Source organism: Bifidobacterium primatium (genome assembly GCF_002802875.1).
Taxonomy (GTDB): Bacteria; Actinomycetota; Actinomycetes; order Actinomycetales; family Bifidobacteriaceae; genus Galliscardovia; species Galliscardovia primatium.
Window position 1 is genome coordinate 87830 of sequence record NZ_PEBI01000001.1, and the last position, 115343, is coordinate 203172.

Genomic DNA, 115343 nt, shown 5'->3' on the forward strand with positions numbered 1-115343 from the left:
GTTGGTTTCGGTGCTCTGAACTAGCACCTCCACCAACAGCATGCACGTGCGCGGCCTTCGCGGCCGCTCCCATCGCCTACGGAGAGTCCACCGGACTCTCCGCTTAACGGCTCAGCCTGTTGGTTTCGGTGCTCTGAACTAGCACCTCCACCAACAGCATGCACGTGCGCGGCCTTCGCGGCCGCTCCCATCGCCCACGGAGGCGGAAAATACAGAGGCGGAGACCATATCGGTCTCCGCCTCGTTGCTATGCGGTATCACTACCGCAGAATGTCGATCGCGCCGCGCTCGGCGATCTTCTCGACGGTGGCGTCGTCGGTGACGTTCTCCCCCATCACGTTCGGCTTGCCGTCGCCATGCCAGTCGGAACCACCCGTGGCCAGCAGATGCAAATCGGCGGCCAGATGCAGCAGACGCTCCCGCTGTTCGGGGGAATTGTCGCGGTGGAAGACCTCGAGACCGTCCAGGCCGGCCTCGGCGAGACTCGCTATATGCTCATCGGTGAGAATGTGCCTGTTGCGCGCGGTGGCGGCGGGATGGGCGATGATGGCCACACCGCCCGCATGCTTGACGGCCCTCACCACGGTTTCGGCGGACGGCGAGACTATCGGCACATAATACGGGCCGTTCTTGTTGATGGTGCCGGCGAACGCCGCCGAACGATTGGGGAAGAACCCCAGGGCCACCATGGCGTCGGCGATGTGCGGGCGGCCGATCGTCGTGCGCTCCCCCTCCTTCACCTGACTGACGACGTCGTCCCAGGTGATGGGGAAATCGGCGGAGAGATTCTCCACCATCTTCTTCATGCGTCGGACGCGATTGACACGCGTGGTCTCGAACAGTTCGCGCAATACGTCATCGTCGGGCGAATACAGCAGACCGAGCATATGCACGCAGATGCCATCGACGTCGGCGGTGATCTCCGTGCCCCTGACCAGCGGCACGCCATATTCACGGCTCGCCCACTCGGCCTCCGCCCATCCCTCCCACGTATCGTGGTCGGTGATGCCCACGCCATGCAATCCACGCCTGCGCGCCTCGAGAATCAGGCCCTCCGGGGTCTCCGTACCATCGGAATACGCGCTGTGGCAGTGCAGGTCCCATCCGGCAGTCAGTTCATTTCGTGCAGTCATATCACTATCGTAAGCTGATTTGCGCAATGAATCATGCCGATACCGGCAAATTATAATGAGCCATGTTTTGAGGGGGATGCAAAATGGACAACGCCGATTATCAGGGAACGCCCCAGGGATGGCGTCACGGCGCCGCATGGACGTATGCGGTCATGCTGCTGACATCCATCGTCGCGTTGGGAGTGTCGTTCGTGTTGTCGGCGGAGACGCTGCAGCTGGCGCGTAATCCGGAAAGCAAGCTCGACTGCGATGTGAACGCCGTGGTCTCCTGTTCCACGGTGGCGCAGAGCTGGCAGGCGGAGATCATCCATTTCGGCAACCTGAGCTATCCGAACGCGTTCTTCGGCATCGCCGCCGAAGCGGTGTTCGTCACCGTGGCCGTTCTCGGCCTGGCCCGGGTGGCCGTGCCGCGGTGGTTCGCCGCTTGCACGTGGCTGGGCGGGCTCGCCGCCCTGGCCTACGCCTACTGGCTGTTCACGCAGTCGGTGTTCGTCATCCATGCACTGTGCCCGTGGTGCCTGGTGCTGATGTTCTCCACGACCGTGCAGTTCATGGCGTTGTCACATGCAAGCATCCAGGTGCAGGACCTGCCCCGGCTCGATGGCCGGTTCGGCGGCCTTCGCCGAGGATTGGACACGTATTATCGTCTGAACGCCGACCTGATGATCGACGTCGTGTGGATCCTCGTCCTCGTCACCATCATCATGCTCAATGAAGGAGCCTCTCTGCTCTGACGACCGATCGCAGTCCGGATACGTTGATGTGGCCGTTCCCCGTCATGGGGAACGGCCACATCGTGTTTTCGAGAGGCCTACAGCAGCTCCACCCTGCCGACGATGGCGGCGTCGCCGGTGAGCTCCACATGCTTGTCGTCCACATGCACCATGAGCGTACCTCCGCGCACGGTGATGGCCCAGTCGTCGATGCCGGTCAGCTTGCGCAGCGTGACCGCGGTGGCGCACAGGCCGGTGCCGCAGGAGAGCGTCTCGCCGCAGCCGCGTTCGTTCACGCGCATGAACGCCACGCCACGGTTCTCCTCGCGGTCGATGGCGTCCACGCGCACGAACTCGGCGTTCTGGTCGGATTCCAGCACGGGGGCGACGACCGGCTTGGTCACGAGGTCAAGGTCCGCGACGGCGGGCAACGTGGCGTCGTCGGCCAGTCCGTCGCCGCTGCGGTCCTCCACGACGGCGACCACATGCGGGTTGCCCATGTCGACGAACGTGCCGCGGGCCGAGCCTTCGGTGCCGGGAATCGTCACCTCGAACGTCTTCGTCTCGTCGGACTTCCATGCGCCCATGTCGATGCGGAACACGTTGCGTCCCAGCCCTTCGACCTCGCCCAGCGAGGTGAGTGTCTTCACGCCGGCGCGCGTGCCCAGTCGGAACGGCTCGCCGCCCGGTCCGGCCGCATAGCCCATCATCTGTGCGAACAGCGCGGTCACTCGCGTGCCGTTGCCGCACATCTCGGCCAGTGAGCCGTCGGCGTTGCGGTAGTCCATGAACCATTCGACGCCCTCGTTCTCGAAGAAGGCGACCTGGTCGGCATCGAGGTCCGAGACGTGCCGCGGATGCGTCAGACGCAGCAGACCGTCGCCGCCGATGCCGAAGTGACGGTCGTCGAGGAACCGGATCTCATCCCCGGTCGGCTCGTATTCTCCGTCCGGGTCGGCATACACCACGAAGTCGTTGCCGGTGCCATGCCCTTTGTAAACAGTCTGGGGAATGCTCATGAAACCCAAGACTATGGCAGCGAAACGACTAATCTTGTAGAGGATTGTCTCGCTGCCCCGCAGCTCTGCCCGCAAAAACCCAGCAAAGGAGAACGTTATGTCGTCGAACGCACCCATCGGAGTGTTTGATTCCGGTCTTGGCGGCCTGTCGGTGGCCAGGCAGCTGCGCCACGACATGCCGAACGAATCGGTGCTGTACTTCGGCGACAGCGCGCACGCACCGTATGGTCTGCGCACCCCGGAGGAGATTCGCGGATTCTGCTTCGACATATGCGACCGGTTCGTCGAACAGGGGGTCAAGGCCATCGTGGTCGCATGCAACACGGCCACGTCGGCGGCGGTCAACGATCTTCGCGAACGCTACGACATCCCGATCATCGGCATGGAGCCGGCGCTGAAGGTGGCGTGCGACCGCGGTCGCGGCGTGCGCCAGCACGTCATCGTGGCCGCCACGCCATTGACGCTCAAGGAACGCAAGTTCGCGAAGCTGCTGCATCGGTTCGATTCCGAGCACGACATCCGCAAGCAGCCCTGCCCGCAGCTGGTCCGCATCGTCGAGTCCGGGCATTTGGGCGACCATGACCTCGTGATGGACACGCTGCATGGGTATTTCGACCAGTACGACCTCGATTCCATCGACAGCGTAGTGCTCGGCTGCACGCATTTCGTGTTCTACCGCGACTACTTCCGCGAACTGCTGCCCGAACACACCGCCATCATCGACGGCAACGAGGGCACGGTCAACCATCTCGGCGTGATTCTCGAATCGTTGGGTAAGCTGGCCGACGAGAACCATGCGGGTTCGGTAAGCATCGCCAATTCCGACACCTCCGAACGGATTGTCGAACTTTCGCACGACCTGCTCGGCGAATAGCGAAAACGTCTCCCGACGTCGCCGGATGCGAGAATAATCCTCATATCAGGCGTATACCGGCCCCGTATACGACGACTCGTCACGGGGCCGAACCATGGAATCGCCACGAACGGAGGATGGACGTTATGAAGACCGGAATCATCGATGTCGGGGGCGGATTCCGCGCGATCTACGGCGCCGGCGTGGTCGATCGTCTGCTTGAGGACGACGTGCGCATCGACTATGCAATCGGCGTTTCGGCGGGCAGCGCGAACCTGACGTGCCTGCTGTCGAGGCAGAAGAACCGCACGTACCGTTTCTACACGGGCTACGCATTCCGCCGCGAATACGCGAGCACCTACAATTTCGTGCACGACCGCAATTTCGTGGATCTCGATTACGTGTACGGCACACTGTCGAACCACGACGGCGAGGACCCGCTCGACTACGAGGCCGTGAAGAACAGCCCGACGGAATACTATGTGGTGGCGGCCGAGGCGGAGACCGGCCTGCCGCACTACTTCCCCAAGTCGCGCATGCATCAGGACGACTACGACATCTGCAAGGCGTCGAGCGCCGTGCCATTGGCCTGTGAGCCGTATGTGGTAGACGGCGTGCCGTATTTCGACGGCGGCATCGCCGATCCGGTGCCTGTGCAGAAGGCGTTCGACGACGGCTGCGACAAGGTGGTGGTCGTGCTGACCCGGCCGAAGGACGTGCTGCGTGAGCAGAAGCACGACAAACGCCCCGCGGCGATCCTGCGGCATTCATATCCCGAATCGGCTCAGCGGTTGCTGGACCGCTACAAAACGTACAACGACGAGGTGGCACTGGCCAAACGGTACGAGGCCGAAGGCCGGGTGCTGATCCTCGCGCCCACCGACCTGTACGGGCTGTCCACGCTGCACAAGTCCTACGAGGGACTGAACCTCATGTACCGACGCGGCTATGCGGACGCCAGGGCCGTGGCCGATTTCCTCGCCGATTAGGCCGTTTTCGCGAGTGCGGCGCCGGCGGGAGACATTCCGCGCCGACGCCGCCGTCCCCCTCCCATCGCCCCTGTAATCGTTTTGTTATCTTTCGGCGAATGTGTTGCCGGGATTTGCCGCGGCAATCCCCTATAGTTGGGTTTTGGATATTCACACGACAAAACATGGGAGTTTTGCTATGACCACCGTAGCCATCGTCGGTTGCACCCACGCGGGAACGTTCGCCGCGCAGTCCATTCTTCAGGCTCATCCGGATTGGGATGTGCACGTCTATGAACGCAACGACACGCTGTCGTTCCTCTCCTGCGGCATCGCCCTGTGGGTCGGCGACCATGTCTCCGACCCGAAGAAGATGTTCTACTCCTCCCCCGAGGCACTGGCCTCGCTGGGTGCGAAGATGCATATGGAGCATGACGTGCTCAGCGTGGACGTCAAGGGCGGCTCGCTCGTGGCCAAGGACCTCAAGACCGGCGAGGAGAGCACGCTCGCGTTCGACAAGCTCGTGGTGACGACCGGCTCCAAGCCGGTGACGCCGCCGATTCCCGGACTGGCCGAGGGTCTTGACGACGGCCGTGTGAAGCTGTGCAAGAACTGGGGCCACGGCCTGGCCATCAAGGAGATGGCGAAGAGCGCGAAGAAGGTGGCCGTGATCGGCGCCGGCTACATCGGCGCGGAGCTGGCCGAGCAGTTCAGCGAGATCGGCGTGGATTCCGTGCTCATCGACGGCCTCGACCGCGCGCTGGCGAAGAACTTCGACAAGCCGATCTCCGACGTGGTCGAGCAGGCGTTCACCGACCATGGCGTGACGCTGGCGCTGGACCAGATGGTCACCGAGTTTCGTCTCAACGATTCCGGCACCGTGACCGTGGTGACGACCGAGGGCGAGTACGAGGTGGATTGCGCGATCATGGGCGCGGGCTTCCTGCCGCGCACCGACCTGTTCGCCGGCCAGCTCGACATGCTGAAGAACGGCGCCATCACCACCGACGAGTACATGCGCGCCACGATCAGCGGCGAGAGCGAGCCGTCGCAGAACGTGTTCGCCGCAGGAGACTCGGCCACCGTGTTCTACAACCCGACCGGCACGTACGACTACATCCCGCTGGCCACGAACGCGGTGCGCCAGGCGCTGCTCGTGGGCGCGAACATCGTGGAGCCGACGCAGAAGTACATGGGCACGCAGGCCACCAGCGCCGTGCAGCTGTACGACCTGTCGCTGGCCGCCACCGGTCTGACGCAGGGCGGCGCCGAGGCACGCGGCGTGAACGTGAGGTCCACGACGCTGACGCAGGACTTCCGTCCGGCGTTCATGCTCACCACCACTCCGGTGACGGCCACGCTCACCTGGGATCCGGAGACCCGCAAGATCAAGGGCGCGCAGTTCCTGTCGAAGCAGCCGGATGTGGCACAGGCGGCGAATGCGGTGTCCATCGCCATCCAGGCCGGCTTCACCATCGACCAGCTGGCGAACGTGGACCTGCTGTTCCAGCCGAACTTCAGCCAGCCCGTCAACTACCTCGCCGCCGTGGCCATGCAGGCCGTGGCGTCGTGAGACAGTCCGGTGGGCTGTCGAGCAGCCACGGGCGCAGCGGTTCCGCCAAGGAACCGCGAAGCCAATAAAGCGCGGGCCACAGCCCGTCTTCAATTGCAAACCGTGGCGTCGTGAGACAGTCCAGTGGACTGTCGAGCAGCCACGGGCGAAACGGTTCCGCCAAGGAACCGCGAAGCCAGCAAGGCGCGGACACAGCCCGTCTTCAATTGCAGGCCGTATCCGAAGCGTGATACCTGAGTAACAATGAGCCCCCTCTGACGAGGGGGCTCATTGCATTGTGGGCTTCGTTACACCCAAGCACTGTCACGCCTCATGGCGCGCCAGCTCCTTATCAGAGAGCGGTCTTCTCATTCACCGGAGCCTCGTAGCGCTGCGTCTCCTCCAGCTCACCGCCGAACGCCTGCTCGAAGGACTGCGAGTCCACGGCGATGCGGTTGCCGTCGTTATGACCGGAGAACGCGTTCCTTTCGGCGATGTCCAATGCCTGCTTCAGATCCTCGAGCAGGTCGAAGACGTCCTCGATGCCGACGGAGAGACGGATGAGCTCGTCGCTGATGCCGAGCTTGAGACGCTCCTCGCGCGGCACCTCGAAGTGGGTCATGCGCGCGGGGAATTCGGCGAGGCTTTCCACCGCACCGAGGCTCACGGCCAGTCGGAACACATGCAGGTTGTTGAGCACGTCGGCCGGGTTCACGCCTTTCTTCACCTCGAAGGAGAGCACGCCGCCGAAGCCGTTGAGCTCGCGCACCGCCAGATGGTAGTCGGGCGAGTCGGCCAGTCCCGGATAGTGCACGTCGGCGACGACCGGGCTGTTCTTGAGGAAGCGGGCGATGGTCAGCGCGTTCTCCTGTTGGCGGTCCATACGCAGGGCGAGCGTCTGGATGCCGCGACGCACGGCGTCGCATTCGGCGGGGGCGAGCACGCCGCCGAGACGGTTGAGCGTGAAGTAGAGCCGCTCGGCGATGTCCTTCTCGCGGGCGACGGCGAGGCCGGCGTTCACGTCGGAGTGTCCGGCGAGGTACTTGGTGGCGGAATGCAGCACGATGTCGACGCCGACGTCGAGCGGCCGCTGCAGATACGGGGTGAGGAACGTGTTGTCGACGATGGCGATGGCGTTGTGCTCGTGGGCGATGTCGGCGAGCGCCGCGGTGTCGTTGACCTTGAGCAGCGGGTTGGTGAGGGTTTCGAAGTAGATGGCCTCGACGTGCTCGCCCTCGTCCTCGACGGCCTTGAAGACCTTTTCGACGAGTTTGAGGTCGGTGGTGTCGATGGGGTGGAAGATGAGGCCCCAGCGGTTGAAGTGTTCGTTGATGAGCGAGTAGGTGCCGCCGTAGATGTTGTCGCTGACGATGATGTGGTCGCCGGGCTTGAAAATGGCGAGGGCGGCGTGGATGGCGGCGAGTCCGGAGGCGAAGGCGAAGCCCTGACAGCCGTGTTCGAGCTGGGCGATCTGCCGTTCGAGGAATTCGCGCGTGGGGTTGCCGGATCGCGCGTAGTCCCAGCGCGGGGTGTCCTCCACGGATTTGAACGTGTAGGTGGAGGAGTTGTAGATGGGCGGGTTCACCGCGCCAGTATTGTTGTCGTTCACCGGTACGCCGTGTACGAGCTGCGTCTTCAACCGTGCCATCGTCTTCCCCTTCTGTCGTTCGTGTGCGGGTGCAAAAAAGTCCGTTGGTTCCAGCTAACCGCGGGCGACCGGCGTATTCAAGCGCGGCAGCATAGGTAAAATCTATATGGCGTGCGACCGGCGACGTCGTTGCAACGATTGATAGCCGGTTATAGATTTTGCTGACGGGTGTTCGTTCCGTCGGGTTGGGAGGAATGGCAACGATGGATGATCGACAGGCGACGGACCGAATCATGACGACGGACGATGCGTCGTCCGACCATATGATGGTTCGCCATGCGATGTTGGATGACCTTGATGCGATCGCCGCCGTGGAGGCGGCGTGCTTCCCGCCGGCCGAGGCCGCATCGCGCGAGGATTTCCGTCGTCGCCTGAAGGCGTATCCGAATCATTTCTGGCTGATGTTCGCCGACGACGACAACGGCAACGATGGCTCGTTGATCAGCTTCGTCAACGGCATGACGACGGACGAACGCGACCTTGCCGACGAGATGTATGAGGATGCGTCGATGCATGACGAGAACGGTGCCTGGCAGATGGTCTTCGGTGTGAACACGATGCCGGAGTATCGCCGGCACGGGTACGCCTCCGCGGTACTGCGCCAAGTGATTGCCGATGCGCGCGAGCAGGGTCGCGCCGGAGTGGTGCTGACGTGCAAGACGGAGAAGATTCCGTTCTATGCACGGCTCGGCTTCGTGGACGAAGGTGTATCCGATTCCACGCATGGCGGCGTGGTCTGGCATCAGATGCGCATCACGTTCTGAAAGTCATATTATAAAGGTCGCGTTCCCGGCATCACTTTTGGAAATCGCTTTTCGAAGACAAGGAAGGAATCATCATGGAGATCACGAAGGCGCTGACGAAGCTGAACGGCAATCCCCGCCGGCCGGTGTTCGTGCTGCTGCACGGCTGGGGTTCGAACGAATATGATCTGCCGGACCTGCTGCGCTTCTGCGCGCCGGACGCGGACTACGCGTCGCTACGTGCGCCGATCGACTACGGCATGGGCTACACGTGGTTCGGCACCTGGGACCATGAGGGCGTACCGGTCGGCGCATCGCTGGACGAGCAGGCGCTTGAGGCTGCCGAGGCGGTGGACCGCTGGGTTAAGGCGAACATTCCCGCCGACCGCGACGTGGTGACGATGGGCTTCTCGCAGGGAGGGCTGCTGGCCGGGCATCTGCTGCGTGTGAACCCTGAACGCTACCGGGCGGCGGTGTGCTTCTCGGGCTGGCTGGCGCCGGGCGCCGTGGCCGGCGACGAGAAGCTGAAGGAGACCACTCCCCCGGTGTTCTATGGCCATGGCGCCGCCGACACCATCTTCCCGAAGGAGGAGGTGGCGGCGATGGCCGCGTTCTGGAAGGAGCATGGCACGCTGACCGAGAAGGCGTATCCGGGCATGGCGCACAGCATCAACATGCCCGAGATGCGTGACGTGGCCGCGTTCCTGCAGGGCATCGGCGCCGCCGGCCCGATGTTCTAGGGTTCCGGGACATCAGCCCGGAGCCCTGCCCCTCAGCCCAGCGTCCTGCAGCTCTACAGTTCGCGGGAACGCCGGGCTGCGGCGGAGACGGCCTTCATCACGGTGCCGCGGAAGCCGGCCTCCTCGAGCACGGCGTATCCGGCGATGGTGGTGCCGGCCGGTGAGGTGACCATGTCCTTGGCTGCGGCGGGCGTCATGTTCTTGTCGAGGATGAGCTTGGCCTCGCCCAGGCATGTCTGTGCGGCCAGACGGTAGGCGGTGGCACGCGGCAGTCCCTCCTTGAGTCCGCCGTCGGCAAGCGCCTCGATGAACATGGCCACGAAGGCGGGGGCGCTGCCGGAAAGGCCGGTGACGGCGTCGAGCAGATGCTCGGGCACGAATTCGACGATGCCAAGCGATTCGAACAGCGTCTTGGCGAAGGCCTTCTCGTCGTCGGTGAAGTCGCTGTCGGAGTCGAGCGCGAACGCGCCGGCGCCGACGAGGGCCGGGGTGTTGGGCATGAGCCGCATGACGCGCGGGGTGCCGTCGACGGTCTCGCGCACGCGGTCGGCGGTCACGCCGGCCATGATGGACAGCACGGCCTTGCCGTCGAACGAGCCGGCCTTTGCGGCCATGGCGGCGAACATCTGCGGTTTGACGGCGAGCAGCACCATGTCGCTGGCGGCGACCACGTCCTTCTCGCTGGCGGCCGTGTTGAGCCCCAGTTCCTTCGCGTACGCGTTCTTGTCGGCGTTGGGGTCGTAGATGGTCACGTCCCCCGGCGCGACGACGCCGTGTTCGATGGCGCCGCCGATGATCGCGCCGCCCATGTTGCCGAATCCGATTACGCCGATGTGCTTTCCTGCCATCCTATGGTCCTTTCCTTGTGCGTCGGGCGGACGCGACGGCGATACCCGACCGTGTCATCCGACGGCGGCATCCATATGATGCCCGCCTTCCGATGTTCGTCATCATCGTCCGTCATCATCCGCCCTGACTAGAACGCAGTCTAGTTTTGCAATATATCGTGCATGCAACGCCGATGAAAACCGACGTTACCGACGTGACATCGCCACATACACGCCATCATCATGCATACGTCGTCATTCCGTACGCAATGCGGTGGCCGGGTCCTGCCTCGCCGCCTTCTTCGACGGGATGAGACCGCCGATGAGCGTCAATACGACGCTGAGCACCACGAGGATGACGCCGCCGCCCACGGGCAGTACGGCGTTGACGTCGTTGTTGCCGATGAGATGATGCAGCAGCTGGTTGCCGGGGATGAGCAGCAGCAGGGTGACGCCGATGCCGATGAGTCCGGCCAGCAGGCCGATGATGCCGGTCTCGGCGTTGAACACCTGGGAGATGTTGCGTTTCGAGGCGCCCATGGCGCGTAGGATGCCGATCTCCTTGGTGCGTTCGAGCACGGAGATGTACGTGATGATGCCGATCATGATGGACGACACGATGAGCGAGACGCTGACGAACGCCATCAGCACGTAGGAGATGACGTTGATGATCGTGGTCACGGAATTCATCATCAGGCCGACGTAGTCGTTGTAGACGATCTTGTCGGCCTTCTTGACGCCGTCGTTGTAGTGGCTGATGGCATCGCCGACGGCGTTCTTGTCGTCGAAGCTGTCGGTGTAGATGCTGATGGCGGTCGGCGCGTCGCGACCGACGACGCCGAACGCGGCGAGGTTGTCGTCGTAGTTGCCGCTGGAGACGTACTGGTCGTAGATCTTCACGAGCGTGGAAGTGGGCGCGGCGGCGATGTACGCGTCGAACTGATCGGCGAGCTGCTGTTCGCTCATCGTGCCCATGGCGGCGGACGCACCGGCGGCACCGGACGCGCCGGCAGTCCCGTATGCGGACGCGCCATTCGCGGAAGCCGCCGACCCGGCGGAGGCTCCGCTCGCCGAATCGCCGAGCATGGACCGTGCCATGGTCGCCTTGTCGCTGACGCCGAGGCCGGCGACGTAGGTCTTCGCGTCGGCGGCCTTCGCGTTATCGTCGGCGGGCGAGAACGCGAGGTCGTTGAGCACGTTCCTCTTCGGCGAGGCCTTCTGCGCCTTGACGATGGCGCTGTCGTTCGCGTAGTCGATGAGGTAGTTCGTCAGGTCGCGCGTGTAGCCGATGCCGGCGGCCAGCGGCGTGGTCTTGGAATCGGCGTGGGGTCGTACGACGCCCACGATCTTCAGTTTCATGGCCTTGTCGGCGAGTTTGGCGACCTCGTCCGCGTCATCGCCGACGTAACGGTACGTGCCGTCGGCGTTCTTCACGTACTGGTCGGCGGCGGGCACGAGACGCAGCGTCTGGTCGAGGGCCTTGTCGTAGTCGATTCTGCCGGTGTCGGTCTTGACGTCCTTGCCGTCGTTGATCTTCGTCATCATGTCGTTGTAGTCGCTGGCCGGCAGCAGGCCGAGCTCGTAGAGCGTGGTGAGCGAGACCTTGTTGTTCTGGTCGAGCACGAGCACCACCTGGTCCCTGGCCTTGGGCCAGGAGCCTTTGACGACCTCGTAGTTGTCGGTGATGACCTTGCTGATGCGCTGGTTGTTTTTGGCGCCGGGCATGATCTCGTTGAACGAGTCGGGGGCGGTGTTCTCGTCGGTCTTGCCGGTGATCATCGACATCTGCGTGCGTTGGATGTCGGCCATGTTCTGCGACGACTGCGCGCCCAGCGACGCCATCTTCGACGACATGGCGGTGTCGCTGGACTTGCCGACGGTCACGCCGTCGGCGTTGACGAGCGTGCCCTTGGGGTCGCGGTCGTAGACGGAGAATTTGACGTCGTACGTGTATTGGATGCCGTTGGCGCCCACGTACTTGTGGATCTCGCTGTTCGGGTCGTCGAGGTATTTCTTGAATTTGCTGAGGTTGTTCTTGGTAATGGAGCTGGTGAGGCTCGTCACCTGTTTGATGCCGGAGTCGTCCGGATAGATGCCGTCGGTCTTCGCGGACGCGCTGCGGCCCTCCTCGGCGTCGGACATCTGCGATTTCATGATGCTCGACATGTCGAACGACTGCGACTGTATCTCTATCGGGTATGACGTCATCGTGTCGCGCTGGATGTTCGTGATGTACGTGTTCACGCCCGTCGAGATGGACAGGATCAGTGCGATGCCGATGATGCCGATGGAGCCGGCGAACGAGGTGAGGATGGTGCGCGCCTTCTTGGTGCCGAGGTTGTTGAAGCTCAGGGCGAGCGACGTGGCGAACGACATGGACGCACGGCCCATGGTCCTGTGAACGGCGGGCTTGGCGGCGGCGTCGGATTCGGGCTCGGGCTCGAACGGGTCGGAGTCGCTGCGGATGGTGCCGTCGCGCAGCTCCACGATGCGGGTGGCGTATTGTTCGGCGAGTTCGGGATTGTGGGTGACCATGACGACGAGGCGGTCGCGGGCCACGTCGCGCAGCAGGTCCATGATCTGCACGGACGTGTCGGAGTCGAGCGCGCCGGTGGGTTCGTCGGCCAGGACGATGCTGGGGTTGTTCACGAGGGCTCGGGCGATGGCCACACGCTGCATCTGGCCGCCGGAAAGCTGGTTGGGGCGCTTGTCCACGTGGTCGCCGAGGCCGACCTGTTCGAGCGCCTTGCGGGCTCGTTCGCGACGTTCGGACTTGGGGATGCCGGATATGGTGAGCGCCAGCTCCACGTTGGACAGGATGCTCTGGTGCGGGATGAGGTTGTAGCTTTGGAAGACGAAGCCGATGGTGTGGTTGCGGTAGGAGTCCCAGTCGCGGTCCTTGTACCGTTTGGTGGAGATGCCGTTGATGACGAGGTCGCCGCTGTCGTAGCGGTCGAGACCGCCGATGATGTTGAGCAGCGTGGTCTTGCCCGAGCCGGAGGGGCCGAGGATGGCCACGAATTCGCTGTCGCGAAGGTTCAGGCTCACGTCGTCGAGCGCCTTTTGGATGAAATCGCCGGTCTTGTATTGTTTGGAGATCGATGTGATCTGCAGCATGCCCCGTCTCCCTTGGTTGTCGATACGTGAGAACCGTATCATACTTCGACGCGGCGGGGAGACGGTTTCGTTTTCCGGATGAACGGGTCGGCGGTGATGCTTCTACTCGGCGTGGGCTGCGGCGCTCGTGCCGCGCGAGGCGAGCCAGGAGCGCACGCCCTTGACGATCAATGGCAGCACGGAGATGAACACGATGATGATGCAGGTGGCGTCGATGTTGTTGGCAATGAGCGAGACGCGGCCGAGCTGGTGGCCGGCGACCGGAACGATGATGCCCCAGGCGAGCGCGCCGACGAGGTTCGCGGAGATGAACCTGCGGTGGCTGTAATGGGTCAGGCCCACGGCGAACGGGACGAACGTGCGCAGGATGGGCACGAAGCGGGCGAGGATGATGGCCTTGTATCCGTAGTGGTCGAAGAACGCGCGGGCTCGGGCGAGACGTTCGGCGTTCCTGCCGGTCGTCCATGAGCGGAGCAGCCGGCTGTTGCCGCCGAATTTGCCGAGCTCGTAGCCCACCTGGTCGCCGACGAACGCGCAGATGCCGACGACGAGGCAGATGACCCACAATGGGGTGGCGGCGAGTGGCGAACCGGGAAGCGCCATGGCCGCGGAGACCATGCCGAGCAGGAAGACCAGCGAGTCGCCGGGCAGGAAGAATCCGATGAGCAGGCCGGATTCGGCGAAGACGATGAGTGCGGAGACGGCCAGGGCCCATGGTCCGGCCGCACCGATGATGAATTCGGGGCTGAGAAACTGTGGCATGACGATCCTTACGAAGAGATGAGGTCGGTCGCCGCGTGCCGCGGCGCCCGTTGTCCTCACCATGCCATCCGGTCTCTCAGAGAGCGCTAAGGGAATTACTCCGTCTGCAGCGGCAGGTGCATGTGCGATTCGACGTCGTTCCATTTGACCGGGTATCCGGCGCCGTGCGCGCAGAACACCGAGTCGGGCGTGTTCTCCAGGTCGGATTCGGGGTCGTAGGCGGCCTCTTCGATGACCTCTTCGGCGTTGTGGCAGGGATGGTAGCCGCCGAACGTGCAGACGATGTGCCCCTGGCCGTGCGTGTAGGCGTTGACGCCCATGGCGTAGTCGCGCATTTCGGAGACGGGCGCGGCGCCTTCGAGCACGGCGTGATCGCCGTCGGTCTGCGGCTGGTCGAAGCTGCCGCTCATGCGCTGGATGTCGGCCATGGCGCGGCCGAGCATGTCCTGCGGCACTTCGAGGCGGAACCGGTACCAGGGTTCGAGCAGCCGGCAGTCGCCGCGTTCCCTGGCGCGCATGAGGCCCTGACGGATGGCGCGGTAGGTGGCCTGGCGGAAGTCGCCGCCTTCGGTGTGCTTGAGGTGGGCGCGGGCTGTCACGAGCGTGAGCCGCATGTCGGTGATGGGCGAGCCGGTGAGCACGCCGAGGTGCTCCTTCTCCTGAAGGTGGGTGAGGATGAGTCGCTGCCAGTTGCGGTCGAGCACGTCCTCACTGCATGTGGTGGCGTAGCTCAGTCCGCTGCCCTCGCCCGTCGGTTCGAGCAGGATGTGCGCCTCGGCGTAGTGGCGCAGCGGTTCGAAGTGGCCGACGCCCTCGATGGGCGCGGCGACGGTCTCCTTGTAGAGGATGGTACCGGGGCCGAATTGCACGTCGAGGCCGAACCTGTCGTGCATCATCTGCTGGATGATCTCCAACTGGACGGCGCCCATGAGCTGCAGGCGGATCTCCTGGAGTCGCTCGTCCCATACGACGTGCAGCAGCGGGTCCTCGTCGTCGAGCTCGCGCAGGGCGAGCAACGCCTTGTGGATGTCGTAGCCGCCGGGCAGCACGGTGTAGGTGAGCACCGGCTCGAGCACCGGCTCGCCGGCATCGGCTTCGAAGCCGAGTCCCTCGCCGGGGAATGTACGGGTCAGACCGGTCGCGGCGCAGATGGTGCCGGCGGGGGCCGAATCGGCGAGCGTGAACTTCGCGCCGGAGTATATGCGCAGCTGGTCGGCCTTCTCGTGCCATGTCCCTTCCGAGGACATGCCGTCGCGTTCGTTCGTCAGCAGCGTTTTGACCGGCAGTTCGCCGCCGGTCACCTTCAGCCAGGTCAGTCGGTTGCCCTGCCTGTCGTGTGCGATGTTGAACACGCGTGCGCCGAATTCGGCCGGGTATTCGGGCCGGCGCGTGTACTTGGCCAGTCCGTCGAGCATACCGTCCACGCCGTCGAGCTTCAATGCCGAACCGAAGTAGCAGGGGAAGAGATGTCGTTCGGCGATCATGGCGCGAAGCCGGTCAGCGGAAATCACGCCGGCCTCGAGATACTCGTCCATGGCGGCCTCGTCGAGCATGGCCACGTCCTCGCGCTCCCCCGGCGCGGGCGCGCCGCCGAAGTCGATGCAGCCGTCGCCGAACCGACGCTGCAATTGGTCGAGCAGTGCGTCATGGTCGGCACCCACGGCGTCCATCTTGTTGACGAACACGAACGTCGGCACACGGTAGCGCTCGAGCAGCCTCCACAGGGTCTCGGTGTATCCCTGCACGCCGTCGCTGCCGCCGACCACGAGTATCGCGTAGTCGAGCACGCGCAGGGTTCGTTCCATCTCGGCGGAGAAGTCCACGTGGCCGGGGGTATCGAGCAGACTGATGCGCACATCATGGTATTCGATGACGGCCTGCTTGGAGAAGATGGTGATGCCGCGTCGTTTCTCCATGTCGTCGGTGTCGAGGAACGCGTCGCCGTGGTCCACGCGTCCCAGCGAACGGATGCCGCCGGAACGGTAGAGCATCGCTTCGGAAAGCGTGGTCTTGCCGGCGTCCACATGCGCCAGAATACCCACAACGACCTGTTTCATACACACCTCGCCCACATGTTCGTATTGCTCACAACAGCATATACGCCTCTCCGCCCGTAAGCCGCACCGAACAATACCGCCGGAGAGGACGAAAACGTGAGTTGTGAGGCTTTGTTTTCCGAATCGGCCGATAATGCCGTCAGCGGTCGTTCCCAAATCGGCGGAATTCCGCCATTTCAAGAAAGCGCTTCTACCGCGTTGACCACCGATTCCTGGGGCGAAGCCTCACAACTCGCATTTGCACTTGTCACAGCCCCAGAATCCTGGCGGCGGTGTCGTGGAGCACCTTGCGTTCCTCCGTCTCGTCGAGGTGCCAGTCCCGGATGTTCCGCACGCCCTGGGCGATGGGGCCCAGCGGGAACGAGGAGCCGAACAGCACCTGGTCGGGGATCATGCGTTCGGCGGCCTGCCTCAGCTCCGGGGCCGCGTTGCCGCGCGTGCCCTCGAAGTCGGCGAGCAGGTAGAGGTTGGTGTTCATGAAGGCGATGGGCACCATTTCGGCCACCCATGGCCAGCCGGCATGCGAGGCGATGAACGTGAGGTTCGGGAATTCGCGCACCACGTGATGGATCTGCCGCGGGATGGTGTTGTCGATGAGGTCGCTGGCGAAGGCGCTGACCGTCGCCATGACGGGCAGGCCAAGCTGCTGCAATCGTTCGTAGATGGGTAGGATACGCTCGTCGTCGAAGCGCACGTCGTTGCCGCCCAGCGGTTCGATGGAGACGCCCTTGGCGCCTCGCTCCACGACATCCCGCTCGATGACGTCCAGCGCCTCGTCGGGCTTCGCCACGTCGAGGAACGGAAAGACGAGGAACCGGTCCGGATCGTTCGCGGCGTAGTCGAACAGTTCGGCGTTGGTCGTGTCGTAGACCTTGCGTCCCGGAAGCACGGCCTTGACGATGTTCGCCTCGTCGAGTTCGCGCTTCAGGGATTCGTAGCTGCGGTCGGTCGCTGCGGCGGTGATGTCGTAGCCGAATCCGGAGAAGAACCGGTGCACCATCGCGTCGGAGAATCCACTGTCGTAATGCCTGCTGAACGGTCGCAGACGGAAATCGATGACGGGCTGCGCTTCGGTCATGCCCCTCCCCTTCCATGAGTCTTATGCGGTCGGGGAAGATTCTAGGCGTTGCTGCTGCGACGGCGCCGCATGCAGCCCGATTGCCGATATATGTATTACTGATGGCCCGTTAGCGGCGGCCGTCATATTGCGACTCCGCCGTATGCGACCGTCGTCAGGCATTGTCGCCGGACACCCGTTCTGCCGGCCGATCATTATCTTCGATATGAGAGAGGGGTCGTGCGATCCGTATGGCGGCGGATTGCACGACCCCTCCTGCGCTTCGACCGGCTTATCGACTCATCGGCCTATCGGCCGGTCTGTCGACTCGTCGGTCATCTGCCTATTCGGACGAATCAGGCCTTGGCAACTTCGATGGCGAGGTCCTTGACGTCGGCGGCGGTGATTTCCACGCCGGCTTCGGCCAGGGTCTCGTGGGCGATGAGGTCCTTGAACTGCTCGGCCTTCGCCGCGTCGGCGGCGGGGACGGTCAGCTTCAGGCTGATGCGGTCGGCGATGTCGAGGCCGGCGTCCTTGCGGGCGTCCTGCACGGCGCGGATGACGTCGCGTGCATAGCCTTCCGCCACGAGGTCGTCGTTCAGCTCGGTGTCGAGGATCACGAAGCCGCCGGTCGGCAGGGCCGAGGACACGGAGTTGGCGGCCTCTTCGGCGTTCTCCTCCTCCACGCGGTTAATGAGCTCGTACTCGCCTTCGACGAGCGCGATGTCGCCGTTCGGGGTTTCGGCCACGGGGGCGCCGTCCTCGCCGACGTGCCATGCGCCGGTCTTGGAGGCTTTGATGGCGAACTGGACGTCCTTGCGCAGGCGCTTGCCGGCGACGCGGGCGTTGACGCGCAGCTCGTGCACGATCTTGAGGCCCTGGGAGCCGGCGTCCTCCATGGTGCAGAACTCGATGTCCTTGACGTTGAGCTCGGACTTGAGGATGTCGGTGTAGGGTTCGACGGCGGCAACGTCCTCGGCGACCACGGTGAGCTTGGCGAGCGGCTGGCGCACGCGGATCTGCTGGGCCTTGCGCAGCGAGAGCGTGCCGGAGACGACCTCGCGCACCTTCTCCATGGCGGCGACGAGCTTGTCGTCGGCCACGAGCGTCTTGCCGAGCTCGGTCGGCTCGCCGGTCTTCTCGTCGGCGAGGAACGGCCAGTCGGCCAGATGCACGGATTCGCCGCCGGTCAGGCCGCGCCAGATGGTCTCGGTCTCCATCGGGGCGAGCGGCGCCATCACGCGGCACAGCACCTCGAGGGCGGTGTACAGCGTGTTGAAGGCGTCGGCGTCCTCGTTCCAGAAGCGGTCGCGCGTGTTGCGGATGTACCAGTTGGTGAGCATGTCGATGAAGTCGCTCACCTCGTCGCAGGCGTCGGAGATGGCGAATTCGTCGAGCGACTTCTGCACGTTGGCCACGAGCTTGCGCAGGCGGGCCAGCAGGTAGCGGTCCATCTCGGGCAGCGCGGCCACCTCGTCGGCCCTGAGCAGACGAGCGTCGAAGCCTTCGCCCTTGTTGGCCGCGTTGGCGTAGAGGGTGAAGAAGTAGTAGGAGCTCCACAGCGGCAGCATGACCTGGCGCACGGTGTCGCGGATGCCTTCGGATGTGACGATGAGGTTGCCGCCGCGAAGAATCGGGGACGACATGAGGAACCAGCGCATGGCGTCGGAACCGTACTTGTCGAACACGCCGTTGACGTCCGGGTAGTTGCGCAGGTGCTTCGACATCTTCTGGCCGTCGGAGCCGAGCACGATGCCGTGGCAGATCACGTTCTTGAAGGCCGGACGGTCGAACAGGGCGGTGGCCATGACGTGCAGCAGGTAGAACCAGCCACGGGTCTGGCCGATGTATTCGACGATGTAGTCGGCCGGGAAGTGCTGCTCGAACTTCTCCTTGTTCTCGAACGGGTAGTGGAACTGCGCGAACGACATGGAGCCGGATTCGAACCAGCAGTCGAGCACGTCGGAGATGCGGTGCATCGTGGACTTGCCGGTCGGGTCGTCCGGGTTCGGACGGGTCAGGTTGTCGATCCACGGACGGTGCATGTTCACGTTGCCGTCGCGGTCGCGCGGGTAGTCGCCGAAGTCGGCCTTGAGCTCCTCGAGCGAACCGTAGACGTCGACGCGCGGGTACTTCGGGTCGTCGGAAACCCACACCGGAATCGGCGAACCCCAGAAGCGGTTGCGGGAGATGGACCAGTCGCGGGCGTTGGCGAGCCACTTGCCGAACTGGCCGTCCTTCACGTTGCCCGGAATCCAGTTGATCTCCTGGTTGAGCTCGAGCAGGCGCTTCTTGATCTTGGTGACGGAGACGAACCAGGAGCTCACCGGCTTGTAGATCAGCGGCGTGGCGCAGCGCCAGCAGTGCGGGTAGGAGTGCACGTAGCTCTTCTCCTGCAGCAGGATGGCGCGGTGCTCCTCGGGAATCGAGGCGAGCGGGCCGTCGCCGTTGCGCAGGTTGCGCAGGATCGGCGTGTTGGCGTCGAACACGTACATGCCCTCGTATTCGGGGCACTGCGCGGTGAAGCGGCAGCCGGCGTCGAGCACGTCGGTGCTCTTGACGCCCTTGGCGTTGAGCGTGTTCATATCGTCCTCGCCGTAGGGTGCCTGGTGCACGAGGCCGGTACCCTCGACGGTGTCGACGTAGTCGGCGGTGAAGATGGTGTAGCCCTGCGGTCCGGGCACGTGGCCCTCGGACTCGGCCTCGTCGCCCGCGAAGTACGGGAACACCGGCCAGTAGCGACGGCCTTCCAGCTCGGAGCCCTTGAGCTCGCGCACGATCTCGTAGTTCTCGCCGAGTTCCTTCTCATAGTGCGGCAGCAGGTCCTTGCCGAAGTAGAACTTCTTGCCGGCGTACTTGCCTTCGGTGGGCTTGACCTCGACGTAGTCGATGTCGGCGCCGACGACGATGGCGAAGTTGGTGGGGACGGTCCACGGCGTGGTCGTCCAGAACACGGCGTAGGCGTCCTCGTCGCGCATCTTCACGGCCACGGAGACGGTGGTGTCCTGACGGTCCTGGTACACGTCGGCGTCCATGCGCAGCTCGTGGGCCGAAAGCGGCGTGCGGTCCTTCGGGCAGTACGGCAGCACACGGTAGCCCTGGTAGGCGAGGCCCTTGTCGTACAGCTGCTTGAACGCCCACATCACGGATTCCATGTACGGGATGTTCAGGGTCTTGTAGCCGTGCTCGAAGTCGACCCAGCGGGCCTGACGGTGCACGTAGTCCTGCCATTCGTTCGTGTACTTGAGCACGGAGGCGCGGCAGGCGTCGTTGAACTTGTCGATGCCCATCTTCTCGATCTGGTCGACGGAGTCGATGCCGAGCTCCTTCTGCGCCTCGAGTTCGGCGGGCAGACCGTGGGTGTCCCAGCCGAACACGCGGTTGACCTTGCGGCCCTTCATGGTCTGGTAGCGCGGGATCACGTCCTTGGCGTAGCCGGTGAGCAGGTGGCCGTAGTGGGGCAGGCCGTTGGCAAACGGCGGGCCGTCGAAGAACACGAACTCGTTCTGGCTATGGTCGCCGGAGGGGTTGCGTTCGACGGACTTCTGGAAGGTGTCGTCCTTGTCCCAATAGTCGAGGGTCTTCACCTCGAGGTCGGGGAAACTCGGGTTCGGTGCCACGTGCTCCAGGCTGGAGTCGGCCGCGGCCTTCGGGAACTTGTTGCTCACCGCTATCTCCTCATGCACAGTTTCGTCATTACTACTGTCACGAGGACGAATCGTCCGGCATCGACTCCGCCCACGTCGTATGCAACGCGAGCCTGCGTATGCGATGCGCGGCGAACCGCGGTACCACCTCGCTTGCCGCATCCGTCCCAAACGTCCCGGAACGTCGATGCGACCGCTTGAATTCGGCTGTTTCGGGCCTACCCGCCGGTTCTAGTAAGCCATCGTCGCGTTGCGTTTTCAGTCGTGCTTTCATCGCAACGAACGTCGGCCGTTCTTCCGGAAGCTCCCCGCTGATGACGGATCGATGCTTACCGCGTAACATGATAGCACCGGTCGACGAACGCCCGGCACGCCTTTCCAAGGAATCCCCACGGAATGTGACCCACGCCACGAAATCCGGCGAAATCATCCACGCTCCTATCTGCCATCATGCGCGCTCATACGAATATATGCGGCGTGCTCACGCAGATACCGACGCAGATAGGGTATCGCGAAATCGACCTTTCCATAGCCCACGTCCCGGATCACCTGCGCATCAATCAGACGCGTACGGTAGATATTCGCGTATCCGACATCCTTGCCCATGCGTTCGGCGATCGTGGATGTGGAGGAGGGACCGTCATCCTGGGCCATCGCCAGCAGATAGGTCTTGTCCACCGGAGACAGGCCGTCGAGTTCGGGGCCATGCACGGCGTCGCCGAGACGGCTCAGAGCGTTGGAGACGCCCTCACGTGCGTCATCCTCACTAACCGACATGCCATTTTCCGCCGCCTTACCGTCACGTTGGCGCCGATAGGAGATACGCCAGATGTGGTATCCGACCAGCTGGATCATGAACGGATATCCCTCGGTCGCGTCGACCGCCATACGCAACGCGTCGCCGTCTATGACGATGCCTGACTCCTCGAACGTATCGACGAACGCGTCCCGCACTTCGTCAAGCGGAATATCGCCCAGGCGTTCGGACTGCGCCCGTCGAAGAAACGTCAGGACATCGTCGTTGAGCCATTTCGACACGATGGTCGGCAGGCCGGCGAAAACGAACGCGATGTTCCTTTCCTCGCGGGTGAGATGCTGCACCGCTGTGGCGATGGCGACCATATCCTCGCGGGCCGCCGACTGGGCCTCGTCCACGGTGATCAGCAGGCCGGCCTTCCTGCGTTCCAGAACGTCAAGACGCCGCCCCATGGCCTCACGCAATGTCAATGGCATACGCTGCGAAGACACGCTGGCCTCTCCCAGCGAGAATCCACCAAGACCGGCGACGGATAGGGATGGTTTCACGGACAGGTTCACCGACGGCCTATCCGGAACGAACCGTTCCAGCAGACGTTTGGCAAGACCGTCGGAGGCCGTCTCATCGACCACCCCCCATTTTCGTTCCTTGGCGATGCGACCGAATTCGGTCAGCATCACCGTCTTTCCCACTCCGCGAGCGCCGGTCACGCACATCAGACGGCCGGGCGCCCCGGGGCCGTCGTCCAGCCCTTCCACGAAGTCATCGATGATTCCGTCACGACCGACGAGCAGCGGTGGCATGCGACCGGCGGTGGGCTTGAACGGATTCGCTTTTCTCGGAGACATACCGCCGCCTTTCTCCCATACGTGGAATCGTTGCCCTCGTGGTCGAAACAATCGATGGTCGCAACAAACGAATCGCACGAATATAAAAAGTTATAAAGAATTATAAAAGAATATAAAACATTATAAAAGACTATAAAAGTTCAGGCGGGTATGTTTCGTACGTTCCAGTCCAGCCATGCGGCGGTGCCGGCCAGGTCCCTTTCCGCCCGCCAGACCCGCTTGAGCCATTCGGGGCGGAATTCCCATACCGTGGCCTGGATTCAGTCGTGATATGGCCGGCCGGTCTCGCTGTCGATGCCGGTCTCGACCGGTTCGCGCGCCACCCACGCCCACATCGGCAGTTCCACGCCGTCGGGCCGTGTGATGCCGCGCCGTTCCATCTGCTCGCCCACCCACGCGTACTGCCGCCACGCATAGTCGGCGAAGCTTTCGATTTTCGCGATGGCAGGGTCGCAATGAACGACCTTCCCCTCACGCAATTGTTCGGTGATGATTCGCGGCTGCACCGACAACAGATGAATCAACGACATGTGACGCAACGTCTCCCGTCCCGTATTCCGTGTTACTTGACACCACAGGAAACCGGACAAACGAGACGCAACGATGACGTGCGCGATGCGACGTTACTCACCAAATCCGCCATGAACCGCATCACTCACCGTTTCCCGCCACGACACGCCGGGGAACGGCCTCGTTCGTGGCGGGAAATGGTGAGTGACATTTGACATCTACACCGAAGACTCAAATGACTCGTAACCCAACATGGTACAAGTCATTCTTCATCGCTTCCGCAATATCACAATCATAAATATTCTTTTTTGAATAAAAGTGCTATAGTGTTATTCGTAAAACAAAGCGCGCAAAGGAAGATTTCAAAATGAGTCGAGAATTGGGAGAAAAAATAAGGAAGCTAATGAGGCAATACGACATAACACAGGCACAGCTATCCGACCGTATCGGAGTCGGACAATCAAGCATTTCCAAATATCTGTCCGGCGCGAACGAGCCTAAGGCCGAAACACTTGCCAATATCGCCACGATTCTGCATACCACCTCAGAAGAATTACTCGGTAAACCGGAGAAGAAACTTCAAACACCATATGGCACCATCAAGGAATACTGCGCAAGGCACGGACAGGACCTCAGCGATGCCGAAGTCATCGACCTCATCACCACGCTCCTTGCCCCGAGGGGAGGAAAGATTGATTTCCCCCGATGACGGCTTTTACACGGAGCTGAAACAGAATTTCGTTCAGGCCGCCAAGCGGCTCGGATTCTATCGAGTTCTCTTCGACCCCGTGGAATTAATGAGTTCATGCGGAATTCATGTTCTTCCATACCTGGGAGCCATGGATCCATGGGATCTATCCAACCGGGAACTTGTCTGCAAATGCCCCAGCGGCATATCTTTCACCCTTGAACGCGACGGCCAACCAGATGTGCGATTTGCAGCCTACAACAACTGCGAGCCATCAGGAAGGATACGTTTCACCGCAGCACACGAGGCCGCACACTGTTTTCTCGGGCACAAAGAAGAAAGCGAAGTCGCGGAACTTCAGGCAAATTTTTGGGGAGGTTTCGCCGTGGCCCCTCCGGTAATCGTCCATGAGCTAGGAATGACATCGCCCCAAGACATCGCCAACACATTCGGTTTGTCACAGTCCTGCTCCAGAAATGTCTGGAAGCGATATCTCGCATGGCAGAAGTATCGGAACAACGACCGAGCAATCGATGACAGTCTTCTGGAACTTTACACGGAAAGTCTGTGGCTCCAACCCGCACCCCAAGCACAGTCGCAAGACGACGTATTGAATATGTTCTAGATACACAAACAAAGGAGAAGGCGGTCCAAGATGACATAAAAAAAACAAAGGGCAATACCAATTCGCCGAAACGAACCAATATCACCCTCCAGAAGATGCACGCATCCTCTTACCGCAATTTGATTATGCGGCATCTCCTGGAAGAAATCAAACGGCTCCCATATATCGAGAGTTGAGTTTGACATACCCTAAGGAGAATTATGTCCGATACCAAGGCCGCATATTCGGATGCGGCGAAGCACTACGTCGAGGATATCGTGCCGGCCTCCGCCAAGGAGCAGGAACGCTATCGCGCGGCCAAGGAGCGCGAGGCGAAGTACAACGACGACTGGCTGAAGCATCCGGTCAACATCAACGACATCGTCGACGAGTTCACGCCCGGCGCAACAGGACGCAAAAAGGGGTACAAATACAAGTTCTCCGGCAAGGACTGGATCGTCCTTGCCGACATGATCGCAGGCTACCTGCGCATCATCGACAAGCGTCTCGGCAAATTCGTCATGCTCAACGGAAATCCCAGTGACGACCAATCCTTAACCCATTTCAAAATCCTCAAGCGAAGGGATATGCAATCATGATGGCAGTACTGTTCCACGACCTCGATAACATCGAGTCATACTACGGAAACATTCCGAACGGACCTTACGGCCCAAAGACCCATTCCGAAGTCTACCGGATGCACGAATCCGACCGCGACCCAATGGATGAGGATTTCACGGATCCGGTCAATGCAATATGCGGCTCCACATTGGGATACGGGGACGTGGATTTCTTCGATGCCCGGCAGTGCCGGCTGCTGGCAGCTTGGCTGGAGACCCGGCTCACCCAGCCCATCGACCCACGACTGGCCGAAATCTACCGCAGGCTCGACGACTACGCACGACGCGCCGTCCAATACGGCACCGGCGTCGTCATCGAACTATGAAAGGCGGCACGACATGAAAGGCACGTACACACTGCCCGGCGTGTTCTGGGATCACCGGCCCGAAACCGGAGTCCTTCCCGAACCACACGCCTACGACTCCTCCATCCCGGAAGCCGGGACCCCGTATTGCTTGTTCGACGCCGACGGCACACGCCGCAGCATCCGGCTGACCGAACTGCTCGACGCGCCGGACCGCCACGCGATGGAAAACCTCATCACGCGCCTGAGGGGATGCGACGCCGTCGCCGTCCTCATCGACTATCAGCCGGAAACCGACGGCTCCATACAGCGGACGTTCTACCGCAGACGTGTCCGGCAGGCCATCCGACTGCTGGAGGACTCTCTGCCCGGCATGCGCGTCACGCTCATGGCGCCGCCAGAATGGAGGATGGCCGCATGACACCGACACTCACCCAAATCCTCCGGCTCATCGACCAGTACCACCGATATCTGGCGGCCCGTGGCATAGCCTTCGCCAACAACGGCGCACCCATCATGAAACGCGCATGGTACCTGACCGAGTTCCCCGAACGGATAATCCCCTACCGAGACCGCAAAAACCGCAAACTCGTCGCCGACCCCGCGCACACCGTCCTGTGCTTTTACTGCGCCGACACGCTCATATTCCGAAGAATGCAGCATCCGCTCGCCGACCTCGACGAGTACCGGAGGTTCATGGGCGTCATCGGCGCAAACCTAACCGTCACCGAAGACATGGACATCGAATGGCAGCGGGCCATCCTTCTGCTCAACCGCCTGTTCGACGCCGTCCTCGCCGTCAACGGCATCAAACTCGTGCAGAACCTGCGTGTGGGATCCCCCACCACGCTCGACACCCTCACTACCGTACCGGAAGGGGTGCTCGCCGCATCAGGTACCCTCGGCTGCCCGGCCACCAAACCCGGAGACCTCTCCTACACGCTCAAACTCAACACCGCCAAACCCGGCGGCGTCATGATCTACGGGAAGAAGGACCCGCTCATGGAACAACAACTCGACGCCCTCGGCATCCACCACCACCGATACGACGACACCCACACACTCTACAAAAAACGGCGACAAGGACGCTCCGAATAAGGATATGGTGCCGGACCCTCTACGGCCCCGGCACCTACTTGCTGCCCGCAATTCCCATCGCAGGATTCTTCGCAGCCCACCGACATAAATTTTGTCATGGAGGCAACATTATGGTAGAGGCAACATTCACGTCTGCAATGCTGGCTGTTCTGCGTTCCATGCAGGGAGAACGGCTCGTTTCTCTTGAATGCGAAAATCTCAACGGGAACAATACCACTTACGGCAATTTGCTCATTACCACTGAATCCCAACGTATTGAGCTGATTAACGAAGAGGAACCTACGGAGTACTTCGGGGAGATGGAGGACATATCTCGGTTCTCATGCCGTCGCCTCGCCGCCAATGAACCGTTTCGGCAGTTCGTCGCCGGCGAGCAACCGAGGAAATATCCGCTGCTTGGTGCAGTGACCTCTGTAAGCATAGTAAATGACACCATTACGTTCCCGAACAAGGATTACTCTATTCGTCTTGTCATGGCAGTGATACTGAACACCTCAGCTGGGCAGATATCATTTCTGCGCGGGTGGCAGTTTGACGAGCAAATCACGGTTGTGATGAATAAGGACTATCGCAAGCTTCTACGACCGGTACATCAGATTCGGGAAGATTGGGCCGAGGATGAAGACGAGATAACTGTTTCCCGTGATGTCATTACATTGTGATGCCAGCACGACCGCGTTGTAGCTCGAAACGTTGGCGAGCGCGGCACGCTATAACGCGGTTATTGATACGGTGAAACAGGATTCGACGAACGAGAACACAAGGAATGGAGAGACGGCATGAACCATCAGTCGATTGCGGCGTTTATCTGGCAGGTGGCGGATCTGCTGCGCGGCGACTACAAGCAGCATGAGTATGGCGATATCATCCTGCCGTTCACGGTGCTGCGGCGTCTGGACTGTGTGCTGGAGCCGACGAAGGCCGCGGTGCTTGCCGCAGCGAAAAGCACCGAAGGCATGTCGGAGAACATTCGCGAGATGCAGTTGAAGAACGCGGCCGGACTGCCGTTCTATAACACGAACGAATATACGATGAGCAAGTTGCGCGCCGATCCGGGCAACATCGACGATAATCTCACCGCTTACGTGCAGGGGTTTTCGAAGGATGCGTTGGATGTGTTCGAGAAGTTCGATTTCTTCAACCGCGTCGATTCGTTGGCGGCGAACAATCTGCTGTTCCAGATCGTCGACAAGTTCTGCACGGTCGATCTGGGCCCGGAGGCCGTGGATGATTCCGAGATGGGCGACATCTATGAGAATCTGCTGCGCCGGTTCTCCGAGATGTCGAACGAGACGGCCGGTGAGCATTTCAGCCCGCGCGACGGCATCAAGCTGGCGGTGGACCTGGTCATCGCCGGCGCAGCGGACGATCTTTCGCAGGACGGCAAAGTGGTGAAGGTGTATGATCCGTGCGCCGGCACGGGTGGCGCGCTCTCCCTGTTCGACAAGCGGGTGAAGGAGTATTATCCGAACGCCGACGTGTACTGCTACGGGCAGGAGCTTAATCCGGCGACGTTCGCCACCTGCAAGGCCGATATGATGATGCGTGGCGGCGAGGCGAGGAACATCGCCTTCGGCAATACGCTCACGGAACCCGCGTTCGGCGACGAGCAGTTCGGCTATCAGATCTCCAATCCGCCGTATGGCGTGGATTGGAAGAAGTCGAAGGCCGCGGTGGAGAACGAATACAAGAACGGCGGCGGCCGGTTCGCCGCGGGTCTGCCGCGTGTGAGCGATGGCCAGCTGCTGTTCATCGAGCACATGGTCGCGAAGATGAGGCCGAAGGGTTTGGGCGGCGGACGCATCGCCGTGTTCATGAACGGCTCTCCCCTGTTCACCGGCGCGGCCGGTTCGGGCGAAAGCAACATCCGCCGTTGGCTGCTTGAGGAGCGCGACCTGGTGGAGGCGATCGTGTCCATGCCGAACGATTTCTTCTACAACACGGGCATCGCCACCTACATCTGGGTGCTGAACAACAACAAGCCGGCCGAGCGCCGCGGCAAGGTGCAGCTCATCAACGCGAATGGTGTGTTCACCAAGATGCGCAAGTCGCTCGGCTCGAAGCGCAACGAGCTGACCGCCGAGCAGATTCGCGGCATCGTGAAGGAGTACGAGGCGTTCGAGGAGTCGAAGACGTGCAAGATCTTCAACACCGAGGACTTCGGCTACACGACCGTGACCGTGGAGCGCCCGCTGCGCGACGAGAACGGCGAGATCGTAACCGACCGCAAGGGCCGCCCGAAGCCGGACACGTCGCTGCGCGATACCGAGAACATTCCGCTCACACAGGACATCGACGAGTATTTCGAGCGCGAGGTGAAGCCGTACGCGCCCGACGCATGGATCGACCCGAAGAGGAGCAAGGTGGGCTACGAGATTCCGTTCACCCGGTATTTCTACGAGTACACGCCGCTGCGTGCGAGCGCGGAAATCCTTGACGACATCAAGGCGCTGGAATCCTCCATCGCCGAAAGCCTCGCAAAGGTGGGTCTGTGATGGAACGCTACAGCGCATACAAGGACTCCGGCATCGACTGGATCGGCGAGATTCCGGCAGGGTGGGATGTTCGCCGCGTAAAAACTTTTGCCACTGCCAGCGGAGGAGGCACACCGTCAAAGGACAATCCATCTTTCTGGGATGGCGAGATTCCCTGGGTCTCCTCTGCTGAGGTCAAGCAGAAGTTCATCGATGATACCTCACAACATATTTCGGAGGATGCCATCGCGAATTCTTCTACGAATTTATATCCGGCCGGTACCACGGTAATGGTTGTTCGCTCGGGAATCCTGAAACACACGATTCCCGTATCCTTTATCACTCGCGATATGGCGGTTAACCAAGACATCAAGGCTTTTACATTCACCGATTACAGCAAGCGATTCTTCCGCTATTTCGTCAATGGAATGAACGACCGGCTACTTCTCGTTCTGACGAAGTCAACCACCACCGTGGACAACATCGACATGGACCAATTCATGATTTGTCCGTTCACATATCCCTCGATGCAAGAGCAGGAATTGATTGCTGATTATTTGGATGAGCGGACGGGGGCGATTGATGCGGCGGTGGAGGATGTTGAGCGGTCGGTGGAACTGTTGAACGAGTATCGCCAGTCCGTCATCTCCGAAGCCGTCACCAAGGGCCTCGACCCGAACGCTTCCATGAAGGACTCCGGCATCGATTGGATTAGTCAGATTCCGGTGGAGTGGAAAGCTACGAGGCTGAAATGGCTTGGTCTTCTCCAAAAGGGGTCAGGAATTAAGCGAGAAGACATTATCGCTGAAGGTAAACCATGCATTCGTTATGGTGAGCTATACACGACTTACGGCCATGAGGTCAAAAAGGTCATATCCAAAATCCCGTCAGAACTATATGAGATTCAGCCCAAGCTTTGTGACGGCGAAATTCTCATGGCTCTTACCGGAGAAACCAAAGAGGATATCGGTCGAGCAACTGTAAATCAAACCGGTAACGATATAGCTTTCGGCGGAGATACCCTCGCTGTTAAGCACTTGACGTGCAATGGCCGATTCCTTAGTTTCGCCATTAACTCGGAATATTTCAATCAACAGCGAACTCAAGGAGCAAAAGGGGACATTATCGTTCACTTATCAGCTCAATGGATTGCCAACTGTCAAATCGCCGTTCCTTCTTTCACCGAACAGCAGGCTATTGCTGATTATTTGGAGAAAAAACTGAACGGTATCGACTCCCTCATCTCGCAGAAACAATCCCTGATTGTCCGGTTGAAGGAATATAGGGCGTCGCTGATCAGCGAGTGCGTGACCGGCAAGGTCAGGGTGCCCTGCGTCCACGAAACCGAAACGGAGGATTAACATGACTGTCAAACCAACCCGCAGCATGAGCGAGCACACGTTCCAGCAGCACGTGCTCGACGGATTCCAGCAGCACGGCTACGTCTACGTGCCGCAGTCGACGATGGACCAGAACTTCAACCGGGAGACGGCGATTGACGAGCAGACGCTCATCGAGTTCCTCACCGACACTCAGCCCAAGGAGGTGGCCAAGGCCGAACGCTACTACGGCGGGCAGTGGGGCGCCGCCGTCATCAAACGCATTGGCCAGGTCATCGCCGACAAGGGCCTGCTATGGTCGCTGCATCATCCCATCGAGATGGCGCCCGGCGCGAAGTTCCGCCTGCTGTACTTCAAGCCGAGGAACGAACTCAATCGGACCTCGGTAGAGCATTACCGGGCGAACCGGTTCCGCGTCACCGAGGAATTCCACTACGGCACCCTAAAAAACGACGAGAACAACCGCATCGACGTGGTGCTCATGGTCAACGGGTTCCCGCTCATCACCATCGAACTCAAGAACCATCAGACCGGGCAGACCGTATGCAACGCCATCAGGCAGTACATGACCGACCGCAATCCCAAGGAGCAGGTGTTCCAGCCGGACCTGCGCGCGATCGCGCACTTCGCCGTGGACGCGGACGCCGCCTACATGACCACATGGCTCGACGGCAAGAGCACGCGCTTCCTGCCGTACAACCAGGGCAACGGCAAGGACGGCGCCGGCAACCCGCCGGCCCAGCCGGGCAAATTCCGCACCTCCTACCTGTGGGACGAGGTGCTCACGCCGGATTCGCTGCTCGACATCATCGAACGCTACGTGCAGATCGTCTACAAGACCAAGGACGAGAAGGGCCGGCCGATCACGCGCAAGGCGCGGTCCACCATGAAGGCCGTGATCTTCCCTCGGTATCATCAGCTGCGCGCCGTACGCCGGCTCATGAAAGCCTCTGCCGAAGCCGGGCCGGGGCACAATTATCTCATCCAGCATTCGGCGGGATCCGGCAAGTCGTATTCCATCGCATGGCTCGCCTATCATCTCGCCTCGCTCACGCACGACGACGCCACGGCGTACTTCGACTCCATCATCGTACTCGTGGACCGCGTGGTGCTCGACCGGCAGCTACAGGGCACCATCATGAGCATCCCGCATCAGCGCGGCGTGGTGGCCATCGCCAGGGATTCGGCCGGACTGCGTGACGCGGTCAACGCAGGCTCGCGCATCATCATCTCCACCATCCAGAAGTTCCCATACATCTACAACCAGACCGACACGGCCGGCAAGACGTTCGCCATCATCATCGACGAGGCACATTCGTCGCAAAGCGGCGAAGCGCATCGCAAAACCAAGCAGGCGCTCGGCGACCACACGGGACTCAACGCCAACGACGGCCTCGATCTCGACGTCGACGACAATCTCGACTGGGACGACAGCGGACTCGACGACGACGCCGACGACGCGGCCAAACTCGTACGCGACGAACTGAACGCACAAGGCGTGCAGCATAACCTGTCGTTCTACGCGTTCACCGCCACGCCGAAGCCCAGCACGCTTGAGGTATTCGGCACCCGCAACCCCAACACCGGCAAACCCGAACCGTTCGACCTGTACTCCATGCGGCAGGCCATCGAAGAGGGCTTCATCCTCGACGTGCTCACGAACTACTCCACGTTCCAGACATATTTCGACCTCGTGAAGACCGTGCCCGACGATCCGAAACGCAAGACGCTGCACACCACGAAGGAAATCATGGACTTCGTGAAGCTCGACCCGAGCAACGTATCCAAGATCTCGGAAATCATCGTCGACCATTTCCACAATCAGGTGATGCCACTGCTTGACGGGCACGGCAAGGGCATGGTGGTGACATCCAGTCGCAAGGCCGCCGCCGCATACTACCGGCAGATGAAGCGACTCGCCACACGCCCCGAATACGCGGGCGTCAGGCCGGTGGTCGCGTTCTCCGGCAAACTCGACATCGACGGCGAGGAAGTCAACGAAGCCACGCTCAACGGATTCAAATCCAGTGAGATCGCCGAACGGTTCGACAGCGACGAATACAACCTCATGATCGTGGCGAACAAGTTCCAGACCGGCTTCGACCAGCCGAAACTCTGCGCCATGTACGTGGACAAGAAGCTCACCGGCGTGGCCGCCGTGCAGACGCTGTCGCGACTCAACCGCACCTACCCCGGCAAACGCGAGCCCATCGTACTGGACTTCGCCAACAAGACAGAAACCATCCAGGCCGCGTTCGAACCGTACTACACGCAGACGGAAATCGACCGCATCACCGACCCGAACGTCATCTACGACATGAAGACCGCACTCGACGACTTCCAGATCTACGACGAGAAGGACGTCGACGCGCTGTGCCGGGTCTGGTACGCCAAGCCGGACGACAGCACCATGCCGGAGATCCTGCGGCTGCTCGAACCCGCCAAGGACCGGTTCAACGATCTGGATGACGAGCGCAAGGACGAATTCCGCAAGCGCGTACGCAAGTTCAACCGCACCTACATGTACGTGACGAAGCTGATTCAGCTTGAGGACGAGGCACTGCTCCGGCTCGACAAGTATCTGCGGTTCCTCAGCCGCGAGCTCATCCCCGGGCGCGAGGACGAGGAGCCCATCGACGGACTGATCGCCGTCACCAGACTGGAAATCGAAGCCAAAAAGGAGTCAGAGAACATCAGCCTGAGCGGCGGCGAACCGGTGAAGAACAACGCCGGCACCGTGGGCGTGGGCAAGCCGAACGACAGCGAGGACCTTCTCTCCGAAATCATCAGGAAGCTCAACGAACTGTTCGGCACCGACTTCGATGACCCGGCGAAAAAGACCATCGGCAGCATGATGACCATCCTCGCCGGCGACGAGAAACTGAACACGCAGGCGCGGCACAACTCCCGGGCCGATTTCAAGACCGTGTTCACGAGCGCATTCTACAACGCGCTGTTCACAACCCAAGGCGAGAACGAGGAGCTGTTCCGCCGACTGACCAGCGACACCGAGGAAGGCCATCACGGCCTGAATCTCGTGATGGAGGCCATGCTCAACGACTACTACAACCGTCGGCACGGCAAGGACGCGGAGTAACCGCAACGCCGGCAAGGCCCGCACTCCCCCAGCGGGAATGCGGGCCTTGCCGGCGTTGCGCTACTCGAGTTCGACGGCGCCGGTGTAGAGCTGGTAGTACTCGCCCTTCTGCGCGATGAGCTCGTCGTGGTTGCCGCGTTCGATGATGTTGCCATGGTCGAGCACCATGATGACGTCGGAGTTGCGCACGGTGGAGAGACGGTGCGCGATGACGAACACGGTGCGGCCCTTCATCAGCGCGTCCATGCCGGCCTGCACGACCTCTTCGGTGCGCGTGTCGATGGACGACGTGGCCTCGTCGAGGATCAGCGCGGGCGGGTCGGCGACGGCGGCGCGCGCGATGGAGATCAGCTGGCGCTGGCCCTGCGACAGGCCGGAGCCGTCGCCTTCGAGTACGGTCTGGTAGCCTTCCGGCAACATGCGGATGAAGCCGTCCGCGTTCACCAGGCGAGCCGCCTCGATGCATTCCTCGTCGGTGGCGTCGAGCCGGCCGTAGCGGATGTTGTCCATCACGGTGCCAGTGAACAGGTTCACATCCTGCAGCACCACGCCGAGCGAGCGGCGCAGGTCGGGCTTGCGGATGCCCTTGATGGAGATGCCGTCGTAGAGGATCTGCCCTTCCTGGATGTCGTAGAACCGGTTGATGAGGTTGGTCACCGTGGTCTTGCCGGCGCCGGTCGCGCCGACGAGCGCGATCTTCTGGCCGGGCTTGGCGAACCAGGTGATGTCGTGCAGCACGGGCTTGGCAGGGTCGTAGCCGAACGTCACGTTGGTGAAGCGCACATCGCCGCGCAGCAGCGTGTAGCGTCCGTCGGGCGAGGTCACGGCCTGTTCGCGCGCCTTCATCGCCACCTCACGGGCGGCGCCGTGCAGCTTTTCGGCGGCACGCAGTGAGCGCATGCCGTCGTCACCCTCCTCGCGCTTCCATGCCCAGTAGCCGGTCTCGTGGTCGACCTCGCGCATGGTGCGGCCGTCCTCGCCGAGCTCCACGTTCACGAGGGTGACGGTGCCGCCGTCGGCCTCCACGGGCTCGTCCATGAGGGCGAAGATGCGCGAGGCGCCGGCGATGGCCATCATCACCATGTTGAGCTGCATGGAGACCTGGCCGATCGGGTTGATGAACGAGCGCGAGAGCGTCAGCAGCGAGATGAGCGTGCCGAGGGTGAGCGGGCCGGCGCCGGTCAGGCCGAAGTTGCCGAGTCCGGCGAGCGCGACCGCGCCGCCGATGATGGCCATGAGGATGTAGAGCAAGTAGCCGAGGTTGCCGACGATCGGCATGGTCACGTTGCCCCACGTGTTGGCCGCGGCAGCCGCCTGGAACAGTTCCTCGTTCTTCTCGTCGAAGGTCTTCTGCGTGGCGTCCTCGTGGTTGAACACCTTGATGACCTTTTGGCCGTTGACGGATTCCTCGACGAACGCGTTGACGTCGCCGAGCCACTGCTGCTGCCTGACGAAGAACCTGCCGGCGCGACCGACGACCTTGCGCACGATCCACAGCAGTCCGAGGGTGAACACCACCACGAACGCGGTGAACGGCACGGACAGCCACAGCATCGACAGCAGCGCCGCGATGGCGGAGATGGCGGCGGAGAACATCTGCGGGAACGACTGGCTGATGGCCTGGCGCAGCGTGTCGGTGTCGTTCGTGTAGTGGCTCATGATGTCGCCGTGTTCGTGGCTGTCGAAGTAGCGGATCGGCAGCTGCTGCTGGTGGGCGAACATGTCGTCGCGGATCTTCTTGAGCACGCCCTGTTCGACGGTGACGATGAGCCACTGCCACAGCCAGCCGGTGAGGATGCCGGCCGCGTACAGGCAGCCGATCAGCGTGATGGCGCGGATGAGCGGACCCCAGTCGGGGTCGGCGACGCCGACGAGCGGCAGGATGTAGTTGTCGACGAGCGTCTGCAGGAACAGTGCGGAGCCTGCCTGTGCGGCGGCGCCGATGAGGATGCACGCCACGATGATGACGACGCGCGCCCTGTACTGCATGATGTAGCCGAAGATGCGCTTGACGGTGCCGGGGGCCGGCTTCATCATGGCGGGCCGGCGGCCGGCGGCCGCGGGCTTGGTTGCGGTTGCGTTCTTCGCGGGCATCAGCGGGCACCTCCTTCAACTTCTTCCGGATTGGCCTGGTTCTTGGTCTGGGATTCGTAGATGGACCGGTATTCGTCGCAGGTCTCGAGCAGCTGGTCGTGCGTGCCGCGGGCCATGATGCGGCCGTTGTCCATCACGAGGATCATGTCGGATTCCTGTACGGAGGCGACGCGCTGGGCGATGATGATCTTCGTGGTGTCGGGGATCTCGTCGCGGAACGCGGCGCGGATGGACCGGTCGGTCTTGGTGTCGACGGCGCTGGTGGAGTCGTCGAGAATCAGGATCTTCGGCTTCTTCAGCAGTGCGCGGGCGATGCACAGGCGCTGTCGCTGGCCGCCGGAGACGTTGGTGCCGCCCTGTTCGATCATCGTGTCGTATTTGTCGGGGAACTCCTGGATGAAGCCGTCGGCTTGCGCGAGACGGCAGGCGTGGCGGATCTCCTCGTCGGTGGCGTCCGGGTTGCCCCAGCGCAGGTTTTCGGCGATGGTGCCGCTGAACAGCACGTTCTTCTGCAATACCATGGCCACCTGGTCGCGCAGCAGTTCGAGGTCGTAGTCGCGCACGTCGACGCCGCCGACCTTCAGCGTTCCGGAGGAGACGTCGTAGAGGCGCGGCACGAGCTGCACGAGCGAGGACTTCGCCGAGCCGGTGCCGCCGACGATGCCGATGGTCGAGCCGGACGGGATCTTCAGGTCGATGTCGTCGAGCACGGGCTTTTCGGAGTTGTCGGAGTACCGGAAGGTCACGTGGTCGAATTCGATGGAGCCGTCGGCCACCTCGCGCACGGGGTGCTCGGGGTCGGTGACGGTGCTCTGCTCCTGCAGCACCTGGGTGATGCGTTCGGCGGAGGCCTGGGAGATGATGACCATCACGAACATCATCGACAGCATCATCATGGCCATGAGGATCTGCATGGCGTAGGTGACCAGTGCGGTCAGGTCGCCGGTGGTCAGGCCCACGGCCGCATTGTTGCCGGAGGCGACGATCTGGTTGGCGCCCATCCACGAGATGAGGATCATGGAGCCGTAGACGCACAGCATCATCAGCGGCATGTTGAAGCTCATGATGCGCTCGGCCTTGGTGAAGTCCTTGAAGATGCGCTGCGAGATGCGGTCGAACTTGGAGATCTCGTAGCCTTCGCGGTTGAACGACTTGACGACGCGCACGCCCTGCAGGTTCTCGTCGACCACGTTGTTGAGCTCGTCGTACGTGTGGAAGACGCGTTCGAACACCGGGTGCACGAGCACGGCGAGTCCGCACAGGCCGAGGCCGAGGATCGGGATGCAGGCGAGGAACACCATGGAGATGGAGGGACTGATGCGGAACGAGAAGATCCATGCGACGACCACCATGATGGGCGCGCGCACGCCCATGCGGATCATCATCATGTAGGCGGTCTGCAGGTTGGTCACGTCGGTGGTCAGTCGCGTGATGATCGAGCCGGTGGAGAACCGGTCGATGTTGGTGAAGCTGAAGCGCTGCACCTGTTCGAACTGGTCGTGACGCAGGTTCTTCGCGAAGCCGGCCGCGGCGACGGCGGCGAAGCGTCCGGCGAGGAAGCCGCAGCTCAATGAGACGGCCGAGCAGCACAGCAGGATGAGGCCGAACTTCACGATGGCGTTCATGTTGCCGCCGGTGATGCCCTGGTCGATAAGCATGGCCATGACCGTGGGGATGAGGATCTCCAGGATGCTTTCGACGGCCACGAACGCCGGCGCGAGCCAGCTTTCCCTCTTGTATTCGCGCATCGACCTGCCCAATGTGCGGAACAGATGCGTCGGCTTGGCCGGCTTGTCCTGCCGCGCGGCGTCGTTCGCCGCGACGGCCGCTGTTGCGGTATCGGTCACTTGTCGCCCTCCTTCTTCGTCATATCGTCATGTGTCGTGTTTCGTTGGGTCGTCTTTCCTTCGCCGGCCTCGAATTCCCGTTGCGCCGCGTCGATGTTGTCGCGCATCCGACGCACGTAGTCGAACATGGCGGCCTTCTCCGCCTGCGAGAATCCGGCGAGCAGGCGTTGTTCCATGCGTTCGCCGTTGCGTTTGAGGTCGGCGACGATGGAGTCGGCCTTGGCGGTCAGCACGATTTTCTTGAGTCGCGCGTCGTGTGCGACCGGCTCGCGGATGATCAGCCCTTTCTTCTCCATGAGCGCCAGCACACGCGACGCCGTGGAGCGGGTTATGCAGAACTTGCGTTCTATGGTGTGCTGATAGATGTCCTTGTCTCGATTGCGGGCAAGGAACATGATGATGCGTGCGTTGCCGCCCGTGGCATCCGACGCCGATGCGGGCATCGTCTCGCCGAGATACCGGTCGACGGACTTGCCCAGTGCACGCATTTCCATGCTGAGCACGCGTCTGTCCATACGACTCCTTGATTCATCCGATTCATCGATTCACGCGGGAATGCATACTCCTGCGGAAATGTTGTATATGCAACCGTTGATGATAATACGACGCATATACAACAGTTGCATATGCAACATTCGGCGTGTCGGATGGGATCCCTCTTGAAGGTTGGACACCGAACGTGATTCGTCGCCACCATCACGTTCCATGCCATGTTTTTTGGCGTGGAAGCAACGATTCCGTCTTTTCAACGTTCCGTGGTGGACGACAACGTGATTGTCCAACAAGAAACCGCATGATTGCAAGGGTTCATGCTGACCGTCATGCGAAATGTGTGGCAGGGAACGCATAATCATGCGTCATCGTTATTCCCTGCCACAGTTTTCCGGCAGGGAACGCACGATTGACCTAATCATTCGCTCCGTGACAGACACTCCCCTTAGCTCCCCTCAACGAGGGGAGCCGGAGCATGAACCCCTTTCCAAGCAAAGGCGAGGGGAGCTCAGTCCGCGAAGATGGGCGGGACGCCTGTCACGCGGCTTCGGAGAGGGTGGGCCTGGACTGGGCGTCGCCGCCGTCCTGGCCCTGCGCGCCATGTGCGCGGTTGCGCTCGTCGTTCACGGCCTCGGCGGCCTGGCGCTTGGCCTCGGCCTGCTTGGCGGCGGAGATCATGAGCTTGATACGGTTGAGCTGGTTGGCCTGCGAGGCGCCCGGATCGTAGTCGATGGACACGATGTTCGCCTCGGGATGCTGACGGCGGATCTCGCCGAACATGCCGCGGCCGGTCACATGGTTCGGCAGACAGGCGAACGGCTGCGCACACACCACGTTCGGCGCGCCCGATTCGATGAGCTCGAGGATTTCGGCGGTCAGCAGCCAGCCTTCGCCGGCCTGCACGCCCACGGACGTGACCTCGCCGGCCTTCTTGACCAGTTCGGCCATGGGCAGGTCCTGCGAGAACTTGCCGTTCGCGGTGGCGATGGCGCGACGCACCGGGTTGAGGTAGCGGTCGAGGCCCCAGCGCATGAGCGCGTACAGCTTCTTGTTGCCGCCGGTGCCGAGGTTCTTCTCGTTCCAGTCGGTGATGTACGGGCGGGTGGTCATGAACTCCATGATGCCGGGCACCACGGCCTCGCATCCCTGGGATTCGATGACGTCGACCACATGGTTGTTCGCGTCGGGATGGTACTTGACGAGGATCTCGCCGACGACGCCCACGCGCGGCTTGCGCGGGATGTCGCGCAGCGGCAGTTCGTCGAACGACCTGACGATCTCCTTGAGCAGGGTCGGGTACGGCAGGTATCCCTTGCCGATCCTCGCCTTGGCGGTCTTGGAGAAGCCGTGGTGTTCGATGGCCTCGCGTGTGATTGTGTCCCACATCTCATACAGTTTGTTCGCGCTGCCCTTGACCTTCTCGTACGGGCGCACACGGTACAGGCACTTGAGGAACAGGTCGCCCACGATGAGCGCCTTGACGGCGCGGTGCAGCAGCGCCGGCGTCGGTGTGAAGCCGGGGTTGGATTCGAGGCCCTGCGTGCTCAGCGCGATGACCGGCACCTGCGGGTAGCCGGCGTCGATGAGCGCCTTGCGGATGAGGCCGAAGTAGTTGGTGGCTCGGCACATGCCGCCGGTCTGGGTGATGGCGAGCGCCACCTTGTCGGGGTCGTACTTGCCTTCGACGATGGCGTTGACGAGCTGGCCGATGACCATGATGGCCGGGTAGCAGGCGTCGTTGTTCACGTATTTGAGGCCGAGTTCCACGTCGTCGCGGCTGGCGTGTTCGAGGATGTCGAACTTGTAGCCGCCGGATCGGATGACCGATTCGATGAGCGACATGTGCATGGGGCTCATCTGCGGGGCGACGATGGTGTAGTCCTTCTTCATGGACTTGCCGAAGGGGATGCGGTTGGCGTACTTCGACATGGTGGCGGTGTTGTGCGCGTTCTTCTTGGTCTGCGCGCTGGCCTTGGGGTTGCCCTCCATGACGGCGTCGAGCAATGCCTGGCGTCCGGCGGTGGGGGCCTTGGAGCCGGTCCTGCGGAATTCGCCCTTGCCGGCCTTGGCCGTAGCGAATCCGGAGCCCTCCGCACCGGCACCTGCGGCGCCGAGTTCGATGGCGTACGGCTTGTCGACGAATCCTGCGTCGAGGTTCGCGGCGGGCATGGCCTTGTCCATGTCGGCCTGTGCGGCCTCGAGCTGGCGGCGTGCCTCCTCGTATCTGGCCTGGGCTTCGGCGAGTCGGTTCTCGGCGATGGTTTCGCGGCGCACCTGTTCGGCGGTCTTCTGCACGGCGTGCTCCTCGCGGGCCTTGTTGGCCTCGCGTTCCTCGACGGCGGCCTTGAGCGAGCGCAGTCGGATCTTGGCGGCGCCGAGGTTGGAGACCTCGTCGATCTTGAGCAGCGTGTACACGTCGGCCTTGTCGGCGAGGATCTCGGCGACCTGGTCGGTGGTGATGGCGTCGAGGCCGCAGCCGAAGGAGTTGAGCTGCACGAGTTCGAGGCCGGGGTACGAGGCCACGAAATGCGCGGCCGCGTACAGGCGGGAGTGGTAGGCCCACTGGTTGGTCACGCGCAGCGGCATGCGGGTCACCTTGCGGTCGCCCACGTGGCGGAATCCCGCGGCGTCCTTCTCGCGCGGGTTCTTCTCCCCCTCCGCAAGGTAGTCGCTCAGGTGCAGGTCCTCGCCGGGCTGCAGCTCGCAGATGGAGTCCTCGGAGAGCACGACCATGCCGAGCGCGCAGATGGTCTCGGGGATGCCGTGGTTGATCTCCGGGTCGATGTGGTAGGGGCGTCCGGCGAGCACGATGCCGCGACAGTCGTGCTCCTTCATGTACGCCAGGGCCTTGAGTCCCTCCTGCTGCACGTCGTGCTTGAAGAGCTTGTCCTCGGCATACGCGGCCTTGACGGCCTCCTCGGCCTCCTCGCGCGTCACGTCGGCCCACGCGAACTCCTCGACGATGCGGTCGACCATGAGGTCGTGGTCGGCGAGGTTGAAGTACGGGCGCATGTAGCGGATGGACGGGTCGCGCAGTTCGGGCATGTTCGCGCCGATGACGACCGGATAGTTGGCGACGACCGGGCAGTTGTAGTGGTTGTCGGTGTTCTCCACGAGGTTCTCCTCGTAGGAGACGCACGGGTAGAAGATGGTCTTGATGTTCTTCTTGAGCAGCCACTTGATGTGTCCGTGCACGAGCTTGGCCGGATAGCAGATGTTCTCGGAGGCGATGGAGTCGATGCCCGTCTCGAACAGTTCGTGGTTGCTGCGGCCGGAGATCATGACCTTGAATCCGAGTTTGGTGAGCAGCGTGAACCAGAACGGGTAGTTCTCGTACATGTTGAGCACGCGCGGGATGCCGATCTCGCCGCGGGTGGCCTTCTTGTCGGTGAGCCTGCGGTAGGAGAAGCAGCGCTTGTACTTGTATTCGTAGAGGTTCGGGCGGTCGGAGCGCTGCTTGTTGCGGTCGCCGCCGCGTTCGCAGCGGTTGCCGGTCACGTAACGCGAGCCGTCGGCGAACGTGGTGATGGTGAGCTTGCAGTGGTTCTGGCACAGCTTGCACACGTCGCGTTCGGACGTCATCGACAGATTGTCGAGCGCCTCGCCGGTGAGGATGGACGAGCGCTTGCCCGGCTCGTCGTCATCGTTGTAGTGCATGCGGGCGGTGAGGGCCGCGCCGTACGCGCCCATGAGGCCGGCGATGTTCGGTCGGGTGACCTCGCGTTCGGTGAGCAGCTCGAAGGCGCGCAATACGGCGTCGTTGAGGAACGTGCCGCCCTGCACGACGACGGTGTCGCCGAGTTCGCCGGCGTCGCGCAGCTTGATGACCTTGTACAGGGCGTTGCGTACGACGGAGTAGCACAGGCCGGCGGCGATGTTCTCGATGGAGGCGCCTTCCTTCTGCGCCTGCTTGACCGACGAGTTCATGAACACGGTGCAGCGCGAGCCGAGGTCGACGGGATGGTCGGAGGCCAGCGCCTTCTGCGTGAACTCCTGGATGGTCAGGCCCATGGACTGGGCGAACGTCTGCAGGAACGAGCCGCAGCCGGAGGAGCAGGCCTCGTTGACGGCGATGGAGTCGATGACGCCGTCGTTGATGGCCAGGTACTTCATGTCCTGGCCGCCGATGTCGATGACGGCGGTGACGCCGGGGCTGACCATTTCGGCGCCGCGGTAGTGGGCCATGGTCTCCACCACGCCCTCGTCGAGATGCAGGCCGGTGGTGATGAGGCCCTCGCCGTAGCCGGTGGCGCAGCTGCGCGCGATCCACGCGCCTTCGGGCAGTTCGCTCTGGATCTTCTTGACGATGTTGACGGCCGCGGTCAGCGGGCTGCCCTCATTGTTGGCGTACGACGACCAGACGATCTCGCGGTCGTCGTTGACGAGCGTGGCCTTGATGGTGGTCGAGCCCGCGTCGATGCCGAGGAAGTGGGGACCCTTCGCGCCTTCGAGCGTGCCGATGTGGATGTGTTCGCGATGGTGGCGCTCGTTGAAGCGCTTGCGGTCGGCCTCCGTATCGAACAGCGGGGGCATGGTGGGGGTGTCGCTCGGCAGGTTCTTGAGGTTCTCAAGGTTCTCGAGAATGTCGGCGAGGGTGCGCGGCTCGTAGTGCTTGGAACCTTCCTCGGTCTCCTCGGAGGTCTCCTCACCGGCGAGCAGCGCGGCGCCGTACGCCACGTACAGGTGGGCGGATTCCGGCGTGATGAATTCCTTGACCTGGTCCTTCAGCGCGCGACGGAACGCCTCGCGCAGTTCGGAGAGGAAGAACAGCGGGCCGCCGAGGAAGATGACGGTGCCTCGGATGGGACGGCCGGAGGAGAGGCCGGCGATGGTCTGCGTGGCCACGGCCGTGAAGATGGATGCCGCGAGATCGGGCTTGGCGGCGCCGTCGTTGATGAGCGGCTGCAGGTCGGTCTTGGCGAACACGCCGCATCGCGAGGCGATCGGATAGAGCGTCTCGTAGTTCTTCGCCATTTCGTTCAGTCCGGTGGCGTCGGTGTCGAGCAGGGTGGCCATCTGGTCGATGAACGCGCCGGTGCCGCCGGCGCATGAGCCGTTCATGCGCTGCTCGGGCGTGGGCTTGAGATACGTGACCTTGGCGTCCTCGCCGCCGAGCTCGACGATGACGTCGGCCTGCGGGTACTTCGCGTCGATGGCGACGGTTTCGGCGATGACCTCCTGCGAGAACAGGACGTGCAGGTTGTCGGCGAGGCCGAGGCCGCCGGAGCCGGTGATGGAGAGCCTGACCGGCTCGGCCTCGCGGCCCAGCTCGGCCAGATGGGCGCGGATGTCGGTCAGCAGTTCGGCGACCGTGGCGCGCACATTGGCGTGGTGACGTCGATAATCGGCGTAGAGGATGTGCTGTCCCGGTGCGGCGAGCGGGGACTCCTCCCCCGCGGCCGCCTTCGAGCCGTCCTTATCAAGGACCACCGCCTTCACCGTCGTCGACCCGATGTCCAGACCGATTCTGATGTAGTCGTTCGTCTTCAACTCCGACATGCTGTTTCCTTCATCCGTTCGTGTGCCCCGTTCACGTTCAACCTGCCGCGATCTTACGTTCCCTCGCGGCGTCCAACCTCACGTTCTCGCACATTGTTCATTGATGAATCGTAGTCGGCAGTACGGAACGACTGGCTACGATTCCCATGAGATTTCTCACAAAGCGCCCGTCTTTTCAGCCACGGGCGAAGTATATTCGACGCAATATCCGTGACTGTCGAGTCCCCATCGCATCCATGGCCTCCCTTTTTTATTTGTCGCCTTCGGCGCTGTCGCGGTCCTTGCCGTACATCTCGGGGATGAACCGCTCCTGATCGTGCAGTCTGCCCCAGATCACGGGCTCCTCGACCTCCAATGACTTCTGCACGTCGATGATCCGCTGGTTCTTGGAGCCGCGGAACTGCAGCAGGGAGTCGTGCTGGTCCTTGAGATACCGCCCGTCGACGAGCACGTCGATGAGTTCGAGCAGCTCGCGCTTGTCGGGGGTCTCCCCCGGCCGCATGAGCTCCTCCCACGTGTAGCCTGTCCAGCACCAGATGTCCTTGGTGTGGCCGAACCGTTCGCGGATCTTCCTCACCAGCGGAGTGAGCACGGGGGTGTTGAGCAGCGGCTCGCCGCCGAGCAGGGTGAGTCCCTGCACGAACGACTGGGAGAGGTCGTCCATGATTTGGTCCTCGAGCCTCTGGTTGTACTCGTAGCCGGCCATGAAGTCCCAGATGGACGAGTTGTAGCAGCCGTCGCAGCGGAAGGGGCAGCCGCTCACGTAGATGGAGCAGCGGATTCCCTCGCCGTCGGTCATGAGGAACCGCTTGTAGTCGGCGATCATGTTCTGGCACATGCGGCGCCCGTCCCATTGGCCGGCGCGGGGGTTGTTGGTCAGCGGACTGGGCACGCCGGGGCCGCGGTTCGGCTCGCCGGCGGCGAAGTCATGGTGCTTCACCTGCTTCCATGAGTCCTGCGGCATGGTTCACCTCCTTACACGAAAAAGGCTCCCCTCATGGATTGAGGGGAGCTGATGCTTCAGCGTGAGATCACTTGGTCTCTTCGTACCATTCGCGCTCGGTGCCGTCGGAGAGGGTCACGTGGCCGGTCTCGCCGCTCATGTGCTTGACGCGGTGGGCGATCTCCTCGTGGCGGCCGTGCACCATCGGACGCTGCACCGGGTTGCCGAGGTAGCCGCAGGTGCGCTTGGTCACGTTGCACTTGTCCGGGTCGGAGTTGCCGCACTCGGGGCACTTGAAGCCTTCCTCGGTGGGTTCGAAGTCGCCTTCGAAGCCGCACACGAAGCAGTGGTCGATCGGCGTGTTCGTGCCGAGGTAGCCGATGCCGATGTTGTAGGCGTAGTCCCACACGGCCTCGAGGGCCTTCGGGTTCGGCTGCAGGCAGGGGAACTCGCAGTAGTTGATGAAGCCGCCGGAGGCGAGGTACGGGAAGTCCTTCTCGTAGGCGAGCTTCTCCATCGGGGTGGGCTGCAGCCACACCGGGTAGTGGAAGCTGTTGGTGTAGAAGTCGTGGTCGGTGACGCCCGGAACCTTGCCGAACTTCTCGCGGTCCATGCGGTTGAAGCGGTCGGTGAGCGACTCGGCGGGCGTGGAGTACACGGAGTAGTGGTAGCCCTCGGCGGCGCTCCACTGCTTGCACAGGTCGTTCATGCGCTGCACGATGGAGAGCGCGAACTTCTTGCCGTCCTCGTCCCAGTGGTGGTCGGTCATCCAGTCCTTGCCGAAGAACACGGCTGTGGTCTCGTACAGGCCGATGTAGCCGAGCGACACGGTGGCGCGGCCGTCCTTGAACAGCTGGTCGACCTTGTCGTTGGCGTTCAGGCGGCCGAAGGCGCCGTAGCGGTAGAGGGTCGGCGCGTTGACCGGGGTGGCCTGCTTGCAGCGCATGATGCGGAACTGCAGGGCCTCGTGGGCGATCTCCATGCGCTGGTTGAACAGCTTCCAGAAGCGCTCGACGTCGCCGTGGGATTCAAGGGCGATGCGAGGCACGTTCACGGAGACGACGCCGAGGTTCATGCGGCCGTCGGTCACGTCCTTGCCGGTCTTCGGGTCCTTCCAGCCCTGCAGGAAGGAACGGCAGCCCATCGGGGCCTTGAAGGAGCCGGTGATCTTGACGATGTTCTCGTAGAACACGACGTCGGGGTACATGCGCTTGGTGGCGGATTCGAGCGCCAGCTGCTTGAGGTCGTAGTTCGGGTCGCCCTGGTCGGCGTTCACGCCGTGCTTGACGGTGAACACGAGCTTCGGGAAGATGGCGGTGTGACGGTCCTTGCCGAGGCCGCGGATGCGGTTGAGCAGGATGGCGCGCTGGATCTCGCGGGCGAACCACGAGGTGCCGAGGCCGAAGCCGACGGTGACGAACGGGGTCTGGCCGTTGGAGACTCGGTTGGAGTTGATCTGGTACTCCATGGTCTGCATGGCGTCGTAGATGGCCTTGCGGGTCATGATCTTGGCGTAGACCTCGCGCAGCTGCTCGATCTCGGAGAGGTTCTCGTCGAACGGGGTGTCGGCGGACAGCGGCTCGCGGTTCTCGAAGTGCAGCCACTTGGGTTCCTGGGCCTTGAGGCCCTTGACCACGTCCTCGGCCACGTTGATGGGCATCTCGTCGGGCAGGATGGCCTCGGCCATCTTCAGGTTCTTGTCATAGTCGCGCTTGGCGTAGCGTTCGAGCATCTCGTCGCAGCGGTTGACGGTCTGGCCGCCGTACTGGCAGCCGGCGATGTCCTTGATGATCTGCGTAATCTGCGTGGCGGCGGTGCCGATGGACTTCGGGGAGTCCATCATGGCGTTGCCCAGGGCGAAGCCGTGCGCGAGCATGTCGCCGAAGTCCGGCAGGGAGCAGTTGCTCATGGCGGTGAACGGCGAGTAGTCGGCGTCGTGGAAGTGGATGTCGCCCTTCATGTGGGCGTTGGAGACGCGCTCGGGCAGCATGGAGAAGGCGGAGGCCTTGCTCACGGCGCCGGCGAGCAGGTCGCGCTGGGTGGCGTAGACGTTGGAGTCCTTGTTGGCGTTCTCGCGCACAAGGGCCTCGTCCTTGTTGACCAGACGGCTCACGGCCTCGTTGATGTCGGTGGCCTTGGCGCGCTCGATGTCCTTGTTCAGACGGTAGTTGGTGTAGGTGCGGGCCACCTCGTACAGGTGCTCGCCGATCAGCGCGTGCTCGACGAGGTTCTGGATGTCCTCGATCTTGGCGGGACCGGTGTAGCGGGTCTTGACCTCGGCCTCCACACGGTCGGCGATGTCGCGGATGATGCGCTCCTCCTCGGGGCCGACCTTCTTGTCGAGGTCGCCGAAGGCGGCGCTCACGGCGTTGATGATGTTGATGGGGTCGAAATCCACCACCCTGCCGTCGCGCTTCTCGACCAGCACGGTCTCCTTCTGCGGGCGAACCGCCTCGATGGTCTCCTGCTCAAGCACCTGTGCGCTCATCAGACTCCTTCCGCCAGAACTCTTCGTAACGTACGTAATGGATAACGCGTATAGCGGTCGTTTCCCGCCGGGACCGCTGCACCGGCCTTTAGCACATTACAGCACTTCGACCACAATATCTAGTTGCCACCTGTTACCGCAAACGCATATCTAGTGCTTTCGGCATTATCAAGCGGAAAATCAGGGCCTCCGAAATTCACCTACGGCGTGTCATGGCCGACCATCGATTCTGCCGTTAGCCGGAGACAAATCCGGCACGCCGAACGAGGCTGTGAGATGATTCACAGACCGCCTGTGAGCAAGGTCACGCCGGCGTGGGATGTCCCCGCAGTGACCGAAAGTTGAGGGCATGACCCAAACGCTCTTTCCCGATCCGGCCGCGCCGGACGCCGGACGGCCGGCCCAGCCCCAGCCGCTGCCGAGGCTCGCGCGCGACACCACGCCGGACAACCCCTGGCCCATCAGCCTGCTGAGCCGCAAATACCACGACGCCGTGGCCAAGTGGCCGGGCACGTGGATCGAGGGGCAGATATCCGAGATCAACACGCGCCGCGCCGGCTCCGCCTATCTTACGGTGCGCGACAACACCGAGGACATCTCGCTGAACGTCACCGGCTTCGGCCGGTTCGCGCAGATGGCCAGGGAGTTCCGTCAGGGCGACCGCGTGATCCTGCACGGCCGTCCTGACGTATGGATGAAGCAGACCCGCCTGAGCTTCATGGGCGACGACATCCGCCGCGTGGGCAAGGGCGACCTCATGGCCCAGATCGAGGAGCTGCGCAAGCGTCTGAAGGGCGAGGGACTTTTCGACGCCGAGAACAAGGTGCCGATCCCCGAGTTCCCCCGTCGCATCGGCCTGGTGTGCGCACCGCAGGCCCGAGCCGAAGGCGACGTGATCACCAACGCGCGTCTGCGCTGGCCCACCATCCGGTTCACCGTGCTGCACGCGCATGTGCAGGGACCGAGCTGCCCGCCGGACGTCATCGCCGCCATACAGCGGCTCGACGCCGACCCCGAGGTCGACGTGATCATCGTGGCGCGAGGAGGCGGCAGCTTCGAGGATCTCATGGGATTCTCCGACGAGGGCGTGGTACGCGCCACGGCCGCCTGCGCAACACCCATCGTCTCGGCCATCGGCCATGAGGACGACTGGACGCTCATCGACCTCGCCGCCGACATGCGCGCGTCCACGCCGACCGACGCCGCCAAGCGCGTGGTGCCCGACGTGAACGAGCAGCTGCAGATCGTGGACGAGGCCCGGCGCCGCATCCGCGACCGCATCCGCTCCCGCGTCGACAACGAGATGCGTCTCATCGAGGGCTATGCGAACCGGCCGAGCCTCACGCAGCCGCTGACCATGCTCGACCGGCCGCAGCGTTTCGTCGACGACGCCCGCCAGCGTCTCGACATCGGCCTGCGACGCATCGTCGACGACGCAAGCCTGACCGTGGAGAAGCTGCATGCCTCGCTCACGGCGCTGAGCCCGCAGTCCACACTGGACCGCGGATACGCCGTGGTGCAGGACCCGCAGGGCCATGTCGTCGGTGACGCCGACGCCGTCAAGGCCGGCGACGAGCTGTCGGTGACCCTGCGCAGGGGTCGTATCCGCGTGACCGCCGAATAGGCGACGAGCGGCCGCCGAGCACGGCGATGATCCATATAGCAGTCGATATCACATATATACAAGGAACATCCATCAAGGAGTTGTCATGACCGACACCACCGCAAACGCCTCCTCCGTCCCCGCATTGAGCGACGAGGAACTGAAGAAGATCGAGTCGCTCAGCTACGAGCAGGCCCGCGACCAGCTCATCCAGGCCGTACAGGCGCTGGAGGCCGGCGGACTTGACCTCGACGCCTCGATGCGCCAGTGGCAGGTCGGCGAGGCGCTGGCCCGCCGCGCGCAGAAGCTGCTCGACGACGTGCGCTCCCAGCTCGACGCCGCCCAGGCCGAGCAGGCCAGCGCCGGCGCCACTGCGGGTACTCAGGACAATCTGTCCTGAGTACCCGTGCGCGGCCTTCGCGGCCGCTCCCCTCGCCTACGGACAGTCCACCGGACTGCCCGCTTCACGGCTCGGCCCAGGACAATCTGTCCTGAGTACCCGTGCGCGGCTCCCCTCGCCTACGGACAGTCCACCGGACTGCCCGCTTCACGGCTCGGCCCAGGACAATCTGTCCTGAGTACCCGTGCGCGGCCTTCGCGGCCGCTCCCCTCGCCTACGGACAGTCCACCGGACTGCCCGCTTCACGGCTCGGCCCAGGACAATCTGTCCTGAGTACCCGTGCGCGACCCTGGCGTCTACAGGTCGGGAATCGGCCTCTGGTCGATTTCCGCTCCCGAATACAACAAAAAAGGCCGTCGCGTACGCAACGCGACGGCCCATCGCCCACAGACGGAAATCCGAGAGATCTCAGATGCCGAAGACTTCCTTGGCGACCTTCTCCAGGGTGTCTCCGCCGAGCTCGGCGATGTCGTTCTTGGTGGCGTTGATCTTGCCCAGAGCCTCATCGGCCTGCTCGTACGTCCAGTCCAGACCGGCTTCCTTGGCGACGGCGAGAACATCGTCAACGACAACCACGTTCTTCAGCTTTTCAACCAGCGTCTTCTCGTCCATGAGAACTCCTATTCATAGCGACATTACACACCGATGCCGGGCATCCGGTATCAGCCAATCTCTGGTGTAGTCCTCTGTTCGGAAAATGTAAAGCCGTGTTCGGCTGTTTCCATATTTTGTTCAGGAATCATTCGCCCATACGCAAGGTGGCCAGCAACGCGGCATGGTCGGTGCCCTCGATATGGCGGACCTCCAGACCGGAGGCGGAGACCCCACGGTCCATCACGATATGGTCTATTCCGAACATCCGGGGCAACGGGGAGCGGTCCGCCGGCCAGGTGAAGGTGAGGCCGTGCCCGGCGGAGCGGGCCGCGTCGGCGAACCGGTCTCCGAGGATGTTCCTAAACGGCGCATGGTCGTACGTGGCGTTGAAATCACCCATGAACACATAGGTGCCGCCGCGGGCGTCCTTCATGGCGGCCAGCTCGTCGAGGCTGCGCTTCCACTGGTTCCAGTACCCGGCCACGGGCGCGGTCGTATGCACCGAAACGAATCGAAGCGTCTTGCCCCCTCCGAGGCTCACCGTCCCGGCAGGCATCTGGGAGGCGCTGGACTGCACCTCATCCCTGACGGCGTTCGCCAGAGGCCTCGCCGACCATACGCCGTTGCCGTACACGCCGTCCGCGGAGGCGGTCTTCGCATATGGCAGGTATTTCGCGATGCCGGCCTCGTCCAGACGGTTCACGAAATCCGCCGTGGTCTCCTGCAGCGTAAGCACCTGCACCTTCTGTTCGCGCACCAGCTTCACGATCTGCGCCGCGTCGGCGCGTCCCTTGTACACGTTGCAGGTCATCACACGCAGCCGCGCTTCCGACGACACGGACGGCGACGAGGACGACTCCCCCCGCACGGAGTTCGCGAAGAACGGCGCCTGCCAATACGACACCAGCACCAGGCATGCGACGGCAAGCGCGGTCAGGACCCGTCGGCGTCCCAGCACCGCAAACAGCAGCGCAACGGCGGCGACGAGACCGAACCACGGGGTCGCGGCGACGATGTTCGGCACATACGGCAATGCGGACAGCCGCATCGGCAGCAGTCGGGCGACGACGCCCACGAGCGCGCCCGCGGTGAACACGGCGGCCAGAACGCCGCACATCATCCCGCCGACGGCACGTCCGCCCGACGCCATGCGTTTTCCGTCACTCATCGCCACATCACCTGACCATCCGATTCATACGGGCAATATGAAAAAGGTCTTGGAACCGCATGCCAACCATACGATTCCAAGACCTCTCCAGTGCCCGAGATGCGATTCGAACGCACGACACCCGCTTTAGGAGAGCGGTGCTCTATCCCCTGAGCTACCCGGGCAACAGCATTTCACTATACCGCAATGCCTGGGTTTTGGCAACATGCCGGAATACGTCAGAATCCGAAGCGCGTACGGCCGAACTGGTCGAGCCAGCGCAGGATCGCGCCTTCGCGCAATGCCCATGGGCAGATTTCAATCTCCTCGATCTTCAGCGCCTTCATGATCTCATCGGCGACGACGGCGCCTCCGACGATCTGGTTCGTGCGCTCGGGGGTGATGCCCGGCAACGCCACACGCTGTTCGGGTTCGATGGACGCGAGGCGGGGAATCCAGTCCTCCAGCTGCGCGCGGTTCATGCGCCAGCTTTCGTCGGCGCCGATGACCTTCACCTTCGAGCCGGCGAGGCGCGCGAGCGAACGGAAGGTCTTGGACGTGGCGACCACGTGGTCAGGTCGCTTGGAGTCGGCGAACTCCTTGACGATGGGTTCGATGATGTGCCCGACCTTCTTGCGCAGGTGGGCCAGCTGCTTGGCGTCGGCGGTGCCCTCCGGCAGGAAGGCGTGGGTGACGCGGCCTGCACCCGCCGGCACGCTCATCGCCTTGTCGGGCTCCTCGTCGACGCCGGTGGCGACCTCGAGCGAGCCTCCGCCGATGTCGAGCACGAGCAGGCGGCCCGCTCCCCAGCCGTACCAGCGTCGGGCGGCGAGGAAGGTGAGCCGGGCCTCGTCCGGTCCGGAGAGCACGGAGACCCCCTGGCCGATGCGCTGCTCGATCTGCACGAGGATCTTCGGCCCGTTGGGCGCGTCCCTCAACGCGGATGTGGCGATCGGCACAACCTGCGAGACCTCGTACTGTTCGGCGAGCTTCATCGCCTGGTCGACGGCGGCGAGGATGGCCTTGACGCCTGATTTCTTGATGGTGCCGTCCGCTTTGAGATACTGCATCATGCGCACCACGGACCGGCTGGAGGCCTCGGGCTCCGGCCGGGCGCCGGGTGCGGCGTCGACGATCAGCATGTGGACGGTGTTGGACCCGATGTCAAGAACACCGAGCCGGATATGTCGGTTCCCTATTTGCACGGTGCCCAACAGTATCAGGGCGAAAAACCGTCAAACGTTTGCCATTTCAGGATTCGTCAACATATCGAAATAACAGATATGCCGGCGATATCGTCGTGCGAAAACGGCGGCGGGATGACGGCATCGCCGGCGAATCGTCCGCGCGGCGTGTCGACGCCGACGCCACGCGGACGAACGGACCGGTCAGCGAATCTTCGGATCCGGGGCGATCGGAGCGTCGGAGACCGTCTGGCCGGTCAGCAGCGCGTTGGTCACCTCGTCGTACATGTTCCTGAATCCGGAGGGCGTCGAGGCGGGCAGCACGACCGTCTTGGCGTTCTTCGACTCGCTCATCGAGCGCATGACGTCGAGGTACTGGTTGAACATCACGATCTGGTTGACCTCGTCGATGTCCATGCCGACGGCGTGCAGGCTCTTGATCTGGTCGACGATGCCGTTGGCGATCTCACGACGGTAGTTCGCCTGGCCCTCGCCCTGGAGGCGGGTCTTCTCGGCGTCGGCCTGCGCCTGCGTCTCGATGGCGATGCGCTGGGCCTCGGCGCGCTGACGCGTGGCCTCCTTCTCGCGTTGGGCGGCGTTGATGGAGTCCATGGCCTGCTTGACCTGGCCGGAGGGGTCGATGGCGGTGATCAGCGTCTTGACCACGTTGAAGCCGAACCGCTGCATCTCGTTGCCGACGGTCTGCTGCACGTCGAGTGCCACGTTGTCCTTGCGGGCGAACGCGTCGTCGAGCGTCAGGGCCGGGATGGCGGAACGCAGCGCGTCCTCCATGTAGCTGCGCAGCTGCGCCGCGGGGTTCTGCAGTTCGTAGTAGGCGACGTCCACGTGACGGGCGTCGACGCGGAACTGGGTGGATGCCACCACGGTGACGAACACGTTGTCGAGCGTCTTGGTCTCGAGCTTCACGTCCAGTTGGCTGACCCGCAGGTTCATCTTCTGCGCGATGCGGTCGATGAACGGTATCTTCATGTGCAGGCCGGCCACGGTGACGGCGTGGAACTTGCCCAGTCGCTCGATCACGTAGGCGTTCTGCTGCGGCACGATATACAGGCTCATGAACAGCAGCACAATGATGAGCACCAGCAATATGAACAGGAACATCGTTCCGAAACCGATGAATGCCATGGCATTCCTTTCCCTTCATTCCGCGGCGCCCCACGACCACGTGGGGACCCCGCGGAATCCATTAGACGTCTTCATGTTCCCACACGCTTCCGACGCGCATGGGGGCATGATGAGAACATTCGCCGAACGGAACGTGAACGAGGTGCCGTACGATGGTCCGTTATGACTCAATACTCCCCCAACGGATACTCTCCCAACGGACGTTCCGCGACCACGACCATGCCGATCGCCAGCCGTGCGCTGCGCCGGTGGATTCCCGATCAGCACGGAGCCTGGGCGATGGTGCTGCTGCCGGCGATGGCGGGCATGACGCTCAGCGGCGCCACGCCGACGCAGCTGTGGCTGCTCGCCGCATGGCTGCTGTGTTATTTCCTACAGTTCTCGGCCGCGCGATGGCTCAAATCACGGTTCCGGAAGCGGTATCGCAAGCCGGTGCTCGTCTATGGCGCATCGACCGCCGCCGTCGGCGTGCCGTTCGTGCTACTTCATCCCGAAGTGCTCACATGGGCCCCGGTGTTCGGCGTGCTGCTGATCGTTTCGCTGATGGCATCGTGGAGCCGCAGGGAGCGGTCGCTGTGGGCGAATGCGGCTGCAGTGCTCGCCACGGCGACGATGGCTACGGTGATGCCGCTGTTCGGCGAGCATCCGACGCCCGGCGGCACGGCGGTCGGATTCGATGTGCTCGGCATGCATGTGCCGCTTTCCCGCGAGGGCTGCTACGCGGCGGCGATCTTCGCGTTCACGCAGTTCGGGTCCGTATTGTTCGTCAAGACGATGATCCGCGAACGCGGCAGGTCGTCGTATCTGAACGCCTCGGTTATATGGAACGTAGTGCTCACCTGCCTGGGTTTCGCGGCGCAGCCGACACTGGGCGCGAGCGGCGCGGCGCTGCTGGCGCGTTCGGTGGTGTTGCCGCTGCTGGCACGCAACAGGACCATCGGCCCGATGGTGACGGGACTGGTCGAATGCGCGACGAGTCTGATGGTGTTCGCCTCGGTCGTCTACGCCGTCCCCCGCATCGGCTGGTAAGGGGTTGCGGCTGAGTGGGTGTCGCCCTCCCCTCAGTCGCCTGCGGCGACAGCTCCCCTCCCGAGGGGAGCCGGAAAAATCTTGGGTTCTGGGCCAAAATCCTCGGCTCCCCTCCCGGGGGGAGCCTTCCGCGTGCGCCTGCTCAGCTCTGGCTCCCCTCTGGAGGGGAGCTGTCAGCGAAGCTGACTGAGGGGAGGACGACACCTATTCAGTGGGTACATAACGAAAAAGGGCCTCTCCTTTCGGAGAAGCCCTTGACTTCGGGGTGGCTAACGTGGCTCGAACACGCGACCTTCTGAACCACAATCAGATGCTCTACCAACTGAGCTATAGCCACCATGTCGTCTCCGTTCAGCGGACTGAACGAGCGCAACAGGTGAATACTATACACGATTTTCAGCGCTTGTCACATCGGCGTGTCGCGAAGGTGCCCGACGTCCTCCGACATCGTCGAAAACCAAGCCGCACAAGCGTTTCCACGGTCATTTCCACAAGCGCGGCCTTGACGGGTAGCGCTGATGCCACAATAAAGGGCATGAGCAAGTCTGAGAATCCCACAGTCAATTCCTCCAATCCGTCCGAGGTGCCGGACCGTCCGCTCGGCGACCTGCGCGGCAATCGCACCTGCGCGCTGCTGCTTGGCTCCGGCGAGCTGGGCAAGGAGATCGCCATCGAGCTCATGCGCCTGGGCGTGTGGGTCTGCGCGGCCGATTCCTATGAGGGCGCCCCGGCCCAGTACGTGGCGAACGAGGCCCGCGTGCTCGACATGGCCAAGGCCGACGAGCTCAACGCCCTGATCGCCGACGTGAAGCCCGACATCATCATCCCCGAGGTGGAGGCCATCGCCACCGCCGAGCTGTCGAAGGCCGCCGAGGCCGGCGTGCAGGTGGTGCCGAGCTGCCAGATCGCGCAGATCTGCATGGACCGCGAGCGCCTGCGCCGTCTGGCCGCCGAGGATCTCGGCCTGCCGACGTCGCCGTATCGTTTCGCCGAATCCGAGGAGGAGCTGGCCGAGGGTGCGGCGGCCGTGGGCTTCCCCTGCGTGGTCAAGCCGGTGATGAGCTCCTCCGGCCATGGCCAGTCGGTGATGCGCGGCGCCGATGATGTGGCGCACGCATGGGACATCGCGCAGAACGAGGGCCGCACCGCCAAGGAGCACAAGGTCAGCCGAGTGGTCGTCGAGGCGTTCGTGCCGATGGACTACGAGCTGACGGTGCTGACGGTGAGCTCGTCGTCCGGCATCGTCACCTGCGACCCGATCGGCCAGCGCCAGGAGGACGGCGACTACCGCGAGTCGTGGCAGTGCGCATCAATCACCGACGATGTGCGCCGTCAGGCCGCCGAGATCGCCACGACGATGGTCTCCGGCCTGGTGGACCTCGCCCGCAGCCACGGCGAGACCGGCTGGGGCGTGTACGGCGTGGAGCTGTTCGTGCTCAAGGACGGACGCGTGCTGTTCAACGAGGTCTCCCCCCGTCCGCACGACACGGGCATGGTCACGATGATCTCGCAGCATCTCAGCGAGTTCGCGCTGCACGCGCGCGCCGTGCTCGGCGTTCCGGTCTCCGAGCGGTCGGTCGCGTTGCGCGATCCGCATATGGTCTCGGCCAGCCACGCGATCGTCGTCTCAGGCAAGGGCGAGGTGACGTTCCATCATCTTGCCGAGGCATTGTCGCAGCCTGATACGGACGTGCGTGTCTTCGGCAAGCCCGGCGTGAACGGCCATCGTCGCATGGCCGTGGCCCTTGCGGCCGCCCCCACCGAGGAGGAGGCCCGTCGCAAGGCCGCCGAAGTCGCGCGACGACTGACGGCCACGGTCGTCGAGCGCGGCTGACGGCCGACCATCGATAACCGAGCCTTGCCGGCCGACCGGATTCCGGCACGAATTCCCGTATCCGGACCACATCGCGCCCGGACGTTTCCATACGTCCGGGCGCGTTGTGTTTTGTAGCTGGCGCTTGATATCCTAGGCTCGATTATTCACCCCGAATTTCCACTCCGATAACGCTGTGAAATCACGTTGTGAGAAAGGTAATGATGGAGAAACTGGAAAAGCTCTACGAGGGCAAGGCCAAGCAGCTGTACGCAACCGACGATCCGGAGGTCTTCTGGGTCGAGTACAAGAACACGGCAACGGCCGGCGATGGCGAGAAGAAGGAGGACTTCACCGGCAAGGGGCGTCTGAACAACCTCATCACCACCATCATCTTCGACCTGCTCAGGAAGCGCGGCATCGACAGCCATCTCATCGAGCGTGTGAACGACACCGCCCAGCTGGTGCGCAAGGTGAACATGTTCCCGCTGGAGATCGTGCTGCGCAACACCGCCGCCGGCCACTTCTGCTCGCGTCTCGGCGTCGAGGAGGGCCTGCCGCTCAAGGAGCCGGTGCTCGAGTACTTCCTCAAGAACGACGACCTGCACGACCCGTTCGTCAACGATGACGACCTGGTGGCCCTGGGCGTGTGCACCCGCGAGGACCTGGCCGAGATCGCGCCGCTGGCCCGCCGCATCAACGAGGCCCTCATCGAGATCTTCGCGAAGATCGACGTCAAGCTCGTGGACTTCAAGATCGAGATGGGCCGCACCGACGACGGCAAGCTGCTGCTGGCCGACGAGATCACCCCGGACTCCTGCCGCCTGTGGGACCAGAAGGACCATTCCGGCAAGGTCGAGCACCTCGACAAGGACCTGTTCCGTCGCGGCCTCGGATCGATCATCCCCGCCTACGAGGAGATCGAGTCCCGTCTGGCCGAGCTGGCCAAGTCCGAAGGCATCGAAGTCAAGTAATCGTTGTTACGGCTCCCCGGAGCGTTGAGCATGGCCACGGCCATGACTCCCCTCCCGGAGGGGAGTCGGCGGCGAAACGGCCAAGGGGAGGTGAACGCGTGAACGGCGTCCCTCCCCTTGGTTGTTTTTCGTCGGTGCTCCCGACCCGACGGGGCCGTACGAATCAAGAAAGGAAAACTGCAGTGGTTTTTCGCATCTATGTTGAGAAGAAGCCCGGCTTCGACGTCGAGGCGCAGCAGCTGAACAACGAGCTGCGCACCATTCTGGGCGTCGAGGGCCTCAAGGGTCTGCGCGTCATCAACCGCTATGACGTGGAGGGCATCAGCGAGGAGCTGTTCCGCCAGTGCGTGCCCACCGTGTTCAGCGAGCCGCAGACCGACGTGGCCACCGACGAGCTTCCCGAGACCGGCGACGCCGTCGTGTTCGCCGTGGAGTTCCTGCCCGGCCAGTTCGACCAGCGCGCCGATTCGGCGAGCGAATGCATCCAGCTGATCAGCCAGGGCGAGCGTCCCGACGTGCGCAGCGCCAAGGTGTACGTGCTCGAGGGCGAACTCTCCGACGACGACATCGCCACCATCAAGCACTACGTCATCAACCCGGTGGAGGCCCGCGAGGCCTCGCTCGACACGCGCGACACCCTGAAGATGGAGGTCGCCACGCCGGGCAAGGTGGAGGTCATCGACGGCTTCCTCGACCTGGACGAGGCAGGTCTCGCCAGGTTCATCGAGGACCGCGGTCTGGCCATGGACCTCGCCGACATCAAGGTGTGCCAGGAGTACTTCGCCAAGGAGCGGCGCAACCCGACGATCACCGAGATCAAGGTCATCGACACCTACTGGTCGGACCACTGCCGACACACCACGTTCGGCACCCAGCTGACGAACGTCGAGATCGACGACGACGTGGTCAAGGCCGCGTTCGACAAGTACCTCGCCATCCGCCACGAGCTCGGCCGTGACGAGAAGCCCGTGTGCCTCATGGACATGGGCACCATCGGTGCCAAGTACCTCAAGGCGCACGGCGTGCTGAAGAACCTCGACGAGTCCGAGGAGATCAACGCCTGCACCGTGAAGGTGAAGGTCGATGTGAACGGCGAGGACGAGGACTGGCTGTTCCTGTTCAAGAACGAGACGCACAACCACCCCACCGAGATCGAGCCGTTCGGTGGCGCGGCCACCTGCATCGGCGGCTGCATCCGAGACCCCCTGTCGGGCCGTTCCTACGTGTACCAGGCCATGCGTGTCACCGGCGCCGCCGATCCGACCGTGCCGGTCTCCGAGACGCTTGAGGGCAAGCTGCCGCAGCGCAAGCTCGTGACCACGGCCGCCGCCGGCTACAGCTCCTACGGCAACCAGATCGGCCTCGCCACCGGCCAGGTCGACGAGCTGTACCATCCGGGATACGTGGCCAAGCGCATGGAGATCGGCGCCGTGGTGGGTGCCACCCCGGCCGATCATGTGCGTCGCGAGACCCCGGCCCCCGGCGACAAGATCATCCTGCTGGGCGGCCGCACCGGTCGTGACGGCATCGGCGGCGCCACCGGCTCCTCCAAGCAGCTCGACATCGACTCCCTCGAGGAGTGCGGCGCCGAGGTGCAGAAGGGCAACGCCCCCATCGAGCGCAAGCTGCAGCGTCTGTTCCGCCGCGGCGACGCCTGCCGTCTCATCAAGCGCTGCAACGACTTCGGCGCAGGCGGCGTCTCCGTGGCCACCGGCGAGATCGCCGACGGCCTGACCATCGACCTCGACAAGGTCACCAAGAAGTACGAGGGCCTTGACGGCACCGAGCTGGCCATCTCCGAATCGCAGGAGCGCATGGCCGTCGACGTGGCCGCCGAGGATGTGGACGAGTTTCTCGGATACGCCCGCGAGGAGAACCTCGAGGCCACGGTCATCGCCACCGTCACCGAGGATCCGCGCATGGTCATGACGTGGAACGGCGACACCATCGTGAGCCTGAGCCGTGCCTTCCTCAACTCCAACGGCGCCCCGAAGTACATGGACGCGCATGTGGAGCAGGGCGGCACCTACGAGACCCCGTGGAAGGGCGCCACGCTGTCCGAGCGTATGCACGAGCTGGTCACCGACATCAACGTGGCCTCCAACAAGGGCCTGTCCGAGCGCTTCGACTCCACCATCGGCGCAGCCACCGTGCTCATGCCGTTCGGCGGCAAGGAGCAGCTGACCCCGTCGCAGGCCATGGTCGCCAAGTTCCCGGTGTTCGGCGAGACCACCACCGCCTCCGCGATGGCCTGGGGCTTCAACCCGTACATCATGTCGGCCAACCAGTTCACCGGCGCCTACCTGTCGGTGGTCGAATCCATCTCCAAGTTGGTCGCCGCGGGCTTCCGCCGCGAGGACGCCTACCTGACGTTCCAGGAGTACTTCGAGAAGCTGCGTGAGGACCCGAAGCGCTGGGGCAAGCCGCTCGCGGCCGTGCTCGGCGCGCTCATGGCGCAGGTCGACCTCGGCGTCGGCGCCATCGGTGGCAAGGACTCCATGTCCGGCAGCTTCGAGGACCTCGACGTGCCGCCTACGCTGGTGAGCTTCGCCGTGGCCGTGGGCCCGATGGGCCGCGCCACCTCCCCGGAGTTCAAGAAGGCCGGCCACGACGTGGTTCGCATCGCCCCGCGCTACAAGGCCGACGGCCTGACCCCGGAGCCGGAGAGCCTCATCGAGGTGCTGTCCGTCATCGAGAACCTCGTCGACGACGGTCAGGTGGCCGCGGTCTCCACGCCGGGCTACGGCTGCACTGCCGAGACGCTGTTCAAGGACACGCTGGGCAACCGCATCGGCGTGAAGCTCGACGACGCCATCGCCCTCGACGACCTGTTCGCCCCCGCGTACGGCAGCTTCATCGTGGAGCTGGCCGACCAGGGCAAGCTGCCGGCCGTCTCCAACCTGGTGTGCATGGGCAAGATCGGCGAGACCACCGAGGCCTACGAGTTCGCGGCCTGCGGCGAGACGCTCGACCTGGCCGACGTGCAGGAGGCCTGGGAGCATGGCATCGAGGATGTGTTCCCCTACCGCGGCAAGGGCGAGGCCGTCGAGACGGTGAGCTTCACCGCCCCGAAGAAGACCGTGTACACGGGCGCTTCCGTGGCGAAGCCGCATGTGGTCATCCCGGTGTTCCCCGGCAACAACTGCGAGTACGATACGGCCGCCGCGTTCGAGCGCGCCGGCGCCGACGCCACCACGCTGATTGTCAACAACCTCACGCCCGAGGCCGTGGCCGAGTCCACGCAGGCCCTGGTCGACGAGATCAGGCGCAGCCAGATCGTGATGATCCCCGGCGGCTTCTCCGGCGGCGACGAGCCCGACGGCTCCGCCAAGTTCATCACCGCGTTCTTCCGCGCCCCGGCCGTCACCGAGGCCGTGCGTGACCTGCTGCAGAACCGCGACGGTCTGATGCTCGGCATCTGCAACGGCTTCCAGGCACTCATCAAGCTGGGTCTGGTGCCGTTCGGCGACATCGTGCCGATGACCGCTGAATGCCCGACGCTGACGTTCAACACCATCGGCCGTCACCAGAGCCGTCTGGTGCGCACCCGCGTGGCATCGAACCTCTCCCCGTGGCTGGCGAAGACCGAGGTCGGCGACGTGCACACGGTCGCCATCTCCCACGGCGAGGGCCGTTTCGTCGCCAACGACGACGTGCTCGCCCAGCTCAAGTCCAACGGCCAGATCGCCACGCAGTACGTGGACGAGGCCGGCGTGCCGAGCATGGATCTCAACGTCAACCCGAACGGTTCGTTACTCGCCATCGAAGGCATCACCAGCCCCGATGGCCGCGTGTTCGGCAAGATGGGCCATTCGGAGCGTAGCGGCAACGGCCTCTACGTGAACGTGCCCGGCGACAAGTACCAGCCGATCTTCGAGGCCGGCGTCGAGTACTTCACCGCCTGACGCTGATTCCTCCCGTCGGAGCCGACGAGTCCGGGTCATGACGGGTTCGTCGGCTCCGCCGAATACGCAGGCTCCGGCGAATGAATCCTGAATAGGACGGGGCGTATGTCGGTTCATCCGGTCGTGTGCTCCGTCTTGTTCGTTGCAGCGGTCGTCTCGCCGGCGCGCCCGTTGACGTCATACGTCCTGCACGGCAAGGTTTGTGGGTCCATCCAATCGCGGAAAACACAAAGTGGGTCTATTGCATACATGAGAAAGTCCTTTTCGACGTCCCTATGTATGCAGTAGACCCACAAACCCCTTAATGAACGGATTGGCCCACGGTTATTGAATAGTCTGGACCCACAAATCCATCCCACGAACGGATAGACCCACAAATCCAACCCGTTAGACCCACTATCGCCCACCATCGCGAACAGGTAGACCCACTATTACAGCCACCATTGCGGAATATGGGCACCCCTATGCCATGATTTCTGTCGGCCGTCGGACTATAAATATCGAAACGGACCGATCGGACGACATCAATCAGTCGATGTCATTCAGCAGGAAAACGTTGTAGGCCTTGTCCGCGATTATCTTCGTACCGGCGAAATCCATGCCGGCTCCGACCAACGCCCCGGCGACCGGCACGACCTTCACCAGATTGATGGCGCCCTTGGAACCGAATTTGGTAAGAAGTCGGAAGCCCACCTTTTTATTGATGTTCATCAGCACCTGGCCGGGAAGCTTCTTCAGCATGGCCATGGTGACCTTGTTTGCGACCTCTATGCCGGCCTTCTTTACGATATCCGTGATGGATGTGCCGACAAGGCACATATATGCCAGCGTCTGCACCTCGTCGTCGTGCGGATCATATCCGCCCATATAGGCAAGCGCGGCAATCATGCGCATCTGCACATAAATCACGCTGGTGATATTCGCCGGTATGGTCACAGGCATGGTGATGAATCCACCGAAACCGGTGACGAATCCGGACGTGGAGCATTTTGCAATCTGATTGGCGATGAACATCCTGGCCGCCTTTTCCGGCGAATCGTATCGGTCCAGATATTCCTGAGCCAACGCATCACTGCTTTTGCTGACCTTGGGAATACCGTTCAAAGCGCTGTCGTAGCATTTGTCCAGGATTTCGGACATCTGCTCTTCCGTCAGCGACGCCATCGACACGTTCGACGCGGCGTCTTTCACCGCGCCCACGGCATTGCCGCCGACCTGCTTCGCCGATTCCCCCGCCTGCCCGGCGACTTTCCCGACACTATTGGCGGCATCCTTGGCCACTTTGCCGACGCCATCAACGGCGTTCTTCGCCGCTTGGCCCGCATTGTCGATGGCGTCTTTCGCCATGTTGCCGATGCCGTCGATGATGTTCACAGGCGTCTCCCTCGTCTCATGTCATGTGTCTGCAAGTGCCTCGTCGCAACTTCATAAAGAAGTCTACATCTTGCAAGCCACAAGACACATAGACATGTTTGCAACAATGCCGGAGGGCTGTTCGGCAGACGATGACCGTCGAAATCCGGATTTTTCTCGCGCAATCGTCGCAGAAGCAGGACGATTTCGATGATTTGGACGAGAAAATCGAGTTTCCATCTGTCGCCTGTCTACGTCGCCTAACGCAGCGCGGCTTTGATGCGGCGGACGGCTTCGACGAGTTCGGGCTCGGATTTGAGCAGGCTCAGACGAATGTAGTCGCCGCCGACCCTGCCGAAGCAGGTTCCGGGGAGCACAGCCACGGCGGCGTGGTCGAGCAGATGATCGGCAAGCCGCTCGCCGTTCCAGTCGCCGTCACGAGGCACGCGCGCCCACACGTAGATGCCGCCGGCGGAGTCGAACACGTCGAGTCCGGCCTCGCGCAGTCCCTCCGCCACGATGCGACGACGGGCGGCATAGCGTTCAGCGAGTTCGACGACGCATGACTGGTCGGATTGCAGTGCCACGATACCGGCGTCCTGGATGCTGCCGGTGATCATGGAACCCATCTGATAGTGATAGAGCTTGAGCCGCGAGACCACGGCCTCATTGCCCGCCACGAATCCGGCGCGCCAGCCGGCCATGGCGTACATCTTCGACAGCGAACACACCTCCACGGCCACGTCGAGCGCGCCGGGAATCTCGAGGATGCTGTGCTGCTGTGCATCCGGCCCGCCGACGCCGAGGCCCGTGTAGGCGTAGTCGTGCACGATGACGAACCGATGCTCGTGGGCCAGTTCGACGGCGCGACGCAGGAATTCCGGCGACGCTTGGGCTCCGGTGGGATTGTTCGGATAGTTGAGCACCAGCATCTTTACTCGGTCCCAGGTCTCTACGGGCACGACGTCCAGGTCGGGCAGGAAGTCGTGGTCGGCGAGCGCAGGCAGCAGTATCTCTTCGGCGCCGTGCATGACGGCCATGCAGTGGTATGAGGGATAGTAGGGGTCGACGAACGCGACTGCGTCGCCGCAGCCGATAAGGATGGCGTAGAGTCCGGCGAGACCGTCCACGGCGCCCTCCACGGCGAACAGCTGCGTGGGCCAGTCGAGTTCCACGCCGTGCACGTTGCGGTACCATTCGGCGGCGGCCTGAAGGAACGCGGGTTTGCCGTCGAATGGCGTGTATCGGGCGTTGGCGGGATCGTCGACGGCCTGTTTGGCTGCGTCGCGGATGAATGCGGCCGGATAGGCGTCGGGGTTGCCCTTGGCGAGGTCGATGACGTCCGCGCCCGAGGCGACGGCCCTTGCGACCTTCTGGTCGGTGACGGCGAACACGTTGGGCGGTATCGATTCGGCAATTGGCGCGAACGGCACCGGACATGAACGGACGGTGGAATCGGCTGCAAGCATGGTGGTGGTCTTCTCCTGACTGATTCAATCACGCCTGAATATACCGCTCCTACGCCGGCCCCGTGCGGGACTGTTCGTCGGCAGGTATAACGGTTATCTATTGTCGGCTATTTCGTGGATGTCCACGATGTCCCGCAGGGCGACGGCCTGCCCGTTGCCGAGCATGAGCAGGCGATGCGCGATGTCGATGCGGCGGAGCGTGTCGCCGACGGTGACGTAGACGCCGCCTGCCTTGCGGGGGTCCGGCATGAAGAACGTCACCGAGACCCGCGGATGGTCCGACGCATGTTCGACGATACGTCGCAGGCGTTCGTTCAATGCCTGACGTTCGTCGTCGCCGAGCTCCACGCGCTGCTGGGTGCGCCGCGCCGTTCCCATGATGATGGCGTCGTAACCGCTGAGCGCGGCGAACGGCATGAACTGTGCGGCGCGTTTGCGCGCGGGCATATGCGGTCGTGAGGATGACCGATGATGCGGCCTGTCGATGATGTCGTCGTACCGATGGGTCGGGGTGAGTGCCATGGCGCTCCTTTCTGCCATAAATCACGTCTGCCATGAATCACATGAATTTGCATCAAGGGACTTTCGTCCGAAAGACGTTCGCCCTCTTCTCTCCGCGTCGGTCCCAGCCGGCCGTTTCCCCGTCGCAGGGAGGTTGAGGGAGATCGGATCAGGCGGCGTGGCCGCCGATCTGGTTGTTACGTTCGATGCCGGTGGCTCCTTCCTCGAGGTTCATGCCTTTGATGACGGCGTTCCTGCCGAAGCGTCGTTTGATGTCCAGCACGGTCGACTGCACGTCGTGCTCCCTTCGCTCCGCTTCGACCATACGCGCCCTTTCCGCGTCCTCGCGTTCCACGTCGGAGAACAGGTCGAGCTGCTCGTAATGGCCGCCGGTCGACTGGCCGGCAGCCGTCCGGTCGGGAGACGGCTCTTCTGCGGATGGCCGGCATGGCACGGGTCTGAGTCGTCCGGCGACGATGGTGATGCGTCGTACGGTCAGGTTCGGGTCGACGGTGCGGTCGTATATCGTCGTGGCCGCATCGACGATGCGGCGTGCGGATGACGTATACGATCCCAATGTTTCCGTGCCATGCGCGGCTTTCGGTATTTTCCGTCCGTAATGGTCGCTGGCGATCACGCCCGCGTAGTGCGCCGCATCGGTTCGGGGTGCTTCCCCCATGCCGCAGTCGTCCTTGCGGCCGCCGAGGTTCTCGATGTCATAGCCGACCATGAGCGATACGCAGTCGGTCCGCACGTTCCGTTCGACCATGTCCAACGCCAGCTGGTCGGCCATCTCCTTGACGATGATGCGGGCGTGCGCGAAGTCATACGGTTCATGCAGCACCTGACCGATGCTCATGCTGTTGGATTCGGGCCGGTACGCCTTGATGTCGGCGATGGTGCAAGGCTCCCATCCCCATGCGTGGTCAATGAGCAGTTCCGCGTTCACGCCGAACAGCCGGTACAGCAGATTCTCGTTGTAGAAATCGGTAGGCCCGCCGAGCGAGCAGCGTGCGACATCACCCATGGTGTTGAGCCCGTGGGCCTCGAGTTTTTTCGCATAGCCGCGGCCGACCCGCCAGAAGTCGGTGAGCGGGCGATGATCCCACAGCAACCGTCGGTACGACATCTCGTCGAGTTCGGCGACACGCACGCCGTCGCGGTCGGCCGGCATGTGCTTGGCGACGATGTCCATGGCGACCTTGGCGAGGTACATGTTCGTGCCGATGCCGGCCGTGGCGGTAATGCCCGTGGTCGCGAGGATGTCACGGACGATGGTCATGGCCAGCCGATGCGCGGTCATGCCGTAGGACCGCAGATACCGCGTGACGTCCATGAACACCTCGTCGACGGAATACACGTGGATGTCCTCGGCGGCGGCGTATTTGAGATAGATGCCGTATATCTGCGCGCTGCGTTCGAGATACAACGCCATCCGCGGCTTCGCCACGACATACGTCAGTGCCAGACGTGGATTCTCCGCCAGTTCCGACGCCAGACAGGACTCCCCCATCAGCCGCCGGCCCGGCGCACGGAGCCGCCGCTCGGCGTTGATCTGCCGCACCTTCTGCACCACTTCGAAAAGCCGTGGACGCCCGGGGATGCCGTATGCCTTGAGCGACGGCGAGACCGCGAGGCAGATGGTCTTCTCGGTGCGGCTCGCATCAGCCACCACCAGATGCGTGTTCAACGGGTCGAGGCCACGCTCGGCGCATTCCGCCGACGCATAGAACGACTTCAAATCGATGGCGATATACGTCCGACCGCGCGAGCCACTGCCAGTCCCGACGGCATCGGCCTCGTTTCCGGTCACACCTTCATCGACCGCATCGACCCGGTTCCGCAACATTCCGATTCACCCCCTACCAAGCACGAATCCATGCCATCAAGCCCATAGCAAACAAATGTTCGAATACTGCCTTTAAGACTATCATATATAGAACATATGTTCGAGCATGAGTCGTGTCGCTCAGCGCCACGGCGGGGCGTCTCTTGTAGTGCGCGGTTGGTAACGTGGGAACGATTGAATCCTGCGTTAACTCTATATGAAGGAGCGAGTGGCTTGTCCGCCGAACTGGAAGAAATTCACGAGGAATGCGGCGTTTTCGGCGTCTGGGGTCATCCGGATGCGGCACGTCTCACCTATTTCGGTCTTCACGCCCTGCAGCACCGCGGCCAGGAGGGCGCCGGCATCGTCTCGAACGATAACGGCCATCTCATCGGCCACCGTGGTCTGGGCCTACTCACCCAAGTGTTCGGCGACGAACGCGAAATCACCCGACTTGCCGGCGACAAGGCCATCGGTCACGTGCGCTACGCCACGGCCGGCTCCGGCTCCACCGACAACATCCAGCCGTTCATCTTCCGCTTCCACGACGGCGACATGGCCCTATGCCACAACGGCAACCTCACCAACTGCCGCACGCTGCGCCGTCATCTCGAGGACGAGGGCGCGATCTTCCACTCCAACTCCGACACCGAGGTGCTCATGCACCTCATCCGCCGCTCCGACCAGCCGACCTTCATGGACAAGCTCAAGGAGTCGCTGCGCAAGGTGCACGGCGGCTTCGCCTACCTGCTCATGACCGAGGACGCCATGATCGGTGCGCTCGACCCGAACGGCTTCCGTCCGCTCTCCCTCGGCCGCATGAAGAACGGCGCCTATGTGCTCGCCTCCGAGACCTGCGCGCTCGACATCGTCGGTGCCGAGCTCGTGCGCGACATCCGCCCGGGCGAGGTCATCGTCATCAACGACGACGGCTACACCATCGACACCTACACCGACCACACGCAGCTTTCCATCTGCTCGATGGAGTTCATCTACTTCGCCCGCCCTGACTCCAACATCTACGGAGTCAACGTGCACTCCGCCCGCAAGCGCATGGGCGCGCGCCTCGCCCAGGAGTCCCCGGTGGACGCCGACATGGTCATCGGCGTGCCGAACTCCTCGCTCTCCGCGGCCTCGGGCTACGCGGAGGAGGCCGGTCTGCCCAACGAGATGGGCCTCATCAAGAACCAGTACGTGGCACGAACCTTCATCCAGCCCACGCAGGAGCTGCGCGAGCAGGGCGTGCGCATGAAGCTCTCCGCCGTGCGCGGCGTGGTCAAGGGCAAGCGCGTCGTCGTCATCGACGACTCCATCGTGCGCGGCACCACGTCCAAGCGCATCGTGCAGCTGCTCAAGGAGGCCGGCGCGGCCGAGGTGCACATGCGCATCAGCTCGCCGCCGCTGAAGTACCCGTGCTTCTACGGCATCGACATCTCCACCACCAAGGAGCTCATCGCCGGCAAGAAGAGCGTCGAGGAGATCCGCGAATACATTGGCGCCGACTCCCTCTCCTTCCTTTCGCTCGACGGCCTCGTCGAATGCATCGGCCTGCACGAGGACGCCCCGTACGGCGGCCTGTGCGTCGCCTACTTCAACGGCGACTACCCGACCGCGCTGGAGGACTACGAGCAGGACTTCCTCAAGTCGCTCACCCCGGAGGACCGCAAGCGCCTGCCCGAATTCGCACTCTACAAGAGCAAGTACGAAGGCAACGAATACTCCTATCAGAAGGCCGAGGCCAAGGCCTGACGGCCTGTCTGGCGGGGCCCCGCGGAAGGTCCCGCCGGATGATTCACGAATCCGCAACAGTCCACGTCAAACCGACGTCAATCGACGTCACCCCACCCATCGGCATAACCAATGCCAATCGACATTCACGAAAGGACCATCATGCCCGAAGCGTATGAAAAGGCAGGAGTCAGCGTCGAGGCCGGCTACGAGGTCGTCAAGCGCATCAAGTCCCACGTCGCCCGCACCAACCGCCCCGGCGTCGTCGGCGGCATCGGCGGCTTCGGCGGCCTGTTCGACCTCGCCTCGCTCGGCTACAAGGAGCCGGTGCTGATCTCCGGCACCGACGGCGTCGGCACCAAGCTCGTCGTCGCCAAGATGGCCAACAAGCACGACACCATCGGCATCGACTGCGTGGCCATGTGCGTCAACGACATCGCCGCCCAGGGCGGCCAGCCGCTCTTCTTCCTCGACTACATCGCCTGCGGCAAGAACGACCCGGCCCTGCTCGAGCAGGTCGTCGCCGGCGTGGCCGACGGCTGCGTGCAGGCCGAGGCCGGCCTCATCGGCGGCGAGACCGCCGAAATGCCCGGCATGTACGACGAGGACGAGTACGATCTCGCCGGCTTCACCGTCGGCGTGGCCGAAAAGTCCGCCATCGTCGACGGCTCCACCATCACCGCCGGCGACGTGCTCATCGGCCTGCCCAGCTCCGGCGTCCACTCCAACGGCTTCTCCCTCGTGCGCCGCGCCCTGTTCGACCAGGCCGGATACACCGTCGACACCGAACTGCCCGAGCTCGGCGGCGCCAAGCTCGGCGACGTGCTGCTCACCCCCACCAAGATCTACGTGAAGACCCTCAAGCCCCTGTTCGCGGCCGGCGTCGTCAAGGGCGTCGCCCACATCACCGGCGGCGGCTTCATCGAGAACATCCCGCGCATGATCCCCGACGGCCTCGCCGCCGACATCAAGCTCGGCACCTGGCCCGTCCTGCCGATCTTCGACGTGCTCGAAAAGGCCGGCGACATCGACCACAAGGAGATGTACAACATCTTCAACATGGGCATCGGCATGGTGCTCGCCGTCTCCAAGGACCGCGCCGACGAAGCGCTCGCCATCCTCAAGGAGCATGACGAGGCCGCCTACGTGCTCGGCTCCATCGTCGAATCCGCCGACGGCAACCAGATCGCACTGCACGACTGATTCACCACTCGTATGATCACGCAGCAACGGCAATACGCACCCAATCAAACATCGCACTGAACTGATTGAAAGGACCTGACATCATGGGTCAGAAAGTACTGGTCATCGGCTCCGGCGCCCGCGAGCACACCATCGCCCACACCCTGCTCAAGGGCGACACCGTCGACGAGGTGTTCGTCGCCCCCGGCAACCCCGGCATGATCGCCGACGGCATCCACATCGTGCAGCTGAGCGAGGAGAACCACGCCGCACTCATCGACTTCGCCGTGCAGAACGACATCGACTGGGTGTTCATCGGCCCCGAGGTCCCGCTCATCGAAGGACTCGTCGACGATTACGCGGCCGCCGGCGTCAAGGCGTTCGGCCCCAACAAGAAGGCCGCCCAGATCGAGGGCTCCAAGACGTTCGCCAAGGAGCTCATGCAGCGTCACGACGTGCCCACCGCCGCCTACGCCACGTTCGAAAGCCTCGAGCCGGCCGTCGACTACGTCAAGGAGCACGGCGCCCCCATCGTCATCAAGGCCGACGGACTCGCCGCCGGCAAGGGAGTGACCGTCGCCATGACCGAGGCCGAGGCCATCGAGGCGCTCGAGGAGATCTTCGTCGACCATCGTTTCGGCGCGGCCGGAGCCTCCGTCGTCATCGAGGAGTTCCTCGAAGGCCAGGAGTTCTCCCTCATGAGCTTCGTACGCGGCGAGGAATTCTGGACCATGCCGATCTCCCAGGACCACAAGCGCGCCTACGACAACGACGAAGGCCCCAACACCGGCGGCATGGGCGCCTACAGCCCCGTCCCGCAGATCGCCCAGTCCGTAGTCGACCAGGCCATCGAAACCATCGTCAGGCCCGTCACCAAGGCCATGGTGGACGAAGGCACCCCCTTCACCGGCATCCTCTACGCCGGCCTCATCGCCACCGCCGACGGCCCCAAGGTCATCGAGTTCAACGCCCGCTTCGGCGACCCCGAGACCGAAGTCGTGCTTCCCAAGCTCACCTCCGACCTCGGCGCCGGCATCTGGGCCATTCTCAACGACGAAGCCCCCGAGTTCACCTGGGACGAGCAGAGCTCCACCCTCGGCGTCGTCCTCGCCTCCGACGGATACCCCGTCAACGTCATCAAGGGCGCCAAGGTCCCCGACATCGCCGTGGACGCCGACTCCCACGTCTACTATGCGGGCGTCACCACCACCGGCGAGAACGGCGACCAGCTCATCGCCAACTCCGGCCGCGTGCTCCTCGTCGAAACCACCGCCGACACCCTGCAGGCCGCACAGGACAAGGTCTACGCGATCATCGACTCGCTCGAAACCCCGGGCCTGTTCTATCGCCACGACATCGGCGCAAAAGCCCTGAAGTGAAATAACGGAGCGTCCGCAGCGTTGTGGGAGATTCGATGTACTCAGTACACCTTCATCTCCCACGCCTTGCGGCCACACGCGTTATTTCACTTCAGCACCAGTAACAGAATGTCCTCTGCGTTATGGAAGGCTCGACGTACTTAGTACGCCTTCGCCTCCCGTGCCTTGAAACCACACACGTTATTTCACTTCAGCACTAACGTGTGTCCGCTGCGTTGTGGGAGATTCGATGTACTCAGTACACCTTCATCTCCCACGCCTTGCGACCACACACGTTATTTCACTTCAGTGAATAACGCTGCCCCCTCGCCAGAGGGGGCTTTTCCATAGCGGTCGGGCTCTCCACAACGCCGACGACAATCGATATGCCACCCAATCGTCGGGGATGCGATGACGCGCGTGGCGGGACGAAGGCATACGATGCGATGACGGAGCGTCCTCCGCAACGCAGGCGATGCTCCGTCATCGCATCCCGAAGCATCGCAAACATCACTTGCTGTTCACCTTGCGTTCATCCTCCAATCCACGTCCGGCAACGCCGCCGGATGACAATGAAGTATACGGATATATGTCTCTTCGTCGTTTCGGGGGATATTCGATACATGACGACCGGCGACGAGGGGACTCGAATAACAGGAGATGAGATGTTCAGGGCAGTGCATTCGTCGATGAAAACCTGGACGGTCGCGGCCATAGCCGCGGTTCTCGCAATGGTGATGATGCTCGCCGGATGCGCGGGCGGTACGGATTCCCAGAAGAACGGCGGCAGCACATCGTCCGGCGACACGTCGCAGACCGACCCGACATCGTCGGCCAAGCCAACGGTCTCGAACAACGGCAAGACGGAGACCTACAAACCGGCCGACGGCAATGCCACGGCCACATTGAAGATCGCTTCCGGCTCGGAGAACAAGGAGGTGTCCGCGGCCATCCAGCGCGCGGTCGACGGCTCCAAGATCGGCGTGACCATCGACTACATGGGTTCGCTCGACATCATGAACGTGCTGAAGAACGGCGGCAAATCATACGACGCCGTCTGGCCTGCATCATCGATGTGGATTTCGATGGGCGACACGAAGCATATCGTCAAGGACCAGCAGAGCACCTCCACCACGCCCATCGTGTTCGGCATCGCCAAGTCCAAGGCGCAACAACTCGGATGGGCCAATGGCGACGGCACCACCAAGGCGGTGAAGACGCAGGACGTCATCGACGCGGTGAAGGCGAAGAAACTCACGTTCTCCATGACCAGCGCCACGCAGTCGAACTCCGGCGCCAGCGCCTACCTCGCGTTCCTCACCGCCATCGCCGGCAAGAACCAGGCCCTCACCAAGGCCGATCTCGACAATGCGAACGTGCAGGCCAACGTGCACACGCTGCTGTCCGGCGTGGACCGTTCGTCCGGCTCCTCCGACTGGCTCAAGGACATGGTTGTCGCCAACCCCGACCGCTTCAACGCCATGGTCAATTACGAAAGCCTCGTCATCCAGGCGGATAGGGCCCTGACCGCCAAGGGCAAGGATCCGCTGCTGGCCGTGTACCCCTCGGACGGCATCGCCGTCTCCGACTCCCCTCTCGGCTACGTCGACCGCGGACAGAACCTCAATGACGCCTACGACTCCTTCGCCAAGGCACTGAAGTCCAAGGATGCGAAGCTGCTGTTCGAACGCGCCGGCCGCCGCACCGGTCTCGCGGGCGTGCTCACCTACAAGAACGACGCCAAGGTCAAGGACGCGTTCCGCAGCGAATGGGGCATCAACACCGGAGCCGACGCCTTGAAGACGATTCCCCTGCCCGCGGCCGACGTCATCAACGAATCGTTGAACGTCTACCAGTCGAGTCTGCGCAAGCCCAGCTGGACGGTGTGGGTGGTCGACTACTCCGGATCCATGCAGGGCGACGGCAAGGACGGCGTCGTGCGCGGACTCAATGCCGCGCTCGACCAGACCCAGGCCAGGCAGTCGCATCTTGAAGCCGGCAAGAACGATGTGAACATCCTCATCCCGTTCTCCGGCGACGCGCAGGAACCGACCAAATCCACCGGCGCCGACACGACGGCCATCCTGCAGCGAGGCCAGCAGACCGACACCATCGGCGGCACCGACATCTACGACGGCCTCGACAAGGCCCTGCAGAACCTGCCGAAGAACACCGGTGACTACACCACCGCCATCGTGCTGATGACCGACGGCGTCTCGCAGACCGGCAACAAGGACGCATTCACCAAGCAGTACAAGGCCTCCGGCCACGACGTCCCCGTGTTCTCCATCATGTTCGGCCAGGCCGACCCCGCCCAGCTCAACGAGCTCGCCAAGCTCTCCAACGCGAAGGTGTTCGACGGACGATCCGAGGACCTGGCTTCCATCTTCCGCCAGGTGAAGGGATTCAACGGATGATCAGCACCATCGTCAGCTTCCTCGCCGGACTCGGGCTCGCCGCCCTCACGTTCTGGGTGGCCGGAGGCGGCATCGTCGGCCTCGTCGGCGCGGTGGTCGTGGCGGCCGGCGGATACATCGGCGTCTCGTATCTCACTCAGCCGGAACGCAGGCTCGGCAAGGTGCTTGCGTCGGCCGTGCCCAACGGGCAGAAGGCCGTGGAGGCCATCGACATGGCCAACGCGCGCATGAATGCCATCCGCGGACTGATGTCCCAGGTACGCGATCCCGCGGTGCGCAAGGAGGTCAACGACATCGTCGTGGCCACGAAGGCGCTCACGTCGTTCGTCGAGAACAATCCCCGTTCGTACGAGACACTGCGGCATTTCATCAACGTGTATGGCGACCAGACGCAGAACCTGCTGCAGGGCTATGTGGAAGTGGAGCGTTCCGGCGCACGCGACCAGATAGCGAAGGCACGCGTCGACACCATCAACGCCATGCAGGTGCTCGAACAGACCGCCGCCGGGGAGCTCTCGCACGCCGTGGAAGCGAAGACGCTGGCCCTGTCCGCTGACTCCGAGGCCATCGCCCGGCTGGCCAGCATGGACGGATACAGCGTGGAGACGACGCATGACACGTTGCCGGGAACAACCACGTCGCCCCGGCAACGTCAGCAACGCCAGCGTCCTGCTTCATATACGTCGCCGATTCCGTACGATCCGCCGACGGGCGCCCCGATCGACGCGACCATGACGCCCGCACGGACCGCGAACGTTCCCTCCGACGACGCACCGACCAAGAAAGGAGACCGGTCGTGAAACTCTCCAAATCGAAAATCATCGGGCTCGCCGCGCTGCTGGTGGTGGTGCTCGTGCTCGGCGGCGTCACCGTGCTGCGCAACTGGAAGGCCAGCACCGCGCCCAAACCGGTGAAGACCGAAAGCGTGACCGGCTATCTCGGCGGCGAGAAGATCACGCTGTTCGAGGACCAGGAGTTCAAGAATCTCGCCGCGAGGAACGGCCTGAACATCGACTATCGCAAGGCCGGGTCCCTGGCCATGATGGACGCCGACAGCAACGGCATGGACTATCTCTTCCCGTCGTCCAAGGTCGCCGTCGAATACGGCAAGGCGAAGAAGATCGACACGTCGGGCGCCGATATCGTCTTCAACTCCCCCATCGTCATCTACACGCACAAGCAGGTGGCCGACGGTCTGGTGAAGACCGGCATGATGAGCAAGACCGACGGCGTCTACCGCATGGACATGGCCAAGGCCGTCGATGCGCTGAAGACCAACAAGACATGGGCGCAGGTCGGCTGGTCGGGCGGCTACGGGCAGTTCCGCATCGACTCGACCGACCCGGTGAAGTCGAACTCCGGCAACGAATACGCGGCGCTGGTGGCCACGGTGCTGAACGGCGGACAGCCCGCGACCGTGCAATCCGTGCAACGCGACCAGGCCACCCTGCAGTCCATATTCTCGAAATCCGGTTGGATGGAGACGAGTTCGGAGGACAGCTTCAACCAGTTCCTCACGCTTGGCGTCGGATCGAAACCCATGATGATCGGCTATGAGAGCCAGGTGCTTGACGTGGCAGCCAACCAGCCCGACGCATGGAATCAGGTCAAGGACGACATCGTCATCGTCTACCCGACGCCGACCGTATGGTCCACGCACATGCTCATCCCGCTTGACGACAAGGGCCGCAAGCTGCTGACGCTGCTCAAGAGCGACGACATGCAGAAGCTCGCCTGGCAACGGCACGGGTTCCGTTCTGCGAACTTCACCGGCACCGACGGCATCAAACGGTTCAAGGTGCCCGGCACCGTGGACCAGATCACCGCCGTCTCCGAGCTGCCCAGCAACGACGCCATGCAGGCGATCATCACCACGCTCTCGAAAGGACAATGAACCATGAAGGAAATCTCTCTCAGCGACCTCGCGGGAGGTACGCAGACCAGCGCCGTGGACCTCGCCGCACCGTCCGGGGACCAGGCGCTGGCCGCCGACGCCACGCCCGACCAGCAGATCGCGAAGCTCAATCCGGCCGATCAGGCGAAGGTGACGCAGCTGGCCGGCTCGCTCGACCTGACCAAGGCCGGCATCGAATCCGCGTACGGCAAGGACGTGCAGCGCGCCACGTCGACGTTCGCCGACGACATCCTCGCCAAGACCCGTTCGAAGGACGCCGGCCAGGCGGGCGAGCTGCTGCAGGGTCTGCTCGTCACCGTGGACGAGGCGGAGCTGAGCGGCATCAAGAAGGTGCCGATCCTCGGCACGATCGCCGTGAACATCAACAAGCTGCGTCGCCGCTACGAGAAGGTCTCCACGCAGATCGACGACATCGTCGCGAAGCTGGAGGGCGCGCAGAGCCAGCTCGTCTCCGACATCTCGATGTTCAACACCATGTACGACCGCAACGCCGAGCAGTACCGCGACCTGAAGATCACCGTGCTCGCCGGCAAGAAGGCGTTGGCGGACTTCAACGCGAACCAGCTGCCGAAGCTCGAACAGGAGGCCGCCGCGTCGCAGGACCCGATGCAGGCGCAGATCCTCTCCGACTTCAAGGCCAAGCTGGAACGCTTCGCCAAGCGGCTCGACGACCTCGACCGTGTAAGCGTGATCTGCCTGCAGACCGCGCCGCAAATCAAGATCATCCAGAACGCCGACCAGATGGTATGCGACAAGATAGACACCACCATCTCCACCACGATTCCGGTGTGGAAGAGCCAGATGGTCATCGCGCTCGGCCTGGAGAACCAGCGTCAGGCGCTCGAACTGCAGAAGAAGACCGACGACGTGACGAACAAGCTCATCCAGGCCAACGCCCGTGCGCTACATCAGGGCGCCGTGGACGCGGAGAAGGCGAACCAGCGTTCCGTGGTCGACATCGAAACGCTGGAGAAGGTGAATTCCGAACTCATCGCCACGCTGCGCGAGACCGTGCAGATCCAGAAGGAGGGCAAGGCCAGCCGCCAGGCCGCCGAGGTGAAGATGCGCCAGCTCGAAGGCGACCTGAAGAACGCGCTCATCGAGAACGCCCAGCAGCTGGGACGGTGAGGGCGGATTCCCGAGATACGACCGTGACCGGCGATTATTCCATTGACTCCCCTCGCTGAGGGGAGCTGGCCGCTGTAGGCGGTCTGAGGGGAGTTGAGTACCTGAGGTGTCGCTCCTCTCAGTCGGCTCACGCCGACAGCTCCCCTCAGGGAGGGGAGCCAATTCTCATATGCAATGAGGTCCCTTCTCCGGAATTCCGGAGAAGGGACCTTGTGTAAATCAGACGATCACTTCACGGCACCGGTGAAGTCGTCGACCAGCGCGCTCATCCAGTCGGTGAGGTTCGTGTACTCCTTCGGCATCTGCTCGGTGAGTTTCACCACGGGCGCATCGCCTTCCGACGCGGCAGCCTCCAGATGATCGGTGGTGTCGTTGGCCTCCTGCGTGTTGAGCACGAACACCTTCATCTTCCCGGCCTTCAGGGCGTCGGAGAACTGCTTGACGTCGGCGGGCGAAGGCTCGCTTTCGTTGGCGCTGGCGTTCTTGTAGCCGCTGGTGGTGGCGTCGGTCATGCCGAGGTCGTCGGCGAGGTACCATGCCACGGACTCGCTGGCGGCGTACGGCACGCCCTTGGTTTTGGATTCGGCCGCCTTGATCTTGTCCTCGACCTTCTGCTCCTGGGCCTCCCAGTCCTTGTGCCGCTGTTCGAAGTAGTCCTTCTGATCGGGCATGGCCTTCTCATAGGCTGCGGTGATGGCGTCGGCAGTCTTCTCGCGCACATCGTGGGAGAACCAGACGTGGGGGTTGTCGCCTTCCTTGATGCCGTCGGTCTCGGCGGCGTTCACCACGTCGGCCTTGGTGCCTTCCGTGGCCTTGGACGCCCACGGATCGTAATCCGCGCCGTTCACCACGGCGATCTGCGCCTTGGTGAATGCGGCTACGTCGGATGTCGTCGGCTCGTAGTCATGGGCCTCCACGTTCGTGCTCGTCATGATCGACTTCACGTCGACCTTGTCGCCCCCGAGCGCTTCGGCCACGGAACCCCACTGGTTGATGCTTGCCACCACTTCGATCTTCTCGGACGTCGCACCCGCACCCGACGTGTCGGCGCCGCCGCACGCCGCCAGCCCAAAGGCCATAATCGCCGCAGTCGCCGCCGCCAGCATGGTCATCCTGCGCCTGAACCGGTTCGGCATGGACGCCGAAGTCGCCGAGCCCGTCACGGTCCCCTTGATCGTAGAGGTCGCTTCGTTTCCCCCGGTCTTGGTCTTGTCTGCGTTCGCCATGCTTTTGTCCGCGCTCGTCATACTCTTATCGGTCATAATCGCTGTCTTTCTACCGTTGCATTCCCCTCTCTGAGGAATTCCACGACCCAGTATACACATAAATTGATAATCATTTTCATTATTGAAAAATTTCTTTCTCATCCATCTTCCGAAAAACGTGAGCCATGGGTGCTGAATTTACCCGATAATCGGTTTTCGAAAGCAATAATCGTTGAAATACCGGCGCCGAGATACCCATTCCACCAAATCAAGCACCTGCAACTCGACATATGCTCTTGCTCATTCGCGCCATAAGGCATCACACGGAGGCCATCCGACCGGCGGTTTGTCACGGAACGCCATAGGGCAATCCGCAGGTCTTCCCTGCCATGTATTTGCGGCAGGGAACGGCAATATTCCCGCCTGCCGTATTCCGTGCCACAACTCGCGGTCGGAGCTTCATTGCTTTTATTGCAATTCCAACATTTTCGGTTCGATTTGCGACCCGTGACGGCCTGCCTGCCGGCACGGAATGGACGATTGATGCGGAATCGCATTCCGTGCCAGGTTTTTCCGTCACGAAAACAGACAATCACGACGAAACGTTCTTCCGTGCCAGGTTTTTATGTCGCGCAATGCGAACATGCAACGGAAACGAACTCCGTGCCACGCCCCACCGCCATGGAGCCGGCCTTCACTGCCTCAATGCCTCAATGCCTCAATGAGATCCTGCATGGCGTCGTTCGGCGGCAGTTCGGTCACGTTCTGCACGGTGTCGACGGTGCCGGGCACGCCGAACCGTGTGATGGAGTCGGTGCCGGAGAAGTCCACGCTACGGAATCCGTGCCGCTCCCACGCCAGCTTCTGCACCGGCTTGGATTCCAGCAGGGTCAGTAGCTTCTCCCCCTTGGCGTCCAACGCCATGAACGTGTGTGTGCTCCACACGGTCGGCGTCGGATACGCGATGACCAAATCGTCCTTCACCTGTGCCCAGGCGTCGGGATTGTTGACGGCCAGGTCGAGAATCTGGCTTTCGTACCCGACCATCATCGGCTTGGAGCCCACACCGAGCGTCAAAAACTGGTTGAAACTGTCCTCGGAGGAGGTCTCCATCCACCCGGATTTCGCGAATATCGACCGGATGGTCGGAGCGTCGCGTTTCACCGTCGCCCGCGTGGCCGGCTGTCCGCCGTTCATCGTATTGGCCAGCAACGCCGCGTACTCGTTGCCGGAATTGGATTTCACCGGATCGGTGCTTTCGATGTGGAACACGCCATAGCCGCCCGCGTACCCGACCTGGGCCCACGTGCGCCCGGCCTTCATCGCGTCGACGGCCTTCGCCATGTCGAGCCGCCACACGTCGCCGTCGCGATGCATGATGCCCGACTTCGCCAGCCCCTCGGCCACGGATTTGTGCGTGTAGACGACGATGGGCGAGTTGAACACGATGTCCTGCCTCGCGGCTTTAACGCCCTTGGAGGCGCCGTATTCGACGGCGGTACGCGACGACGGGAACAGATAATCCATGCCGGCCCGGTCGGCCATCATCATGTCGAGGGAGCCGGCCTTGCGATAGTCCACCTTCAGACCGGCGTCAGCGGCAAGCCTTGTGAATTGCGAATCGTCGAACAGGCCGGTCTTCTCGCCGCCGAGATAGCCGGTCACGGACACGGCCGATCGCGACGGCCCGGATTCGGGCTTCGACGTCGTCCGCCACACCGCGAACCCGCAGACGACCGCGACCACGACGATCAAGGATATGAGCCCGACAATCCTGTTCCTGTTCATATTCCCATTTCAGTCGGTGGCGTTGACTTTGCCCGCAGAAGATTCATCGGCGACCTCGACGCCATCGTCGGCGGATCGCCCCTCCGCGTCCGCGCATTCGGCGCACACGCCGAAGATCTCGAGAATATGATGGCTGATGGCGAAGCCGTTGTCTTCGGCCACCTTGCGGAACCACGCCTCGCTCGGCGGTTCGATGTCGATGGTCTTGCCGCAGCGCTCGCATACGAGATGGTGATGATGCCGCTGCGCGTCCTCTCCGCAATCGCGGAACAGCTGCTCGCCGCCCATGCGGATGGTGTCGGCCTCCCCCGCCGCCGCCATGGCGTTGAGCTGACGGTATACGGTTGCCAGGCCGATCTTGGAGCCGGCGTCCTGCAGCCGGCGATGCAGGTTCTGCGCGGAGATGAAATCATCCGTCTGCCGCAACGCCGCACGAACCGTTTCCTTCTGGACCGTCCGCCTTGTCAGATGCTCGACCATGCATACCCCGTTTGCCATGAATTCATTCGTTGCGCGTACTCATACGGAACGCACTCATATAGAATACGCGCGTCGACGACCAAAAAATACGGGCCCAAATCCCTCCACCCGCGATCTGCGGTGCATCATGGTCGTTTTCGAAGCGGAAAAACGACCATGATGCACCACGAATCGGCGATGCCGGGGATTTGGACCCGTATTCCAATAACCGATTACTTCATTTGCGCCATGACTGAACGCCATGACCGTCCGCTACCGTGATGCACGACTGCGCGACGATCACAGCGGCCAGTAGGGTGCCACTTCCTTGTCGAAGGCGTCGGACACCTTCTTCGCCACGACGGCGGGGTCGGTGTCCCAGATCTTCTGGTTGAACAGCTCGCATTCGATGTCGCCGCGCCAGCCGGTGTTCCACACGGCCTCGGTGAGCGGCCTGAAGTCGATGACGCCCTCGCCCATGTAGTGGCGGCTGAGCAGCGGATCGGCCTCGAGCGGGGTCTTCCAATCGCACACCTGGTACGTGGCGATGCGGCCTTCGCGTCCAGCACGGGCGATGGATTCCTGCACCTGCGGGTCCCAGAAGATGTGGAAGGTATCGACGGTCACGCCGACGGCCTTCGGGTTGAACGGCGCGGCGATGTCGAGCGCCTGGCCGAGCGTGGAGACGCACGCGCGGTCGGTGCAGTACATCGGGTGCAGCGGCTCGATGGCGAGCGTCACGCCGGCGTCGAGGGCGTCCTTCTCAAGCTCGGCGAGCGCCTCGCCGATGCGCAGGCGCGCGCCGGTAAGGTCCTTGGAGCCTTCGGGCAGGCCGCCGACGACGAGCACGAGCACGTGGCAGTCGAGCGCGGCGGTCTCTTCGATGAGCTTGCGGTTGTCGTCGATGGAGGCGCGGCGGGCGGGCTCCTCCTCCATGGTGAAGAAGCCGCCGCGGCACATCGTGGAGACGCGCAGGCCGGAGTCCTTCACCATCTTCACGGCGGTGTCGAGACCGACTTCCTCGACGGGTTCGCGCCACAGGCCGATGCTCCGGTAACCGGCCTCGGAGCACACGCGCAGCGCGGTGGCGAGATCGGCGTACTTGATGGTGGCCTGGTTCATCGAAAGAATCGGATTCGTCATGATAATGCTTCTTTCGTATATGTATGGATATGGGGTGGGGCGAAGGACGGACCGCGAGGTCCGCGCCTCCCGCCCCACCCGGAGTCGGGGAGTCGGCCCGAATCAGCGCAGCCGACTCGGATCAGATCAGAGCAGGTTTTCGGGGACCTCGATCTTGCGGCCTTCCTTGGCGCTTTCGTAGCCGAGGTTGGCCAGACGCACGCCGCGGGCGCCGGATTCGAAGTCGTACGGGTAGGGCTTGTGCTCGACGAGGGCGCGGATGTACTCCTCCCACTGGGCCTTGAAGCCGTTCTCGAACTGCTCGTCGGTGGCGATCTCCTGCCAGTTATCCCAGTAGTTGTGCGGATCCGGGACGTCCGGGTTCCAGAAGGCGAGCGGCGTGGCCGGGCGGGCCTGGATCTTGGCGGTGAACAGGCCGATGACGGCGGAGCCGAGCGTGCCGTCCACCTGGAATTCGACGAGTTCGTCGCGGAACACGCGGGTGTTCCAGGAGGAGTTCATCTGCACGGTGATGCCGTTGACGGTGTTGAACACGGCGTAGGCGGCGTCCTCGGCGGTGGCGTCATAGTGGTTGCCCTGCTCGTCCCAGCGGTCGGGGATCTCGGTCTTGGCGTCGGCGTAGACATCGGTGATGCGGCCGAAGAGGTTCTCGATGATGTAGTTCCAGTGCGGGAACATGTCGGAGATCATGCCGCCGCCCTGCTCCTTCTTGTAGTTCCAGCTGGGGCGCTGGGACTTGTGCCAGTCGCCTTCGAACACCCAGTAGCCGAACTCGCCGTGCACGGAGAGGATGCGACCGAAGAAGCCGGAGTCGATGAGACGGCGCAGCTTGAGGAAGCCGGGCAGGAACAGCTTGTCGTGCACCACGCCGGAGACGACGTCGTGCTCCTTGCCGAGCTTGACGAGCTCGACGGCGTCCTCGAGGGTCTCGGCGATGGGCTTTTCGGTGTAGACGGCCTTCTTGCCGGCCTTGATGGCCTTTTCGATGGCGGCCACGCGAGCGGAGGTGACGAGGAAGTCGGCGTACAGCGGGTACTTGTCGTCGGCGAGCACGGAGTCGAGATCGGTGGTGTACTTGATGCCGCCGTGCTTTTCGGAGACGGCCTTGAGCTTGTCCTCGTGGCGTCCGACCAGGATCGGGTCGAGCTGCACACGGGAGCCGTCGGAAAGTTCGACGCCGCCCTGCTCAATGATCGGGAGGATGGAGCGCACGAGATGCTGGCGATAGCCCATGCGGCCGGTCGCGCCATTGAGAATCACGCCCAGAGTCTTATCTGCCATGATGGTTGTTCCTTTCGGGATTGTGTTTGTTTGATTGAGTTGATTGATTGACGATTTGTGTTGGCATTAATGGCTCCCCTCATGATTGAGGGGAGCTGTCGGCAAAGCCGACTGAGGGGAGTTGACCCCGCGAGGAATCAATCCCCGCAATCAGTCGATGTTGCCGTTCTCGCGATAGGAGCGCCAGACGTTCTCGAAGAAATCGTCGTCCTCGGGAATCGGATGCACCGGTCGCCAGCTGCAGGAGACGGTGCCGTTGGCCTGGGTGTCGGAGTCCTGGCTGAACCTCGTCTCCTGGGTCACGCCGTTGTAGGCGCCGCCGTCGAGCTTGAAGCGGAAGATGTCCTCCATGTCGAGCGGGGTGTCGGGATCGTCGCCGTAGCCCTTGACCGGCAGGTCGCCTTCGGGGTTCGTGTAGAGCACGGAGCCGCGGGAGGTGTTGCCGGCATGGTCGGCGTATTCGGCCATGGCGCCGAGGTACACATAGGCGGTGGTGAGGATGTCGCGCACGAGGAACAGACGGTCGACGCTGCGGCGGGAGCCGGCGTTGGCGCTCACGGTGCTCTCGTATTCGTCGAGCCATTCGCCCACCTGACGGTAGGCGGCATCGACCTCGTCCTTCTGGCGGACAGGGCCGGCCTTGGCGCTCATAAGCTCCTGCACGTTCTTCATGTACTGGTGCACGTTCTCGGCTCCGCTCTGTGCGGCGCGCGCGGTGGCGGTGTCGAACAGGTCGAAGTCCTCCTTCGCGCGGTTCGCCACGGCGGCCTCGAACGCCGTGTCGTCAAGGGTGGCTGCGTCAGAGCGGCGGGCGGCGATGTACGTGGCGGCGCGGATCGCGGCGACCTGCCCGGCGTTCAGGCCGGTGCCGCCGGGACGGTATACGCCGTGCACGCCGTCGGCCTCGCCGATCGGGAACATGCCTTCGACGTTGGAGCGCCACCAGGCGTCCATGACCAGTCCGCCGTTGTTGTGCTGGGCGCACAGGTCGATGCGCAGCATCTCCTTCTCGAGGTCGACGCCCGGATTCTTCTCCAGGTAGAACTGGTAGGCGGGCTCGTTCATGTGGCGCAGGCGCTCGATGGGGGTGCCGGTCAGTGCGCCGGCCTGCTCGAGGTACTCGTAGGCCTCCTTGTCGAGCTTGGAGGCGTCGAGCTCGGGCTGCACGGGGTTGGAACGGAAGTCCAGGTACACCTTGCGGCCGCGCAGCACGGTCTCGCGGTAGACAAGCAGGTCGATGAGGGAGCTGCCGTCGCGGGCCTTGCGGATGTCGAACGGCCACTGGTAGCCCTTAAGGAAGATCAGCGAGAGCTGACGGCCGTAGTCCGGGATGGCCTCGGAGAGGAACTCGCGTTCGTCGGAGCCGTCCTGGGCGGTGGAGACGAAGCGCGGCAGCACCTGCATGTAGGTGCCGGAGACGTTCCACTTCGGATTGGTGGAGGCGAGACCGAACTGCCATTCGGTGAGGTTCTTGCCGTCCACGCCGGCACGGTAGGCGGCGCCGGAGGCGCCCCACTGGCCGTTGGGGTACACGCGGTTGCTGTAGATGCCGGCGGGGCCGCCGGTCGCGTAGACGAGGTTGGCGGTGCGCAGCACCAGGAAGCGGGACTCCTCGGCGCCGTCCTGCACGTCGGTGCGCAGCACGAGCAGGCCGACGACCTTGCGACCGCCCTTGCCATCGTCGGCGGTGAGGATGTCGACCACGCGGCAGCGGTCGTAGGTGCGGATGCCCTTGGACTCCACCGAGGCCTGCAGGTGCTCGACCATGGACTTGGAGGTGTAGGGTCCGATGGACGTGGCGCGGCGACGGGGGTCGTGGTCGGTCTTGTAGCCGATGTACTCACCGTACTTGTTGCGCGGGAACGGGACGCCGAGGTCGCACAGGTGCAGGAAGCCCTGGGCGGAGACGGCCGCCTCCACGAGCGCGGTGTCGCCGTCGACGGCGCCGCCTTCGAACAGGGTCTGCGCCATCTCGCGCACGGAGTCGGGGTCGCCGCCGGAGAGGGTGAGCTTGTAGTAGGTCTGCTTGTCGGAGCCGGCGTTGCGGGAGGTGCCGCCGTTGATGTGGTCGGAGACCAGCACCACGTCGGTGACGCCCAGGTCGTACAGGCGTTCCGCGGCGCAGTATCCCGCGGCGCCAGTGCCGACCACGACGGCCTGGTGGGTGACGACCGGCACGTCGTGGCCGGCGATCGTGAGTGTGGTTTCGTTCATATTGGTGCCTTCAGAAAGTATTGCCTTGGGGAGGTCCGGGCGGTCATTGCCCGAAATCGGATGGCTGGATGGATTTGGCTTGGAGAAAAGGATTGATGGCCCCTTTCGGGGGCGTCGGGCCGGATGCCGTGGACGAAGGTGCATGAATCCTATGGAAGGAAAGGAGGAGTTGTTTCATAAGTCATGCGGTTGAAAGCCTGGGTTCCTTCGTCCAGACCGCCGCGGATCCCGCACAGAGGAGGATGCGGTTCGCGGCGCGGCCGTCGGCCCGCGAAAGGGGCCAGGTCTGTCAGAGCACCGGGATGTGCATGCCGCCGTCGACGTTGATGATGTCGCCGGTGGAGTACGGGGTGTTGCCGGAGGCGAGGATGGACACGGCGCCGGCCACGTCTGCGGGCTTGCCCCAGCGGCCGATCGGGGCGCCGCCGTTGGCGAAGAAGGTGTTGTACTTGTCGTGCACGGTGGAGGTCATGCTCGTGGCGATGATGCCCGGGCGGACCTCGTAGACCACGATGCCTTCGGGGGCGAGGCGCACGGCCCACAGCGAGGTGGCCATGTGCACGCCGGCCTTGGAGATGCAGTACTCGCCGCGGTTGAGCGAGACCGTCTCGGCGGAGGTGGACGCCATGTTGATGATGGTGGCGACCGGCTGCTCCGGCGGTTCGGGGAGCTTGTCGAGCGGTCCGCGCAGTTCGATGACGCGGTTGGCGAAGGCCTGGGTGAGGAAGTACGGTCCGCGCAGGTTGATGCCCAGCACGCGGTCGAAGCTTTCGGGAGTGGCCTCGAGCAGGTCCTTGCGCTCCTTGGGGGCGACGCCTGCGTTGTTCACCAGCACGTCGAGGCGGCCCCAGGCGTTCACGGCGTCGTCGAGGTAGCGCTTATGGTCGTCGAAGTTGTCGACGGAGCCCTGCACGTAACGCACGAGGGAGTCGTCGCCGGCCTCTTCACGCAGTTCGGCGAGCACGTCGGTCGGCTCGTCCCACACATCGAGGATGGACACGGCGAAGCCGTCGGCAATCAGTCGCTTCGCGATTCCGAAACCGATTCCCTGCTTACCACCAGTAACAAGAGCAACTTTGTGCGTCATCGCAATCTCCTTAACGGTTTTCTTGCTGTCGTTTTGAACCATACACCATTTTGAAACCGGTTTCAAATCAAATCAAGAATCAGTCGCGAAACACCGGAAAAATCATTGTTTTCGAAAATTTATTTTCCAAACATATGACGTCGCCAAAACCAATCGGCACAACGGCTTTCAAGGTCTCGACACGCCAACGGAAAAGCAAATCGTGGCAACATGTCGTCACGACACTCCGAAAAGGCATGGTATCGTAATTTTCCAGCGATGTAACTAGTTACCTAAATGACATTCACATCACCGCTGCCGCATCACTGCGAACGGTCCGGACGCCCGATGTCCGACCGGCCGATGACGGAACGATGATGGACGTCATACAGATAGCATCCTACATCCCCCACCCACGTTTCCCCTATGATTTGCAGCAGATGCAAAGGAGCATGATGAACATCAACGTCAAGAACGCCGCCGTCACCGACGCGCAGCAGAACTCATTCCCCTGGAGGCCGTCGATAGCCCAGTTCTTCGGCACCATCGGCTTCTACGCCCCGTTCTTCGGCATCAGCGCCGTGCTGCTGCCGGCCAAAATCCAGATGATCGCCCCCGACCAGAAGGTCTCCATGGTGGCGAGCGCCACGAGCATCACACTGCTCATCTCCGTGTTCGCCGGCTTCATCTGCGGCGCCCTGTGCGACATGACGCGCTCCCGATTCGGCGCCCGCACGCCGTGGATCGTCGGCGGCGGCATCCTCGCCACCGTCTGCCTCGTCATCTTCGCCACGTCGTCGAACGCCACCGTCGCACTGGGTGCATGGTACGTGTATGTGGTGTGGTACAACGCCGTCATGGCCGCAGCCATGGCGTGGATGCCCGACCTCATCGCCCCGAAGTACCGCGGCACGGCGAGCTCCATGTTCGGCGTGGCCACGCAGATCGGTCTCAACGGAGCCCAGTCGCTTGCCTCCCTCTACATCACCAACGTCTCCAAGGGCGTGTTCATCCTGCTGATCGTCGCCGACGTCGCGTTGATTCTCGCCGTCATCATCTGCCAGGAGAAGTCGAACAAGCATGTGCCGCGCGAGCCGTTCTCCTTCGAATCGTTCAAGACGAACTTCCTGCCGCCGCGCCATGCCGGCCGTGACTACTGGTTCGCTGCGCTAGCCCGCCTCATGTACATGATGCCCGGCGGCATCGGCACCTACCGCCTCTACACGCTGACCGACTACATGCACACCCCCGCCGAGGCCGCCGCCAAGTGGATGAGCCTCATGGCCGCGCTGAGCCTGGTGATGGCCATCGTCGCCGCCGTGATCTCCGGCCCGTTGGCCGACAAGCTCAAGACCATCAAGGTACCGGTCGCCGTGGCCGTGTTCCTGGTGGGCGTGCCCTGCTGGCTGCCGTTCTTCATCCCGACGCCGCTCATGTACACCATCTACGTGGCCCTGTCCGGTCTCGGCGGCGGCATCTTCGTCGCCCTCGACCAGGCGCTGATGACCTCCGTGCTGCCGAACCAGAAGAACGCCGCCAAGGACCTCGCGTTCCTCAACGTGGCCGGCACCATCGGCCAGATGCTCGCCCCACTTCTGGCCGCCGCCGTCATCGGCGTCTTCGGCTACATGGGACTGTTCCCGATGGGCTTCATCGTGCTGTCCATCGCCGCGGTGTCCGTCTTCGGCATCAAGGGCGTCAAGTGATTTAGGTCTTCCCCTCCCTTTTCGAACGTTCCGCATGGTCCGTCAACCATGCGGAACGTTTTTTCATATGCGTTGACGAACACACGAAGGCCTCGCATGTACGATACGATGCGAGGCCTTTATTCTGCCGGCTTATGACCGTAACGGGCGACGGAATCGACGTCCGCCGCCCGTTACGTCAGCGCTTCTCCTCATAGTCGAGGTACTTGAAGTCGGCGTGGGATTCGTGGGCGTCCATGTCCTGGGCACAGATGCCGAGCATGGCGCCGGTGAACGCGCAGCCCTTGATGGTGCGTTCCACGTAGTCGTCGCTGATGTGGTCGGCCGGCTGGTCGCCGCCGAGCGGCCTGAGCTCGCCGTCGCCCAGCGCATAGGAGAACCGCGCGACGGCGCCGCGCACCTCCACATGCAGCTTCACGGGGGCGTCGCCAGGGATCTCCACCTGCTCGCAGCCGTACTCAAGGTCCTCGTGGTCGCAGCGCAGAATCTGCAGCACGCGGGTGTCGGAGCCCTCGGTGTCGAAGGTGACGCACGCGTAGATCCAGTTCTGCGTGTCGTAGTAGAGCACCAGTCCCGCCATCTGCTGGAAGTTCTTCGGCCGGAAGTCGACCACGGTCTCGGCGTCGAAGTCGAAGTACTCCCAACGACGGGCGAACAGGCTCTGACGGTGCTGCGAGCGCAGCGACTGGCCGCCTTGGAGACGCAGCCAGCCGGGACGATCGGTGAGGCTGTAGTCCTCTTCCGGCACGAGTGCGGTGCGCAGCGTCTTGAGGCTCGGCGGAATGGCCGGATCGGTGACGGAGTCGACCTGTCCCGGAGCGAACGCACCTTGGGCAGGGTCGTCGGCCGCTGCGGGGGCGAAGTCGATGCGTTCGGAATGGTCGAGCTTCTGCGTCACGCCCTGCGCGATCTTCGGCGCGGGAACGTCGAGGTCGGGGCTGATGGTGTCGTTCTCCAGCCGCGGCCATCCGTCCTCGGTCCAGTGAATCTTCTGGATGCCGGTCTCGCGGCCGAGCGTGCAGTTGCCGCGTTCGGTGAGCGGACGGCCGCAGATCTGGGTCACGTACCATTCGTCGCCGATCTGGAGGAAGCAGCAGTGGCCCGACTTCTGCAGCGGGTTGGTCGGCTCGTCTCGCGCGGTGAGCAGCGGCGTGTACGGCGAATCCTCGAACGGGCCTTCGAGCGTGCGGGCGCGGGCCACGGTGGCGGCGTGCATGTAGCCGGTGCCGCCTGCCGCGCACAGCAGGTAGTACCAGCCGTTGCGCTTGAGAATCTGCGGTCCTTCGCACACACCGAGCTTGGTGCCCTTGTAGAAATGCTTGCGTTCGCCGATGAGTTTCATGGTCTCCGGGTCGAATTCCTGAATGACCGTGCCGGCGAACAGCTCGTGGCCGGGACGGTAGTCGTAGAGCATGTTGAGGAACCATTTGCGGCCGTCGTCGTCATGGAAGATGGCGGGATCGAATCCGGATGCGGTGAGGAAGTGCGGTTCGCTCCACGGCCCGCGGATGTCGTCGGCGGTGATGACGTAGTTGAGCGTGTCCTTGAACGGCGCATAGGTTTTGACGTCGGTGTAGACGAGCCAGAACTTGCCGTCGGCGTAGCTCAGATGCGGCGCCCACAGGGAGCCGGAGTCGTAGTTGCCGAGCAGGTTCACCTGGGATTCGCGGTTCACGGGCGAGGCGACCCATTCCCAGTTGACGAGGTCCTTGGAATGGTAGATGTCGATTCCGGGCCACCATTCGAACGTGCTGGTGGCGATGTAGTAGTCGTCGCCGACGCGCAGCGCGCTGGAGTCGGGATGGAATCCCGGCAGGATCGGATTGTGGATCATGGTCGTCATAGGAACTCCTTTGTCATGGAATCACAGTAGTACGGCGACACCGTCGAAGTCGCGAAGTCCGCCGATGGTCAGCGTGCCGTCGGCGAGCGTGACGTCGACACCGTTGCGATGGAATTCGTCGGCGATGGCGGCGCCGTTCGACGCGGCGTCGCCGAGCGGAATCTCCACGGTGTTCGGCGCGTCATGGAACGTGTGCAGTACGACGAGCACACGACCGTCGGCGGACGTTCCCGCCTCGCCGCGGCGCACGATGGCCTGCCAGCCGCGCGGATGGTTGTAGCTGCGCATGGCCGGCCCGTGCCATGCGCTCTCGCCGTAGTCGATGATCGGTGCGGCGGCATGGTAGAGCGCGACGCCGTCGTTGATGATGTCGTTCTTCTCGCCGGAGAACGCGTTGGCGTCACCGGAGAAGCAGAGGCGTCCAAGCAGACCGGAGCAGATCTGGTAGTAGAGTTTGTCGGCTGGGTCGTCGTCGCGCACGACGGCCCAGATCTGCGATTGACGCGGTAGGATCATGCGATGCATGTTCGCGGCGACGACGGGGATGTAGTCGCATTCGTGCGCATCGGAGAAGCTGGCCATGGCGCCGATCTCCATGAACGACTGGACGAGTCGGTGCCCGCCGGACGCACAGATCTCGATCATCAAGTCCGGCAGTTCCTCCCGGATGCGGCGGAAGAAGTCCTGCGACGCTTGGACCTGGTCGTACAGGCCCTCCCCCAGCGACATTTCGGGCTGGCCGGGAGTCTCGCAGCCGATGCCGATGGTGTCGTTGTAGTCGACTTTCATATAGTCGAAGCCGTTGTCGCGCAACATGTCGATGACCTTGTGGGCGAGGTAGTCGCGCACTTCGGGATTACGCATGTCCCACCAACGGCGGTTGCCTGAGGTGATCGGCAGACCGTCGCGTTTGAGCAGCCACGCGGTCTTGTTGAAGCAGTCGGGCTCCTGTCGGCCGGCGACCTCGAACTCGAACCAGATGCCGGCCTTGAGACCCGCGTCGTGGATGGCGTCGACGACTGGCTTCAATCCATGCGGGAACGCCGCCGGGCTGACCTCCCATTTGCCGAATCGGCTGGCTGATTCGAATGCGGCGTCGTCGAACCATCCGGCGTCGATGACGAAGTATTCCACGCCGAGCGCCTTGACGGCGTCAAGCTGTTCGAGCACGCTTTTCTCGGTGGGCACACCCCAGGTGGAGCAGAATTCATTGAAGATGATGGGCAGATGGTTTTCGGATTCGGGCACGTCGAGATACTGCCGCACGTTGGCGGCGACGGCCTGTGCGGCCTCGTCCACGCCGCCGGCGACCACGGCTACGACGGCCTTGGGCGCGTCGAACCGTTCGCCGGGCCGCACGGTATGCTTCCACTGGCCGAATTCGCGGTCGGCGATGCCGCCGGAGAGGCTCAGCCCGTCGTCACGGCGGTAGACTTCGATCTGCCAGCTGGAGGCGTGCGTGGTGGCCGCCGCCCAGGTGACGCCGGCGCGGCCGTCGGTGAGTCCGACGAACGGCACCCATTCGCGTACGGGGAAGCTGCCGACGGAGCCAAAGCGCACGGAGTTGGCGGAGAACCTCTGCCAGCTGGGTTCGAGCTGCAGGTCCTCGACGGGCTGGGAGAGCAGTCGGCCTTCGGCGCTCCATGTACTGCGCAGACGATGCAGCGTCAGGTTTTCAGCATCCAGTCCGGTGGCGAACGGCGAAATCGAGCCGAGCGTGAAGCTGGAGAGCATCTCGAACGTGACGGCCTCGGCGGAGTCGTTGACCACGGACGTGTGGATCTCCACGGCGGGGCTTTTCGTCGTCATCGTCAACACGTGTTCGTAATGCCATCCGCGCGGGTCGTCGATGCGCGTGGTGACGGTGGTCGTGCCATCATCGTCGGCGAACACGCGCGGCCTGCCGAACTCCATGCGTGTCACGGTCTGCGAGTTGCGCATGGTGCGGCCCTGCGAGAAGCCGAACGGATAGTCGTCGCCGACGATCTTGGCCTGTACGAGCGGTTCGGCGGCGCAGTCGTCGCGTGTGACGTCTGTGGTGCGGCCGGCCGGCACGAGCAACAGTTCGACAGTGCCGCTTTCGTCGTCCCGACGGTAGATTGCCGTGGTCTCCCCCACGGTCACCTGCTGAAGCATCGTTCGCATGTTATGTTCCTTCATATGAATCGGATTATCGCCAGGCCGCCCCGTTGACACGGACGTCGTCGATCACCGCATCGTCGCAGCCGTCGACGAGGATCGCCGGCCGTTCGTCGTCGCGCAACGTGCGCAGACGGATGTTGCGCATCTGCAGGTCGGCCACGTTGCGCAGGTCCATGAACGACGTGCGCGACCAGTCGGGCCAGTAGTTCTCGCTGGATTTCCCCTCCGGCGAAACCAATCGGTCGAGCACCTTCGGATACTCGTCGTCGGCGGGGATGTCGGTCTTCTTCACGCCGCCGATGAACGTGTATCGGATGTCGCTGAGCGTCACGCCGTCGACCGGACGGCCGTCGGCCGCATCGAATCGGATGCCGTTGAACCGCGGCGAGCCCATCACGTCGTCGGTGAAACGCATGTGCGTGTTGGCCATCTCCTCGTCGTCCACGGCGGTCAGATGCGAGATGTCGATGTTTTCGAGGCGCCCGATGGACGGCATGTGGTCAAGCTCGATGGAGCTGCCCAGATCGTCCGGCTCGAACCGATTATTGAGAATCACGAAAATCGGACGGGTGACGTTGCGCATGACGATATTGCTGACGCTGATGTCGCTGATCGCCCCTCCCTCGGTGCTTTCGATCTTGATGCCCTCGCGCCACACTCGGTTGAGCGTGCAGTTGCTGATCGTGACGTTGTAGATGTCACCGATCGACTTCAGGCCGATGCGGATTCCGGCGCAGATGCCGGAGAACTCGCAGTTGTTCACGTGGACGTCGTGCACGGGATGCTCGCGGCTGCTGGCCTGCAGGCAGAAGTTGTCGTCGGTGCCGCGCACGTAGCAGTCGGAGACGAACACGTGCGCGCAGCCGTCGAAGTCGAGGCCGTCGCCGTTGTAGCGCTTGTCGTTCCTGATGTCGACTCCGCGCACCCAGATGTATTCGCTGTCGAGGAACGCGGTGGTCCATGCGGCCGCGTTGTACAGGCGCAGGTTTTCGACGTGCACGTTGGAGCAGCGCAGCATGCGGATCATCATCGGACGGTAGATCGACCCCTCGTTGGGGAAGACCTCGGCCCGGCCCTGGATTTCGCCGTGGCCGATCAGGCCGAAGTCGTGCGCGTCCTCGGCGTAGATGAAGCAACGGTCGATGTCATGCTCGTTGCGGTAGCGGTTGTGGTGCACGTCTGGCGAGTAGTCGGCGATGTTCGGACTGGCGACCAGCTTCGCCGAGGCCGCGACGTTGAGGTACACGTTCGACTTCAGGAACAGCGTGCCGGAGAGGAATTCGCCATCGGTCAGACGAACCGTGCCGCCGCCGTTCGTCGCGCATTCGTCGATGGCCTGCTGGATGGCCGGGCCGTCGTTGGTTGCGCCGTCCGCCTTGGCGCCGTAGATACGGGGATCAATCGTCATTGAAAGGTTCCTTTCGTGTTATTGGGGTGTGATGCGAGGGGGGGGGTGATGGGCGATAACCGAGGGAGGGACTTGGTCCGATTCCAACCGGCTCCCCTCAGTCAGCCTCACGGCTGACAGCTCCCCTCAGAGAGGGGAGCCAGCAAATTCCAATTGGCTCCCCTCATGATTGAGGGGAGCTGTCGGCACAGCCGACTGAGGGGAGTTGACCCCGCTCAATCACCGCCTGCGGTTTTCCTCCCCGCTACGCCAGCTGGGCGTCGAGCGGCAGGTTGTCGATGGCGTTCTGCGCGGCGACGAGCGCGTCCTTGAGCGGTGCGACCTCGGGGTACCAGCGACGCTCCCATTCGAGCGACAGCGGGCCGGTGTAGCCGCCGTTCTTCAGCAGGCGGCAGCACTTGGCCAGCGGCACGCGGCCGGTGCCTTGCAGCACCGGGGTCTGGTCGCCGGGGAACGCGCAGTCCTTGATCTGCACGAGGCCGCGACCATTCGCGATGTACTGGCCGATGTATTCGAACGTGGTCACCGGGTCCTCGCCGACGCGCCACGGGTGAGCAAGATCCCAGATGGAGCCGACGCGGTTGCCGGGGGCCAGACGGTCGATTTCGGCGTGGATCATGGCGTTGCGCTCGCCGTTGGTGTGCGAGTCGTGGGTTTCGAGCAGCGGCTGTACGCCAAGCTTGTCGGCCAACGGCAGGGCCTTGACGATGATGGCGGCGCCGCGCTTGGAAATGCCGGCGAGGTTCTGGCCGTCGGGCAGGGCGAGGCCGGGCAGACGGTCGGGGGTCCAGCACGGGTCGAGCGGGGCGGTCGGGAACACGCGCACGTACTGGGCACCGAGCACGTCGGCCATATGCAGGCAGTGTTCCAGGCTTTCGAGCAGTTCGTCCTCGGTACGGTCGGGGTTGCACACCTGCACGCGGGAGTCCACGGAGAAGATGGAGACGTTGGCCTTCTCGGCGAGTTCGTCGCGCATGGTCTTGAGTTCGTCGTCGGTGGAGGTCATGGTGAATTTCATTTCATCGCCGACCGCGACCTCGATCTTCGTTACACCGGTTTCAGTGAAGGTCTTGGCGAGTTCATCCATGGTGTCGTACGGCGCGCCGAGCGTGCTTGCAGCCAGTTCCCAAGCCATTGTCGCTTTCCTTTCCTAAGCCTCGTTGCTGAGGTGTCGTGGGGCTTTCGAGAACATACGGTTCAGTCAGCCCTTATATCATCCATATCGGTTCATCGCGGTCTGTCGTCGTTTATGACCGGACATCGTTTCTGAAACCGATTTCAAAAACAGTTTCAGTGTACACCAATCCACTCCCCGAAACAGCGGGTTTCGCGAAAAACATCGCCGCACATGACACAGCTCCGCATAACGCAGCCAACGACCGGCGCCCACGCCCACACCACATACACGACGCAAACGACGGCGTCCGGTATCGACGCATGGCACGGAATCCCATATGACGGCATCCGACCGTTCCCTGCCACTATTTCTTGGCAGGGAACGACAATATATCCGTTTATCGCATTCCATGCCACGCCGTCTAGTAGTCACCCCAAATCACTCGTTGCAATTCCAACGTTTTTGGGAACGGCAGACTCCGCAAAGACGCGTTCCATCGGCGCGGAACGAACAATCGCGACAAAAGACTGTTCCATGCCAGAATTTCCTGGCACGGAACAGAAAGACACAATGAAAACGACTCCCGCGTCACAGATACGTGACGAGTTCGTCGATCGGCTTGCGACGCGAGTGCTTGGCCGACGGTTCGGCGTCGTCGGCCGGATAGCCGAGGTCGAGCATGGCGACGACCCGCTCCTTGTCGGCCAGCCCGAACGCCGCACGGACCTTGTCGGGATCGAACACATTGACCCAGCAGCTGCCGACACCGCGGTCCGCGGCGGCGAGCATCATCTGCGTGGTGGCGATGGACGCGTCCTCCACGCCGGAATCGTATCTGCCGCCCGGATACTCGTATACGTCGGTGGTGTCGTACGTGACCATCAGCACGGTCGGCGCACCGTAGCGGCATTCCGAAAGTTCGTCCACCTTGGCCAGACCTTCCGCCGACCGGATGACGTATACATGCTGCTCCTGCTGGTCGACGGACGTCGGCGCCAGACGACCGGCCTCGAGAATCGCATCCAGGTCATCTTTCTCGACCTGCCGCACATCGTACTTCCGGCACGCATAGCGTTTCGCTATCACATCGTTGAATTCCATCGTGCATATCCCCTTCCATCGTCAGCACGACGATTTCGAGACCCACTATAGGCGCGAAATATGCACGGCAAGCACCTTTTCATGCCGCACGATCCGAAACGTACGGATACAAAACCCCGTTATCGCGAATCCGTGGTGCCAAATGGTCGTTTTTCGGCGGAAAAACGACCGAAAGGCACCGTAAATCGCGGATAACGGGGGGCGCCCATATGACGCGGACCACCGCGCGAAGTCGCGCACCTATCTCGCGGAATCGCGGATAATCATGCGGCCCTGCACGGTCTCGAGGCGCGACTGCGGCGGTTCCTCGCCGGCGCGCCTGGCCTGAATCTGCTCGTAGAGCATGGCGAACGCGCGCTCGCCCATATCGTTGAAATTCTGCCGGTAGCTGGTGAGCGCCGGCTTCCACAAGGGTGCGAACTGACGGTCGTCGAATCCGACGACGCTCACGTCCTCCGGCACATTGCGGCCGACCTCGCGCAGTCCGTTGATGACGGCGATGGCGGTCTCGTCATTGCCGGCGAACACGGCGGTCACGTCGTCGCGGCGGCCGAGCGCACGGCCCGCCTCGACGGCCTCCTGCAGATCGGAGGCCGAGACACGCAGAATCTCGGGGATGGGCGCGCCGGCCTCGGTGAGCGCATCACGCCAGCCGTTGGTACGGGTGTTGCTGCTCGGGCCTTCGGCGCGGGCGACATGGTAGACGGTCCTGTGACCGAGGCCGAGCAGGTATTTCGTCATCTCCCTGCCGCCCTCGCGTTCGGAGTTGATGACCTGGTACGGCCCCTCCCCCGCGTTGCCGCCGACGATGACCAGCGGCATGCCGTCGGGGATGTAGCGCAGCGCCTCGGCGCCGGCATGGTCGTATTCGTAGACGATGACGCCGGCGGGATTGGAGCCGAGCGCCATCTGCACCATCTGCTGCACGTCGTCGATATGATGTTCGCTCAGCGTGGTGACGCCGAACAGGTAGTTCTTCGACTGCGCGCCGCGTTCCACGCCGATGTTCGTCATATTGGTGGAGAACGTGCCGGAATTGGTGGCGAACACCATGACGGAGTCCATCTCCTTGTTCGCCAGTGCGCGGGCGACGATGCTCGGCTTGTACCCGAGCAGTTTGATGGCCTGCGCGATGCGCTTGCGCTTCTCCTCGTTCACGTTGGCGGTGCCGTTGAGGTAACGGGAGACGGTGGGCGCCGAGACCCCGGCGAGTTTGGCGACGTCCTTGATCACCGGCGTGCTGCGTTGCGCGTTCCTGGCCATTGGTTGGGACTCCTTGATGATATATACCGTCATATGGCGGCCGTACTGCATTGGCCGTCGGCATGAAATTATTTCAGACCTCATGCCGGCGACCACGATGTTGCCTATTATTTCAAGCCGCGATGACATCACCACGGCCTGTAAGCGATTGCTCACTGGCCCCGCCGGCCCATCTGAGAAGAGAGCCTCGGCGGGCGCGGACCCCGATCCGCCGATCAGTCGGAGAGCGAGGCCTTCAGCGCCGGAGCGACGGAGACGGCCGGGTCGAGCAGCGGTATGAGCGTGGCCTGCGTGGCATGGTACAGGTCGGACTTGCCGGGCCACACGGTGGTGAGCACGTGGTTGTCCTTGTCGAGCTGGTGGAACCACGAGCCCTTCTCGTGGTCGACGAGGTATTCGTCGATGTACTGCCAGAACTTCGCGTACCAGTCCTTGTACTCCTGCTTGCCGGTGACCTTGGCGAGCGTCGCGGAGGCGTTGACGGCCTCGGCGAGCGTCCAGTGCATGCGGTCGGTGACCACGGGATTGCCGTCCCAGTCGGTGGTGTAGGCCAGTCCGATGGTGCCGTCGCGGTTCCATGCGTCCTCGAGGGCGCGGTTGAACAGATGCTCGGCGGCGTCGACGAGCGACTTCCTGCCGGCGTCGTCGCGGTCGGAGCTCAGCACGTACTGGGTGATGAGTCGCGACCATTCGATGCCGTGGCCGGGGGTGGCGCCGAACGGCTTGAACTGGTCGTCGGGCTTGTCGCGGTTGCAGTCGAGGTCGGGCTGCCAGTCGGCGGTGAAGTGCTCGGGGATGCGCCAGTCGTTGTTCGACGCCCAGCCGACCACATGGTCGATGATGCGTCCGGCGCGACGGCGGTATTCCTCGTCTCCGGTCACGTCGGCCACGGCGAGGAACGCCTCGGTGGTGTGCATGTTGGCGTTGAGCCCGCGGTACGGGTCGAGCCTGGTGAATTCGGTGTCCCACGTGTCCACGGCGAGACCGGTCTCATCGTCCCAGAAGTGCTTGTTGTAGGCGTCGAGCGCCTTCTTGAGCAGTTCGGGGCCCTTCGGGCGGCCGATGAGCGTGGCGGAGGTGCCGGCGAGGATCACGAACGCGTGGGCGTAGCAGATCTTGTCGGGCGCGGGCTTTGCCCGCCCAGGTGATCTCGGGGTACCAGCCGCCGTTGGCGTCGTCGTGCAGATGTCCGAGCAGTCCGTCGACCGCCGCGTCGACCAGTTTCTCGGAGCCGATGTGGCCGAGCAGCGTGCCGAGCGAGTACACGTGGGCCATGCGGCAGGTGATCCAGGTCTGGATGCCGTGCGACGGGTCGGGGTTGCCTTCGTTGTCGAGCCATGCGGAGCCGCCGCCGGGCGCGGGGAACCGGTGGCCGAAGCCGAGCAGGTTCTCGGTTTCGCGGGCCAGCAGGGCGCGGTTCTCTTCGGTGCCGTATTCGTACTTCTTGTCCATGATGGAAACGCTCCTGCCCTGTCAGTCCAGCGGATTGGCCTCGAAGTGCACCGGCGGCTCGCCTGCGGCGATGTGCTCGAACTCGGTGAGCACGGAGGCGCCCATGCGGTTGAGGTCGCAGCCCATGGAACCGGCGATGTGCGGGGTGAGCACCACGTTCGGCAGGCCCCACAGCGGGCTGTCGGCGGGCAGCGGCTCCTCCGGGTCGGTCACGTCGAGCACGGCGCGGATGCGACCGGAGACGAGCTCCTTCTCGAGCGCCTTGTGGTCGATGACGATGCCGCGGGCGGAGTTGAGCAGCAGGGCGCCGTCCTTCATGAGGCCGAGTTCATGCGCACCGATCATGCCGGCGGTCTGCGGGATGCCGGGCGTATGGATGGAGACGATGTCGGACTCGCGGAACACGGTGTCGAGGTCGACCTTCCTGGCACCGTGCTCGGCGGCCTCCTCGTCGGTGAGATGGCGGCTCCAGGCGATGACGTTGAAATCGAACGGCTTGAGCATCTCCATGAAGTCGCGGGCGATCTGCGCGGTTGCGGTCACGATGCCGACGGTCTTGCCGTAGGTGCCGGCGTCGGCGTAGTTGACCTCACGGTTGATGTAGGCGCGCTGCTCGCCATACTGATGCTGCGACAGCGTGTAGTCCTTGCTTTCGAGCAGCGTCACGCCGAGGCAGTACTCGGCCACGGGGATGGAGTTGGCGGCCTGCACGTTGGTGGCGAAGATGCCGCGATCCTTGGCGATCCTGCGGGCCTCGTCGGTCAGGGACTTGTAGGCGCTGCCCTGGGCGGCGATGATGCCCTTGAGCTTCGGCATGGCGTTCAGTACGTCGGCGGTGATCTGCGGGGCCTCCCAGCCGTACCACAGGTAGTCGGCGTCCTTCATGCGATCGAGCGCGGCCGGGTCGGAGAAGTCGGTGATCTCGGTGTGCTGCTCGATGTTGGCGATTTCGTGCAGACGCTTCCACATGGGTTCCGTCAGCAGCTGCTCCGGCAGGCCGGGCTTGATGGACATGACGACGTTGAATTTCTCGGACATGACGCTCCTTTGCAATGTCGTTTCACCGGACGGTCATTTTTTGAAATTGATTTCTTAAAATCAATTCTCTTTCCGCCTTGAAAACACTGTGCTCTTCGATTTTCATGAATTATTATATGAAACCGATTTCAGAATTGCAAACGCGACACGTCGCCGTCTTGGACCATCAGAATCCGTATTTTCGCGCACGGGCCGCAGCGGGCCGGCCCCGATTCCGACGGCCCTCGCACGGAAAGACCGATACCGCCTGGTTCAGGAACGAATCTCGGACACGTAAATGTCGGCCGCGTATTCGCCGACCCGCACATTCGCATCCCCCAACGTACGACAGGGACGGCCGCCGCGACGAATCTCGCGGAAGGCCAAGTCCCTCACCGTGCGCGTCTCGTCGAAGCCCGCGATGAGCGACGGCTCCTCCCCCGACCCGTCGGCGATCTCCACATGCTCGACCGTCACGCGCTCGATGCCCCGGCCGGGAACGGGATTGTAGTCGGGATTGCACCGCACACGGAAGTCGAACACGCGGCCGTGACGGAACCTCTCGACGCGGATATGGCGATACGCAACGTCTCGCGCGAGGTTGCCGTCACCTACGTCGATGGCCATGACACCGAGGTACCCGGGCTGGTATTCGTTGTGTTCGAGCACGTCGATGTTCTCGAACACAACGTTCTCGATGACGTCGCCTCCATGCAGGTAGTCGCCGTGCGTGCCGATCATCGTCGGATGCGCCACGTCGGACCACAGCACGCAGTCGCGCACGGTCACATTCGTCGTGTCGCCGCGGAACTCCCATCGGCTGCCGTAGACAGCGATGCAGTCGTCGGACGTACGCAGGAAGCAGCGTTCGACGGTCACGTCGGAGCACGACATCATGTCGATGCCGTCGCTCCAGCCTTCGCAGCTGAACGATTTGAGGTCGCGGATGACGACGCCGCGGGACGAGCCGAGCATCACCGTGTAGTGCGGTGGATTGATGCAGCAGATACCGGCGATCTCCACGACGCGCGAGTTCGCGACGGCGATTGCGCAGGTGCCGGAGAAACGCCCGAAATCCGCGAGCGCCAGGATTCCGCGGCCGATGACGCGCACGTCCTCGGCGTGGTCGATGCGTAGCGCGCCTTCGACCACGGCCCCGCCCTCCAGAATCAGCGTGGTGTGCGGCGGCAGACTCAGTACGCCGTCTTCGACGAAATAATGGCCCGGTTTCACACGAATGACGAGATTACGGTCGGAATCGGCGGAGGATGGGCTGCCATCGACGTCGTTCGCATCACCGGCGATCGCGCCGTCGACGTCGGCACCGAGGAACCGCGTGCCGTCGAGATAGCCGGCGTCGAGGGGACGGCCTCGACGGATGTTCTCCAGTTGCAGCAGCACGTCCCGTCCCAATGTATTCGGCCCGTCCATACGTCCCTTCACGACGACGTCGGCCTTGTCGCCGGGACGTTCCAATGCATCGGCGTCCGCGATGGATCCGGCGAAGAGATGCAGGTTGTGACGACGGTCATGATTGAGTTCCATCGACAGGTTCGCCGGCCGGTCGAGCCGGAACACGACCCGCCGCGGCTCCACCTGTGGGGCAATGTCCAAGGCAAGCGGCCGGATGTCCGCCGTATAGCAGTACCACCAGCCGGGACGCGTGACCTCGACCTCCACGACGCCTTCGAAGTCGAAGTACGCCATCGACGCCTCGGAGACGTCGTGCATATCGACCTTCACGCGGTAAGTGGGCACCTCATGCCATGCATCATTGCCGACGGTTCGCACGCGCACGATCAGATTGTGCTGCAATACGGCGCCTGCGGGCACCGGATACATACGAATCGCGGAATCATCGGAAGACGGAATCATGACGGCCTGCTCCTATCAATAATCAATCGAAAAAATGATGGACGGCCCCGTTCGGGAGCCGTCCATCAGGGGAATCACCGGGAATCACTGAGCCTTACGACGCAGGGACAGTGCGATGCCGGCAGTCAGCGCGATGACGGCGAGCGCTGTCACGCCGATGACGGATGCACCGGTGCGGGAGAGACGGGCACTGTTGCCGGAGGCGTTGCCCTGGACGTCGGTCTTGCCGTTCGCGGCGTTGGAACCGTTGCCGGAGGTGTTGCCGCCGTTGGGCTTGGTGCCGTTCTGACCATTGGAGCCATTGGCGTTGGTCGAACCGGCGTTGCCGTTGTTGTTCGAACCGCTGTTGTTCGAACCGGAACCGCTGTTGTTGCCGGTGTTCTCGTCGTCGCCCGGCACCTTGACGGCGTCGTGATAGGTGAACTGCAGCCAGTTGGCGGTCTTGGTGTCGGCCGCGGCGGCCGGAGTCGCGGCGGCGCCGAGGCGCAGGGCCGGCGCGCACTTGGTCACGTCGGGCCTGTCGGTGGCGCACGAGGCGTCGTCGCCGATCACCGTCTGCTCGACCATGCGGCCGTCGTGGCTCAGGTAGCTGATGCCGATCCAGCTGGTCATGGCGAACTTCTCGTTCTCGCCCACCTTGTCGGCGGAGGCGGTGATTGGGTTGGTGCCGTCGGCGGCCTTCTCGCCCACGGACAGGTACTTGCCGGTCGTCGCGTCCTGCACGGAGTAGGTCTCGTCGGCGTTGGTCACCAGTCGGTAGACGGTCGCGTCCTTCTGCTTGGCGCCCACGGCCACCGTGCCGTCGCTGCGGGTGGTGAAGTAGGAGTCCGTGGTCTCGGTGGTGTAGTTCTTCGGCAGCACGCCTCCGGTGATGGAGTTGGAGCCTTCGGGGACCTCACCGTACTGGGCGATGGCGTTCCATGCGGTCTGGTACCACGGCGCGATGCGCGTGCGGATCTGGAAGTACGGCTTGGTCGTGCCGGCCTTCTCGGCCTTGCCGTTGTACGAGGTGAGCGTGTCGAAGTTGAGGTTGTCGTAGTGCACGAAGCCCTCGGGACGGCTTGCCGCGGCGGCCTTGGCCATCCACGTGGTGTCGACGCCGGGCACCTTGGAGTAGTGTGCGAGCGCGGTCTCGTAGATCGGGCGGAGCTGTCCGCGGTACACGCCCTGCTCCTCCATGGTGCTCCACTTGGCCCAGTTGTCGGTGCGGCCGAAGATGTTGTCGATCGGCTGCGCCTTGAGTTCGCCTTCGCCGCTGAACATGTTGTACTGGGCGGCCCAGTTGTATGCCTTGGCGAGCTTATTGTTCTCGAGGCCCCACAGATCGTCGCCCTGCTGTTCGGCGATGGCGCAGATGTCGCCCATGGCGCCGACGCCGAGCTGGCCGTGCGCCTGGTCTCGCGCGGATTCGGCGGTCTGGCCCCAGTCGCTCACGTAGTTGACGATCGATCCGTTGATGTACGGGCTCTTGTACATGTTCACGGCGTTGTCGTAGATCTCGGCGTTGTCGGTGGCCACGCCGATGGCGATCATGGTGTTGATGGGGATCACGTCCCAGTTGCCGTTGGCGTTCATGGGCGCGCCGCCGTCCTGGATCACCGGGTAGACGACGTTGAGCAGCAGGTTCTGGAACCTGGCGAAGTCGGCGGCCTTGTAGCCGCTGTATCCGCCGTCGTAGTAGCGCACGATCTCGGCCGCGTTGATGAGCTTGTCGGTGGAGAGGGACGCGCCGAGGATCTGGTCGCGGCCGTCGAGGATGTCGAGTTTGTCGGACCATCCGTTGAGGATCTGCACGGTCTTGTCGGCGTACTTGCCTTCACCGGTGACGACCCATTCCAGTGCGTTGAAGTAGGCTGCGGCGCTGGCCTTCTCGTAGTAGGCGATGTTGCCGTGTCCGGGCTGGTCTCCGCGGCCGACGCCCTCCTGCGGGGTGTCGACGAAGTCGGCGGATGCGGTGTTGTCGGGCGCGGTGTTCTTCAGGCGCAGGTAGTCGGAGTACCAGGGGTCCTCCTTCTTGGCCACGTGCTCCTTCATGGCGTCGAGCTGCTGTTCGCTGAGCGTGACGCCGGGGTGGTTGAACACGCGTACAGTCACGTCGTCGCTGGCCTTGGCGGCGCCGTTGGCGTAGTTGACGGTGACGGTGCGGCTGCCGGCCTTCAGTCCGGTGATAGCGGCGGACAGCACGCCATCGGCGCTGGTCACGGCGGCGCCGTCGACGCTGTAGTGGCTGGCGTCGGCATCGCCGTTGACGGGCGTCCACTGCACGGTGGCGTTGGTGCCGTTCACGGTGGCGTGGGCTTCGAGCAGGTTGGCCGGGGCCTCTTCGAACGTGTACTTGTACACGTGGTGGTCGCCGGCGACGGCGGTCATGCCGCTGTCGGTGGCCCGCACCGGGGACTGCGCGCCTTCGGCTCCATCGCGCAGCGAGTTGAGGTGCGTGGCGATGGCGATCTTGCCGGCCTTGGCGTATTCATGCAGGTAGAAGCGTTCGTTCCACAGCACGGCGGGGGCGGTGGCCCTGACCTCGTAGGCGTTGCCGTTCATGTTGTAGTACGGCTGGTTCTTTGCGGTGCCGTAGTTCTGGATGGTCAGGTATTTGCCGTTGGCGAGCGATTTGATGGCGTAGGTGGTCTGCTGGGCGCCGCCCTTGCCGTCGTACTCGGATGCGGTGTAGTCGTAACCGTAGATGGCGAACAGCGAGGCGTTGTCCTTGGAGTCGACGGTGGTGACGGCTCCGGTGCTCTTGTTCACCGCGAGGTATCGGCCGTCGTCGGTCTTGATGTTCACGATCTTCTGCGCGGTCTCGCCGTTGGCGATGTATGAGGAGAACGGCGTCTTCACGGCAAGGTCGACGGGCTTTTCGTCATCGGCGTAGGCGGCGTCCACATAAGGTCGGAGACTGCCGTCGTCGGCGCGGGTGGAGTAGAGGTCGGAGCCGGTGGTGCCCGTGGTGGACAGGCGCAGGGTCATGGTCTTGTCGCCGGCGGCCTTGGCGTCATTGACGAGTCTGGTGATGTCGATGCCGAAGGAGACGTTGCCGCCTGCCATGTCGACGCTTACGGCATCGGCGTCGCTGGCGATCGGCTTCGTGGACCAGGTGATGTTGCTTTCGCTCCATGCGGTGTCGGTGTCGGCGCCGTCCTTGCTCAGGTTCTCGCTGGCGCGCTGCACCTTGAGCGTGTTGGCGGCGTTCTTCTTCGACATGTTCAGGGTGACGGACCTGGCGTCGGCCCTGATGCCGGAAAGGTCGAGGCGCATGTAGGAGTCGATGTCGTTCTTGACGATGAGGGCGCCGTCGGCGTGGGCGTTGCCGGCGTCGGACCCCCAGACCCATGCGTTGTCCTTGATGACGTCGTCCACGGTGTCCGCGTATGCGGCGGTTCCCGTGGCCGCCAGTCCCACGGCGGCCATCATCGCGCCGCTGACTGCGACGCCTATGACCGCGCCGCAGATGGTCCTTGCTTTCTTCAATACTGTCAATGCAGTACCCTTCCTCCCGCCGGCCGCTGCGCCGTCGGATTCGATGTGCGTTCTTGCTGAACCGCATTCCGCCCTACCGGAAAACATCTATGTAACCGGTTTCAAAGCAGACTACCCCAGTATACAACGCCAAATGAGTCAGCGGCGCCGGGCGAGTGCGAAGGACATCCGAGATAGGCAGGGCATCGAACTTCGGAAGAAGACGACGGCACGCCGGCTAGCGTCTCGGCAGCGAATCGCGCAGAATGACGTCGGGCCTGGCATGCAGGAAGATGAGACGATGGCCGAGACTCCGGTATTCGTCATCACTGAGCAGTACGTTCTCCACGGCCGCCTTCCCCATGTCCTGCAGCGGCAGATGCACGGTGGTCAACGCCGGGTAGACGTCGACGGCGTAGGGGATGTCGCCGAAGCCGGTGACGCCCACCTGTCGCCCCGGTTCGATGCCTGCGGCACGCAGCGCGGTCATGGCGCCGATGGCCATGACGTCGTTCAGCGCCACGACGCAATCCGCGCCGGCACCGCCGTAGAGCGCCCCCTCCCCTGGCGGAAGCAACCGGTCGCGAATCATCTGCGAGACGACTGCGAAACCGGTCTCACGACGAAACCCGCCATTGGCCACGGCGCGCGGATCGATGTCGACGCCGCCTTCGGCAAGCGCCTTGACCACGCCACGGTACCGCTGGCCGGAGGAACGGTACCCGTCATTGCCCTTGAGTATCACCGGCCGACGATATCCGGCATCCCGCAGCAGTTTTCCGATGGCATGGCCCCCGTCCTCGTTGCCCACGTCGATGGCCGGGAACGGCATGTCGCGGTCGAGAACGAACACGACGCGGCCGCCGGCGTCGGAGTAGCGCTTCAGCTCCTGTTGGAGTTCCTGCCTCGTATGGTCGTTGACGTTCTCGCTTTCCGAGATGATGATGCCGCGTGGCCGGGAGGCGATGAACCCGCTGATGCGATCCAATTCCTCGGCGCCGTCCGATGCCACGCCGATGGCGACGTCGACGCCGCGTTCGGACGCCGCCTTGACGACACCCTGCGAGACGCCGGCGAAATACGGGTCGGAGATGTCGGAGACCAGCAGCGCGATGTTCGACGACGAGCCCTTGGCCACGGCCTGCGCGAAGGCGTTGGGCCGGTAGTTGAGCCGCCGTGCCGCCGCCGTCACCTTGGCGTAGGAGTCTTTGCGCACCTTGCGTGTGCCGCCGTTGAGCGCGCGCGACGCGGTGGCGATGGAGACGCCGGCCTCCCTGGCCACGTCCATAAGCGTCGCCGCCCTGCCATGATGACCCGTCGTCATCGCCGTCCATCCTCCATATGCATGTATCCGACACTTCTCCGGCATCCTGTGACGATGCCGCGGTAAACGATTGCCGTACCAATGACGAAGTCTAGCACCGCCGCCCTGCCAGGCAGAGCGACCCGACTTCACCGAGCCGGGACCACGGCGACGGAGCCGCGGATCTTCAGCTGCGTGGGCATGGTCACGTCGTGTCCGAGCCCGTCGAGACCGAGCTTGACCGCCATATGGCCCATGTTGGCGAACGGCGCGTGCACGGTGGTCATCGGCACGACCAGATCCTCGGCGAAGGGCATGTCGTCGAAGCCGCCGACGGAGACGTCGCCGGGCACGCTCTTGCCGAGCTTGTGCAGCGCGGCGATGGTGTACAGCGCCATGGCGTCGGTGACGGCGACGACGGCCGTGCAGCCGGGAACCATGGGATAGGCGGCCATCACGTTCGCGATGACGCTGTCGCGGTCGTCGTCGATGGGTACGTTGATGCGGTCGTCATAGGGTATGCCGGCCTCGCGCAATGCGCGCAGGAAACCGTCGTATCGTGCGTTGAACACGCTGGAGTCGGGTTTCCTGCCGACGAACATGAACGACCGGTGACCGAGCGAGATCATGTATTTCGTCATCTCGTAGGTGCCGCTTTCGTTGGCGTAGTCCACGACGGCGATGCGCGGGTCGAGGCCCATGCGGGGACGGGCGAGCACCACCACGTCGGTGCCGACGGAGGCGAACTTGTCGACGTAGTCGTTGAGGACGTCGTTGACCGGCGCGCCGATGACGTCGCTGGCGGTCAGGACGACCAGTCGCGACCGCTGGGAGAGCAGGTTGTCGAATATGGGTTCGGGATCGTCCCAGTTGCCGCCGGTGGACTGCAGGCGGAACGTCATGTTCCGGTCGGCGGTCTCGCGCTCCACGCCGGCGGTCATCTCGCCGTAGGTGCCGCCGTAGATGTGGTCCACGACCAGGGTGACGGAGTTGGGCGGCGTGGTGAGCGCCAGGGCGTGCGCGTTGGGGATGTAGCCGAGCTCCTCGATGACCTTCCGCACCTTGGCGCGCGTGGCCTCGGAGACGCGGTTGCCGCCGCGCATCACGCGCGAGACGGTGGCGGTGGAGACGCCGGCCGCTTCGGCGATGTCGCGGATGTTGACGTTGCCGGTTCGGGCGGGACCGGGGCCGTGATGCCTTGCCTCGTCGCCTTCGGACTGCTCATAGCGACTCATGTCGTCCCTCCGTTTGGTGTCGTGATGACCGCCGCCGCGGAATCGTCGTCACCGATTCCGACGTCGCGGTCGTCATTGTTGTGCTGTTGTAGTGTAACTGATTTCCTTTACAAAAGCGGCGGCATCGGAAGGAGTCGATGCCGCCGCATTCAGCATGGTGGTGGATGTGCTGAAACTTGTTACATTGCCGTCGTCGTTTTCGATGGCGGTTCGGTCAGACACCCGCCGTAGCGAGTGGCTGGCTTCGTACGGACGCGGCCTCACCGCCGTCGCCGGACGTGTCGGCCAGGCCGTGTTCCACGGCCCATCGTACGGTCTCGTCGGAGAACCGTCCCGGATCCTCCATGTGCATGAAGTGACCGTGGTCGGATGCCCATAGCGAGATCTCGACGTCCAGCCCCTCCGGGTCGCAGGCCCGTTCGTAGTCGCCGCGCGACTGGCTGGTGTAGAAGCCGAGCACGGGCCTCGTGCGGCGTTTCGCCACTTCCGGCGTATGGCCGCGCAGGCCGAACGACCCCTCCTCCAGATATTCGGAGGAGAAGTAGTCGGCGAGCGCCGTTCCGTTCGTCCGGTCGGCGTCGTCCATGATGGCCCTGCGGCTTTCGTCCGGCAGGTACTTGGAGAACGCGCCCTGGATGAATTCGTTCATGGCGCCGTGCGGGTCGGCACGGAAGGCGTCGAGGGTGCGGCGCATCCTTTCCACGTCGGCCGGCGAGTCGTCGCCGTTGTATGCGGGGTCGATGACGACCTCCCCGTCGATGAGTTCGGGGTGGTCGGCGTTGACCAGCATGGACAGCTGCCCTCCCATGGAGTGGGCGATGAGCAGGGTTCGGGCGCCCGTCGGCACGTTCTCGCGAATGTAGGCGGCGAGGTCCTCGGCAGCGGACGGAATGGTCCACGGCCCTTCCTGCGCACGCTCGGCGTGGCCGGGAAGCGTGTAGGCGAGCACCTTCCACGATTCGGGCCATCGCACCGGCTCCCAGGTCTTCGGGGAGCCGCCCCATCCGTGGACGAGCACAGCGTATGTGGCGGAGGAAGACATCGGAGCATTCACCCCTTGACGGAGCCGAGCGCCACGCCGGACTTCCAGTAGCGCTGCATGGCGATCATCACCACGGCGAGCGGCACGATGGAGAGCACGGCGCCGGCGAGGGCGATGGTGGTCGGGTCGAACAGGGCGGTCTGCTTGGTCTGCATGAAGCTGTAGAGGCCGAGGGAGAGCGTCCACTTGTCGGAGCCGCGCAGCATCACGATCGGCAGGTAGAAATTGTTCCAGTTGAGCACGAAGGTGAGGATGAAGATGGTGGCGGCCGGGGTGGAGAGCAGCGGCAGCACGATCTTGCCGAAGATGAACAGCTCGCCGGCGCCGTCCACGCGGGCGGCCTCGAGCAGTTCGTCGGGCACGGAGCCGTCGATGTACACCTTGGCGAGGTAGACGTCGAACGCGTTGATGAAGAACGGCACGAGCACGGCCCAGATGGTGTCGGTCATGTGCACGGCGGAGAACATGAGGTACATCGGCATGGTGAGCAGTGCGGCCGGGATGAGGAACGAGCACATGACGAGGCCCATGCCCACTCCCCTGCCGGGGTACCTGAACTTGCTCAGCGAGTAGCCGGCGGCCAGCGAGATGACCATGCAGATGAGGGAGCCGAGGCCGGCGTAGAGGATGGAGTTCCACATCCACTTGAAGAACAGGCCGTTCTCGTAGGTGAACAGCTGCTGGAAGTTCTGCACGATGTTGTTCGTGTGGCCGAACCACAGGCCGTTGGTGTTGTAGAGGTCGACGCGGGTCTTGGTGACGGAGACGACGAGCCACCACAGCGGGGCGCATGCGTAGAAGGCCATGATGATGAGCACGATGAGCACGCCGAGACGGGTGCGCTTGTTGCCCATGCCCTTGATCCCCTTGCCGGGAGCGTGATTGGCGGTTGCGGATGTCATAACGTATCACTTCTTCCTGTTCGAGAATCCGTAGATGAGTGCGGAGAGGATGCCGATAACGATGGCGAGGACCACGGAGAGCGCGGCCGCGTAGTTGTAGTCGCCGCCTGCGGTGAACGTGTAGTTGTAGATGGTCATGATCGGCGTGAAGTTGGCGGTCACGGTCTGCGGGGATGCGGAGCGGAACAGCAGCGGCTGGTCGAACAGCTGGAGCATGCCGATGAAGGAGAGCAGGCCGGTGAGCACAAGGGATCCCTTGATCTGCGGGATCTTGATGGACCAGGCGATGCGCAGCTCGCTGGCGCCGTCCACGCGGGCGGCCTCGAGCAGCGCCGGGTCGAGCGCGGTGAGGGAGCCGTAGAGGATCAGCATGTTGAAGCCGACCTGGGTCCACAGCAGCAGGTTGGCCATGGAGACCCACAGCATGCCGGGGCTGAAGAAGTTGACGTCGAGGCCGAAGATCATGAAGAACTTGCGCAGCGGGCCGATGTCGGGAGAGTAGAGGTACACCCACATCAGCGTGGAGACGATGGTCGGCACCATGTACGGGATGAGCAGGATGAAGCGGAAGGCCTTCTTGGCCTTGGCCTTGGCGGTGTCGATGAGCAGCGCCTCGAGCAGGGCGAAGCCCATGATGATCGGCACGACGACGACGGAGTAGATGGCCACGCGCCCCATGCCGACCCAGAAGTCGTGGTCCTGCATGACCCGTGCGTACTGGCTCAGGCCAGCGAAGTGCAGGGTGGGCTCGCCGATGCCGAGGCCGCTGGACTGCCTCTTGAAGAGGCTTTCGTAGATGGCGTAGAACAGGGGGATGATGAAGACGAAGAGGAAGCCCACGAAGAACGGCAGTCCGAACAGCGCGCCCTTGTAGCCGAGGCGCCTCTGCCATGACGGCGTCTTGTTCTCTCGCGCATGGGCCGAGGACTTCGCCGCCGTGGATGCGTGGACCGAAGATGTTACGGCACTCACAATCCAACTCCTAACGATGAATGGTGCATCGGCGAATCGTCGGAATCAACGGACGCTGGCCGATGGAAATGAATGGGATGAATGGTTTTCGGGAAAAGGAATGCCGTCGAGTGGAAGAAAGGAGAAACCCGACGGCATTCGTTATGAGGAGGAGAGATGGTAGGTCTCGGTCAGACTCGGATTCGGATCAGTTGGCGGATTCGACGCTGATGCCCTTGTCCTTGAGGTCCTTGACGGTCCATGCCTGGACGTTGTCGAGCATCTGGTCGGCGGTGATCTTCTTCTGGGTGAACTGCGCCCACTGGTCCTGCAGCTGCTTGAACATGGAGCTCCAGTTCACGCCGGTGGTGTAGGGGGCGAGGGTCTTGTCGGCCTCTTCGACCACCTTGGCGGCGTTGTCGTTGTCGTCGAGCAGCTTGTCGGGCAGGGAGTCCTTGACGTACTTGCTGGCGTCGGTGACGGCCGGGAAGGCGCCGGAGCCGGTCTGGGCGTTGGCGGCGGTCTTGATGGCGGTGTCGTTGGTGGCCAGCCAGGTGGCGAACTCGACGGCGGCCTGCGGGTTCTTCGCGCCCTTCGGCACGCCGTTGCCCTGCGCGTTCAGCGGGGTGACGACGTCGGAGCTGGCGGATTCCTTCGGCCATGCGACGGCGTGCCAGTCACCGAGCGACTTGGAGAAGTTCTGCTGGTAGGCGGACAGCTGCCAGGTGGAGGTGCCGACCGTGGCGAGGTTGCCGGACTGGAAGTACTGCATCAGGGCGTCCCATTCGACGTAGGTCTTCTGGGAGAACATGTCGTTGTCGACGATCTGCTGCAGGTAGGCGGCGGCCTTCTTGGTCTCCGGGCCGTTGATGTCGACGACCCACTTGTCGCCCTTGGTGGAGTACCACTTGGCGCCGAACTGCTGGGCCATGAGCACCAGCTGCGACGGATCCTCGCCGGGCAGGTTGATGAGCTTGATGTCCTTGTTCTTGGCCTTGAGGGTCTTGCCTGCGGCGATCATCTCGTCCCAGGTGGTCGGGGCCTTGACGCCGGCGGCGTCGAGGGTCTTCTGGTTGACGATCATGAACTGCGGGCTGACCTTGTAGGGGATGACCGCGAGCTGGTCGCCGACGGTGAAGGACTCGACGGCCTGCTTGGAGATCTTGGACAGGTCGGGGTTGTACTGCTTGACGTTCTGCAGCGTGCCGTCGGCCAGCAGCGAGATCGTGGAGTCCATGTTCACCTCGGTGAGGTCCGGCGCGTTGCCGGCCTTCACCGCGTTGACGAGGGCCTGCTCGGCCTTCTCCTGCGAGGCCTGCTGCTTGTAGACGACCTTGATCTTGCTCTGCGACTTGTTGAACTCGTCGGCCTGCTTCTTCTGACCCTGGTCCCAGCCCCACCATTCGATGGTGACGGGGCCGTTCGAGGTGGAGGAGCCGCTGCTCGAGCCACCGCAGGCCGCGAGCGGAGCCAACAGACCGACGGCGGCGACGGCGCTCACCGCGATCTTCATCCAACGCTTGTTCATACCGAACCCTCCTTGGTTTGGATTATGTAACTAGTTTCAACCGCGAAACAATTACAGAATAGGGCAAATTTCGGCAATCTGTCAATTTCGTTGGAATCAGCGGCGTTTCGCAGTTTTTGACGATGTTTATGGAGACCGCTATAGTGCCAGATAAGCTCGTAACTATTTACATGGACATTGGTGTTGTGAGGTCATTGACCGGCGTCTTCCGCCGGCCTCATGTGAACGGACCCGCGGGCGAAAACAACTATTTCCGAGGAAGGGAATGCTAATGACACAGCTGTCATTATGGCGACGGGCCGGCCGGGCCGGCATCGCCGCGGTCATATCCACGGCTATGGCCGTATCGGCGCTTGCGGCCGGCGGAAGCATGGCAAGCGCGACGGAGGCGGTGACGCCGCGCATCGGCGCCCCCACGGCAAGCTCCATCACGCCCGATCCGGACGGCACGGTGATCCAGATCGCAGGATCAAGGGCTCCGACGGCGGCTACCTCGCCGTGCGCCAGAACGACGGTGCCGTCTACTCCACCAAGGACGCCTCCGAGGCGTCGGTGTTCAACGTCATCGAATACAAGTACAAGTACCAGGACTACGTGACCGGAACCGACACCATCCCCGCCGAGACCTTCGGCTCCATGGTCACCACGTACTCCTTCCAGGACACTCGCTCCGGCCAGTACCTGACCATCCAGAACTACCGTGAGAAGAACACGGTGGCCGCCAAGTACTACAACGACGACCCCACCTGGGGCTCGACCGTGTACGACATCTACGCCACCGCCGGCTACGTGGGCTACAACGAGCGCTTCTACATGGACCGGAACACCGCCGACGGCAGCTGGGCCATCACCACGCACATGAACTCCGAGCGCGACATCAAGCCCGGCGACGAAAGCGACGGCAAGTCGTTCGCCAAGTACCAGACCAAGCTTTCCGGCACCCGATTCGTCACCTTCAACACCCAGGCGAGCACCCCCGACAAGGCCCCCTATCGCGTGACCTTCGAGAAGGCCGACCCTCAGTCCAAGGTCGTCGCCGACAACGAGACCCGCGACTTCACCCATCCCGGCATCGCCCTCTCCGCCACCGACCTCGACACCATGAAGGCGCACGTGGCCAAGGGCGAGCAGCCATGGAAGGGCGACTTCGACAAGCTGCTGGCCGACTCGCACACCACCAACGGTCCCAAGGGCCAGAACTACACCGAGATCGGCCGCGGCTCCTACACCACCTGGGACGCCCCGCGCCGCGACCAGTTCGACAACGACGCCCAGACCGCATACAACAACGCGCTCGCCTGGGCGGTGACCGGCGAGGCCAAGTACGGCGACAAGGCCGCCGAGACCATCACCAACTGGACGCACCTCAAGGCGTTCAACGGACGCGACCGCATCCTCGGCGCCAGCATCGGCACCTACCGCCTGCTCGCCGCGGCCGAAATCGTGACCTACTACGACGGCGGCTACGCCGGCTTCACCAAGGACGCGCAGACCGCCCTGAAGAACGAGATGCTCGACGTGTTCTACCCCGTCATCCGCGACGGCAGCGCCCCGATGCTCGCCAACGGCAGCTGGGACGACAGCTCCATCATGACGATGATGGCCATCGGCGTCTACACCGAGAACGCGCACATCTACAACCGCGCCGTGACCATGTACCAGGACATCCACGTCAACGGCTCCATCGCCGCGTACATCAACGACGAGGGCGTCACCCAGGAGGCCGGCCGCGACATGGACCATGCGCAGCTGCCCATCGCCTGGATGGCCCAGATCTGCCTGACCGCCGAGAAGCAGGGCGATTCCAGCCTGTGGGGCCTGTACGACAACCGACTGGCCAAGGCCATGAACTGGTACGCCAAGTACAACCTCGGCCATGACGACGTGCCCTACTCCATCGTCGACAACATCTACCACCTGCGCGGACCGTTCGCCTACTGGGACAAGATCAACACGTGGATCAACGTGAGCTACCGCGGTTTCCTCGCCCCGACGTTCGAGACCGCCTACGCCCACTACAGGAACGTCGAGGGGGTCGACACCACGTGGATGGAGAAGGCCGCCCGCGCCATGCGCCCCGAAGGCTACAGCACGCTCGACTTCCTCAACTACTCCACGCTGACCAACTACAACGGCGAGGCCACGACGCCGCGCACGTTCATCCAGCTGCGCACCTCGGAGAAGCCGTGGTATCAGAACACATGGGATGAGGTCAACGCCTACCGCCCCGGCTCAGACGAACTGCCCAGCGGCGTGGACCAGACGCTGAACTCCTTCTTCTCCGTGAACGGGGACGGCACGCTCGCCATCACGTCGAAGTGGGAGAAGGCCCCGCTGTTCGAGGTCGTCAAAAACGCCGACGGCACATACTCGCTGCTCGCCACGCAGAACGGCAAGTACCTCTCCGTGACCGACGAGGCCGACGGCGCCGACCTGGTCGTCAAGGCCTCCGCCGGCACGATCGGCGACAACGAGAAGTTCGCGATCTCCGGCATCGGCGGCCCCGGCGCCACCATCAGCTCCCCCTCGCACGACAACCGTCAGCTGACAATCACCCCGAAGAGCAGCAAGGACCCGGCCAGCACCTCGCCGAAGCTGGTGCTGGGCGCAGCCGGCGTCAAGGGCTCGTTCGGCCTGATGCGCCAGGCCTCCGACATCACCGTGAAGTTCGACGCGAACGGCGGCTCCGAGGTGGCATCGCAGACCGTGCAGTGGAACGACCCCGTCGCCGAGCCCCAGGCACCGACCAGGGCCGGCTACACGTTCACCGGCTGGTACTCGGACGCCAAACTCACCCAGGCATGGGACTTCAAGACCGCCAAGGCGACCGGCGACACCACCCTCTACGCGGGCTGGGCCAAGCAGGCCGCCGGCGTGGACAAGTCCGGCCTGATCGCGCTGGTCAACAAGTACGCCGGCGTGAAGCAGGGCGACTACACCGACGCCTCGTGGGCGAAGTTCCAGGACGCGCTGGCCAAAGCCCGCAAGGCGCTTGACGCCACCACGCAGGCCCAGGTGGACCAGGCCTCCAAGGAGCTCGACGCCGCCTACAAGGCCCTTGCCACCAAGCCCGGCAACAACGGCAACGGACAGCAGCAGGGCAATGCCGGCGGCGCGCAGAAGCCCGGCAACAGCGGCCAGCAGGCGGCCGATGGCGACAGCTCCCCGAAGCCGACCAACGGCAACGCCTCCAACGCCACCGACGGCGGAAAGCCCAACACCAACGGCGGCGCGCTGGGACGTACGGGCACGGCAGTCGCCGGCCTCGTCACGGCCCTGGTGCTGTTGACGGGTGCGGGCACCGCGTTCATCGTCCGCAGGCGCCGCGCATGACCGCATGACCCGACGCTGATGGCGATGACGATTCGTCGTCATCAGCGTCTTCCATGACCCGAGAGGGCTCCGGCAGGATATGCCGGGGCCCTCTCGTCGTTCCGGACACCGCGGCCCCACGTCCGGACGTCGTCAAGGTACGACACCAGCTACCGCAAGCAGGTTGACATAAGAAAAATCTCGGTAAGCACTTTCCGTATGAAATATCTATCTGTTGCAATAATTTGCTTTTCTTACGGAAAACGCTTACTGTAACGGTAGTCATGAATCAGCGCATGCGTTCTTTCGCACCAATCCACGACCCCTGAGACGCCACGCCCAAGACCCACGGACGCGCCGGTACACATCGGAAGGAACAATGATGCTCACCCAGACCCTTGCAGCCATCGAACGATTCGGCATTCCGAAGAAACTCATAGCGGGATTCCTCACCGTCGCCGTGTTCATGACCGGCGACGGCTTCGAACTCACCTTCCTCACCAAATACATGGTGGACCACGGCTTCTCCGCCGCACAGGGATCGCTGCTCATCACCGTCTACGGCCTGTTCGCGGCCGTGGCCGGCTGGACGGCCGGCGTGCTCGCCGAGATGTTCGGCGCACGCCGCATCATGCTCATCGGCGCCTGCTGGTGGATCGGCGTGCACCTCGTCTTCCTCGAACTTGCCCTGCCGAGCGGCGTCTACCCGTTCATCCTCGCCGTGTATGCGCTGCGCGGATTCGGCTATCCGCTGTTCATCTACTCGTTCATGGTGCTGCTCGCGCAGACGGTGCGGCCCGAGCGCCTCGCCTCGGCCACGGGAGTGTTCTGGACGTGCTTCTCGCTGGGTCTCGGCGTGTTCGGCGCCTACATCCCCAGCTTCCTCATCCCTGCGGTGGGCGAATACCGCACGTTCTGGTTCGCCCTCCCCTTCTCGGTGGCCGGACTGCTGCTGTGCTTCCTCATGGTGCCCAGAACCCGCGACTCCAGGGCCGCGAAGCTCACGCACGAGGAGCGCGTCAGGGAGCTGGCGGAGGGCGTGACCATCGCGTTCCACAACCCCGGCATCGCCGTGTGCGGCATCATCCGCATGATCAACAGCCTGCTGCTCTACGGATTCCCCGTCATCATGCCGCTGTATCTGTGCGGCAGGCAGTACGGCGGCGACAGCTGGTTCCCCGTGCAGGACTGGATGCGCATCTGGGGATCGGTATTCATCGTCATGCTGTTCTTCAATGTGTTCTGGGGCTGGTTCATGGACCGTTTCGGCTGGGTGTGGCCCATGCGCTGGTTCGGCTGCGCGCTGCTCGCCGTATGCGCGCTCTCGTTCTACTACGTTCCGCGCTGGTTCGGCGCGAACGCTCCGCTGATGGTGCTCGCCGCCGTGCTCATCGGCGTCGGCACCAGCGCCTTCGCCTCCATTCCCGCCATCATGAACAGCCTCGTGCCCGACAAGCGCGGCGCGGCGCTTTCGGTCTACAACCTTTCCGCCGGCCTGGCCACGTTCGTCGGCCCCGGCATCGCCACCCTGCTGCTCTCCACGGCCGGCATCGCCGGCATCTGCTGGACGTACGCGGCGCTGTATGTGGCGGGTGCGGCGCTCACCTACACCCTGCGCCCCAAGCAGCCGGGACTGGCGAAGAGGCACATGACGGGCGCCGGGGCCAAGGCCGCCAACGTCGGCCACGGAGTCGGCGACATCACAATCGAGACCGCCGCCAAGGTGACTGCGCTTGCGCAGAACACCGCCACGGCGATAAGCGACGACACGCTATAAACAACAGTGTTTCCACAGCAATCGGGCCGGAATGCCACAGCAAGGCATTCCGGCTTTTTCATTGTGTTTGTATAGCGCTCACATGCACGAAAAACCCACATTTCATACCACCTCGACGCCATATCGAACACAATCCGACACGCCGACGAAACGGCACAATACCAACCAATCGGTAGGTACTTTTGCGCCAGCGCTTGCGCAAATTGCGCAGGTGGTCTATCGTTATTCATGTCAGCCAAACAGGGCGGACGAAAAACATGAAGGAGACAACATGAACATGAAGCATTCCATGATGCGCGGTCTGGCGCTGTACGGCGCTTCCACCATGGCCGGCATCTCCACCACGAAGCTCAACGAGACCATCCTCGACATCGCGCGCGACGAGCGCTGAGCTCATACACAGACTTTCATAACCGAATAACCAAACAGACTTTTCAATCAAGGAGAACACAATGGACTTCACCAAGGCCCTTCGCAACCTCGCTTCCTACGCCGCCGACAACATGGTCGTCGCTCCGCACTCCGTCAAGGAGATCGCCG

General features: G+C 63.1%; 78 protein-coding genes, 2 tRNA genes and 2 pseudogenes. 32 read left to right on the top strand and 50 right to left on the bottom strand.

Going from position 1 to position 115343, the window contains the following annotated elements; all coding sequences use genetic code 11:
• Positions 1-260: 260 nt before the first annotated feature.
• Positions 261-1133 carry a PHP domain-containing protein gene (locus CS006_RS00370; RefSeq protein WP_100509836.1) on the bottom strand — a complete coding sequence of 291 codons (873 nt, stop codon included), beginning with the start codon at positions 1131-1133 and terminating at the stop codon, positions 261-263.
• 83 nt (positions 1134-1216) lie between these two features.
• Here CS006_RS00370 and CS006_RS00375 point away from each other — a divergent pair, with 83 nt between their 5' ends.
• Positions 1217-1867: a vitamin K epoxide reductase family protein gene (locus tag CS006_RS00375; RefSeq protein ID WP_100509837.1), complete on the top strand. Its 651-nt coding sequence runs from the start codon at positions 1217-1219 to the stop codon at positions 1865-1867.
• A gap of 77 nt (positions 1868-1944) precedes the next feature.
• On the opposite strand, the gene dapF is transcribed toward CS006_RS00375, so the two are convergent.
• Positions 1945-2865, bottom strand: a complete 921-nt coding sequence (gene dapF / locus CS006_RS00380; RefSeq protein WP_100509838.1) for a diaminopimelate epimerase — start codon at positions 2863-2865, stop codon at positions 1945-1947.
• A gap of 97 nt (positions 2866-2962) precedes the next feature.
• On the opposite strand from dapF, the gene murI reads away from it, so the two are divergent.
• The 3 genes from murI to CS006_RS00395 all read left to right on the top strand — a co-directional run bounded on the left by murI (position 2963) and on the right by CS006_RS00395 (position 6259).
• Positions 2963-3739, top strand: coding sequence for a glutamate racemase (murI, locus tag CS006_RS00385; RefSeq protein ID WP_100509839.1), 777 nt, complete (start codon positions 2963-2965; stop codon positions 3737-3739).
• Positions 3740-3864: 125 nt separating this feature from the next.
• Positions 3865-4707: a patatin-like phospholipase family protein gene (locus CS006_RS00390; RefSeq protein ID WP_243386548.1), complete on the top strand. Its 843-nt coding sequence runs from the start codon at positions 3865-3867 to the stop codon at positions 4705-4707.
• Positions 4708-4885: 178 nt separating this feature from the next.
• Positions 4886-6259 carry an FAD-dependent oxidoreductase gene (locus CS006_RS00395; RefSeq protein ID WP_100509841.1) on the top strand — a complete coding sequence of 458 codons (1374 nt, stop codon included), beginning with the start codon at positions 4886-4888 and terminating at the stop codon, positions 6257-6259.
• A 439-nt stretch (positions 6260-6698) separates the two neighbouring features.
• Here the strand turns inward: CS006_RS00395 and CS006_RS00400 are convergent.
• Positions 6699-7886 (bottom strand): annotated as a pseudogene (locus CS006_RS00400) (trans-sulfuration enzyme family protein); the annotation flags it as partial.
• 233 nt (positions 7887-8119) lie between these two features.
• Between CS006_RS00400 and CS006_RS00405 the strand changes: the two are divergent.
• Together CS006_RS00405 and CS006_RS00410 are read left to right on the top strand one after the other, a co-directional pair.
• Positions 8120-8650 carry a GNAT family N-acetyltransferase gene (locus CS006_RS00405; RefSeq protein ID WP_243386550.1) on the top strand — a complete coding sequence of 177 codons (531 nt, stop codon included), beginning with the start codon at positions 8120-8122 and terminating at the stop codon, positions 8648-8650.
• Between the two features lie 74 nt (positions 8651-8724).
• Positions 8725-9369 (top strand): alpha/beta hydrolase, encoded by a 645-nt coding sequence (locus CS006_RS00410; RefSeq protein WP_100509843.1) that lies wholly within the window; start codon positions 8725-8727, stop codon positions 9367-9369.
• A 53-nt stretch (positions 9370-9422) separates the two neighbouring features.
• On the opposite strand, the gene proC is transcribed toward CS006_RS00410, so the two are convergent.
• The 8 genes from proC to CS006_RS00450 all read right to left on the bottom strand — a co-directional run bounded on the left by proC (position 9423) and on the right by CS006_RS00450 (position 22971).
• Complete coding sequence (gene proC, locus CS006_RS00415) at positions 9423-10217, bottom strand: pyrroline-5-carboxylate reductase (RefSeq protein ID WP_100509844.1); 795 nt, start codon at positions 10215-10217, stop codon at positions 9423-9425.
• A 234-nt stretch (positions 10218-10451) separates the two neighbouring features.
• On the bottom strand, positions 10452-13313 hold the full coding sequence (locus CS006_RS00420; protein ID WP_100509845.1) for an ABC transporter ATP-binding protein/permease: 2862 nt from the start codon (positions 13311-13313) through the stop codon (positions 10452-10454).
• Positions 13314-13415: 102 nt separating this feature from the next.
• A complete protein-coding gene (locus CS006_RS00425) occupies positions 13416-14075 on the bottom strand; it encodes a DedA family protein (RefSeq protein WP_163199542.1) in 660 nt (219 codons plus the stop codon).
• A gap of 95 nt (positions 14076-14170) precedes the next feature.
• Positions 14171-16132 carry a GTP-binding protein gene (locus tag CS006_RS00430; protein WP_100509847.1) on the bottom strand — a complete coding sequence of 654 codons (1962 nt, stop codon included), beginning with the start codon at positions 16130-16132 and terminating at the stop codon, positions 14171-14173.
• A gap of 247 nt (positions 16133-16379) precedes the next feature.
• Positions 16380-17210, bottom strand: a complete 831-nt coding sequence (locus CS006_RS00435; protein WP_100509848.1) for an amidohydrolase family protein — start codon at positions 17208-17210, stop codon at positions 16380-16382.
• A gap of 335 nt (positions 17211-17545) precedes the next feature.
• On the bottom strand, positions 17546-20857 hold the full coding sequence (gene ileS / locus CS006_RS00440; protein WP_100509849.1) for a mupirocin-resistant isoleucine--tRNA ligase: 3312 nt from the start codon (positions 20855-20857) through the stop codon (positions 17546-17548).
• A 417-nt stretch (positions 20858-21274) separates the two neighbouring features.
• Positions 21275-22441: an ATP-binding protein gene (locus CS006_RS00445; RefSeq protein ID WP_100509850.1), complete on the bottom strand. Its 1167-nt coding sequence runs from the start codon at positions 22439-22441 to the stop codon at positions 21275-21277.
• A 260-nt stretch (positions 22442-22701) separates the two neighbouring features.
• The gene (locus CS006_RS00450) at positions 22702-22971 is read right to left on the bottom strand and encodes a DUF3841 domain-containing protein (protein WP_100509851.1); all 270 of its coding nucleotides are present in this window, start codon (positions 22969-22971) and stop codon (positions 22702-22704) included.
• Between the two features lie 347 nt (positions 22972-23318).
• Between CS006_RS00450 and CS006_RS00455 the strand changes: the two genes are divergently transcribed.
• The 10 genes from CS006_RS00455 to CS006_RS00495 all read left to right on the top strand — a co-directional run bounded on the left by CS006_RS00455 (position 23319) and on the right by CS006_RS00495 (position 33177).
• A complete protein-coding gene (locus tag CS006_RS00455; RefSeq protein WP_100509852.1) occupies positions 23319-23660 on the top strand; it encodes a helix-turn-helix domain-containing protein in 342 nt (113 codons plus the stop codon).
• On the top strand, positions 23644-24264 hold the full coding sequence (locus CS006_RS10610) for an ImmA/IrrE family metallo-endopeptidase (RefSeq protein WP_133119496.1): 621 nt from the start codon (positions 23644-23646) through the stop codon (positions 24262-24264). The genes CS006_RS00455 and CS006_RS10610 overlap by 17 nt, the downstream gene beginning before the upstream one ends.
• Before the next feature lie 200 nt (positions 24265-24464).
• Positions 24465-24842 carry a hypothetical protein gene (locus CS006_RS00460; protein WP_100509853.1) on the top strand — a complete coding sequence of 126 codons (378 nt, stop codon included), beginning with the start codon at positions 24465-24467 and terminating at the stop codon, positions 24840-24842.
• Positions 24839-25189, top strand: a complete 351-nt coding sequence (locus tag CS006_RS00465) for a hypothetical protein (protein WP_100509854.1) — start codon at positions 24839-24841, stop codon at positions 25187-25189. The genes CS006_RS00460 and CS006_RS00465 overlap by 4 nt, the downstream gene beginning before the upstream one ends.
• Before the next feature lie 13 nt (positions 25190-25202).
• Positions 25203-25589, top strand: coding sequence for a hypothetical protein (locus CS006_RS00470; RefSeq protein WP_100509855.1), 387 nt, complete (start codon positions 25203-25205; stop codon positions 25587-25589).
• A complete protein-coding gene (locus CS006_RS00475; protein WP_100509856.1) occupies positions 25586-26266 on the top strand; it encodes a DUF4417 domain-containing protein in 681 nt (226 codons plus the stop codon). Before CS006_RS00470 ends, CS006_RS00475 begins: the two co-directional genes overlap by 4 nt.
• 110 nt (positions 26267-26376) lie before the next feature.
• Positions 26377-26928: a hypothetical protein gene (locus CS006_RS00480; protein ID WP_100509857.1), complete on the top strand. Its 552-nt coding sequence runs from the start codon at positions 26377-26379 to the stop codon at positions 26926-26928.
• Positions 26929-27045: 117 nt separating this feature from the next.
• Positions 27046-28761 carry a type I restriction-modification system subunit M gene (locus CS006_RS00485; protein ID WP_100509858.1) on the top strand — a complete coding sequence of 572 codons (1716 nt, stop codon included), beginning with the start codon at positions 27046-27048 and terminating at the stop codon, positions 28759-28761.
• Positions 28761-30101, top strand: coding sequence for a restriction endonuclease subunit S (locus CS006_RS00490; protein WP_100509859.1), 1341 nt, complete (start codon positions 28761-28763; stop codon positions 30099-30101). The genes CS006_RS00485 and CS006_RS00490 overlap by 1 nt, the downstream gene beginning before the upstream one ends.
• Before the next feature lies 1 nt (position 30102).
• The gene (locus CS006_RS00495; RefSeq protein ID WP_100509860.1) at positions 30103-33177 is read left to right on the top strand and encodes a type I restriction endonuclease subunit R; all 3075 of its coding nucleotides are present in this window, start codon (positions 30103-30105) and stop codon (positions 33175-33177) included.
• 60 nt (positions 33178-33237) lie between these two features.
• Here CS006_RS00495 and CS006_RS00500 read toward each other — a convergent pair whose 3' ends face one another.
• The 6 genes from CS006_RS00500 to nrdD all read right to left on the bottom strand — a co-directional run bounded on the left by CS006_RS00500 (position 33238) and on the right by nrdD (position 46540).
• Positions 33238-35271: an ABC transporter ATP-binding protein gene (locus CS006_RS00500; RefSeq protein WP_100509861.1), complete on the bottom strand. Its 2034-nt coding sequence runs from the start codon at positions 35269-35271 to the stop codon at positions 33238-33240.
• Positions 35271-37118 (bottom strand): ABC transporter ATP-binding protein, encoded by a 1848-nt coding sequence (locus CS006_RS00505; protein WP_423734816.1) that lies wholly within the window; start codon positions 37116-37118, stop codon positions 35271-35273. The genes CS006_RS00500 and CS006_RS00505 overlap by 1 nt, the downstream gene beginning before the upstream one ends.
• Positions 37115-37633, bottom strand: a complete 519-nt coding sequence (locus tag CS006_RS00510) for a MarR family transcriptional regulator (protein ID WP_165777164.1) — start codon at positions 37631-37633, stop codon at positions 37115-37117. Before CS006_RS00510 ends, CS006_RS00505 begins: the two co-directional genes overlap by 4 nt.
• A 514-nt stretch (positions 37634-38147) precedes the next feature.
• The gene (locus CS006_RS00515; RefSeq protein ID WP_100509862.1) at positions 38148-43109 is read right to left on the bottom strand and encodes an acyl-CoA dehydratase activase-related protein; all 4962 of its coding nucleotides are present in this window, start codon (positions 43107-43109) and stop codon (positions 38148-38150) included.
• A 250-nt stretch (positions 43110-43359) separates the two neighbouring features.
• Positions 43360-44073 (bottom strand): anaerobic ribonucleoside-triphosphate reductase activating protein, encoded by a 714-nt coding sequence (gene nrdG, locus CS006_RS00520; protein ID WP_100509863.1) that lies wholly within the window; start codon positions 44071-44073, stop codon positions 43360-43362.
• A 67-nt stretch (positions 44074-44140) separates the two neighbouring features.
• A complete protein-coding gene (gene nrdD, locus CS006_RS00525; protein ID WP_100509864.1) occupies positions 44141-46540 on the bottom strand; it encodes an anaerobic ribonucleoside-triphosphate reductase in 2400 nt (799 codons plus the stop codon).
• Positions 46541-46889: 349 nt separating this feature from the next.
• Here nrdD and xseA point away from each other — a divergent pair, with 349 nt between their 5' ends.
• On the top strand, positions 46890-48164 hold the full coding sequence (xseA, locus tag CS006_RS00530) for an exodeoxyribonuclease VII large subunit (RefSeq protein ID WP_100509865.1): 1275 nt from the start codon (positions 46890-46892) through the stop codon (positions 48162-48164).
• 85 nt (positions 48165-48249) lie between these two features.
• On the top strand, positions 48250-48543 hold the full coding sequence (locus CS006_RS00535; protein WP_100509866.1) for an exodeoxyribonuclease VII small subunit: 294 nt from the start codon (positions 48250-48252) through the stop codon (positions 48541-48543).
• Between the two features lie 408 nt (positions 48544-48951).
• On the opposite strand, the gene CS006_RS00540 is transcribed toward CS006_RS00535, so the two are convergent.
• The 5 genes from CS006_RS00540 to CS006_RS00560 all read right to left on the bottom strand — a co-directional run bounded on the left by CS006_RS00540 (position 48952) and on the right by CS006_RS00560 (position 52614).
• Entirely contained in the window at positions 48952-49155 is a 204-nt protein-coding gene (locus tag CS006_RS00540; RefSeq protein WP_093960032.1) for a hypothetical protein, read from the bottom strand.
• A gap of 127 nt (positions 49156-49282) precedes the next feature.
• The gene (locus CS006_RS00545; RefSeq protein WP_165777223.1) at positions 49283-50254 is read right to left on the bottom strand and encodes an endonuclease/exonuclease/phosphatase family protein; all 972 of its coding nucleotides are present in this window, start codon (positions 50252-50254) and stop codon (positions 49283-49285) included.
• Positions 50255-50396: 142 nt separating this feature from the next.
• Positions 50397-50469, bottom strand: a tRNA-Arg gene (locus tag CS006_RS00550).
• Between the two features lie 54 nt (positions 50470-50523).
• Positions 50524-51489, bottom strand: a complete 966-nt coding sequence (locus tag CS006_RS00555; protein WP_479855848.1) for a Ppx/GppA phosphatase family protein — start codon at positions 51487-51489, stop codon at positions 50524-50526.
• A gap of 183 nt (positions 51490-51672) precedes the next feature.
• Positions 51673-52614 carry an SPFH domain-containing protein gene (locus tag CS006_RS00560; RefSeq protein ID WP_165777165.1) on the bottom strand — a complete coding sequence of 314 codons (942 nt, stop codon included), beginning with the start codon at positions 52612-52614 and terminating at the stop codon, positions 51673-51675.
• Between the two features lie 162 nt (positions 52615-52776).
• Between CS006_RS00560 and CS006_RS00565 the strand changes: the two genes are divergently transcribed.
• Entirely contained in the window at positions 52777-53643 is an 867-nt protein-coding gene (locus CS006_RS00565) for a YwiC-like family protein (protein ID WP_243386554.1), read from the top strand.
• 264 nt (positions 53644-53907) lie between these two features.
• On the opposite strand, the gene CS006_RS00570 is transcribed toward CS006_RS00565, so the two are convergent.
• Positions 53908-53980: transfer RNA gene (locus CS006_RS00570), tRNA-His, on the bottom strand.
• Between the two features lie 198 nt (positions 53981-54178).
• On the opposite strand from CS006_RS00570, the gene purT reads away from it, so the two are divergent.
• From purT to CS006_RS00585, 3 genes are all read left to right on the top strand, one after another.
• Positions 54179-55477: a formate-dependent phosphoribosylglycinamide formyltransferase gene (purT, locus tag CS006_RS00575; protein ID WP_165777166.1), complete on the top strand. Its 1299-nt coding sequence runs from the start codon at positions 54179-54181 to the stop codon at positions 55475-55477.
• Positions 55478-55680: 203 nt separating this feature from the next.
• On the top strand, positions 55681-56430 hold the full coding sequence (purC, locus tag CS006_RS00580) for a phosphoribosylaminoimidazolesuccinocarboxamide synthase (protein ID WP_100510418.1): 750 nt from the start codon (positions 55681-55683) through the stop codon (positions 56428-56430).
• Positions 56431-56612: 182 nt separating this feature from the next.
• Positions 56613-60335: a phosphoribosylformylglycinamidine synthase gene (locus CS006_RS00585; RefSeq protein ID WP_100509869.1), complete on the top strand. Its 3723-nt coding sequence runs from the start codon at positions 56613-56615 to the stop codon at positions 60333-60335.
• A gap of 528 nt (positions 60336-60863) precedes the next feature.
• Here the strand turns inward: CS006_RS00585 and CS006_RS00590 are convergent.
• The 4 genes from CS006_RS00590 to CS006_RS00605 form a co-directional block, all read right to left on the bottom strand.
• Complete coding sequence (locus tag CS006_RS00590) at positions 60864-61709, bottom strand: EcsC family protein (RefSeq protein WP_207759973.1); 846 nt, start codon at positions 61707-61709, stop codon at positions 60864-60866.
• 239 nt (positions 61710-61948) lie between these two features.
• Complete coding sequence (locus CS006_RS00595; RefSeq protein ID WP_100509870.1) at positions 61949-63157, bottom strand: pyridoxal phosphate-dependent aminotransferase; 1209 nt, start codon at positions 63155-63157, stop codon at positions 61949-61951.
• A gap of 93 nt (positions 63158-63250) precedes the next feature.
• Entirely contained in the window at positions 63251-63679 is a 429-nt protein-coding gene (locus tag CS006_RS00600; RefSeq protein WP_100509871.1) for a hypothetical protein, read from the bottom strand.
• Positions 63680-63827: 148 nt separating this feature from the next.
• Positions 63828-65471, bottom strand: coding sequence for a Y-family DNA polymerase (locus CS006_RS00605; protein WP_243386556.1), 1644 nt, complete (start codon positions 65469-65471; stop codon positions 63828-63830).
• Positions 65472-65720: 249 nt separating this feature from the next.
• On the opposite strand from CS006_RS00605, the gene purF reads away from it, so the two are divergent.
• The 7 genes from purF (at position 65721) to CS006_RS00640 (ending at position 75214) form a co-directional block, all read left to right on the top strand.
• The gene (gene purF, locus CS006_RS00610; RefSeq protein WP_100509873.1) at positions 65721-67235 is read left to right on the top strand and encodes an amidophosphoribosyltransferase; all 1515 of its coding nucleotides are present in this window, start codon (positions 65721-65723) and stop codon (positions 67233-67235) included.
• Between the two features lie 141 nt (positions 67236-67376).
• On the top strand, positions 67377-68417 hold the full coding sequence (purM, locus tag CS006_RS00615) for a phosphoribosylformylglycinamidine cyclo-ligase (RefSeq protein ID WP_100509874.1): 1041 nt from the start codon (positions 67377-67379) through the stop codon (positions 68415-68417).
• Between the two features lie 83 nt (positions 68418-68500).
• Positions 68501-69775, top strand: a complete 1275-nt coding sequence (gene purD / locus CS006_RS00620; RefSeq protein WP_100509875.1) for a phosphoribosylamine--glycine ligase — start codon at positions 68501-68503, stop codon at positions 69773-69775.
• 644 nt (positions 69776-70419) lie between these two features.
• A complete protein-coding gene (locus tag CS006_RS00625; RefSeq protein ID WP_243386558.1) occupies positions 70420-72171 on the top strand; it encodes a vWA domain-containing protein in 1752 nt (583 codons plus the stop codon).
• Positions 72168-72971, top strand: coding sequence for a 5-bromo-4-chloroindolyl phosphate hydrolysis family protein (locus CS006_RS00630; RefSeq protein ID WP_100509876.1), 804 nt, complete (start codon positions 72168-72170; stop codon positions 72969-72971). Before CS006_RS00625 ends, CS006_RS00630 begins: the two co-directional genes overlap by 4 nt.
• On the top strand, positions 72968-74065 hold the full coding sequence (locus CS006_RS00635; protein ID WP_165777167.1) for a substrate-binding domain-containing protein: 1098 nt from the start codon (positions 72968-72970) through the stop codon (positions 74063-74065). The genes CS006_RS00630 and CS006_RS00635 overlap by 4 nt, the downstream gene beginning before the upstream one ends.
• Before the next feature lie 3 nt (positions 74066-74068).
• Positions 74069-75214, top strand: a complete 1146-nt coding sequence (locus tag CS006_RS00640) for a toxic anion resistance protein (RefSeq protein WP_100509878.1) — start codon at positions 74069-74071, stop codon at positions 75212-75214.
• Between the two features lie 227 nt (positions 75215-75441).
• Here the strand turns inward: CS006_RS00640 and CS006_RS00645 are convergent, their stop codons facing one another.
• The 7 genes from CS006_RS00645 to CS006_RS00680 form a co-directional block, all read right to left on the bottom strand.
• Entirely contained in the window at positions 75442-76350 is a 909-nt protein-coding gene (locus tag CS006_RS00645; RefSeq protein WP_100509879.1) for a metal ABC transporter solute-binding protein, Zn/Mn family, read from the bottom strand.
• 771 nt (positions 76351-77121) lie between these two features.
• Positions 77122-78207: a substrate-binding domain-containing protein gene (locus CS006_RS00655; protein ID WP_100509881.1), complete on the bottom strand. Its 1086-nt coding sequence runs from the start codon at positions 78205-78207 to the stop codon at positions 77122-77124.
• Positions 78208-78216: 9 nt separating this feature from the next.
• On the bottom strand, positions 78217-78687 hold the full coding sequence (locus CS006_RS00660; RefSeq protein ID WP_100509882.1) for a Fur family transcriptional regulator: 471 nt from the start codon (positions 78685-78687) through the stop codon (positions 78217-78219).
• A 279-nt stretch (positions 78688-78966) separates the two neighbouring features.
• Positions 78967-79809, bottom strand: coding sequence for a sugar phosphate isomerase/epimerase family protein (locus CS006_RS00665; protein ID WP_207759974.1), 843 nt, complete (start codon positions 79807-79809; stop codon positions 78967-78969).
• A 126-nt stretch (positions 79810-79935) separates the two neighbouring features.
• Complete coding sequence (locus CS006_RS00670) at positions 79936-81090, bottom strand: Gfo/Idh/MocA family protein (RefSeq protein ID WP_100509883.1); 1155 nt, start codon at positions 81088-81090, stop codon at positions 79936-79938.
• Positions 81091-81240: 150 nt separating this feature from the next.
• The gene (locus CS006_RS00675; RefSeq protein ID WP_100509884.1) at positions 81241-83304 is read right to left on the bottom strand and encodes an FAD-dependent oxidoreductase; all 2064 of its coding nucleotides are present in this window, start codon (positions 83302-83304) and stop codon (positions 81241-81243) included.
• Between the two features lie 289 nt (positions 83305-83593).
• A complete protein-coding gene (locus tag CS006_RS00680) occupies positions 83594-84391 on the bottom strand; it encodes a 3-ketoacyl-ACP reductase (RefSeq protein ID WP_100509885.1) in 798 nt (265 codons plus the stop codon).
• 431 nt (positions 84392-84822) lie between these two features.
• Here CS006_RS00680 and CS006_RS00685 point away from each other — a divergent pair, with 431 nt between their 5' ends.
• On the top strand, positions 84823-86076 hold the full coding sequence (locus CS006_RS00685; RefSeq protein WP_165777168.1) for an MFS transporter: 1254 nt from the start codon (positions 84823-84825) through the stop codon (positions 86074-86076).
• A 178-nt stretch (positions 86077-86254) separates the two neighbouring features.
• Here CS006_RS00685 and CS006_RS00690 read toward each other — a convergent pair whose 3' ends face one another.
• The 16 genes and pseudogenes from CS006_RS00690 to CS006_RS00765 all read right to left on the bottom strand — a co-directional run bounded on the left by CS006_RS00690 (position 86255) and on the right by CS006_RS00765 (position 109714).
• Positions 86255-87919: a glycoside hydrolase family 43 protein gene (locus CS006_RS00690; protein ID WP_207759975.1), complete on the bottom strand. Its 1665-nt coding sequence runs from the start codon at positions 87917-87919 to the stop codon at positions 86255-86257.
• Positions 87920-87940: 21 nt separating this feature from the next.
• Entirely contained in the window at positions 87941-90064 is a 2124-nt protein-coding gene (locus CS006_RS00695) for a glycoside hydrolase family 36 protein (RefSeq protein WP_165777169.1), read from the bottom strand.
• A 25-nt stretch (positions 90065-90089) separates the two neighbouring features.
• Entirely contained in the window at positions 90090-91469 is a 1380-nt protein-coding gene (locus tag CS006_RS00700; protein ID WP_100509888.1) for a glycoside hydrolase family 28 protein, read from the bottom strand.
• Between the two features lie 244 nt (positions 91470-91713).
• Entirely contained in the window at positions 91714-92604 is an 891-nt protein-coding gene (locus tag CS006_RS00705; protein ID WP_100509889.1) for a sugar phosphate isomerase/epimerase family protein, read from the bottom strand.
• A gap of 570 nt (positions 92605-93174) precedes the next feature.
• Positions 93175-93687: a nitroreductase family protein gene (locus CS006_RS00710; RefSeq protein WP_100509890.1), complete on the bottom strand. Its 513-nt coding sequence runs from the start codon at positions 93685-93687 to the stop codon at positions 93175-93177.
• Positions 93688-93927: 240 nt separating this feature from the next.
• Positions 93928-94950: a LacI family DNA-binding transcriptional regulator gene (locus tag CS006_RS00715; protein ID WP_100509891.1), complete on the bottom strand. Its 1023-nt coding sequence runs from the start codon at positions 94948-94950 to the stop codon at positions 93928-93930.
• Between the two features lie 215 nt (positions 94951-95165).
• Positions 95166-96402: pseudogene (locus CS006_RS00720) on the bottom strand (AGE family epimerase/isomerase).
• Between the two features lie 21 nt (positions 96403-96423).
• Entirely contained in the window at positions 96424-97440 is a 1017-nt protein-coding gene (locus CS006_RS00725; protein WP_100509892.1) for a hydroxyacid dehydrogenase, read from the bottom strand.
• A 252-nt stretch (positions 97441-97692) separates the two neighbouring features.
• On the bottom strand, positions 97693-99294 hold the full coding sequence (locus CS006_RS00730) for a glycosyl hydrolase family 28 protein (RefSeq protein ID WP_100509893.1): 1602 nt from the start codon (positions 99292-99294) through the stop codon (positions 97693-97695).
• 84 nt (positions 99295-99378) lie between these two features.
• Entirely contained in the window at positions 99379-102774 is a 3396-nt protein-coding gene (locus CS006_RS00735; RefSeq protein ID WP_133119497.1) for an alginate lyase family protein, read from the bottom strand.
• A 217-nt stretch (positions 102775-102991) separates the two neighbouring features.
• Positions 102992-104077 (bottom strand): LacI family DNA-binding transcriptional regulator, encoded by a 1086-nt coding sequence (locus tag CS006_RS00740; RefSeq protein ID WP_243386560.1) that lies wholly within the window; start codon positions 104075-104077, stop codon positions 102992-102994.
• A gap of 128 nt (positions 104078-104205) precedes the next feature.
• A complete protein-coding gene (locus CS006_RS00745) occupies positions 104206-105291 on the bottom strand; it encodes a LacI family DNA-binding transcriptional regulator (protein WP_100509896.1) in 1086 nt (361 codons plus the stop codon).
• 214 nt (positions 105292-105505) lie between these two features.
• Entirely contained in the window at positions 105506-106333 is an 828-nt protein-coding gene (locus CS006_RS00750) for an alpha/beta fold hydrolase (RefSeq protein WP_100509897.1), read from the bottom strand.
• Positions 106334-106341: 8 nt separating this feature from the next.
• Positions 106342-107235: a carbohydrate ABC transporter permease gene (locus CS006_RS00755; RefSeq protein WP_100509898.1), complete on the bottom strand. Its 894-nt coding sequence runs from the start codon at positions 107233-107235 to the stop codon at positions 106342-106344.
• 6 nt (positions 107236-107241) lie between these two features.
• Positions 107242-108207 carry a carbohydrate ABC transporter permease gene (locus CS006_RS00760; protein ID WP_100509899.1) on the bottom strand — a complete coding sequence of 322 codons (966 nt, stop codon included), beginning with the start codon at positions 108205-108207 and terminating at the stop codon, positions 107242-107244.
• A gap of 187 nt (positions 108208-108394) precedes the next feature.
• On the bottom strand, positions 108395-109714 hold the full coding sequence (locus CS006_RS00765; protein ID WP_100509900.1) for an ABC transporter substrate-binding protein: 1320 nt from the start codon (positions 109712-109714) through the stop codon (positions 108395-108397).
• A 288-nt stretch (positions 109715-110002) separates the two neighbouring features.
• On the opposite strand from CS006_RS00765, the gene CS006_RS00770 reads away from it, so the two are divergent.
• Together CS006_RS00770 and CS006_RS00775 are read left to right on the top strand one after the other, a co-directional pair.
• On the top strand, positions 110003-113047 hold the full coding sequence (locus CS006_RS00770; protein ID WP_100509901.1) for an InlB B-repeat-containing protein: 3045 nt from the start codon (positions 110003-110005) through the stop codon (positions 113045-113047).
• 361 nt (positions 113048-113408) lie between these two features.
• On the top strand, positions 113409-114803 hold the full coding sequence (locus CS006_RS00775) for an MFS transporter (protein ID WP_100510423.1): 1395 nt from the start codon (positions 113409-113411) through the stop codon (positions 114801-114803).
• Positions 114804-115343 lie beyond the last annotated feature (540 nt).

Bases quoted from the DNA above. Each gene is read 5' to 3' on its own strand.
- CS006_RS00370 (WP_100509836.1), bottom strand. From the start codon at position 1,133: ATGACTGCACGAAATGAACTGACTGCCGGATGGGACCTGCACTGCCAC.
- CS006_RS00375 (WP_100509837.1), top strand. From the start codon at position 1,217: ATGGACAACGCCGATTATCAGGGAACGCCCCAGGGATGGCGTCACGGC.
- dapF (WP_100509838.1), bottom strand. From the start codon at position 2,865: ATGAGCATTCCCCAGACTGTTTACAAAGGGCATGGCACCGGCAACGAC.
- murI (WP_100509839.1), top strand. From the start codon at position 2,963: ATGTCGTCGAACGCACCCATCGGAGTGTTTGATTCCGGTCTTGGCGGC.
- CS006_RS00390 (WP_243386548.1), top strand. From the start codon at position 3,865: ATGAAGACCGGAATCATCGATGTCGGGGGCGGATTCCGCGCGATCTAC.
- CS006_RS00395 (WP_100509841.1), top strand. From the start codon at position 4,886: ATGACCACCGTAGCCATCGTCGGTTGCACCCACGCGGGAACGTTCGCC.
- CS006_RS00405 (WP_243386550.1), top strand. From the start codon at position 8,120: ATGACGACGGACGATGCGTCGTCCGACCATATGATGGTTCGCCATGCG.
- CS006_RS00410 (WP_100509843.1), top strand. From the start codon at position 8,725: ATGGAGATCACGAAGGCGCTGACGAAGCTGAACGGCAATCCCCGCCGG.
- proC (WP_100509844.1), bottom strand. From the start codon at position 10,217: ATGGCAGGAAAGCACATCGGCGTAATCGGATTCGGCAACATGGGCGGC.
- CS006_RS00420 (WP_100509845.1), bottom strand. From the start codon at position 13,313: ATGCTGCAGATCACATCGATCTCCAAACAATACAAGACCGGCGATTTC.
- CS006_RS00425 (WP_163199542.1), bottom strand. From the start codon at position 14,075: ATGCCACAGTTTCTCAGCCCCGAATTCATCATCGGTGCGGCCGGACCA.
- CS006_RS00430 (WP_100509847.1), bottom strand. From the start codon at position 16,132: ATGAAACAGGTCGTTGTGGGTATTCTGGCGCATGTGGACGCCGGCAAG.
- CS006_RS00435 (WP_100509848.1), bottom strand. From the start codon at position 17,210: ATGACCGAAGCGCAGCCCGTCATCGATTTCCGTCTGCGACCGTTCAGC.
- CS006_RS00445 (WP_100509850.1), bottom strand. From the start codon at position 22,441: ATGTCTCCGAGAAAAGCGAATCCGTTCAAGCCCACCGCCGGTCGCATG.
- CS006_RS00450 (WP_100509851.1), bottom strand. From the start codon at position 22,971: ATGTCGTTGATTCATCTGTTGTCGGTGCAGCCGCGAATCATCACCGAA.
- CS006_RS00455 (WP_100509852.1), top strand. From the start codon at position 23,319: ATGAGTCGAGAATTGGGAGAAAAAATAAGGAAGCTAATGAGGCAATAC.
- CS006_RS00460 (WP_100509853.1), top strand. From the start codon at position 24,465: ATGTCCGATACCAAGGCCGCATATTCGGATGCGGCGAAGCACTACGTC.
- CS006_RS00465 (WP_100509854.1), top strand. From the start codon at position 24,839: ATGATGGCAGTACTGTTCCACGACCTCGATAACATCGAGTCATACTAC.
- CS006_RS00470 (WP_100509855.1), top strand. From the start codon at position 25,203: ATGAAAGGCACGTACACACTGCCCGGCGTGTTCTGGGATCACCGGCCC.
- CS006_RS00475 (WP_100509856.1), top strand. From the start codon at position 25,586: ATGACACCGACACTCACCCAAATCCTCCGGCTCATCGACCAGTACCAC.
- CS006_RS00480 (WP_100509857.1), top strand. From the start codon at position 26,377: ATGGTAGAGGCAACATTCACGTCTGCAATGCTGGCTGTTCTGCGTTCC.
- CS006_RS00485 (WP_100509858.1), top strand. From the start codon at position 27,046: ATGAACCATCAGTCGATTGCGGCGTTTATCTGGCAGGTGGCGGATCTG.
- CS006_RS00490 (WP_100509859.1), top strand. From the start codon at position 28,761: ATGGAACGCTACAGCGCATACAAGGACTCCGGCATCGACTGGATCGGC.
- CS006_RS00495 (WP_100509860.1), top strand. From the start codon at position 30,103: ATGACTGTCAAACCAACCCGCAGCATGAGCGAGCACACGTTCCAGCAG.
- CS006_RS00500 (WP_100509861.1), bottom strand. From the start codon at position 35,271: ATGCCCGCGAAGAACGCAACCGCAACCAAGCCCGCGGCCGCCGGCCGC.
- CS006_RS00510 (WP_165777164.1), bottom strand. From the start codon at position 37,633: ATGGACAGACGCGTGCTCAGCATGGAAATGCGTGCACTGGGCAAGTCC.
- CS006_RS00515 (WP_100509862.1), bottom strand. From the start codon at position 43,109: ATGTCGGAGTTGAAGACGAACGACTACATCAGAATCGGTCTGGACATC.
- nrdG (WP_100509863.1), bottom strand. From the start codon at position 44,073: ATGCCGCAGGACTCATGGAAGCAGGTGAAGCACCATGACTTCGCCGCC.
- nrdD (WP_100509864.1), bottom strand. From the start codon at position 46,540: ATGAGCGCACAGGTGCTTGAGCAGGAGACCATCGAGGCGGTTCGCCCG.
- xseA (WP_100509865.1), top strand. From the start codon at position 46,890: ATGACCCAAACGCTCTTTCCCGATCCGGCCGCGCCGGACGCCGGACGG.
- CS006_RS00535 (WP_100509866.1), top strand. From the start codon at position 48,250: ATGACCGACACCACCGCAAACGCCTCCTCCGTCCCCGCATTGAGCGAC.
- CS006_RS00540 (WP_093960032.1), bottom strand. From the start codon at position 49,155: ATGGACGAGAAGACGCTGGTTGAAAAGCTGAAGAACGTGGTTGTCGTT.
- CS006_RS00545 (WP_165777223.1), bottom strand. From the start codon at position 50,254: ATGTGCGGCGTTCTGGCCGCCGTGTTCACCGCGGGCGCGCTCGTGGGC.
- CS006_RS00560 (WP_165777165.1), bottom strand. From the start codon at position 52,614: ATGGCATTCATCGGTTTCGGAACGATGTTCCTGTTCATATTGCTGGTG.
- CS006_RS00565 (WP_243386554.1), top strand. From the start codon at position 52,777: ATGACTCAATACTCCCCCAACGGATACTCTCCCAACGGACGTTCCGCG.
- purT (WP_165777166.1), top strand. From the start codon at position 54,179: ATGAGCAAGTCTGAGAATCCCACAGTCAATTCCTCCAATCCGTCCGAG.
- purC (WP_100510418.1), top strand. From the start codon at position 55,681: ATGGAGAAACTGGAAAAGCTCTACGAGGGCAAGGCCAAGCAGCTGTAC.
- CS006_RS00595 (WP_100509870.1), bottom strand. From the start codon at position 63,157: ATGCTTGCAGCCGATTCCACCGTCCGTTCATGTCCGGTGCCGTTCGCG.
- CS006_RS00600 (WP_100509871.1), bottom strand. From the start codon at position 63,679: ATGGCACTCACCCCGACCCATCGGTACGACGACATCATCGACAGGCCG.
- purM (WP_100509874.1), top strand. From the start codon at position 67,377: ATGCCCGAAGCGTATGAAAAGGCAGGAGTCAGCGTCGAGGCCGGCTAC.
- purD (WP_100509875.1), top strand. From the start codon at position 68,501: ATGGGTCAGAAAGTACTGGTCATCGGCTCCGGCGCCCGCGAGCACACC.
- CS006_RS00625 (WP_243386558.1), top strand. From the start codon at position 70,420: ATGTTCAGGGCAGTGCATTCGTCGATGAAAACCTGGACGGTCGCGGCC.
- CS006_RS00630 (WP_100509876.1), top strand. From the start codon at position 72,168: ATGATCAGCACCATCGTCAGCTTCCTCGCCGGACTCGGGCTCGCCGCC.
- CS006_RS00640 (WP_100509878.1), top strand. From the start codon at position 74,069: ATGAAGGAAATCTCTCTCAGCGACCTCGCGGGAGGTACGCAGACCAGC.
- CS006_RS00645 (WP_100509879.1), bottom strand. From the start codon at position 76,350: ATGCCGAACCGGTTCAGGCGCAGGATGACCATGCTGGCGGCGGCGACT.
- CS006_RS00655 (WP_100509881.1), bottom strand. From the start codon at position 78,207: ATGAACAGGAACAGGATTGTCGGGCTCATATCCTTGATCGTCGTGGTC.
- CS006_RS00660 (WP_100509882.1), bottom strand. From the start codon at position 78,687: ATGGTCGAGCATCTGACAAGGCGGACGGTCCAGAAGGAAACGGTTCGT.
- CS006_RS00665 (WP_207759974.1), bottom strand. From the start codon at position 79,809: ATGACGAATCCGATTCTTTCGATGAACCAGGCCACCATCAAGTACGCC.
- CS006_RS00670 (WP_100509883.1), bottom strand. From the start codon at position 81,090: ATGGCAGATAAGACTCTGGGCGTGATTCTCAATGGCGCGACCGGCCGC.
- CS006_RS00675 (WP_100509884.1), bottom strand. From the start codon at position 83,304: ATGAACGAAACCACACTCACGATCGCCGGCCACGACGTGCCGGTCGTC.
- CS006_RS00680 (WP_100509885.1), bottom strand. From the start codon at position 84,391: ATGACGCACAAAGTTGCTCTTGTTACTGGTGGTAAGCAGGGAATCGGT.
- CS006_RS00685 (WP_165777168.1), top strand. From the start codon at position 84,823: ATGATGAACATCAACGTCAAGAACGCCGCCGTCACCGACGCGCAGCAG.
- CS006_RS00690 (WP_207759975.1), bottom strand. From the start codon at position 87,919: ATGACGACCATGATCCACAATCCGATCCTGCCGGGATTCCATCCCGAC.
- CS006_RS00695 (WP_165777169.1), bottom strand. From the start codon at position 90,064: ATGCGAACGATGCTTCAGCAGGTGACCGTGGGGGAGACCACGGCAATC.
- CS006_RS00700 (WP_100509888.1), bottom strand. From the start codon at position 91,469: ATGACGATTGATCCCCGTATCTACGGCGCCAAGGCGGACGGCGCAACC.
- CS006_RS00705 (WP_100509889.1), bottom strand. From the start codon at position 92,604: ATGGCTTGGGAACTGGCTGCAAGCACGCTCGGCGCGCCGTACGACACC.
- CS006_RS00710 (WP_100509890.1), bottom strand. From the start codon at position 93,687: ATGGAATTCAACGATGTGATAGCGAAACGCTATGCGTGCCGGAAGTAC.
- CS006_RS00715 (WP_100509891.1), bottom strand. From the start codon at position 94,950: ATGGCCAGGAACGCGCAACGCAGCACGCCGGTGATCAAGGACGTCGCC.
- CS006_RS00725 (WP_100509892.1), bottom strand. From the start codon at position 97,440: ATGTCCGAGAAATTCAACGTCGTCATGTCCATCAAGCCCGGCCTGCCG.
- CS006_RS00730 (WP_100509893.1), bottom strand. From the start codon at position 99,294: ATGATTCCGTCTTCCGATGATTCCGCGATTCGTATGTATCCGGTGCCC.
- CS006_RS00740 (WP_243386560.1), bottom strand. From the start codon at position 104,077: ATGACGACGGGTCATCATGGCAGGGCGGCGACGCTTATGGACGTGGCC.
- CS006_RS00745 (WP_100509896.1), bottom strand. From the start codon at position 105,291: ATGAGTCGCTATGAGCAGTCCGAAGGCGACGAGGCAAGGCATCACGGC.
- CS006_RS00750 (WP_100509897.1), bottom strand. From the start codon at position 106,333: ATGTCTTCCTCCGCCACATACGCTGTGCTCGTCCACGGATGGGGCGGC.
- CS006_RS00755 (WP_100509898.1), bottom strand. From the start codon at position 107,235: ATGACATCCGCAACCGCCAATCACGCTCCCGGCAAGGGGATCAAGGGC.
- CS006_RS00765 (WP_100509900.1), bottom strand. From the start codon at position 109,714: ATGAACAAGCGTTGGATGAAGATCGCGGTGAGCGCCGTCGCCGCCGTC.
- CS006_RS00770 (WP_100509901.1), top strand. From the start codon at position 110,003: ATGGCGACGGGCCGGCCGGGCCGGCATCGCCGCGGTCATATCCACGGC.
- CS006_RS00775 (WP_100510423.1), top strand. From the start codon at position 113,409: ATGCTCACCCAGACCCTTGCAGCCATCGAACGATTCGGCATTCCGAAG.